Here is a 115343-nt window from a genome sequence, read left to right on the forward strand (position 1 = left end):
CCTCCCAGTACCGTCTGGTGATGGACGGCGAGGCAACCGAGGCCAGCCGCCAGAACGGGGATGCGTGTTTCCGCTACTTCAGCGACAAGGTCGCAGCCTGTCACGCAGCAGGGGTACCGGTGGAGAGCACCACCGAAACCGCCAGACTGCTCTGCGCCGGCGTGCACGGCGCGGTCTGCCTCCTGATCCATCAGGAACGTGACGTCTGGCCCCCGGACACCGCTCACTATGTCACCCGGGCGGCGGCCGCAGCCGTACAAGGCGCCCTTCTCACCGCATCCGACGGGTCTCTCCCTCCATGGCCTCCGTGATGCGGTCAGGTTGAACCGGCTTCGACGACGCGTTGGAGCATGTCCTTGCAGATGCGTGCAGTCACGCACCCGGTCAGTAGGGCTTCGCCAGCCGAGGGAAGAGCGTCAGGGCGGTGTTCCTCTGCATGGCGTGCTGCTGCTCACACGTGAGCGTCCGGTCGCCCTTCAGGGCTTCCGCGAGCCCCTGGACCACCCAGTCCGGTGTGTACGGGTAGTCACTGCCGTACAGAAGGTGGTCTGCGTCGGTCAGCGTCAGAAGAGTGGGCAGCAACCGGGGCAGGGGAAAACCGGCCAGGTCGTAGTAAAGCCGCCGCAAGGCTCCCAGCACATCCGCCGGCGGGTCGTTGAGGGCGAGCGAGAAGGCGGAGAGGCGGTCGGCGAGCGCGGCCAGCGCGCCTCCCGCGTGCGGGACGATGAAGCGGACGGCCGGATACCTGTCGAGGCTGCCGTTGAGGATCAGATTGGTGACCGCGCGTGTGGTCTCGAAGGGGAACTCCAGCATCGGCCGCGGCAGGTTCAGGCTGGTTGCTTCCCAGTGCTGCGGGGAGACGGGGTGGAGCAGGACGACAGCGGCCCGCCGGTTCAGTTCGGCCATCAGCGGCTCGAAGCAGGGGTTGCCGAGGTAGTGGCCGCCGTAGTGCGTCTGGAGCATGACGCCGTCGACGCCCAGGACGTCGTAGGCGTACTCCAGTTCTGCCAGGGCACCGTGCAGGTCGGGAAGCGGGAGGGAGGCGAGGATCCCGAAACGGTGCGGGTGGGCACGCACGATGTCCGCGCCCTCCTCGTTGACCGCGCGTGCCATGGCGCGGGCGGCACGGTCGTCACCGAAGTGGATGCCCGGCGAGGACACGGACAGTACGGCGGCTGTGACCCCGGTGCCATCCATGAGGTCCAGGGCGGCCGCAGGAGTCCATTCGGGAATCCCCGGCATGCCGTCCGGCGTGCTGTGTCCGGCCGCTTCAAGAGCGGACCGCAGAGGGCGGGTGAGGAAGTGCGCATGGACGTCGACGGCGTCCGCCAACGGCGTCCCGCGGTCCGGGCTCACCTCGCCTTCCGATCCGTCGAAGGAGCCACGAGCCCGGCGGTGTCGCGGCGAGTGGCGCCTAGTGCGACGAAGAAGTCGATCAGGCTGGGGTCGTCAACGGCCGCCCCGTCCACGACCTGAGTCGCCGCGGCTCCTTGCAGAATGCGTTTGACGGGAACCTCCAGCTTCTTGCCGGTGCGGGTGTGCGGAATGCCCGGCACCGAGAAGATCTCGTCGGGAACATGGCGGGGCGAGACACCGGTCCGGATGGCGTTGTCGATCTTCTCTCGCAATGCTTCGTCCAGTTCGGTGTCCGACGCCAGCACCACGAACAGCGGCATCCAGTAACCGCCTTCTGGTTCTTCGGCGCCGATGACGAGGGCTTCGATGACCTCGGGCAGGCGTTCCACCACGTCGTGGATGTCGGAACTGCCCAGGCGCACACCATGGCGGTTCAGGGTGGAGTCGGATCGACCGTGCACGATCACCGATCCATGGGACGTCAGGGTGATCCAGTCGCCGTGTCGCCAGACGCCGGGATAGGTGGAGAAGTACGCCTCCCGGTAGCGGCTGCCGTCGGGGTCGTTCCAGAAGTACAACGGCATCGACGGCATGGGCAGGGTGACGACGAGCTCGCCGACCTCGTCGACGACCGGAAGGCCTTGGGCGTCGTAGGCGGCCAGGGCCACCCCGAGTGCCGGAGCCGACAGTTCACCGGCCCAGACGGGAGTGGTCGGCGCACTGCCGGCGAAGCCCGAGACAACGTCGGTACCGCCGGAGATGGAGGCCAACTGGACCTCGGAACCCACGTGATCGCGGACCCACGAGTAACTGGAGGCCGGCAGGGTGGAGCCGGTGCAGCCGATGGCGCGGATAGCCGACAGGTCGTGCACGGACGGATCGATGCCGAACTTCGCCATGGCCCGCAGGTACTGGGGGCTGGTGCCGAAGACGGTGACGCGGTGCTCGGCGGCGAGTCGCCACAGCAGGTCGGGATTCGACAGGGGTGCCGGGCTGCCGTCATAGGTGCAGGTGGTGGCGCCGGTCAGCAACGTGGAGGCGACCATGTTCCACATCATCCAGTGCGTGGTCGTATACCAGAGCAGGCGATCGCCAGGGCCGAGGTCGGAGTGCAGCCCGAGGGTCTTGAGATGTTCGAGGAGGACGCCGCCGTGGCCGTGCACGATGCCTTTGGGCAGGCCGGTGGTACCGGAGGAGAACACAACCCAGAGCGGGTGGTCGAACGGCACCGGTACGCAGGTCAGTCGTTCGGTGCGGCCGGCCGCGTCCTCCCACGGGACGGTGAGGCCGGGGAGGACCTCCGCTCTGGGCGGGAGCCCGACGTGATCGACCGTCAGCACGGCCTTCAGGGTGGGCAATGACGAGGCAAGGTCCGCCGTGGCACCGCGGCGGTCATGGACAGTGCCGTTGAAGCGGTATCCGTCGGCAGCGATCAGAACGGCCGGCTCCAGTTGGGCGAAGCGGTCGGCCGCTGCCTTGGGCGCGTAGTCCTGGCCGCACACCGACCAGACGGCGCCCAGGGCGGCGACCGCGAGGAAGGAGACGATGGCGTGCGGGGTGTTCGGCAGGTAGCCCACGACCCGGTCCCCCGGCTCGACGCCCAGGTCGCGGAGGGTGGCGGCGACGGAGGCGACCTGAGCCTGCACCAGTGCGCCTGACATCTCGTAGCCGACACCCGCCTCGTCGAGGGCGATGATGGCCGGCTCGTCGGTGCGCAGATGACGCAGGGCGTGGTGTGTGTAGTTGAGGAAGGCGCCCGGGAACCATCTGGCCCCGGGCATCGCTGCGTGGTCCAGCACCTGCTCGTAAGGGGCGTCCGACTCGACCGCGAAGTACTCCCATACGGCTTCCCAGAAGCCCTCGATGTCCGTCACGGACCACTGGTGCAACGCGGCGTAGTCCGACACATCGGCACCGTGGCGGTGAGCTGTCCGGCGCGCGAAGTCCGCGATACGACTCCGGGCGGCGGCGTCCGCGTCCGGGGTCCAGAAGGGACGTGGCTGCTGGTCGGTCATAGGGCGAGGCTCCTTGTCGCTGAGGTGGGGTGCAATCGGTCGTTGTCGGCGGTGCGCCGACCCGAGCGCAGCAGAGGCGCCCACTCTGCGGCGTTCGTGAAGCCGCCGCGGCCCGTGGGGACGGTGTCCATCACCACACGGTCGGGGCGCAGCAGCACGGCGTCGGCGCGGCCCCTCCGCAACCAGGCGGCGATGGTCCCCTCGTCCTGGAGACGATCGGTGCGCAGGACCCGGGCGCCAAGGGCTTCGGCAAGCGCGGCGGCCGACGGCGCGAGCGGTGTGTGACTCAGCACGGCGAAGGAGTCACCGAGCACCACGTCCAAGGGGGCACGGCGGCCATCTACGGTCACTTCGGGCTGAGGACAGTAGGTGCCCCCCAACCTGCTTCTGCTGATCAGCGGTCCGGGACGCAGCGCAGGACTGAGGTCGCGTTCGGCACGGCCGGTCAGGCCCGGAACGCGGCACAAGGCGGCCACCGCCGAACGGCGCAGCGCCGCGGCTCGGTCCTGGCCGCCCGTCATGGCCCATCCCGTCACCACCGCGAGGCGGATCAAGTGCCGTGCGTGGCTCTTGCGTTCGCTCTCATAGGTGTCCAGGATCCGTTCGTCGGCGCCTTCGTGCAGCACCCGGGCGAGCTTCCAGGTGAGGTTGCGGGCGTCGCGCATGCCCGCACACAGCCCTTGGCCGATGAACGGCGGCGTCAGGTGGGCGGCGTCGCCGAGCAGGAAGACACGGCCCTTGCGCCAGCGATCGGCCAAGCGGGCTCGGAATGTGTACTGCGCCGTGCGGATGACGTCGAAGTCGTCTGCGGGAGAGGTCCTCAGCCACGGTGCGACGAGGCGCCGGATGTTCGCCTCGTCCAGTTCCTCGCCGTCGTGTGCCCGGAACTCCCAGCGATAGCGGTTCTCCCCGACGCGCATGAACGTGGCGGGTTGGTGCGGGTCACAGACCTGGTCGACGCCCTCCCAGCAGGCGACGGTGGCCGTGGTACGGACGTCGATGACGTGCCAGCGTTCCTCGAAGCGCAGGTCTTCCCACGTGGCGCCGATCGCCTCTCGGGCCAGGCTGCCCGCGCCGTCGCAGCCGAGGACGGTGTCGGCCCACAACTCCTCCGGCGGACCGTCACCACGGCGGAAGGTGACGCGGACCGGGCCGTCGCCGGCATCCGGGTGGACCGCCGTCACCTCCACCCCCGTGCGCAGCTCGATCAGTTCGCGTCCCGGGGTGCGGGTGAGCGCGTTGCGCAGCACTTCCTCCAGCTCCGGCTGGTTGAACATGCTGGTCTGCGGGAACCCGTGGTGACCATGCGCTGAGCGGGGGAACTCGGCGAATACGCGGTGCCGGGCGTCGAGCAGGCGCAGCCCCCTCGCCGGCCGGGCGATCGAGGCGAACTCCTCGTACACGCCCACGGCCTGCAGGATGCGGCACACCTCGTCGTCGGCGGCCACGGCGCGCGGCAACGGGTAGATGCCGGGGTGCCGCTCCAGGAGGAGGCTGCGCACTCCCTGCCGGGCGAGCAGGAGGGCGGCGGTCACACCCACAGGTCCGGCTCCGATGATCAGAACAGGCACGTGCGTCTTCGACGGAGCCGAGCGCTGCTGTCCTCGGTGTGTCACAGTCATGTGCAGCCTGCCTCACTGTGTCGCATCGGCGACGGGATTGTGCTGTTCGCCCAGGTCGATGCGGCCGTCCGGGGTGGCGATGGTGGCGCTGACCAGGTCACCCGCACTCAAGTAGCGAGGGTTGCGCCCCTGGCTCCTGAAGAACGTCTTCCACTTCAAGCCGGGAGGCAGCAGCGCCCCGAACTTCTCCACCGGCCTGGGCGGGGCCTTCAGCGCCGTACCGCCCGGTGTTCCCGTCAGGAGCAGGTCACCGGGGTCGAGGGTCTGGAAGCGGGCCAGCAGTGTGAGTGCCTGAGCGGGGCGGACGATCATGTCGGCGAGGGTGCGGTCCTGCCGGAGTTCCTGGTTCACCGAGAGCTGGAGACGGAGGTTGAGAAGGTGCGCGAAATCGTCCCGGTCGAGCAGGGCCAGGAAGGGGCCGGTCGGCGCGAAGCCCAGGTAGGACTTGCTCTCGTAGAACTGTGTCTTGGTGAGCTGCACGTCGCGGGCGCTGACGTCGTTGGTGATGACGAGGCCCGCGATGTAGTCCGGCAGGTCCTGTTCCTCGACCGTGGTGCCCAGCGGGAGGCGCGCGCCCATCACCAGGCCGAGTTCGATCTCGTAGTCGAGCAGCCGCACATGAGCCGGGCGCACGATGGGGTCCGTGGGTCCGCTGAGGGAGCCGGACGCCTTCCGGAAGAAGGTGGGCGGGATCTCGCCGGTGAAACCCGAGTCCCGGGCGTGGCTGCGGTAGTTGACCATTTGCGCCACGACCCGGCATGGGGCGGTGACCGGGCTGAGCGCGGTCAGCTCGGTGACGGGCGTGCCTGGTTCGGTGGAGGCGGCGGCTGCCTGGACCGAGGTCCGGTCGGCGAGCAGCTCGGCGGTAGTGGCGGCCTTGGTTTCGATCCGGACGGCTCGCGGACCGCGTACGGTCCACCAGCCGTCGGACGTACGCAAGATGTTGGTGCTCATATGCTCATCGCTTTCACCAAGCCCAGCAGTCGGGCGGGGTCGAGTTCGTTCTCGCTGCGGACAGCGGCGAGGATTTCCCGCAGCTTCCTGGGCGAAGGGTTGATGCCGAGGAAGTCCCGGGTCACAGGCGGCCCCCACTGGGCGAGACCGCTGGCCGACATGGGGGCCCAGCCCGGCTCGACGTCGCACGAGAACAGGTCACCATCGGCGAAGTGCTCCAGCATGAGACGGTCGGGGTCGCGCCAGTAGTCGAAGAGCTGGCTGCCCTGGACGTGGCGGCCGATGCCCCAACTGCGTTGGTAGCCGCGCTCCGCCAGGTATTCACCGCCCACCGCGATCGCGTCGAGGTCGGTGACCTGATAGGCGGAGTGCACGTACCCGGTTCCCGGACCGAGGTGCATGGCCAGGGTGTGGTGGTCGGCCGGCATGCTGCCTCGGTCGCAGCGGATGAACGCCATGGTCGGGCCCCTCTGGCGTTGCCCGTCCAGGAAGAGGAAGTCCGAGACGATCATCCCCAGGGTGTCGAGGTACCAGTCCAGCGAGCGGGCGAACACAGGTGTCTCCAGCACCACGTGTCCGAGCCTCTGAATGCGCGCGGGTTCGCGCGGCGGTCGCTGAGCGGCGTTCCTACGAGGGTTGTCCGAGCCGGTGTTCAGCGTGAGCGGGCGCTGTCCGGGCAGGGCGGGCAAGGGGTCGGCGCAGTCGACCACGCGTACCGGGAACCCGGACGGGTCGAGGAGACTGACTGCTCGGCAGGTACCTGGCATGTCCGTACGGCGCACACTCGTGCCGGTGACTCGGGCCAGCCGCTCAAGATCGGCACTTTCGGCGGCTCGGAAGGCCGGGCCGATGAAGCGGGACGCCCGGCCCCTTCGTATCACCATGCAGGGAGCGCCGGTGAACGTGCCGCGTAGCCACAGCGCGTCCTTGGTGCGTTGTGCGACACCGAAGCCGAAGTCCCGGGCGAACACCTCCGCCCGGTCGAGGTCGGGCTTCTCGAACTCGAGCCAGGCGAGGTCCGCCACCTTGATCACGGGGTTACCGGACCGGCCAGGGTGCTCGCCGCGCAGTGCACCTTGCTCGCTGTGTAGGCCCTGATGGGCCGTTCTCAGATCTGTCCCCGGCATTGCGGCACTCAGGGGTGCGGACATGGCGCCCTCCCTCCAGACAGGCATTACTGATGAAATCATCAGCTACGACTCTACAGCTTCAGCGATCGATGCATCTAGATTGATGAAACAATCAATTTTGTTTCGAGGATCACCATGATTGGTAGGCTCATCGCATGTCGAGCACTGTCCCCGCCCCGCCCGTCGGCCGCCGCGAGCGACGGCGAGCTGCCACACGGCAGGCCCTCGTGCACGCCGCCCGGGAGATCCTGGCCGAGACGGGCGACACCGCCGTGAGCATCCAGGTCATCGCGGACCGGGCGGATGTCGGCTTCGGCTCGTTCTACAACCACTTCACCTCCAAGGCGGAGTTGTTCGACGCAGCCGTCGAGAACGCCCTGGAGGAGTTCGGGCAGGCGTTTGATGAGCATCTGCGCGGATTGGAAGATCCGGCGGAGCTGGTCGCGGCCGGCTTCCGGCTCAGCGCACGCATGGCCGATTCCCATCCCGACCTCATGCAGGTCATGCGCCGTCGCGGCCTGGGGCACCTGCACTCGGAAGTAGGACTGGCCCCTCGCGCCACGAGGGACGTACAGCGCGGTATCGCTTCGGGCCGCTTCGCACCCGTGGATCCGGTGGTCGCGGTGTCAGCTCTGGGCGGCACCCTGTTGGCACTGGTGGAGCTGCGCTTCGCACGTCCCGACCTGGACGGGGACGCCGCCGCAGCCGAACTGGCCGCCATGGCCCTGCGGATGCTGGGCCTGTCGCCGGACGACGCCGAGGAGGTCGCGCGGCGTCCGCTGCCCAGGATTGCCTGAAGGCCGCTGTCGCGACGCCACATACGACCTTGCACGGCCGGTCCCCAGTGGACAGCCCGGCGTATGCGTCGACGGCGGGCAGAGCGCCGCTCCCTATGACGGGTACGGCAGCAATGTGGCGTTGATCCTCTCCCAGGCCGCCTTCAGGTCGGCCAGCAGCGCGGGTTCCTGCGCCGCCTTGTCAGCGCACTCACTGGGATCGGCCTCCAGGTCGAAGAGGGCATCCCTGCCATTGTTCGGGGGGATCTTCGCGGTGGTGGCACGGTGGTACTTCCACTTGCCGCGGCGCAGCGCTCGTTCGCGTCTGTTGCGCCAGAACAGATCACGTTGCGGAGCAGTCTGTCCCCGCAGCAGGTAACCCGCCAGACTCACCCCGTCGAGCGGGGTGTCAGGTGCGGGGCGCGCACCTGCTACCTCGAGCATCGTCGCCGTCCAGTCCGGGGTGAACACGGGCACGCGGCTGACCTGACCGCCGTGCACACGGGCCGGCCAGCGAAGGATGTTCGGCACCCGGATGCCGCCTTCCTGGAGCGTCTCCTTCACGCCCGCGAAGGGCCAACTGTAGGAGAAGCGCTCGCCTCCGTTGTCACTGGAGAAGACGACGATCGTGTCGCCTGCCTGGCCGGAGCGGTCCAGGGCGTGCAGCACCTGGCCGACGGCTCTGTCCATGCCCTCGACCATCTTCCGGTAGGTGTCCAGGGAGCCGCCGTCGAGGTGAGCCAGCGCCAGCTTTGCCTTCTCAGGGGGAAGCACGCGTACGAGGCCCTCCAGACGGGCCGCCTCGTCGGTGTCTCCCTCTGCGATGAACGGCCAGTGCGCCGCCGTGAAGTTGAGGTTGAGCAGCCAGGGCCTGCGATGTCCGCGCGTGATGAAGTCACTCGCCCGCTCGGCCAGGACATTGGTGTAGTAGCGCAGGTCCCTGACGGAGGTCTCGCCCTCGTAGAGGTCGTAGGCCCCGCTCGTGTTCAGCTTGGAGTAGTACTCCAAGGCGCCTCCGAAGTTCCCGAAGAACTCGTCCCAGCCGGACTTGGTGGGCGCGTAGTCCGGCAGAGCACCGCAGTGCCACTTACCGATCATGGCCGTGCTGTAGCCGGCACCGCGCAGCAGCGACGCGAGGGTCGGCTGCGTGGGCTCCAGGCCTACTTGGTCGCCGTCCTGGATGGGCTCTTCAAGCCCTGCAGCGATGCGGCCCGGGTAACGACCGGTGTACAGAGTCAGGCGGGTCGGCGAGCACTCAGACGAGCCTGAATACGCATCCGTGAAGCGCACTCCCCGCGCCGCGAGACGGTCCAGGTTCGGAGTACGGATGTGTCGCGCGCCGTAGCACGACAGGTCTGCGTATCCCAGATCGTCCGCCAGGATGAACAGGATGTTCGGCCGCTTCGAGGTCCGGCCCGGGGCGGCTTCGAAGGGGCGTTCTTCGACTCCCGCAGCCGACGAGGCAGCTTGCGCCTGCGCCGGCAGCCCCATGGTGGCGGCGGTCGCGGCCGCCGCACCGGCCCCCACGACTCCACCGAAACCCCGGCGGGTGACGGTCTTTCTGACAGGTGCCATGTTCACTCCTTCTGACAGGGACTCAGGTCGCCCCATGCGGGTCGACGCCGTCCGGTGCGACCACGGGGAAGCGATCCGCACGGCGGCACGGGTGACGTCTCGCTTCCGACTCACGCCGGAGGCCGCCGCGAGCGGTGGGCACGTGCGCGGATGCCCGGCAAGAAGCAGGGAGCGACCCCCGGGGCAACACCTGCCTGCGCTCTGCCGTTGAGACCGGCTCTCACTGATTGACGAAATACTCTTAGATGATGAAGTCATCAGTCAAGGCGTAGAGCTGGCTCATTTCCGCGCCGCTACGGATCAGCGGCGCGGGGCGGCACGCCCGACCCGGCCAACAGGGCGGCGTCCCGGTCGGGTCCCGTCGGTCACCCGTTCCGGGTCCGCGATCGACGTACGGTCGGTGCAGAACAGCACGTCGGACGCGGTCAGTCCGAACGGGGCGTAGTACCGGCCGTGGCGTGCTCCTCGGCGAGTCGAACGTCGCCACGGCCGTCGGCGCGGGAAACGACCCAGGCGCGGGTCGGGAAGGTGGTGCCCGAGACACTGTCCTTCCGGCCGATCAACAGCCGTATGAGCCATCGCGACGGCAGGCTGATCCCGCCAGACGTTCACAGTCCCCCCGGGCTGAAATGATCTCCGCCGCGTTCGAGGAGCGACCGCTGAAGCGCCGTCCACACAGGTGCGTGGCCCTAACCAGGATTGCGGTCAGGCAAGATCCGAGCCGTCGACAGGACAGAGCTACCGCGCCGGTGCGATGCGGGTCAGGCGGTCCACGGCAGCGTGATCAGACCTGAAACGACGGCTCCGGCGATGCCGTTGGACCAGGCTCAGGCGCCGGTCGAGTTGCCCAGCGTGGCAGTTCGCGACCACGGGTACGGTCGCCCCCGAGAGCGTCAGTCTGCTTTCCGGGCCGGACAGGGCTGATGCCAGCGACCGCCGTTTGTCCGGACCGGGCTCGCCGAAGCCAGATCGCCGCGCTCGGCCTGCCTCGCGTCCCGCGATCCCACCACCAACTTCCCGTCACATGACAGCCGTTGTCCTGGTTGGACATCTCGTGTTCCACTAATCTCCGTCCACCACAGCGATCACCCGCTCACGGGCGGGCCAGCATCCACGGGGGAGATGCGTGTATGAGGACCTGGGATTCGAGAAACTCCTCGACGCGGACGGTTTCTTCGCCCGTCTCTTAGGACGGTCGCCGTCGGGTGCCGACCGCAAGTTGTTGTACGGCCCCGACCTGCCCGTGGTGCTGCTCACCGGTGGCCCGGGGATGGGCAAGGGGCGGCTGCTGAGGGCGGTGCACGACCGTTTCGCCCGGCACGTGCCGGTGATCCGTCTGGACTGCGCCTCACCTGTCTACGCGGACCGGGCCGGCCCGGAACCGGGTGCCCGCTCGGCGGCGACCGAGGCCCTGGTCGAGGCCGCTCTGCTGCTGCACACCTGGCGGGGCACGGGCGGCGCGTTCACCTTCCCACGGTTCTTCGCGGGCCTGGCGGTGATCGCGACCGGCGTCGCGGGTGGCACCGGCGAGGCGATCAGGACAGAGGTCGAGCGGTACGAGGAACTGATCCGGCAGCCGCGCCTACGTGGTCTGGGGACGCGCGACTTCTGGCGCGGCACGCTCCTCGGGGCCGTACGGAAAATGCTGGAGGTCCTGGCCGGGCAGACGCTCGGCCCGTACGGGGCCGCCGCGCTCACCGCGCTGCTCGACGCGCTCTTCGAGGGCGTGACGCCCCGGGCCGAGGAGGAGCTGACCCGGATCTACGGTGAGTATCCCGGCGCAGCCGGCCAGCCCAAGCACGGACTGCGCAGGCTCGCCGAGGACTTCAAGGCCGGGCGTGAGCGCCGGGAGGACCGCGAGCGGCGCGAGGACGCGGAGCGCTTCCTGTTCCGGGCACTGCGCGAGGACCTGGAGGCGGCGTACGGCGGGCTGGGTGGCTGGCTGGGCCGGGTCGGTCGGCCGGGACTGCTTCTGGACCACGCCGACGAACCGCTGGGCGAACGGCTGCTGCGGGCCGTTCTCACCGACCGACGGGCGGGGCAGCGCGACCGCGTGGTGATCGTGGGTACGGCACGCCGGGCGGACGGCGGCGACTTCCTGCACGGAGGTCTGCCACCACGAGAGATGGCGGCTTTCCGGCCAGCCGACGGGGTGCCGGCCACCTGGTCCCGCCGCAGGGACCCGGAAGGGGACCTGGGCCCGTTGTCCGCGGGCGTGCTCGTGCTGCGGATGCCGTTCCTCTCCGGTGACCAGCTCCGCAAGGCGACCGAGCGCATACAGTTGGGCGCGGAGCGGGAGGGCGGTACGCATCGCCGCCGTATCACCGCCGCCGTGGCCCAGTTGAGCGGCGGACGGCCGCACACGGTGATCCGGCTGGCCACCGCTGCCGCCGACCACCGGATGGAGACGGACGCCAACGACCGGGCCATCCTGGACGCGAAGCTGCACCACCCGGACGGCGCCCCCGAGCGGCCGGTGACGGACGTACTCCTTCAGGAGCTGATCCTCGACCAGCTACCGGTGCGGCTCCTGGGCGAACATCATGACCACTGGCTCGATCTCCTCACGCATCTGTCGGTGGCGCACGACCTGGAGTGCGCAGACGTCCTGCTGCGCCGTCACCAGGCGCGCCGTGTGCTGCGTCTGACGGCCCATGAGGTGGCGCGGTTGCTCAACGACACCGGGTGGCCCCAGTGCGAGCGGCACTTCATCGGGGACTTCGGCCTGCGCCAGTTGCTGGTGCACCGGCTCTACGGGCTGGAGCACGACGGCGGTGCCTGGTACGCCGACCACCATCTGCTGCGCGACCACTACGCTGTGAGTGAGCCGGGCGGCAGCGCGTTCCGCTCCGTGACAACCCACCGGATGAACCACCACCTCGTCTCCGGCGGTGTCGACGACGTGGTCCGCCATCTCACCACCGCCCTCCCCGGCCGCCCTCATCAGTGGTGTGAGGAACTGCTGGAGATCGCCCAAGCGCCCTATCCGGGCGGAGCGGACGAGCGCCGCAAGCGCGCCCAGGGCGAGGTACCGATCGACGGACCGCCGCTGCGCCGCACCGTCGATCAACTCCTGCATGCCGTATGGCTGTGCGAGGAGCGCACCAGGCCGACCGGGGGCGAAATGGCCAACACACTGGAGCAGTTGCTGCGGCAACTGTCGACCATGGACTTCGACGGCGCCGGCGAACTCGGTCCGACAGCCACCGCGTGGAGCCGACTGGCGGCGAACGAACAGCCGTTGCTCCGCTGCGACTGCACCGATCAGCTCGGCCGAAGGAGGTAACGGGGATGCCCGGCTGGATACCCAGGTGGAACAGACTGCCCAGGTGGGGCAAGATCCTCTACGCGGTGGCGGGCGTGGCAGTGCTCGTGGCCGCCGGCGTCTACGGCGTCCCCGCCCTCCACAAGCCGGACACCTGCCACGACGGCATCGAGAAGATCGACGGCGAGTGCATCGGCGTCGACGGCGCGGGCTACGAGTTCGGCACACCGGAGATCAGCGCCGTGGCCAAGGCCATCTCGGTGGAGAACAAAAGGATCGCGAACCAGCCCCACGTCACCGTGGCGATGATGCTGCCCCTCCAGTCGGACACGGCGGCGCTGCGGCGGCAGATGCGCAGCGACCTCCAAGGCGCGTACCTGGGACAGCGGCAGGCCAACTCGGGCGAGGGCCAAGTGCCCAAGATCCGCCTGGTGTTGGCCAACCCGGGGCTGAACTACGGCCATCAGGACGACGTCGTGAGCACACTGCTCGACATGGCTGATTCCGACAAGGACAAGCTGCGGGCCGTCACCGGCTTCAACCTCACCCTCGACGCCACCGAGGAGGCCGTGGAACGTCTGACGTCGAACGGCGTCCCGGTGCTCGCCTCCCGGATCAGCGGAGACGGGATCGCGAACGTCGACGGGCAGAAGCAACGTTTCCCCGGCCTGGCCCGGATCATCCCCACCAACGGCAACGCGGCACAGGCCCTCGCCAACTTCAACGGCGAGCGGGGCAAGAGGAACGCCAGGACGGTGCTGGTCCACGACACCCGCCCGGACGCCTACGACGAGTCGCTGGCGAACGCGTTCCGGGGGATCAAGGAGACGGGTCCGGCCGGTCCCGCCGATATGCCCTACGAGTCCCCGGGGATCAGCGAGGCGGGATCGACCGGCAGCCAGTTCGAGCAGATCGCCAACAACATCTGCGGCTCCGCGGCCGACACCGTGTACTTCGCGGGGCGTACGCTGCACCTGCGGATCTTCGCGCTCACCCTCGCCAAACAGACCTGTGCGGACCGGCACTTCACCCTGGTCAGCGGCTCCGACGCCGCCTCGCTGCGGCAGGCCATGTCCGAGAAGGACTGGGCGCAACTGCGCGGCGAGAACGGCGGGGGCAAGGTGACCGTGCAGTACGCCGCCCCCGCGCACCCGGCCGCCTGGGACGCCGAACTGGCCGCCTGGCGCAAGCGGTGGAAGGCGACCCACCACCGCGAACCCACCGCGAACGAACTCCCCCAGTACCTCACGGAGCCCAAGACGGCCCTGAACGCCCTCAACGACCTGATCAGAAGCACGAGATCGGCGGGCACGGACCTCGGCTCCACTCCGGACCTGGAGGACTCCCGCACCATGCTCGTCTACGACGGCCTCGTCACCATCGGCACGGCCCTGCACGAGGTACAGGGCAACGACGCCGAACAGGCGCCGAGCCTCGCGGACGTCCGCCAGGAGTGGTCCAAACTCCAGTCGGTCCACCGGGTGAGGGGTACGAGTGGCCTGATCTGCCTGACCAGCGGCGGCAATCCGTACGACAAGCCGGTCGCGGTGGTCGAACTCAACCCCGGCCAGGGCGTGCGCGGAACCCTGAAGTTCGTCGGCCTGGGCTGGCCCACCGGCAAGGAACAGCCGAAGAACTGCGTGATCCCAAGCGGCACTTCCTGAGACGACCGACGCCTCGCTCAGCACGCGCCGACCGATCTGTCCCGGGTCAGCCGTTCAGGATGCCGCCGACCGTGGTGACGGGGGCCGTGTCCTCGGCCCGCGGAACCGTCACGCGGACCGGCGCACCGATGTCCGACAAGGCCATGGTCAGAGTCACCTGCACACCGGACAGGTTGACGCTCATGCGCGTCTGCACCAGGCGCCCGCGGTCGTCGACCCATGCGTCCGCGAAGACCGGGAGGTCGCCGCCCAGGGCGTCACGGGCTTGGTCCGTCTTCGCGCGAACGTCCGGGCTCATACGCAGAGTTACAGTCCGGTGGTCGAGGACGCCGCGGTAGCGCACCGAACGCACCCCCTGAACCGTCTCCTCCCCCTGCCGGGAGATCTCGCGCATTGCCGCGATCTGTTGGAGGACGTGCTCGGGATCGTTGAGCGGGGCCCGCAGCAGATAGTGAGCCTGTGCCTTGTCCCGGGGGATCACCCCCCAGCCGTCCTCGCCGAGTCCCTCGACGCCGCTGATGTATATCTTGCCGTCCGCGAAGACCTGGTCGCTGTGGTCGATGGCGCCGCCGGGCAGGTCGACCGCGAGGTGGCCCCTGTCCGCGGCGAAGTCGAAGCCGCCGGTGACGGTGAGGCCGTACACCTGGCCCGCACCCTCCAACTCGATCTCCTGCCGAACCCCGGCACTGTCCTCGCGCAGAGCCGCGACGGCCGCTCGCACGGTGGAGCGAGCGCCGGACGCCGATGTGGAAGACGGTGACGCGGCCGCGGCCTCGTCACCGCTTCCGGCGTCGGCCGTGGAACAGCCGGCGCACAGCAGCGCGGCGGCAACGGTCAGCACGAGAGGACGGCGCATGGGATTCTCCGAAGTTCTGGGGCGAGAACTCGGCCTATTCCGTTACGCCTCGCGCGGCGATCTTACGAAAATTCGCACAGCGGTGCGAACTCAATCGGGCTGAGGCGTGCACGCTCCACGGGCAGAATGGCGAGGCACTACGGCTCGTGGAGGCGAGACAGCTCATGCCAGCCCGGGGGGCGGCTCAGGGGCATCCTGTGCGGCGCAGGCATGCAGGGCCAGGGTCGGCACCATGACGTGGCATCGCGGTGGCCCACCTCCGATCGACGCCCGTGCAGGAGCACGGGCCGACGGTGTCTGCCGGCGGAGAGGGAGCCCGTCCGCGGTTCGTGCCCGGTGAGCGCTACCTGTACAGGGCGACAGCGCCTCCCCAGAGGGCGCCCGGGTTCAGGCGGTCGGGGAACCGTTCCAGCATGGCATTGAAGAAGTCGAGCGGTTCCTCGTGCCGGGCGAGGAGTTCGTCGACGGCGTCGAGGTAGCGCCGGGTCTCGGCGATGGCGCGGTCGGCGTCGTCGTCGAGATCCTTGTTCTTGTGGCCGGTCACGATCCGGCGCGGTCGCAGGTCCTCGACGACGGTGATGGCCTTGCGCCAGGCGTCGCGGCCGCCGTTCGCGGACTCGGCGAGGTACTGGTGCACACCGTTGTAGACGACGTCGCCGGCCACGACCAGTTCGAGGTCGGGGACGTACAGGACACTGGTCTCGTCCGTGTCGCTGTGGCCGACCTCCACGATGCGCAGCTCGTGCCCCTCCAGGGTGAACCGGTTTCCGGGCACGGTGACGGCCGTGACCGGGCTGTCCGGGATCTGTCCGGGGAAGAGCGCGTCCCAGAACTGCGGGCGGATGGAGACGTTGCGCCGCATCTCCGCGATGGTGCCCTCGGAGGCGACGACCTGGGCGCCGAAGCGTTCCGCCAGGACGCCGGCGGTGAACCAGTGGTCACCGTGTCCATGGGTCGCGAAGATGTGGGTCAGGTTCTTTCCGGTGGCTTCGACCCAGTCGCCCACCTCGAGCGCCTGGGCGGAGGTCAGCGGCGGGTCGACCAGGACGGCGTCCCGTTCGCCGTGGATGAGAGTGACGGAGAGGGGCGAGAACATTCGCCGGTCCCCGTTGGGAACCAGATCCGTGACGTTCTGCGGGATCGGCTCTGCGACGAAGACGTCATAGGTGAGGGGATTACTGGTGGGCATGGTGCGTTCCTAACTGACAAGGTCGATACCGCTGGCGTCGTCGGACGACCGATCGGCAGCGGCGAGGGCGGCGTAGTAAGCCGGGCCCCGGATGATCGAAACAGCGTCCTGGTCGACGAACTCGCCGTCCGCGTCCCGGAATTCGAGATGCACCGGGCGTTCGTCGTCAGCCGTGTAGAGGATTCCCTGCCCCGTCTCTTGGGGGAGGTGTCGGTCCCCCCATGCGCTGAGGGCAGCCAGAATCGGCAGCACATCGCGGCCGGCCTGCGTGAGGGCGTACGCCTCGCGGCTGCGCTCCCCTTCTTCCTGGTACGTCACGCGCTCCATGAGCCCGGCGCACACGAGGTCGTTCAGCCGCTGGCCCAGGGTCGCGTTGGGGATGCCGATGCGCTGGAACTCGGCGAAACGGGTGCGGCCGAGGAAAGCCTCGCGGAGCAGCAGAAGGTTCCACTTCTGACCCAGCACGGTGAGGGTTCGGGCGATCGAACAGTGCCGGTTCGCCGCCAGTGACATCGCTTCCATGACACCCAGCGTAACCCGGACTCTGAAAAATGAAGCCAGATGCTGGCAATAATTTTTGAATCCAGATGCGAAGGGTTCGAGAGCGCGGGGCAGCAAGATCAGTGAGGCGCTGCTCCCACGGAGCGGCAAGCCTGGCGGCGATCAGCATGACTCCTGCGCCAGCGGAGCAGGGTGATCACTAGGGTTGCGCAATCGAGGTTGAATGGCCTGTTCGGAGGGGTGTACGTGGAGGATCCGCAGGTCACCTTCCGCATGGAACAGGGTGCAACCGGGTTCTACGACTGGAGCGAGCCGCCCCTGCCGAGTACTGATCCCAAGATGTGCCGCACCGTCTGGTACGCCGCGGCGCGGGCTGCGAGCGGGCGGGTCGTGGACTTCACGGAGCAGGTGTACCCGCAGAGCTTCCACAGCGCCACGATCAGTGATCGGGACGGCACGCGCGTCGCACTCTTCCACGCTCACCACCCCCTGATCGCCTTCGTCGAGGACCGGCGCTCCTGGTACACCGACGAGTTCCAGGAACCTCCCACTTGGGCCACCGTCCTTGCCGACGCCGGTTTTGTCGTCCTGAGCGCAGCACAGCTCGTGTCGCCACTCACGGTGTCGGACACCTCTGCCCTGTCTGCTGCGGAGTGGCATCAGATCAAGTGCTGGCGGCCGGAGACGCTTGGCGCAACGCTCTTCAACTCATGGGACTGAACGCCCCCCCGAGGCCCTTGTCGCCGGGGTGCGCAGGCGAATTGACGTACCCCACCGCGTTCCGTCACCTCGGGGGCTGACACTGCGGCCCTTCCGGCCGGATCGGACACGAGGACGGGACGGGTCGACGTAGACGGCAGCCTTGACCGGCAGTCCCGCAGGCACCGCGGGTGGTCTTCGGAGACGGACCGGCCAACTTCCAGCGCCAACTGGATTCTGACGGGAAATCACCATGGCAGGTACATGACGGAAGGGGATCGCAGGGCATACCATCGCAACGCCCCGGAGGGGCGGTCGACGGTGCGTCCGGCCCCCACCGGACAACCCGTACCGCTCCTTCGCGTACCCGGCCCCGCCGGGGCCGGATTCCCCCCACGGAAGAAGGAGCAGCAATGCCCCTCGGCACTTGGCTCAAGGCAGGCACTTCCGCCACGGCGCTCGTCCTCGCCATGGCAGGCGCCGCGACTGCCGCCCCCGCGGATGCATCGTCCGCCGCACAGGCGGCAGCCGTGACCCTTCGCTACGACGACAGCCGCGCCGCAGGCTGGGAGACCGCGATCGCGGCCGGAGTCGCCTCGTGGAACGCGAACGTGAGCAACGTCCATCTGGTGGAGGCGGCGCCGGGCAGCGCGGCCGAGATCGTGATCGTCGCCACCACGGGCTGGCCACAGGCCACCCTCGGGCCCGTTCGTCCGGGCCGTCAGGTACGCGTCGAGCTCGGCAGCCAGGCCGTGGACCAGGGGTACAACAAGACCCGTATCGCCGCTCACGAGCTCGGGCACAGCCTCGGACTGCCGGACACCAAGCCCGGCCCCTGCTCCCAACTGATGTCGGGATCCAGCGCCGGCACCGCCTGCACCAACGCCACACCGAACGCCACCGAGCGCTCCCGCGTACAGTCCGCTTACGCAAGCGCGGTCGCCGCGCTCGCACCCACGGACGGCCGGATGCTCGTCGACGCACCCTGACCACACGGCCATTGCGGGTCGGTGTGTCCTGGGGATCTCGTCGAGGTCCCCAGGACGGGGTGAGCAGCCGGTGAGCGGTGGCGGTTCTGATGGAAGTGGGCCCCGCTCCCCTGCCTCGCGGATCAAGAGTTAGGGTGGTCACGACGTAAATCCGCATGGGGAGTTACCAAGCACGGAGACCTCCGGGGGCGGCGGTCCGCTGATAGGGGTGGCGGGGGCAGCGGCCATGTGTTCCTGGACGGGCCGCCCGCGTAATGGGCGCGAGTCAATTGACCACGACGGAGGCCAGTCGTGGGTCCTGCGCCAACCACTGGATCAGATGGTCATGGACAGCCGATGCGACAAACTCACGCACCACGGCGTTGCCCAACGTACCGCGTGTGGCGCCTTCGAACTCGGGGCGATCGAGTTTCACCGAGACGACTGCGGTCAGGCCGTCGCAGAACCGATCAGGACCTGCGCCGGCCCCCGTCGTCAGCGGTTGCCCCTCTCGCAAGAAGGTGTTGACCGCCGCCGCCACCCCCTCTCGAAAGCCCAGCATGTGCGATCCATAAGGGGTGGGCAGGCTGTTCGCGAAACCCCGGATGCCGCCCGCGCCCGTAGGGCTCCACTTCAGGGCGACCTCGACAGACCCTGCGATCCGGGAATCCTCACACTCGAAGCCGAAAATGCCCGTTCCGTCGGATGCCCCGGTCTGCGCCACCATAAAGGTGACAAGGTCTTTGGCCCCTTCCGAGAAGAGAAACCGTTGTGATCGCGGAGCGTTCGGAGTGCGTTGGTCGGTCAGTGAGATGTCCAGTCCGCGATTCAGGAAGGCCAGCATTCTGAATCGCTCCGACAGCGCCTCGAACGAGCACTCCACCGTTTCGAAGATGCCTGGGTCGGGTCGGAACGTGATGGCGGTTCCGGTCTCCTCGGTGGAGCCCTCGGACGACGGCGGGCCAACCGGGACACCGCGGTCGTAACGCTGTACCCATCGCACTCCTTCGCGCCGCACCTCTCCCGTCAAACAGCTCGACAAGGCGTTGGCGACGAAGGGCCCCATACCGAAGAGGCCGACGTTCACTAATCGGCGGCCGCCACCTCGCAGGCCGGCGTGCATCCCAGTCAGCAGCTCTTCGAGACATGGGGCACCGACATGTCCCGCAGTCGCGACGGGAATCCCCGGCCCATCGATGGCAACTCGTACGAAGCCGTCGACTTCCAATACGACGTCGACGTGATCGGCGCGGCCGCCGAGGACCTCGTTCACCGCCCAGTCAGAGACCTCGAACACCTGTTGATGCAACCCACGCTGACCGGTCGAGCCCACGTACATTCCTGGGCGCTTACGGATGCTCTCTGCCCCCTCCAACACCTCAATGTCAGCAGCCGTGTACGGGTTCGCGTCGTCCCTCATGAGGTACCCCTCCCATGGGTGCACATCTGAACCCCCAGCCTAGGCGGATGGAAGGAAAACGCCAGGTCAGACCCCATATTCCGAAGGCGTACCTCTGCACGTGACGGCCCGCCAGAAGGCGCACGGCGCAGGGTTTACGAACGGCACTCGGAGGACGTCTGCGGCCCGTGTAGACGCGTAACTGGGCCCTTTACCGCCAGACTTGAGGCTTCCGATTCCCACACTTCCCTCCGGCAGCGCTGCGCCCAACCCTCGGGCGTGCTCGATAGTCCAACAATGTCGGCGAGTTGCTGGGGGTTCCGAAGTTCTTGTGGGCGATGCGGTGCTATCTCGCCTGCTGTAACAGCCAATGTCACAGCGGGCGGCAGTCGTGACCCTTGTCTGCGCGGGGCCTTCCGGGCCAGCGGCATCACGGCCCTGGATGCGACCCGATCGGCGGCAGTCCCTGGACGTCCCACCCATGCGCGCCTCATATCCACCAGCCGACGGCCAGACGCGGCAAAACCAGAATGTGCACGGGCCCCCTGAACCACTGAGCTGGTCTGGAGTACCTCGATATGGTCAGGTCACCGCCGATCCGCTCCAGCAGGTACAGCCCCACGCCGCGTGGCAGGCAGCGCCCTTGCCCCACCGCACTATCACCCTCTCCCACTGCACTCATAAGCCACCGCCACACCCGGCAGGCGTATTGTCCTTTTATGGGTGATCTGCGGGGAGACTGGCGCGGTACTGGGCTGTCGGGGCCAGCACCGCACGGGCGCCGTGGCTGTCAGCCGGCGCACCGGCAGGCCACGTGGCGCACCGGGCGCCAGTCGCAAGTGGCTCGGCTTCAGCGCACCGAAGCGGCCCCGACCGACACGGTTCCCCTTCCGCACGTGATGAGCCTCCCCCAGCGCCCAAGCGAGCCCCCCTTGCCGAGGTCCCCTGCGCGACGACACCGCCCCACGGCAGCCCGTATCCCTGGACTGGCCCAGGAGCTGATCCGGGCCGCTCTGATCGCGCACCGGTGGGCCCAGGCATGCTGGGGCGAGGTCAGTACGGGGCTCGGCATCAGCGCTGCGGCGGCACGCGCCCGAGGGGGCGACCGCTGCGCGGGGCAGTCCGGCCGGAGCGGGCGGTAGGGCATGCAGGCCCCCTCCGCCTCCAGCAGTGGGGACGGTTCCGGCATGCCGTTGCCGGATGCGGTGCTCGCCGACGTGATGCGGGACACCGGCGCCTCGATGGGGATGCTCTACCTGCTGCCGCCGACCGAGCGTGTCCTGCGGCTCGCTCTGGTGGGAGGGGTCTCCGGGCAGATCGCCGCCCCGTGGGCTCGTATTCCGCTGGAGGCCGCCATGCCCGTGGCGGACGCCGTACGGGAGCGGCGCCCGCTCCTGTTGGGCAGCCAGGAGGACATCGCCCGCCACTACCCGCGTGTCGGCCTCGTCCTTCCTTACGACTTCAAACTCGCCACCGCCCCGATCATCAGTGACGGCACCGTGTGGGGCGGCATCGTGCTGCTGTGGCCCATCTGGCACCCGTCCGATCTCAGCACGTCCGACCAGGAGACGCTCACAGCCTGCTGTCGCCGTGCCGCAGCGATGCTGCACCAGGCCGCCTACAGCGGCCGGCCGTTGCAAGCACCGGACGAGCCGCGGCTGCTCCCGGCTCCGCACCACCAGGAGACCGATCCCGTGCAGGGCGCCGCAGCCCTGGCGTTCACCGCCCGCCTGCCCGTGGGCTGCTGCGCCCTGGACCTGGAGGGCCGGCTCACCTTCATCAACTCCGCCGGCGCCGACCTGGTCGGTGCCCCGCTTGGGTCCCTGCTGGGCCACCGGCCCTGGGAGGTGCTCCCCTGGCTGCGCGATCCGATGTTCGAAGACCGCTACCGGGCGGCGGTGGTCAGCCGTCAGCCCACCTCCTTCACCGCCCGACGCCCGCCTGACACCCGGCTGCTCTTCCAGCTCTACCCGGACAACAGCGGCATCAGCGTCCACATCACCCCTGCCGACACGGTTCAGGCCGACATCGCACCCCACCTGCCACAGACGGCCGAGCCCATCGGCGCCACGGCGCTGTACCACCTCACCCACCTGGCCACCGCCCTCGCCGAGGCCGCCAGCGTGCACGACGTGGTCGAGTTGGCCGCCGACCAGATCGTGCCCGCCTTCGGCCCGAAAGCCCTCGCGCTGCTCACCGTCGACGGAGGACGCCTCTGCGTCACCGGATACCGCAGCTACAGCGCCGAGCTGATGGCCCGCTTCGACGCCGCCCCCATGACCTCCGACACCCCCGCCGTACGCGCCATCAGCACCGGAAGGGCCGCCTTCTTTCCCACCTTCGCCGACCTCAAGAAGGCCTATCCACCAGCGGTGCACCAGGACGGGATGGCCTCTTGGGCGTTCCTCCCCCTGATCGTCTCCGGCCGCCCCGTCGGCTCCCTCGTCCTCGCCTACGACCTGCCCCGCATCTTCCCGCCCACCGAGCGAGCCCTGCTCACCTCACTGGCCGGACTCATCGCCCAGGCCCTCGACCGGGCCCGCCTCTACGACGCCAAGCACGCCCTCGCCCACAGCCTGCAGACCGGGCTGCTGCCCCGCACCCTGGCGCACGTCCCCGGCCTGGAAACGGCCGCACGCTACCGGCCCGCCGGCCACGGCATCGACATCGGCGGCGACTTCTACGACCTCGTCCCCGGCCCGAACGGCACCGCCGTCGTGGCCATCGGCGACGTCCAGGGGCACGACACCAGCGCCGCCGCCCTCATGGGTCAGGTCCGCACCGCCGTACGCGCCCACGCCACCGCCGGCTCCTCACCGGGCGACGTACTCGCCCGCACCAACCGCCTGCTGACCGACCTCGACACCGGGCTGTTCGCCAGTTGCCTCATCGCCCACCTCGACCTGCCGCATCGCCGCGCACACCTGGCCACCGCCGGCCATCCCCCGGCCCTACTGCGTCACCCCGACGGCCACACCGACACCCTGCACCTGTCCCCCGGACTCCTGCTCGGCATCGACCCCGACACCGACTACCCCACCACCGACATCACGCTCTCCCCCGGTGCCGTCCTCGCCCTCTACACCGACGGACTCGTCGAGGCCCCCGGCATTGACATCGACGACGCCACCACCGCGCTCGCCCACCGCCTGAGCACCACACAGCCGCAGAACCTGGAAATGCTGGCCGACGCCCTCCTCGACCACGCCGAACGATCCGCCCCCCGCAACGACGACATCGCGCTGCTCCTCGTCCGTCCGCAGGGGTGATCTCGGCCCGCCGGGCATCACATGGGTGCGCAGCCACTACATCGACGGGACCGGCAAGACCGGCCAGACAGCGGCCACCTGCCGTGAAACAGCCCGCAAACGCGCGCAGCCGTGACCGGATTCCCACGGAATTCCCGGTCAGGGCCACAGCCGTACTTGTGGGAGTGAAGGGCGGTCGCCTACGCGGCGAAAGGCTCTGCGGGGCTTCAGCCGAACGATCGTCCCCGCAGGCAATAGGTGAGGCCCGGGGACACTGTCCCCTTCACTCCCACGCCTCCCACAACCAGCCCACCCCGTCAGGCATTCCCCACCGCCGGGACCGGCCGTCTCCGCGAAACCAGTGGAAGAACGGGCGCAACGGACCGTGCCCGAGCCGGGTCGGCAAAGCCCTGGTGCTGGGAGAATACGAAGGCGCGACCGCCGCCCCTTGGGCAGCGATGGACGACGGCCGCCGGGCACGAGCGCTCGCGTGCTGCCGGCCAGAGCCCGCACCGCAGCCGCCTCGCCGCCCATGCGCCGTCTGCTGACTGCGGGAGCGCCAGCAGACGGCCATTTCTCGCATGAGACGGGAGATCCAGCACATCGCCCAGCGGCCCAGAATCCAGAGCCCGGGCCGGGACCGCCTTGTCAGACGCTCTGCACGACGACGCCGAGGCCTTCCAGTGCAGCGATCTCGGCGGCGGGCGCAGTGATGTCCGTGATGAGGGTGTGCACAAGGGTGCAGGGTCCGACGTAGGCGTACGCAGTGTGGCCGAACTTGCTGCCGTCGGCCGCGACGATCACGCGGCGAGCCGAGGCGATGGCCGCCTTCTTCACCGCGGCGTCGTCGAGGTCGTAGGCGGTCAGACCGTCGGCTGCTTCCAGCCCGCAGCAGCCGATGACGGCGGTGTCGAAGCGCAGCGCTGCCAGGGAGGCGAGGGTGAGGGGCCCGGTGAGGGCTCCTTCCGCGGCGCGAGGCCGGCCGCCGGGCACCATCAGCGTGGCCGGGCCCGGTGTCTCGCCGAGCAGGTGGATGGCCTGCAAGGACAGGGGCATCACGGTGACCGGCCGCTCGCGCAGGAGGCGGGCGACCTCCAGGCACGTGGTGCCGCTGTCCAGCAGGACGCTCTCTCCGTCGGCGATGAGCCCGGAGATCGCGGCCGCGATGCGGAGCTTGGCGTCGACCGCCTCATGGGCGCGCAGCGCGAAGGGAGGTTCCTCGCCCCTGAGGAGCAGTGTGCGGGCCCCGCCGCGGACGCGCTCGAGCACGCCCTGCGCGGCCAGGATGTCGAGGTCGCGGCGGATCGTCATCTCCGAGGCCCCCGTCAGCAACGCGAGCTCCTGGACCGTGGCGCCACCGGAGTCCCTGACGGTCTTCGTGATCAGCCCGTGCCGGTCTGCGTTGCTCATGTCGCGATTGAACACCATCAGTCAATGAACAAACAAGTTGTTCGTTTGAGGCACTTTCGAACATGACGACTGTTCGTTACGGTGGGCGGCATGGAACGTTCGCTTCGAGCCGCACGCGTGGCCACCTACGTCTACTTCGTCCTGTGCGGCACCCTCATGGGCGCGTGGGTGGTGCACATCCCCGCCATCGAGGAGCGCGTGGACATCAGCCACGCGACGCTGGGCGGCCTGCTGGTCATCCTGGGCGTGGGCGCCTTCACCGGGATGCAGGTCGCCGGGCGGTTGACCGACCGGCCCGGGGTGCGCGTCGTGGTGCCCGTCAGCGGGGTGCTGTGCGGCGCGGCCCTGGCCCTGCCCGGACTCGCCCACGACCCATGGACCCTGGCAGGCGCCCTGCTCGTCTTCGGCTTCTGCAACGGCTGCCTGGACGTGAGCATGAACGTCCACGCCGTCCACGTGGAGGAGGCGTACGGCCGCCCCGTCATGTCGGGCTTCCACGCGACGTTCTCCGTCGGCGGCGTCCTCGCCGCGCTCGTCGGAGCCGGTGCCGCGAGCGCCGGCCTGAATCCGGCCGCCGGCCTCGCCGTTACGGGGGCCGTGGGCGTCGCGATCGCCCTGGCGTCGGCACGTGCCCTGCTGCCGACCGCCCCCACGTCAGCCCCCACCAGCTCGGCGGAACAGGCACAGGAGGAGCCCGAGGCATCATCGGATGCCAAGCGTCACGGCGCTGCCGGGCGCGTCTGGCTCATCGCGGTCCTCGCGCTGATGGTCATGCTCTGTGAGGGCGCCGCCAACGACTGGAGCGCCCTGCACCTCAAGGACGTCCTCGGCGCGTCCGCCAGCACGGCCGCGTTCGCCTACGGCACCTTCGCCGCGGCCATGACCGTCGGCCGACTGCTCGCCGACCGCCTCGCCGCCCGGTTCGGATCCATGGCGATCCTGCGCTACGGCGCGGCCCTGGCTGGCGTCGGCATCACCCTGGTGGCACTCGGCCCGTGGCTGTGGGCGGCGTTCGCCGGCTGGGCCCTGTTCGGCCTGGGCCTGTCCGGCTGTGTCCCACAGCTTTTCAGCGCGGCCGGGCGCATCGACCCCGCGGCCGCCGGCGTCAACGTCTCCCGCGTCGCCGGGCTCGGCTACGTCGGGATGCTCGCCGGCCCTGCCGTCATCGGCTGGTTGACCCACCTCGTCGCCCTCAACCACGCCTTCGTCCTGCTGACCCTGCTGTGTGTCACCACCGCTGTCGCCGGCGGGATCCTGCGCACCGGATCGGACAGCACCCGAGAGAGCGAACTGGTGCCGGTGCCCACTGATCACTGACCGCTTGTGCGGCACGGTCCCTGACAACCGTGCCGCACAAGCTTCCATCCGGGATGCCCAAGTCCCGCATTCCCTGTCCGCGGCCGTGCCGGTGTCGTAGCGACGCCTGCCACGGCGCCGGCGTAATCAGCGTCGTTCCTGCCCCCTCGGGGCCACGCCCATCTCATCGCCAAAATTCGCTCGCCCCCACCGGCACTGACCCGAACGCCCCCAACCCGAAGGGAACGCACCCCCATGCCCACCGACCGCCGCCGCATCGTGCTCTTCGACCTCTTCGGCGTCATAGCCCGCCACCAACACCCGGGCGCCCTGGAGAAGATGGCCGCCCGCTGCCACACCTCCGCCGACGCCTTCACCACCGCCTACTGGACCCATCGCCCGCCCTACGACGCCGGCCGGCACACCGCGTCCGCGTACTGGACCGATGTCCTGCACGCGCTGAACCGCCCCGCCGACGCCGAGACCATCGAAGAGCTACGGCTCACCGACATCGAGAGCTGGTCCCGCGTCGACGACCGCATGGTCACCTACGTACGGGACCTGCGGGAGCGGGCCCGGGTCGCCCTGCTGTCCAACATCCCCGCGGACCACGCGGACGCCTTCCTCGCCGCCCAGCCCTGGCTGCACGACCTCGACCTCCTCGCCCTCTCCGCACGGATCGGTGCCGCCAAGCCCGACCCGGCCGCCTTCCGGTACTGCGTCGTCGCTCTGCGGGCCGCACCCGCCGACTTCCTCTTCGTCGACGACCGCGACGAGAACGTCCGCGCGGCCCAGGCGGTCGGCATGGACGGACACGTCTTCCGGAACCAGGACGACCTCGCAGATGCCATCGACACCCGGTTGCCGTCGCGTTGAGGGCCTGCACCGAGCGAAGGTCGAGCACCACGCTGAACTCCACGCTGCCGCACAGCACGCTCGAACAACGAACTCGCCCCTCGCGTCAGACAGAAGGCAGATGGCAGATGGCAGATGGCATCACGACCCGTCAGGTGCACTCACCTTGGCGGGTTCCTCGGACGCCTGATGATCCGGACCCTCGGTCGGCGCCGCCGCACGCAACGCCGCTTCGACCCTGCGGTTACTGGTCATGGAGGCAGTGACGGCGGTCATCGTCAGGAGGAGGACAGCGGCAGCGTAGAGCGGGGTACGGATGTCGTAGGTGGTGGCCAGCCAGCCGCCGAGGAAGGCTCCAATGGGGGCGGCGCACATGGCCAACATGCGGGAGGTGGAGGCCACGCGGCCCATGAGGTGGGCCGGGACGATCGCCTGCCGGAGAGAGGGCGCGAGAACCATCGTGGCGCCCATGCCGGCCCCGCAGACAGCGAGCGCCAACCCCGCCACGTAAGGGTTCGGGGCAGCGGCCAGGCCCAGCATGGCAAGTCCTTCGACCGCTGCGGTGCAGGTCAGCGCGGTGCCGGTGCCGAGTCGCCGGCCGAGGTAGGAGGCGATGCCCGCACCGAGCAGGCCACCGGTGGCCTCCGCTGTGAGGAGCAGGCCGAAGCCGTAGGTGTCGATGCCGAGGCGGTCGTGCGCGAAGAGGGCGAGGACGGTCTCCACGGCGAGGAAGGCGACGTTCCCGACCGCCGGGCGAAGCGCGAGCCCGAGCAGCACGCGGTCCCGGAAGACGTACGACGCACCGGCCCGCGCCTGCCGGAGCAGTGACTCGCGGATCTGCGGCGCGGGCCGGGCCACGGCGGGAAGTGATCGTACGAGCAGCGCGGACACCATGAACGACACCGCGTCGGCGAGCAGCGGAACCGCTCGCCCGAGCGCGAGCAGCGCACTGCCCGCAGGTGGTCCCGCGAAGCCGGACATGGCGGTCTGGGCTCCCCGCAAACGGGAGTTGGCCCGCTCCAGGAGTGCGGGGTCACGGCCGAGCAGGTCCGGCAGATAGGCCGTGGCGGCCGTGTCGAAGAAGAGTCCGCCGAGGCCGAGCAGGAAGGCGACGGCCGCGAGCAGTGGAATGCTCAGCACGTCGAGCGCGGCCGCTGCCGCCGGTATCGCGAGCAGCGCCGCACGCGCCGCGTCCATGCCCCACATCGTGCGCCGCCGGTCCCAGCGGTCCACCAGCGCGCCGCCGAGCACCCCGAAGAGCAGCCATGGCAGTGTCCCGGCGGCCGTGACGACGGCGAGCGCCATCGGATCCCGCGTCAACGTCAGCGCGAGCAGCGGCAGTGCCGCATGTGACACTCCGTCACCTAGCGAGGACACCGTCTGCGCTGTCCACAACCGGCCGAACCCGGTCGGCAACCTCCCTGTTTCCGCGGTCACTTGGCCCCCTCGTCGGTCTGTCGGCGCGGTGCCGGGTGGAAGAGCGCGAAGACGAGTGACGCGTCCGGCAAAGACGGGTCGGACAGCTCCCGGTACTCGTCCGCCAGGGCCTCCAGCCGCGCCCCCAACTGTGCGAACTGCTCCTCGGTGAGCCGCAGATGCGCCATCCGCACGTGCCGCTCCCCGTCCGCCCGCGACGCCTCCAGGTCCGCCACCGCGTGCCGCATCAGCACGTCCGGGCCGCCCTCGCCGGGGTCCGGCAGTTCGATCGACCGTGCGGCCATCGCGTAGTACCGCTCGGTGACCCCCCGCACTTTCCGTGTCCGCACCACCTTCACCAGGCCGGCCCGTTCCAGCAGCCGCACGTGATAGCTGGAGCTCCCCTTCGCGAGACCCACCCGCTCGGCGATCTGCGTGATCGTCGCCGGCTCGAAGCGGAGCACGGCCATGATCCGGTGACGCGTGAGGTTGGAAACGGCGCGGAGCTGCTCGTCCGTCGTGACGTGAAACGTCTCGGGAAGGTCGTCGGTAGGCATGCGAGCAATGGTCAACGACTCTTGACCATTGCGCAAGGGGATATGCCGCACGGACTTCCGCCATCCGCCGCCCCGTGCGGCACACGCCCGGACGAACCGGATCCCGGCCTCGCTCCCGATTCGTGTCCCACTGAGTCACATGTCTCAGTGGGACTCATGTCCCACTGGGACATCAAGGAGTAGGCTGGACATCATGAAGGCAACGGAACCGGCCTCCCCCGCCCAGGACCGACGCAGGCGCAAGGCCCAGCAGACCCGTGGCGCGCTGGCCGCAGCCGCGATGGAGCTGATCCTGGAGCACGGGTTGGCGGACACCACCGTCGAGGCGATAGCAGAGCGGGCCGACGTGACCCGCCGTACCTTCAGCCGGCACTTCTCCGGCAAGGAGGACGCCGCCCTGGACTTCGTCCGCGGGGACGGCGATCGCATCAACGCGCTGCTGCGCGCCCGGCCGGCGACGGAGCCACCCCTCCTCGCCTACCGGCGGGCGGTGCGCGCCTGGCTCGGCGACCAGGAGAACCCGGCTCACCATCTGCGCCCGCGGATGCGCCGGCTGCTGACCCTGGTGGACACCGAACCCGCCCTGTTCGCCGCCTACGAACGCATCCGGGTCGACGCCCAGGAGGAGTCCATCCGCATCATCGCCGAACGCCTCGGCACGGACGACGTGCGGGACATCCGCCCGGCCGTCGTCGTGGACGCCGCCGCCGGTGTCCTCACCGCCGCACTGCGCATCTGGGCGCGTGGCGCGGAGGCACACGACTCGGGAGCCGCAGACCTGGCCGCCCTGGTGGAGCGGGCCTACGACGCCCTGATCACGGAGGCCGCCACCGCGGTCGCCGAACCATCTTCCGAAGAGTGAGAACAGCACCATGAGCACCACCGACAGCAGTGAATTCGCGGGCCGTACCGCCCTGGTCACCGGCGCCGCCTCCGGTATCGGCCTGGCCACCGCCCGGCTCCTGGGCGCCGGCGGCGCGAACGTCGTCATCGCCGACTACAACGTCGAGGGCGCCGAACAGGCCGCCGACGCCCTCAGGGCCGAAGGCATCAAGGCCGCGGCCGTGCAGCTCGACGTGACCGACGCCGCCTCCGTGGCCGCGGCCGTCACCTTCGCCGTGGACACCTTCGGCGCCCTCCACCTCGCCGTGAACAACGCCGGCATCGGCGGCCCCAGCGCCCCCACCGGCGAGTACGACCTCGACGCCTACAACCGGGTCATCCGCACCAACCTGGACGGGGTCTTCCACTCCCTGCGCCATGAGCTGCCCGCCATCGAGGCGGCCGGCCAGGGCGGCGCCATCGTCAACGTCGCCTCCATCCTCGGCTCGGTCGGCTTCGCCGGTTCCGTCGCCTACGTCGCCGCCAAGCACGGCGTGGTCGGCATGACCAAGACCGCCGCCGCCGAGTACGCGGCGAAGAACATCCGCATCAACGCGGTCGGGCCCGGCTTCATCGAGACCCCACTCCTCCAGGGCATGGACAAGCAGGCCTACGACGGTCTGGTCGGCCTGCACCCGATCGCCCGCCTCGGCCGCCCCGAGGAGGTCGCGGAGCTGATCGTCTTCCTGCTCTCCGAGCGCGCCTCGTTCATCGCCGGCAGCTACCACCTGGTCGACGGCGCCTACACCGCCCTCTGAGCCGCAGCCGAGCCGCGCGGAAAGGAATTCACATCATGAAGGCACTGCAGTACCGCACGATCGGCGCCGCCCCCGAAGTGGTCACGGTCCCCGATCCCGAGCCCGGTCCCGGCCAGGTCCTGCTGAAGGTCACCGCCGCCGGTGTCTGCCACTCCGACATCGCGGTGATGAGCTGGCCCGCCGAGAACTTCCCCTACGAGCTTCCCCTCACCCTCGGCCACGAGGGCGTCGGCACCGTCGCCGCCCTCGGCGCGGGTGTGAGCGGGCTCCGTGTAGGCGACTCGGTCGCGGTGTACGGCCCCTGGGGCTGCGGCACCTGCGCCAAGTGCGCGGAGGGCAAGGAGAACTACTGCCTGCGCGCGGACGCTCTCGGCATCCGACCGCCGGGCCTTGGCTCACCGGGTGCCATCGCCGAGTACCTGCTGGTCGACGACCCGCGGCACCTCGTACCGCTGGACGGACTGGACCCGGTCGCCGCGGTTCCGCTGACCGACGCGGGCCTGACTCCGTACCACGCGATCAAGCGGTCGCTGCCGAAGCTGGTCCCCGGTTCGACGGCCGTGGTCATCGGCACCGGTGGGCTGGGGCACGTCGCCATCCAGTTGCTGCGCGCGCTCACGCCGGCCCGGGTGATCGCCCTCGACGTCAGTGAGGACAAGCTGCGCCTGGCGAAGGACGTCGGCGCCCATGAAGCGGTGCTCTCCGACGCCGCCGCGGCGGCCGCCGTACGCACCCTGACCGGGGGCATGGGCGCGGAAGCCGTCCTCGACTTCGTGGGGGTCGAACCCACCGTGCGGACCGCGGCGGCCGTGGCCGCGGTGGAGGCCGACGTCACGATCGTCGGCATCGGCGGCGCCAGCCTGCCGGTGGGCTTCGGCACCCTGCCCTTCGAGGTGTCCGTCACCGCGCCCTACTGGGGCAGCCGCGGCGAGTTGATCGAGGTGCTGGGCCTGGCCCGCTCGGGCGCGGTCTCGGTGCACACCGAGACGTACTCGCTGGACGAGGCTCCCCTCGCCTACGAGCGCCTGCACGCCGGACAGATCAAGGGCAGGGCCGTCATCCTGCCCAACGGCTGAGCCATGCAGAAGCGGCCCCCTGCACACACGCGTGCAGGGGGCCGGCTCGTCGGGGCCGGGTTCCGTCAGCCGACCACGCGCACGCCGAACTGGAACGAACCGATCGTGCTCATCGACTCGTAGCGGACGTAGGCGCCCGGGTAAGGCGCGTGCAGCACCTGGCCGTTGCCCGCGTAGATCCCGACGTGCTCGGTGTTGTTGAAGAAGACGAGGTCGCCGGGCTTGAGCGCGCTCATGCCGACATGGGCTCCGTCGTTGACCTGGGTGTAGGTGACCCGGGATATCTTCACCCCCGCCTGCGCGTACGCCCACTGCGTGAGGCCGGAGCAGTCATAGGAGTTGGGGCCCGTCCCGCCGCGGGCGTACGGCTTGCCCACCTGCGTGGCGGCCGCATTCAGGGCTGAGGCACCGAACGGGGAGGCGGCCACCTCGCTGCCGAGGTCGACGCGGCTCGCGGAGGACCGGCTGGCGCGCTGCTCGTCGTCGGCGATCTCCTGACGCTCCGCGGCCGTCAGGGAGTTCAGGAGCGCCTGCGCCTTCCTGAGCTTGGTCTGGATCTCCTTCTTCTTCTCACCGAGCGTGGTGCGGGCCACCGCGAGGTTCTTGAGCTTCTCCGAGGCCTCCGCGCGTTCCTGCGCCAGCTCCCTCTGCTTCGCCTGCACCTTCTTGAGCGCCTCCACCTGCTGCGCGGACAGCGCCTCGAGTGTGGACGCCTTGTCGAGGTAGTCGTCCGGGTCGGCGGAGAGGAAGAGCTGGAGCGAGGGGTCGATGCCGCCCGAACGGTACTGCTCGCTGGCCATCGAACCGAGCTTCGCACGCAGTTCGTTGAGCTCGCCCTGCTCGCGGGCGACCTTGTCCTGGAGCCGGCTGATCTCCTTCTCCAGCTTGTCCTGCTTCTCCTGCGCCTCGTCGTACTGGTTGGTGGCGCGCTCGGTCTCCTCGTACAGCTTGTCGACCTTCTCCTTGACCTCGGCCTTGGTGGCCTTGGGGGCCGCGTTGGCGGACTGGGAGGCCAGGGCCACGGCAGCGGCGGCCGTCGCGGTCAGTACGGTCACGCGGGCTCGGCCGGGCTGTTTCGGTCGACGGTGGGACGCCACGAAGACGAACTCCTTCTTCCTCCAACCACCCACACGAAGCACGGTGGACGGCGCCCCGCCGCCGTCGCTCGCCTCATGCGAGCGACCTTCCGAACGAGGGGTCCACGCCACCCTAGTGATCTTCCCGTGACCAAATCAAAGACAGTTGTGCACAACTCCCGTCACGTTCCCCATCGTTCACGTACAAAGCGATCACAGCCCACGAAAAGGCTACTCACCGTAGCCGCCGCGGTACCCGACATGGGCCTCCCGCGCGTCCGGCCTTCGGTGGCGGAGTGCATCCGAACAGGGAGTCCACACAGAACACCCAAGAGAGCACAAAAGCGGTAAACGGATCCTGGACGCTCGCAACCGAGGAGGCCGGACCATGACTCACCCTCTCGTCCCGCCGAACGAGACCCCCGCTGTCGAGGGGTCGACCGCCGAAGCGCATCAGGAACGGGCGGACGGCGGCATCTGGGAGCACCCCGGGATCTGGCTCGGACTGATCCTGTTCGGATGCCTTCTCATCGCCGCGTTCTTCGTGGGCCGCATCGCGGGTCTGTGACACCAGATCCGTGCGACGGGGTCGGCGGCCGACGTTCTACGGTCGTGCGGCCGGGGTGCGTTGAGCTCGCGCGCCGGTCGGCACTCCCGGCATGGAGCCGCGCCGTACCGGCCGCGCAGCGGACCGCAAGAGGCACCTCGTCTTGAGCGGCACGTTCATCGTCTACAAGGGTCAACGGTCGTGCCGCCCGGGACACGCACGCGACCGCGTCACGCACCCGTACGTCCCCGGCGACAGCGCGCCGACGCCGAAGCGACCTGTGCGTGCCGACCCTCACCCCCCGCTGCTCTCCCGCACCACGATCCGATGGCCCACGACCTCGTCCCGGTAGGGGGCGGTCGAGTCCGGGTCGTCCACGCGCTCCAGCAGCCGGGTGACCGCCACGCGGGCGATCTCCCGTTTGTCGGGCGAGACGGTGCTCAGGCTGGGGACGCTGAACCGGGAGGCCTGGATGTCGTCGAAACCGACCACGTCGAGGTCACCGGGAACCCGCACACCGGCTTCGTGCAGGGCGCGCAGGGCGCCGAGTGCCAGATTGTCGTTCAGGCACAGCAGCGCGTCCGGAGGGGACACGCCCCGTGCCAGGCGGGCGGCCGCCTCGGCGCCGTCGTGCCAGTGGTAGGCGCCCACCGGCACCACCAGGTCGGCGTCGAAGGGAAGGCCCGCCGCGGTCAGGGCCTCACGGTAGCCGTCGGTGCGCAGCCGGTCGGTGCCCTGTCTGCCGCGCAGGGTGCCGCCGATCACCGCGATGCGCCGGCGCCCCCGGGACAGCAGGTGTTCGGTGGCCTCGCGCGCGGCCCGTACGTTGTCGATGCCGACGTGGTCGGTGTGTCCTTCGGCGGCGTGCTCGCCGAGCAGCACCAGGGGCAGCCGGCGGTCGCGGGTGGCCAGGTCGCGGGGCAGCAGGGACAGCGGGCTGAGGATCACCCCGTCGCAGAACTGGGTGTCGAAGCCGTGCAGCGCGGCCAGTTCGCGCTCGCGCTCTCCGCCGGTGTGGTCGATCAGCACGGTCCGGCCCTGGCGTCCGGCCACCTCCATGACGTGCCGGGCCAGTTCGGAGAAGTACGCGACGTCGAGTTCGGGCACGGCGAGGGTGATCATGCCGGTGCGGCCCTGACGCAACTGTCGGCCGGCGATGTTCACGCGGTAGCCCAGGGCGTCGATCGCCTCCTGGACGACGGTGCGGGTCCGTTCCGAGACGTGTTCGTAGTTGTTGATCACGTTGGAGACGGTTTTGGGTGAGACGCCGGCGTACTCCGCCACGTCCTTGATCCTCGGTCTGGCCGCCACGCTGACCTTCCTTCCGAACTCCGGCGATCATACCGATCACAGAGAGCCCTTTCCGGCCACCCGGTCCCACAGCAGAATCTGCGCCCGAGGTATTTACATCGATGTAATCGGCATGGTGCCATGTGCCCGCACGCTTCCGCACCTGGCGTGCAACGCACCGACCTGCAATCTCGCTTCGAGGAGCACCATGCCCGACCCGTACCTCCCGGACGAGCCACCCCGCCCCGAGTACCCCAGGCCCCAGTTCGTCCGGGACGCCTGGCTGAATCTCAACGGCGAGTGGCAGTTCGAGATCGACCGGTCCGACACCGGTCTGGAACGCGGCCTCACCGACCGCGACCTGGCCGACCGCATCCTCGTCCCGTTCTGCCCGGAGTCGGAGCTGTCCGGCGTCGGCGAGACGGACTTCCTGGAGGCGGTCTGGTACCGGCGTACCGTGACCGTGCCCGCCGAGTGGACCGACAGCCGCGTGCTGCTGCACTTCGGCGCGGTCGACCACGACACCACCGTGTGGGCCAACGGGCAGGAGGTCGCCCGGCACCGCGGAGGCTTCACCCCGTTCACCGCCGACCTCGGCGAGGTGGTCGCGGCCGGCGAGGAACTCACCGTCGTCGTACGCGCCCGGGACAGCCGCCACACCGTGCAGGCCCGCGGCAAGCAGGCGACCTGGTACGCCAACACGCACTGCCACTACACCCGGACCACCGGCATCTGGCAGACCGTGTGGCTGGAGCCGGTCCCCCGCGCCGTAGCGCTGCGACGCCCCCGCATCACCCCCGAGCTGGCCACCGGCTCCTTCCTGGTCGAGCTGCCGCTGTCCGCGAACCTCGCCGGTCACCGTGTGCGTGCGACGCTGAGCGACGCCGACGGCACCGTCGTCACCGCCGAGGGACGCGCCGATCTCGACCTGTGCCCCCGGCTGACGCTCGCCGTCCCCGAGGAGCGGCGGCGCACCTGGTCACCGGATGACCCCCATCTGTACGACCTGGTCCTGGAAGTGCTCGGCCCGGACGGGTCGGTGGTCGACAGCGTCCGCTCCTACGCGGGGCTGCGTTCGGTGTCCGTGCGTGGCAAGGAGCTGCTGCTCAACGGCGAGCGGGTCTTCCAGCGGCTGGTGCTGGACCAGGGCTACTACCCCGACGGCCTGATGACCGCGCCGAGCGACGCCGCGCTGCTGCGGGACATCGAGCTGGGGATGGCGGCCGGGTTCAACGGGGCAAGGCTGCACCAGAAGGTCTTCGAGGAGCGCTTCCTGTACCACGCCGACCGGCTCGGCTACCTGGTGTGGGGCGAGTTCGGGGACTGGGGCTGCGAGGTCGGCGTACGCGACGACAACCAGCGGCCCGACGCCTCGTTCGTCACGCAGTGGCTGGAGGCGCTGGAGCGGGACCACTCGCACCCCTCGATCGTCGGCTGGTGCCCGCTGAACGAGACGTACCAGAACCTGCACGACCGCATCACCGTGCTGGACGACGTCACCCGCGGCATGTTCCTCGCCACCAAGCAGGCCGACCCCACCCGTCCGGTCATCGACGCCTCCGGCTACGCGCACCGGGTGCCGGAGACGGACGTCTACGACTCGCACTGTTACGAGCAGGACCCGGCCGCCTTCGCCAAGATCATGGACGGTCTCGCCGAGGACCGGCCGTACGTCAACACCGGTCCCGAGGGCCGCACTTGGTCCGTGCCCTATCGCGGACAGCCGTACTTCTGCAGCGAGTTCGGCGGGATCTGGTGGGACCCGGAAGCCGCCGCCGCGGCCGGAGACGACGCGGCGAGCTCCTGGGGGTACGGCGAACGGCCGCGCACCGAGGAGGAGTTCGTGGAGCGCTTCCACGGCCTGACCGGCGTGCTGCTCGACGATCCCGCCATGTTCGGCTACTGCTACACGCAGCTCACCGACGTCTTCCAGGAACGCAACGGCGTCTACCGCTTCGACCGCTCGCACAAGGCGGACACGGCACGGCTGCGCGCGGCCCAACTGCGCCCGGCGGCCTACGAGTCCACGCCGTAGCCTCCGGTGCACCGCTGTCCACACAGGGACGTACCCGACCCTGTCTGAGATTTACATCGATGTAAGAACCTGTGGTGGGTGACGGCGCCGGGCGATCCACGATCCCCGCGCCGCCGCCCACCGGGAAGGAACTCCATGACCGGCACACCCGCCCAGGTCGGTCGCCACGGGCCGACCCGACGCCGTGTCCTGACCACGGCACTCGCCGCCGGCGCGGCGGCCCTCGGCACCGGAGCGCTCACCGGCTGCGGCTCGGCCCTGGCCGCCGACGACGGCTCCACCGTCCGGATGTGGGACCTGTTCAGCGGCGCCGACGGCGGCCTGCTCAACGACATGGTCGCCAAGGCCCGGCCCGACATGCCCGGCACCCACGTCGAACGCACCGTCCTGGAGTGGGGCACGCCCTACTACACCAAGCTCGCCATGGCCTCCGCCGGCGGCCGGGGACCCGACGTCGCCGTCTCCCACATGTCCCGTCTCGCCGGGTACGCGCCCACCGGACTCCTCGACGCGTGGGACCTGGACGTCCTGGCGGAGTACGGCATCGCCCGGGACGACTTCGCCGACGCCGTCTGGTCCCGCACCCAGTTCGACGGCAAGACCTACGCCATCCCCCTGGACACCCACCCCTTCATCGTCTTCTACCACCCCGGACCGGCGAAGAAGGCCGGCCTCCTCACCGCCGACGGCACCCTCGACACGGACGCCTTCTCCTCTCCCGAGAAGTTCCTCGCCGCGGGCAAGGAGCTCGCCAAGGCCTCCGGCAAGCAGGGCATCGCGTTCGGCTACGTCACCGACACCGCCCAGTGCTGGCGGCTCTTCTACGGCCTCTACCACCAGACCGCCGGCCGGTTCGAGCTGCCCGAGGGCGGCCCGGCCGAGGTGGACGTCGACCGCATGGCCGAGGTCATCTCCTTCATGGCCAGGATCGTCGACGGCACCGTCAACCCCCGCAGCCTCGACTACGCCGCCGCCATCGCCTCCTTCGTCAACAACCAGACGGCGATGATCCTCTCCGGCGAATGGGAACTGGGCACCTTCCGCACGACCGACAAGAACATCGGCGCGGCCCCCTTCCCCACCGTGTTCGGCACCCCGGCCGTCTACGCCGACTCGCACTCCTTCGTCCTGCCCCACCGCGACCACCCCGACGAGGAGCACCGGCGCCGCACCCACCGCGCGGTGGCCGCCCTGCTCAAGGCCGGACAGATCTGGGCCACCGCTGGCCACATCCCCGCCTACACACCGGTCACCGAGACCGCCGAGTACGCCGCGCTCACCCCGCAGTCCGACTACGCCCAGGCCGCGGACCACGTCGTCCTCGACCCGGCGGCATGGTTCGCCGGAGCGGGCTCCGACTTCCAGAACGCGATGTCCCAGGTCCTCCAGCAGGCCCTCCTCGGCGATATGAGCCCGGACCGCGCGGCACGCGCCATGGTCCGCCGCCTCAACACCTTCCTCTCCAAGCCCAGCCCGGCCTGATCCGGCCCGAACCATCCGCGCAGGAGGCACAACGATGTCCTCTCCCCTCGCCCCGTCCCGCACCGGGACGCCCCCGGCGCGCCGGATCCTCTCCCCCGGCCTGCTCTTCGCCCTGCCCTTCCTCGTGCTCTTCGCGCTCTTCATGGTCTGGCCCCTGGTCCAGGGACTGTGGATGAGCCTCACCGACACCTCGCTGTCGGCCCACACACCGAGCTTCATCGGCCTCGACAACTTCTCCGAGGCGCTCCAGGACGCCGAGATGTGGCGGGCCCTCGGCCACACCGTGTGGTTCACCGTCCTGTCGACCGTCCCGCTCGTCGTCGTCGCCCTCGGCATGGCCCTCCTGGTCCACACCGGGCTGCCCGGCCAGTGGGTGTGGCGCCTGGCGTTCTTCGCGCCCTACCTGCTGCCCGTCGGGGTGGTCACGCTGGTGTGGGCCTGGCTCTTCCAGGGCGACCTCGGCCTGTACAACCAGCTCCTCAACGCGGTCGGTCTCGACTCCGTGGCCTGGCTGAGCGACAAGTCGGTCGCGATGTGGGCGATCGTGCTCACCACCCTGTGGTGGACCGCCGGCTTCAACTTCCTGCTCTACCTCGCGGCCCTGCAGTCCGTGCCCGACCACCTCTACGAGGCGGCCGCCCTGGACGGCGCGGGAGCCTGGCGGCGCCTGTTCTCCATCACGCTGCCGCAGCTCAGCCGGATCACCGTCGTCGTCACCGTGCTGCAGGTCCTCGCCTCGCTGAAGGTCTTCGACCAGATCTACCTGCTCACCAAGGGCGGCCCGGACAACTCCACCCGCCCGGTCATCGAGTACATGTACGACGTCGGCTTCACCGGCTACCGGCTCGGCTACGCCTCGGCGATCAGCTACGTCTTCTTCGCCCTCGTCATCCTCGCCTCCGCGGCCCAGTACGCCGCCCTCCGCCGCCGGGAGAAGTGACATGACCTCCACCACCGAGCTGCCCGCCCGCAGCCCCAAGGCCGCACCCCGCTCACCGGTCATCCGCGAGGTGGCCGCCCGCAGACACCGCGCCGAGGCCCGCCGCACCCACCTCTCCCTCGGCGACAGCCGCACCGCCCGCGCCCTCACCTTCGCGGTGCTCACCCTGCTGGCCCTGCTGTGGCTGCTGCCGGCCGGCTGGGGACTGCTGACCGCCTTCAAGTCGGAGCAGGACGCGAGCGATCCCGTCCACTGGCTGTGGCCGCGGCACGGCTTCACCTTCGACGGGTTCCGCAGCGTGTGGGAGCGCGGCGACCTGCCCCTGTGGATGTTCAACAGCTTCCTGATCGCGACCGTCGTCACGGTGGTCACGGTGGCCGTGTCGGCGATGGCCGGTTACGCCTTCTCCCGCACCCGGTTCGCCGGCCGCAAGGCCCTGTTCACCCTCACCGTGGCGGCCGTCCTGGTGCCGCCGCAGATGCTGATCGTGCCGTGGTTCCAGCAGATGCTCACCCTGAACCTGGTCGACACCTACGCGGCGGTGATCCTGCCGCAGACCGTCGCGCCGGTGATGGTGTTCATCCTCAAGCGCCATTTCGACTCCCTGCCACGGGAGTTGGAGGAGGCTGCGCGCATCGACGGCGCCGGGCACATCCGCATCTTCTGGTCCGTGCTGCTGCCGCTGTCCCGCCCGATGCTGTCGGCCGTCGCGATCTTCGTGTTCATCGGGGCCTGGAACAACTTCCTGTGGCCCTTCGTCTCCACCTCGGACCCCGATCTGATGACCCTGCCCGTGGGCATCACGTCGGTCAAGGACGCCTACGGTGTCCAGTACGCCCAGTCGATGGCGTCGGCCGTGCTGGCCGCGCTGCCCCTGGTGGTCGTCTTCCTGTTCTTCCAGCGGCACATCGTCAAGTCCGTCGCCACGACCGGACTCGGCGGCCAGTGAGACCGCCCGTCGGCTGAAAGGCACCCACCACTCAGGCACCACCCCACCCCACGGAGTCGCCCATGAGTACATCCCCCCGCACGGCCCGCACCGCGACACTGCTCGCCCTCCTGCTGACCGTGATGTTCTCCCTGGTCTCCACTCCCCCGTCGGCCGCGACGCCCCAGGCCGCGGCCGCCACCAGCAGCACGTTCCGCAATCCGCTCAACACCGGGCCCGACCCGTACCTGACGTACTTCAACGGCTCGTACTACATGACCACCACCCAGGGCGGCAGCATCCGCATGTGGCGCTCGCCGTCCCTGGCCACCCTGCTGGCCTCGGACCCCGTCACCGTCTGGACCGACACGGACAACTCCCGCAACAAGAACATCTGGGCCGCGGAGTTCTACCGCTTCGGCAACCGCTGGTACCTCTACTACACGGCCGACGACGGCGTGGACGACCACCACCGCGTCTACGTCCTCGAGTCCGACGCCGACTCCCCCACCGGCCCCTACCACTTCAAGTCGGCGCTGGTCCCGCCCAACCACACCGACGACTTCGCGATCGACCCCAGCGTCTTCACCCACAACGGCAAGCTGTACCTGGCCTACAGCGGCATCAACGCCTACCAGCACAACGGCCTCAACATCGCGCCGCTGTCGAACCCCTACACCGTCTCCGGCAACGCGGTCGCCATCAACGCCGCCGGCGGTTGCGCGGAGGTGCGAGAGGGACCGGAGTTCCTCAACCGCAACGGCCGTACCTGGATGACCTATTCGGCCTGCGACACCGGCAAGCCCGACTACCAACTGTGGATGCTCTCCCTCGCCGACGGCGCCGACCCGCTGGTGGCCGCCAACTGGCAGCAGCGCACCGGCGCGGTGTTCGCCCGCAACGACGCGGTCGGCGTGTACGGCCCCGGCCACCACGCCTTCTTCAAGTCCCCCGACGGCACCCAGGACTGGATGGTCTACCACGCCAAGACGACCTCGCAGTACACCTACACCGACCGCACCAGCCGTGCCCAGCAGATCAGTTGGAACGCCGACGGCAGCCCGAACCTCGGTACCCCGCTCGCCATGGGCGCCACCCAGAACCTGCCCTCCGGTGACCCCGGCTCGGGCAACCACTGGATCAACGACGACGGCCGTTCCAGCGGCGACGCCACCCTCGCCTACACCGGCGCGTGGAACTCCGGCACCGGCTGCGCCACGCAGTGCTTCTGGGGCGACGACCACTGGAGCGACCAGGCCGGCAACACCGCGACCTTCACCTTCACGGGCACCCGGATCGCGCTGCTGTCGGTGCGCGACACCGGCAATGGGATCGCCGCGATCAGCGTCGACGGCGGCGCGGAGACCCGCGTCGACTTCTACGGCGCGATCCGCACCGGGGAGACCGTCCAGTACGCCAGCCCGAAGCTGGCCCCCGGCCGGCACACCCTGCGGGTCCGGGTGACCGGCGAACACAACACCCAGTCCACGGCGTCCTTCGTGAGCGTGGACCGGGCCGAGGTGTACACCGGCTGACGGTCGCGCAAGGCGGCGGTCGCTCCTCTGCAGGGCGTTACTGGAGTGACCGCCGCATCACCGATGCCCGTCACGTTCCACGGCGGCTCGGAAGCACTTGGTCGAGTTGGCTGCGGGAGGTGATGCCCAGCTTGGTGAAGACCTTGCTCAGGTGGTACTGCACGGTGCGGGCGCTGATGAACAAGCGGGTACCGATCTCAGGGTTGGACAGTCCGTCCCGTGCCATGTGTGCGATCTGCGCTTCCTGCGCGGTCAGTTGGGCATGCCGGGCAGGTGCGGTACGTCTTTGGACGGTGCCACCGGAGGCTCGGAGTTCGCGACCGCTCCGCCCGGCGAACCCTGCCAGGCCCATGGCGTCGAGCAGGGCATGAGCCGTGCGCAGGTGTTCTCGGGCGTCGGCGCGGCGCCGTTCGCGGCGCAGCCACTCTCCGTAGAGCAGGTGCGAACGTGCGAGGTCCGCCCGAAAGCTGGTCTTGCCGAAGTGGGTGATCGCCTCCCGGTAGAGAAGATCGGCTGTGCTTCCTTCCTCCAGCAGGGCGTTGGCGCGTGCCTGCGTGCCCAGAGCCCAGTCGGTACCGCTGGCCGTGGCCATGACGGCCAGTGGGTGGAAGGCCTCTGCCGCGAGTTCCGGCTCGCCGCACCGGGTGGCAGCCTCGACGACCTCCGGCAGCACCCAGCACAGTGAGACGACCTCCGTGCCCTGGGCGACTGCGTGGTGACCTGCGGCCAGTGCCTGGTCGTACCGGCCGAGCCCGTTGTTGAGCACACTCGCGGCCCAGTCGGCGAAGATGACGCCGATGCCCTCTCCGCGCCGGGTGGCGTCGTCGAGTGTGGCCTGGATCAGTTGGACCGCTCGGGCCTCGTCGCCGCGGTATGCGGCGAGGCCCATGGCCGCGTAGGGCGCCAGGCCACTGCCTGTCGCCTCCTTCACTGCCTCCAGCTCGTGAGTCATCGCGTCCGTGGCGGTGAGATCGCCGGTGAACAACAGCAGCGCGGCACGTGCTGTCAGAGCGAGGGGAAGCTCGCTCAGCGCGCCGATCTCGCGTGCCAGGCGCAGATAGCGGGCGGAGAGTCGCTCCCACTGCTGATCGTCCCAGGTTCTTATGGCTGTGATGTTTGCCAGCCACATCCACCGCAGTTGCTCATCGACGGCCATGGCCGTGCCGAAGGTGCTGAGAGCCTGACGCAGGAGGGGCATCCCGGATGAATAGCCGTGATGGAGACTGGCCGCTGTGCCGTCGAGGAGGAGGTCGGGGGCACGTGGGGCGTGGCTGGGCGGCGGTGCGGTGCCGGCGGCTCTGGCCACCTCAGCGGCGTCGCTGCCGGGATGGGCCAGGTGGCCGGCGAAGATCGCGGCAGAGAGAGCGTCCAGGTAGGTGGCCCGGGACAGATCCGGGTCCACGGAAGCGAGCTGACCGGCCGCAGTGAGCAACAGTGCGGGGGCCTGGCCACCGCGGGCCGTGATGAAGTCGATCTGGGCTCGCAGCATGTCGACCGTGGCTTGCTGCAGGTCGTCGAGCGACTCGGCGTCAGCCATGGCCAACAGGTCGCGTGTCGCCTCCAGTTCGCCTGCTTGGATCGCGATCCGTGCGGCGGTCAGGGCTCGTGCGGCGCGGTGCTCCGGGTCGAGGGTGAGGGCCGCCGCCCTGTGGAGGAAGGCGGCAGCGGCGGCCAGGCCGCCGCGTGTCCGGGCCCGCTCGGCTGACGCCTCCAGATCCGCGGCGATGTCCTCGTCCGGGCCTGCCGTCGCCTGCGCCCGATGCCACGCGCGCCGGTCGGGATCGAGCTGCGGGTTGGTGGCGACTGCCAGGGCCTGGTGAATCCGGCGCCTGCGCCGGGCGGAGGCTGACTTGTAGGCCGCCGAGCGGGCCAGTGGGTGGCGAAACTGCACCCGGGTGTCGAGGCGCGCGAGGCCGTCGGCGACTTCCGGGACTGCGGCGGTGGAGGGATCGATGCCGAGGCGTGCTGCGGCTCGCCATACGAGTGCCGGATCGCCGGAGGGGTCGGCAGCGGCGACCTGAAGCAACATCCGGACTGGTTCCGGGAGGGCGGTGATGCGCCGCGAGAAGTGTTCCTCGATGCTTCCCATGCGCGGGGCGGCATCCGGAAGCCCGAATCCTCCGGCCAGTTCTGCCGCTGTCCATGCCTGCGGCAGCTCCAGCAGAGCCAGCGGGTTGCCGTGGGCCTCCAGGATGATCCGGTCCCGTACCTGTGTGTCGATCGGCCCGCTCCATACGGTGTCGAGCAGGGTGCGGGCGTCCTGGTCGGGCAGTCCCTTGACCGCCAGCTTCGGCAGTCCGGCCAGGTCGTCGGTACGGCGGGTGGCGAGGATCAAGCCGATCGATTCATTGCCGAGTCGACGAGCGACGAAGGCGAGGATCTGAGCCGAGGCCTGATCGAGCCACTGCTGGTCGTCGATCAGACACACCAGGGGCCGTTGCTCGGCCATGTCGGAAAGCAGTGCGAGCGTGGCCAAGCCGACCATGAAGCGGTCGGGTGCGGGACCCTCGCCCACACCGAACGTTGTCCGCAGCGCCGCACGCTGCGGAGCGGGCAGGTGCTCCAGCCGTTCGAGCATGGGCACACAGAGCTGGTGGAGCCCGGCGAAGGCGAGTTCCATCTCCGACTGGATCCCGGCCGCCCGTACGACGCGGCAGCCGTCCGCGCGGGTTGCCAGGTATTCGAGCAGAGCTGTTTTCCCGACGCCCGCCTCGCCGTGGAGGACGAGGGAGCGGCTCTCACCGGCACGCACGGCCTTGATCAACCGCTCGAGCACGTCGCGCTCGGCGTGGCGTCCGGTCAGCTCCACCGCGCGCCTCCACTTGCGCAGTTCAGCGTGCTTCCAGACACCAGCACACCACCTCCGCGGGTCGAACACCAGCCATCGTTGCCGGCCAGTGGCGGATGCGGGCGCCCGTGCGACAGGCGGACCGTACGAGGACACGCCCTGAACGCGTCCGACCGTCGGCCGCGCGACGCCCCAACCATCCCAGTCTCACGCACCACGCGGCCTGCAGTGGATCAAGCTGCCACTCAGGCCTGAGCGGAGAGGACCATGCCCACCCTTCACCACCGCTACGCAACGGTCCACGGCCAACGACTCTTCTACCGGGAAGCCGGCCCGGCCGACGCACCGACTGTGGTGCTGCTGCACGGCTTCCCCACCAGCTCCTTCATGTTCCGGGACCTGATTCCCCTGCTGGCCGACCGCTATCACGTGATCGCACCCGACCATCTGGGCTTCGGTCTGTCGGACGCGCCCTCGGTGGAGGAGTTCGACTACACCTTCGACGCGCTGTCGGACCTGACGGCGGAGCTTCTGACGGGCCTCGGGGTCAGCCGCTTCGCGATGTACGTCCAGGACTACGGGGCGCCGGTGGGGTGGCGTCTGGCGCTGGCTGATCCGACAGCGGTGACGGCGATCATCAGCCAGAACGGCAATGCCTACGAAGTCGGCTTCGTGGAGGAGTTCTGGAAGCCGGTGCGAGCGTACTGGGCGGAGCGGAGTGCCGAGACGGAAGCGGCTCTGCGCCAGGCACTGACGCTGGAGGTCACCCGGTGGCAGTACCTCAACGGAGCTCCCGAGGAGAGCCTGGTCAGCCCGGACACCTGGCACCACGACTTCGCTCTCCTGTCCAGGCCCGGGAACGACCTGGTACAGCTCCGGCTCTTCGCTGACTACGCGAACAATCTGCCGCTGTACCCGAAGCTGCACTCCTACCTGCGCGAGAGCCAGGTGCCGGTCCTGGCCGTGTGGGGCCGCAACGACGAGATCTTCGGCCCTGCGGGCGCCCTCGCATTCGCCGAGGATTCGCCCGGCGCTGAGATCTGTCTGCTCAACGGAGGTCACTTCCTCCTCGAGAGCCACCTGGACGCTACCGCCGGCATCATCCGTCAGTTCCTCGGGAGAGTGCTGACGTGACCGGCTGCCGGTCACAGCGGCAGTCGTCCTGGGTCTTCGGACGTGAGGGGGCGATGGCCCGTGTCGTGACGGTCGCCCGTCGTGCCGTGGAAGCCGGCGTCGTGGCTGCCGAGCGGGACCGTCACGATGACGATCATGCTCCTCGCTGCCTCGACCTGCGGCTTCGCACGTCCACGGCGGGGCAGCCTCGCACCCGACCGGACGGCGTCCTGTCCACCCACAGATCCGAGAGGAACCGGACCATGGGCCTTTCCTGGCAGCAAGGACCACTCGCCACCGGAGCAGTCGGCCGATTCCTGGTGCCCGGCCCGCTGCCCGACCGCATGCTGTTCGCCGAGCCACTGCGGCGGCGTATGCGGGTCAGATTCGCGGACACGTGGATCACCGACACGGAGGACGTCGTGCTCCTGCACGAGCCCGGCCGCTACCCCGTGGCCTACTTCCCACTGGCTGACGTCACCGGGGGCGTCCTGGAGGAGACCGCGCACACGACCCAGCATCGTGACCTTGGCCGGACCTCGTGGTACACCGTCCGGGCCGGGGACCACAGCAGACAGCGCGCAGCCTGGCAGCACAGCGATCTTCCCGATCACGCGCAGGACCTGAAAGGGCGGGTGGCCTTCGCGTGGCGGGCGATGGACGCCTTCTACGAGGAGGACGAACGAATCGTCGGGCACGCGGCGGACGCCTACCACCGCATCGACATCCGCCGGACCAGCCGACACCTGATCGTCCGCGGCGCCGACCGCGTCATCGCCGACAGTGTCCGGCCTCTGGTGCTGTACGAGTCCGGCTTCGCCCCTCGCTGGTACGTCCCCCGGGAAGACGTGGACGAGTCCGCTCTGCGCCCCGTCGACGGGCAGACCTTCTGCCCGTACAAGGGCCTGGCCAGCTACTACGACGTCGACGGCGCACGGCGCGCGGCCTGGTCGTACGAGAACGCCTGGTCCGAAGTACGGCGTGTCTCCGGGATGCTGTCGTTCGAACCCGACGAGATCGAGGTGCGGCTCGATGGCGTTCGGCAGAGGCTGGAGGCCGGTCAGAACGTCGTGTCGCACGGCGTCGACCGGAACCTTGACCTCGACGAAGCGATCTCTGAAGGGCAGGCCTGACCAGGAAGGTCCGTGGCGGGCCACCGTGGAGAGGATGAGCCGATGCCTTCCTTGCTGTCGGTGAATGTCGGCATGCCGAAGAACGTGAGGTGGAAGGACCGGACCGTCTGGACCGGCGTGTGGAAGTACCCGGTGGCGGGCCCGGTGATGGCCCGGCGGCTCGGTCTCGAAGGCGACGGCCAAGGGGACACCGCGGGCCATGGCGGTGAGCAGCGGGCCGTGCTGGTCTACCAGATCGAGTCGTACCGGTACTGGCAACAGCACTTCGGCCGCACCGACTTCTCCTACGGCCAGTTCGGGGAGAACCTCACGGTCGACGGCTTGGCCGACGACGAGGTGTGCATCGGGGACCGCTATCGCCTGGGCGAGGCCGAGTTCGAGGTGACCCAACCGCGGGTCACGTGTTACCGGGTGGGCATGCGGCTGGGCGAACCCGAGCTGCCCGCTCTCTTGGTCAGCCATCACCGCCCCGGCTTCTACATGCGTGTGATCCGCGAGGGACACATCCAGGCGGGAGACAAGGTCATCCGGACCCGGACCGGACCAGGAAGCCTGAGCGTGGCGGACACCGACGCGCTGCTCTACCTCCCCGGCCGCACACCCGCGAAGCTGCGGCTCGCCCTGGACATCCCGGCCCTGAGCCCCGGCTGGCAGGGCTCCTTCCGTGACCTTCTCCAGAGTGCGAAGCAGCCCGGCCCTGCTCCCGTCCCCGCGGAACCGAAGTTCGCCTGGGAAGGGTTCCGCTCGCTGCGCGTGGCCCAAGTGGTTCCGGAAAGTTCCTCCGTGTCCTCCCTCTACCTGGAAGCCGCTGACGGTTCCCCGCTGCCCTGGGCCCGCGCGGGCCAGTACCTCACCCTGCGCCTCCCGGGAGCCGGAGACCCAGCCCCGATCCGCACCTACTCACTGTCCTCAGCCCCGGGCGACGAGCGCTACCGGATCAGCGTCAAGCGCGAACCGCACGGTGCCGTCAGCGGGTACCTGACCACCAGGCTCGGGCCCGGCACGGTCCTCGATGCCGCGGCCCCGCGGGGGGAGTTCGTCCTCCACGAGGGGGAAGGCCCGGTTCTCCTCGTCTCCGCCGGGATCGGACTGACTCCCGTCCTGGGGATGCTCCACGAACTCGCCGCCTCCCACAGCAGCCGGGAGGTGTGGTGGATCCATGGCGCGCGCAACGCGAAGGAGCACCCGCTGGCCGCCGAGGCGCACACCCTGCTCGCATCGCTCACGCAGTCCCATGAGCAGGTGTTCTACAGTGCCGCCGACCCGGCGGAATGCCGCCGCCATCACGCCAAGCCCGGGCGCCTGACCAAGGACAGGCTGATGACACTGGGCATACCCTCGGATGCCACGGCATACGTGTGCGGGCCGACGCCCTTCATGACCGACATCGTGAACGCACTCACCGTCATGGGCCTCGACCCGGCCGCCGTGCACACCGAGGTCTTCGGTGCCCTGCCCTCCATCAATCCCGGAATCACGGAGCAGGCAGCCGTGCCGCCTCACCAACCGGCGGGACCGCCCGGAGCCGGGCCACTGGTCACCTTTGTCCGCAGCGGCATCTCCACGCCGTTCCCCGACAGCGCGGGCAGTCTGCTGGAACTCGCGGAGGCATGCGCCGTACCCACCCGCTGGAGCTGCCGCACCGGGGTGTGCCACACCTGCGCCACCCCCGTCCTGCTCGGCGAAGTCACCTACGAACCGACGCCACTTGAGGCTCCCGCCAACGGGCAGGCACTGATCTGCTGCACCCGACCCGCCACCGACATCGTCCTCGACATGTGAACAAGCCGCCCCCATGACCGCGAGCATCGATCCGGCAGGTGCCTGATGGACTACAACCTCGAAGTCGTCACTCTCCCGGTTCACGACGTGGACCATTCGCTCGCCTTCTACACAGAGAAGGCCGGCTTCAACCTGGACGTCGACTATCAACCCAACGACGCCTTCCGGGTGGTCCAACTGACGCCGCCCGGGTCGGCTTGCTCGGTCCAGATCGGCCTCGACCTCACTGACGCACCAGCCGGGACAGCCCGTGCCCTCTGCCTCGCCGTCACCGACCTCCGGGCAGCCCACCTGCAACTCACCGAACGCGGCCTACAGGTCAGCGACATCCGGCACAAGAGGTCCGTCGCGGACTGGCAGGGGGACTGGGAACCCGGGCTCGATCCTGAGCACCGGGACTACGCCAGCGTCGCCGACTTCACCGACCCGGACGGCAACACATGGATCCTCCAGGAAATCGGCCACCAGCAGGCGAGCACTGCACCAGGCTACGAATGACTAGGAATCCAGGCAGCCATGACGAAGGCCAGTGACACACCGAAGGAAGCGGAAGGCGAGGCGACCTCGTTCGGCGTCGTACGCGACACCGGTCGCCTGGTCATGTTCAGCGACGGCATCATTGCCATCGCCATCACTCTTCTGGTGCTGGAGATCCCCCCGCCCCACGACACACGTCACCTCTGGCACAGCCTGGCGGAGTTGTGGCCGTCGTACTTCGCCTACGTCCTCACCTTCCTGCTGATCGGACAGGTGTGGGCCAACCACCACATCATGTTCGACCACGTGCGCAGTGCCGACCGCGTGGTGCTCTTCCTGAACACGCTGCTCCTGATGGACGTCGCCTTTCTGCCGTTCTCCGCTTCCGTACTGGCCGAGGCGTTCCGAGACGGACACGGTCAACGCGCCGCCGTGGTCCTGCACGGCACCGCCTTCGGGATCCTGGCAGTGCTCTTCAACCTCATCTGGGGATACGTGCGTCGCGGCCGCCGGCTGCTCACACCTGTCATCGACGCGGCCGGCGTGGCCGCCATCACCCGGCGCTTCCGCCTCGCCGTGATCTGGCTCGCCGCGGGAACCGTACTGGGCGCCGTCCTCCCCGTGCTCGGAGTGGCGGTGATCGCAGCCTTCATCGCCTTCTACTGGCTGCCCATCACGGGCGAGACCGCCGTCCGAGGGGGATCGCAGCGATAACCCGGCCGGCCCGGCCCGGTCAGGTCACCGGCCCCGCGATACGCGGCTCCGGGTCGTACGCGGACTGTTCTGTGAGGTCGTGCAGGCGGGTGGCGGCGGTGAGCATGTCCTGGTGGGTGGTGTACAGGGCGTTGACGCCGAAGCGGAGCAGGTCGGGGGCGCGCATGTCCGCGATGATTCCGTGGTTCGCGAGGGCGGCGGTGAGGCCGCGGGCGTGGGTGTGGCGGAGGGTGATCTGGCTGCCGCGACGGGCGGGGTCGGCCGGGGTGACGGGGGTGAAGCCCAGGGGAGTGAGCAGTTGCTCCACGCAGTGGAGGAAGAAGCCGGTCAGGGACAGGCTCTTGGTGCGGACCTGGACCAGGTCGACACCGTCGAAGGCGGTGAGAGCCGCTTCGAGGGCGAGGAGGGACAGGATCGGCGGGGTGCCGATGCGGGCGCGGGCGATGCCGGGGGCTGGCGTGTACTCGCGGGCGAGAGCGAACGGGTCGGCGTGGCCCGTCCAGCCCGGCAACGGGGTTTCCAGCGTGGTGTGGTGGCGTCGGGCGACGTAGAGGAAGGCGGGGGCGCCGGGTCCGCCGGAGAGGAACTTGTAGCCGCAGCCGACCGCCAGGTCCACGCCCAGGCCGTCGACGTCCAGGGGTAGTGCACCGGCGGCGTGGCACAGATCCCACAGCGCGAGGGCGCCCGCGTCGTGGGCGGCTCGGGTCAGCGCCCGCATGTCGTACAGCTCGCCGGTGCGGTAGTCGACGGGTGAGTAGCTGACGACTGCGACCCGCCTGCCCTCGGCCGCGAGGAAGTGCGGAAGGTCCGCCGGGGGTACGTGCCGCACCTCCAGGTCGCGGCGGCGGGCGACCGCGTCGGCGAGGTAGCGGTCGGTCGGGAAGTGCCCGGGGTCGGTGACCAGCAGCGGCCGGTCCGGGCGGAGTGCGGCGGCCGCGTCGAGTGCCGTGAAGAGCTGCACGCTGGTGGAGTCGCCGGCGACCGTCTGTCTCGGCGCCGCCCCGATGAGCGCGCCGACGGCGTCGCCGACGCGCAGCGGCGCCTCCCACCAACCGGCCTCGTTCCAGGAGCCGATGAGCCCGGTACCCCACTGCCGTCGTACGACGTCGTCCAGGGCCGCCGGCACGGCGGCGGGCAGCGGGCCCAGGGAGTTGCCGTCGAGATACACGACGTCCGGCGGGAGCAGGAAGCGGGTCCGGAGGTCGGACAGGGTGTCGGCGGCGTCGAGCTGTGCGGCCTGCTCGTGCAGGGTGGCGGTTGCGGAGAGTGCGGTGGTCATCGGTGTGCGGCCTCCTCGTGCGTGCGGCCGGCGTCCGCCGGGGGGAAGGCGGCCGCCATGTCCCGGAGGGTGTCGGCGACCGCCCGGGCGCCGGGTGCCCCGGGTTCGATCAGGGTGTAGTGGCCGGTGCCGGGCAGGACGACCGTCCTGAGGTCCTGGTGCACGGCCGCGTAGTCGCTGAACTGCGTGAGGGGGACCTCCTCGTCCGCGGCACCGTGCAGGAGCACGGTGGGCACGCCCGTGGTCCCCGCGTCGCGCAGCAGGCTGAGGGGGTCGACTTCGGGCAGGCGGGCGGTGAAGTGCTCCTCGCCGCCGAGGAGTTGCAGGGCGGCGTCGTTGCTGAGGCGGTCGCGGCGGGTGGCGGTGAGGTCGGTGATCGGGGCGAGGGCGAGCACGCTCGTCGGCAGGTTGCGGGTGTGCCAGCGGGAGTCGGGCGGCAGCAGGCCCCGGGCGGCGCACCACAGGGCCAGGTGCCCGCCGGAGCAGTGGCCTGCCAGGACGTAGGGGCGCCCGTCGGGCAACGTGTCCACGATGCGGGCGATGTCGTCGAAGGTCTCGGGATAGCCGCCCGCGCCTCCGGAACGTCTGAAGCCCGGGAGCAGGACGTCGAACCCCTGCGTGGACAGCCAGGCCGCGAACGGGGTCAGGTGCATCCGGTCGTAGCGCCAGTAGCCGCCGTGCAGGAGGATCACCAGCGGGGCGTTGGGGTCCTCGGACGGCCAGGCGTCGTAGGACTGGTGGGGGTGGTCGCCGTAGCGGCCGTGCACCGGTGCCAGGACCGGCTTCAGGCTCAGGACGCGCTGTTCCTCCTCGGCCGCGAAGGCGGAGATCGTCCTAGACGTCACCGCGCACCTCCCACAGTTCGGGGAAGACCGGCCGGGCCGCTCGCTGTTCGAGCCAGGCGAGTCCCGCGGATCCGGCGCTGCCGGGTTTGGCTCCCATGGCGCGGCGGACCACCAGGACGTGGTCGAACCGCCAGCGCGTGACGAGTTCGGCGATGTCGGTGAGCAGTTCGCCCAGCGCGAGGTGGGGGTGGTGCTGCGGTCCGGCGTAGACGTGCCTCCATGCCTCCACCACGCCGGGGTCGCTGTCGTAGGGGCGGGTCACGTCGCGTTCACGGACGTGCGCCGGGACCGGCAGGCCCTGGCGGTGGAGGTAGGCCAGCACATCGTCGTACAGGGACGGTTCGCGGTAGGTCTCGGCCAGCGCCTCGTGGACGGCCGGGTCGCCGCGGTGGGCGCGCAGCAGCCCGGCGGACTTGTCGCCGAGGAGGAACTCCATGTGCCGGTACATCGCCGACTGGAAGCCCGAGGCCCGGCCGAACGCGGCCCTGAAGCCGTTGAACTGGGCAGGAGTCAGGGCGGCGATGGGCGCCCAGGCGCCGTTCAGAGCGGTCAGTGCGCGGCGGCTGCGCACCAGCGCGTCCATGGCGGCGGGCAGGTCGTCCTTGGCGAAGGCGACCTTGGCGGTGCGCCACTCGTGCACGATCAGCGTGAACCACAGCTCCATCACCTGGGTGGTGACGAGGAAGCCCATCTCGTCCGGGGCCTCGGTGAGCGGCTGCTGCAGCGTGTTGAGGACGGAGGCGTGCACATACGTGTCGTAGGGGCTGGCGCCGTCGAAGGGGCAGGTCAGGGCGTCTTCGGTCGCCGGTGCGTCGAGGGTGGTCGTGCGGACGTTCATCACATCTCCTAGGGGTGCGGAGGGGTCACACACCGAGGTGGGCGCCGCCGGAGGCGTCGATCCACTGACCGGTCATCCAGCGGGCGTCGTCGCTCGCGACGAAGGAGACGACGTCCGCGATGTCCACCGGGTCGCCGAGCCGGCCGAACGTGGAGGCCTCGGAGTAGCGGCGGCGGATCTCCGGGACGGCGAGCGTGGGGTTGATCTCCGTCTCGGTGTAGCCGGGTGCGACGGCGTTGACGGTGATGCCGCGGGGGCCGAGTTCCTGGGCCAGGGAGAGGGTGAGGTAGTCGAGGGCGGCCTTGGTCATGGTGTAGGAGACGATCGCCGGGAAGGCGACGCGGGTCGCGACGGAGGAGATGTTGACGATCCTGCCGCCGTCCCGCAGGCGGTCCAGTCCGCGCTGGATGATGAAGAACGGCGCCTTGGTGTTGATGGCGAAGACGCGGTCGTAGTCGGCCTCGGTCACCTGGGCGAGCGGGCGGGGGACGGTGATGCCCGCGTTGTTGACGAGGATGTCCAGGCCCGCCGGGGCGTCCTGCTCCGCCAGGGCGTCGTCGAAGGCGGACCACAGGGTGTCGGCGTCGCCGGGGACGCCGAGTTCGGCGTGGACCGGGAAGGCGCGGCCGCCCTCGGCCTGGATCTCCTTGACGGTCCGCTCGGCCGCCGTCAGGTCGTGGCCGTAGTGGACCGCGACGAGGGCGCCCTCACGGGCCAAACGGTGACTGATGGCTCTGCCGATGCCCCGGCTGCCTCCGGTGACCAGGGCGGTCTTCCCCGTGTGGCGGGCGGTGGCGGTCATCGTGGGTCTCCTTCGTTGCAGAGTGACGTGGCGGTGGCGGCTGCGGTGGGCGATCGACGTCGAACGGGATCTCGGGTGCGCTTCGCGCGTCGACATTGAGGGCGATCGCCGGATGGGGTCTCGGGTGTACCTAGGGCGTCGAGGGCGACTGTCGAACGGGGTCTCGAAAGCGCGTCAGGCGTCGAAGTCGAGGGCGATCTCGGAGGTGCGGGGTCGGGCGCGGCAGACGAGGGTGTAGCCGGCGGCGCGGTCGCGTTCGTCCAGGGCGTGCTGGCCGTCCGCCGTCACCTGTCCGTAGACGACCTTCGCGCGGCAACTCCCGCACACGCCCTCACGGCAGGCGTAGGGCACGTCGGGGTGGCTGCGCAGCAGTGCGTCGAGCAGGACAGGGTCCTCCGGCAGGACGGTGGCGGCGCGGCGACGCCCGTCGAGCAGGGCGGTGACCCGGTACTCGCCCGCCCTCGGTGACTGCGTGACCGGCTCCGGTTCCGGTGGCCGCGTGCCGTCGGCGGTGAACAACTCCCAGCGGACGAGCGAGGGTTCTGCCCCCAGTTCGGCCAGCACGTGCCGTGCGGTGGCGACGAGGCCGGGCGGTCCGCACAGGGCGAACGTGGTGTCCGGTCCCGGGCGGGCGTCCACGGCCGCCAGCAGCCGACGCACCCCGGACGCGTCCAGCCGCCGGGCGAGCGGACCGTTCCCGCTCCCCCGGTCCTCCCGCGTCAGCACGTACAGGACGGTGAGACGGTCGACGAACTCGTCCTTGAGCTCCGCCAGTTCATCGGCGAGTACGGCGTCGGCGGAGGTGCGGACCGAGTGGACGAGGCTGACCCGGCAGGCCGGGTCACTGCGCAGGGCGTGGGCGGCCATCGGGGCCATCGGGGTGATGCCGGTGCCGCCCGCGAGGAGGACGTGGTGGGCACCCGGCAACCGAGGCAGGGCGAAGCTGCCGGTGGGCGCGGACAGTTCCAGGCGCGCGCCCGGTACGAGCCGGGTGGTGGCGTGCTCGCCGAAGCCGCCGGGGCCGGAGCGCTTGATCACCAGGCGGAGTGCGGTCGGAGTGTACGGCGGCGGACAGATCGAGTAGCTGCGGCGCAGTTCGGCGCCGGCCTGTCGGTGCCGGACGACGACGTGCTGGCCGGGGTGGTGGGCGAAGACGTCGCGCAGGCCGCTGGGCACGTGCAGGGTGACGGCGACCGTGTCGGTGCTCAGGTGAAGGACCTCGGTGACGTCCAGCGGGTGCCAGCCGGAGCGGCGGGGCGGAGCGCCGGCCGGTGCCTCGTCGAGCAGGGCGGGTGGGGCGGTGTTCACGGTGTGCCTCACAGCGCGGTCAGGTGGGGGAAGGGCTCGCGGCACGCCGTGCACCACAGCACCGACTGGCAGCGGGCCGGTCCGAAGGTGCTGTGCAGCCGGGTGGCCCGTGAGCCGCAGTGCGGGCAGGGCACGGCACCCAGCGCGACGGGTACGGGGCTTGCGGGCGCCGGGGTCACGGGTGGGGCGATGCCGTGCGCGGCAAGGGCGCGGCGCCCCTCGGGGGTGATGCGGTCTGTCGTCCAGGGGGGTGTCAGGACGTGCCGGACGCGGCCGTCGGGGTGGCCGCACGCGGTCAGCACCTCCCGCACGGCGGCGGTGATCTCGGGCAGCGCGGGGCACCCCAGGTAGGTGGGCGTGATCTCCACCTCCAGTTCGCCGTCGGCGCCGGGGGCGACGCGGCCCACCACGCCGAGGTCGCCGAGGCCGATCACGGGCAGTTCCGGGTCCGGGAGCGCGGCGACCCGCTCACGCACTTCCGCGGCGGAGAGGGGGGCCGCGGCCGACGCGGAAGCGGATGCGGGCGCGGGCGAAGATGCGGGCGCGGAAGCGGATGTGGGCGCGCTCACCAAGTACCTCCGGGGAACTGCCGCCGCACTGACTGCAGTTCGGCGATCAGGGGACCGAACTCCTCGGTGTGCAGGCCCGCGCGGCCGCCGGTGGCCGACCAAGTGGGAGTGGGCACGGTGAGTCCCGCCTCGGTGACGACGTCGTTGACTCGCGCGAGCCATGTGTCGCGCAGGGGTGCCGGGGAGGGGACGGCGCCGGACGCGGCCAGGCGGCGCAGGACGTCGTCCTCCTCGAAGAGTTCGCCGGTGTAGGGCCACACCCTCTCCAGGGCGTGGCGCATGCGGCGCGCGCTCTCGGCGGTGCCGCGTCCCAGCGTCACCGTCCAGCGGTCGGCGTGCAGCCGGTGGAAGGCGACCTCCTTGGCGGCCCGGGTCCCGAACGCGGCGAGTTCTGCGTCGGCGCAGTGCGCGAGGCTCTCGTAGTAGAGGACGGCGTAGTGGGTGTAGGCGAGCTGCCGGGCCACGGTCACGGCGAAGTCGCCGTTGGGCAGCTCGGCCAGCAGGGCGTTGGTGAACTCGCGTTCCGAGCGCGCGTACGCGAGGTCGTCCTCGGTGCGGCCGGTTCCGTCGAGGCGGCCGGCGCGGGTGAACAGCGCGCGGGCGTGGCCGATCAGGTCGAGGGCGATGTTGGACAGGGCCAGGTCCTCGTCGATGGTCGGCGCGCGGGTGATCCACTGGCACAGCCGCTGCCCGAGGACGAGGGCGTCGTCGCCCAGTCGCGTCAGGTGCCGGGCCAGGTCGGGACCCGCGGCGTACGGCGATCCGCTCGGCAGGGTGCCGGGACGCACCGCCGCGACCTCACTCGTGGTGCTCACCTTCGGGGCCTTTCTCGGTCAGCGGCGCGTAGTGCTCGGGGTAGCGGTACGGCTTGTGGTGGGCGCCCGCGAAGTACGGGTCGCGTTCGTCCGGGGAGGCGGTGTGCACGGCGTCGGAACGGACCACCCACAGCGACAGGGGTTCGCCCCGGCGCGTGTACAGGTCGCGGGCGGCGGCCAGTGCCGCGTCCGGGCCGGCGGCGCGCACCGAACCGACGTGCTGGTGCGCCAGGCCCCTGCGGGCGCGCAGGAACACCTCCCAGGAGGCCAGCGCGCCCTCCCGTGCCGCGCTCACGCGGCGGCTCCCCGCGGCTCGTCCGTCCTCTCGGCGTACGCCACGGCGGCCTCCCTGACCCAGGCACCGTCCTCGTGCGCGGCCAGACGGTTCGCGATGCGCTGGCGCGCCCAGTGCGTGTCGTCGCCCAGTGCCTTGCGGTAGGTGTCCCAGTCGACGGGCGTGAAGTCGTAGTGGCCGCGCTCCTCGTTCCAGCGGATCGCCGGGTCGGGCAGCGTCAGGCCGAGCCGCTCGGCCTGCGGGACACAGGTGTCGACGAAACGCTGGCGCAGCTCGTCGTTGGTGTGGCGCTTGATGCCCCAGGCCATCGCTCGGCGGGAGACCGCGGCCCCCAGTGCGGCGGTCCGCGCGTCGGCGCCGCCCGCCTCGGTGTCGGGCGGCCCGAACATCAGCGCCACCGCCGGCAGCCACCAGCGGTTCACCGCGTCCTGCGCCATCTCCTTCTGTTCCGGCGTCCCCTCGCACAGGGCGCGCATCAGGTCGTAGCCCTGGCGCACGTGGAAGGCCTCCTCCTGGCAGACGCGGCGCATCGCCCGGGCGTAGGGCCCGTAGGACGTACGGCACAGGGGTGCCTGGTTGATGACGGCGGCGCCGTCCGTCAGCCAGGCGATGGCCCCGGTGTCCGCCCAGGTCAGCGCGGGATGGTTGAAGGTGGCCGAGGCGCGTTGGCGGCCGTGGTGCAGGGCGTCCAGCAGATCGGCGCGGTCCACGCCGAGCGTTTCGGCGGCGGAGTACAGGTACAGGCCGTGCCCGGCCTCGTCCTGGACCTTGGCGAGCAGGACCGACTTGCGGTGCAGGGACGGGGCTCGGGTCAGCCAGGCACCCTCCGGCTGCATGCCGATGATCTCGGAGTGGGCGTGCTGGGCGATCTGACGGACCAGCATGCGACGGTAGCCGTCGGGCATCCAGTCACGCGGTTCGATCGTCTCACCGTCGGCAATGAGCGCGTCGAAGTGGGCGAGCGGGTCGTCCTCGTCCGGGGTGGTGGGGGTGCTGGGGGTGCTGGTCGAGGCGGTCATCGGGCACCGCCGGGGCGTGCGGCGACCGAAGTTGGGGTCTCGTGCTTCCGCACACCGCCCGGGCATTCGGCGAGCCGCGTGAGGGCCTCGCACTCCCGGACACCGCCCGGCCGTCCGGCAACCCGCGTAACGGCGTCACGCTCCCGGACACCGCCCGGCCATCCCGCGACCCACATGAACGCGTCGCGCTCCCAGACGCCGCCCGGCCATCCGGCGCCCCGCCTAACGGTCTCGCGCTCCTGCACACCACCTGGGCGTCCCACGACTCGCGTGGCGGTGCCGTGCCCCCGCACAGCGCCCGGCCGTCCCGCGACCCGCGTGGCGGCCTCGCACTCCCGCACACCACCTGGGCGTCCGGCAACCCTCGTAACGGCGTCACGCCCCCGGATACCGCCCGGCCGTCCCGCGACCCGCATGACGCCGTCGCGCTCCCAGACATTGCCCAGGTGCCCGACGACCCGCGTGGCGGCGTCACGCTCACGGACACCGCCCGAGCATGCGGCGACCGTCTCAACGCTGCCGTGCTGCGGGTACCGTCCCGGGGCCCGGACCCGTACCGGCTGCCTGGGCACGCTCATCACTCCTTCGGTTCGGCATCCGCCCGCGCGGGGCGCCGGGCGGAGGGGGTGGCTTCGTTGCGGTAAGAGGCCGGGCGGGCGGCCCGGCTATCCCCGCCGGGTGAGGTTCGGGCGCGTGACAAAGCTCACGGGGCGGCCCGGGGAGTGAGGACGGGCGCGGCCGCCTCTTGAGGGGGTGACAGTCGTAGACCGCGGCGGCCGGCACGCCGAGGCGAAAGGGGAAACCATGAGCACCATCAGGGAGTTGCTGGTCGAACTCACCGGCACCGTCGAGTACGCCGACCGGATCGGCGACGACGCCGACCTGGCCGCCAGCGGCATCGACTCCGGGGACCTGGTGCGCCTGGTCCTGCTGGTCGAGCAGCGACTCGGGGTCGAGATCACGGCCGAGGACATGGAGGAGCTGCGCACGATCGGCGACTACGAGCGTTTCGTGGCCGAGCGCGCGGGCGCCGGCGCGAGCGGCGGTGCGTGATGTGGCTGACGCAGTTGCTGGAGCGCAACCGCCAGTGTCGGCCCGGCCGGGTCGCGCTGGTGGACGACGAGCGCAGCGTCACCTGGGCCGAGTTGCACGACCGCACGCTGCAACTGGCGTACGGCCTTGCGGAGTTGGGCATCGAGCGAGGTGATCGGGTGGCCGTGCTCTCCAAGGACCGGATCGAGGTCCTGGAGAGCTACTTCGCGCTGGCCCGGCTCGGCGCCCTGTTCGTGCCGCTGAACCACAGCCTCGCCGAGCCCGAGGTCGCCGGGATCGTCGAGCGGGTCGGCGCGGTGGCCGTCCTCGGCGAGTCCGAACTGCTGGACCGCCACGCCGGTCTGCCCGACTCGGTCCGGATCCGGGTGGCCTTCGACAAGCCCGCCTTCGCGACGCTGGGCGCCCTGGCCGCCGAGCGGGACCTGCCGGACGTCGCCGACACGGACCCGATCGCCGTACTGCACACCTCGGCGACCACCGGCCAGGCCAAGGGAGTGACGGTCGACAACGCGTCGTTCCGCGCGATCGCCCTCGGCTGGCTGGTGATGGCCCGCCCCACCGACGACATCGTCATGGTCAACTGCTGCCCGCTCTACCACGGCAGCATGGTCGTGTCCCTCACCTACCTGGCGGCCGGCGCGACGGTCGTGCTGATGCCCGGGTTCACCCCGCAGCGGGCGCTGTCGGCGGTGGAGCGGCACCGCGCCACACACATGTGGCTGGTGCCGCAGATGCTGCGCTTCATGCTCCAGGCGAAGGCGTCCGCGCACACCGACCTGTCCTCCCTGCGGGAGGTGCTGTACGGGGCCGCCCCCATGCCGCTCGACGTCTACGCGGACGCGGTCGAGCGGCTCGGGTGCGGCTTCCGGCAGGTGTACGGCATGACGGAGGTGGGCGGCCCGTTCGTCACACTGGGTCCCGACGAGCACCCCGCGCCGGGGGACGTCACCGCCCGCATCCCGTGCGGACGGGTCGTGCCGGGCATGTCCGCCCGTGCCGTCGACGAGGCCGGCCGGGAACTGCCGCCCGGCGAGATCGGCGAGATCGTGGTGCGCGGTCCTGGCGTCATGCAGGGCTACTGGAACGACCCCGAGGCCACGAACGAGATCACCCGCGACGGCTGGATCAGGACGGGTGACCTCGGCTTCATGGACGACGAGGGTCGTATCAGCCTGGTGGACCGCACCAAGGACGTGATCATCCGGGCGGGGCAGAACGTCTACCCCTCGGAGATCGAGCGCGCCCTCATGACCCACCCGGCGGTCCGGGACGCGGCGGTCGTCGGCATGCCCGACGAGGACTACGGCGAGGTGCCGCTGGCCTACGTCGCCCTGGACGCCGGCGCGGAGGCGGGCACCGTGGAGTTGCTCGCACACGTCGCGGGGCTGCTCGCGCCGTACAAGCGGCCGCGCCGGGTGGAGTTCATCGAGCAGGTGCCGCGCAATCCCGCCGGAAAGATCATCAAGAAGCTGCTGCGGGTATGAGCGCGAGCGAGGGCGGACGGCGATGACCGAGCGCCCGACACACTCCGGGCCGGCCACATTGCGAACGCGCTGGCCGGCCCGAGCCGGTGCGGACCTCGCGGCGGCGGCGTAGAAGGGCGGGACAACTATGAGGGCGGGCCGGGACCTCGTATCGGCAGCTCAAGGCAACGGGAGACGTACGGGTTCGCCCCAGGACGGTGAAGAGCCCGCCGGGCGGGCACAGACCGTCGTAGCGCCCGTTCGAACCTCCCCGTCCGAGCACCGGTCCCCCAAGTCAGCCTGCCACCACGGCCAACCGCTGCCGAAGGTGATCACTGAGCTGGCCGCGCTGCGCAACAGCCTTCTCGCCGCCGGGCTGGGCCTCGGCGTCGCGGCCGTGTCCGAACCGGACGCGGAACCCGCCGGGCCGGCCGAGGCGGCTGCCGCGGCGGCGATGCCGGCGCGACGGCGACTGGAGTTCCTGGCCGGTCGGCGGGCCGCCCGCAGGGCCCTTCGCGCAGTGGGGCTCGACTGCGGTGAGATCCCTCGCTCGGGGCGCCTGCCGGTGTTCCCGCCGGGCCGGGCCGCGTCGATCACGCACAGTGCGGGGATCGCCGTTGCCGTGGCATGCGGTCCCGGCCGCACGCTGCCCCTCGGCTGTGACCTGGAGCTACGGCCACTCCCCCGCGCGGCGGCCCGTCTGGTGCTGCGCACGGACGAAGAGCCGCTCCTCGCGTCCTGGCCGGTGACCGCCTTGTTCTCCGCCAAGGAGGCAGCCTGGAAAGCCCTGGCGGTGGCGGAGGGGGGCCTGCGGGATCTACGGCTTTCTCCCCGCGGGGACGAACTGCGTGTCTGCCTTCGCTCCGAGCCCGCGCGCGCCGTACGGGTGCGGGTCGCGCCCGTGGGAGCGGGAGTCTTCAGCCACGTGGCCGGCCCGGACGCCACCCGAAGCTGACCGGAAACCGCCCGCCCCCGGTACGCCGGGGACGGGCGGGGCGACGGGTCAGCGCTCCGGCGTCGTGCCGCCGTCCTGGTAGGACCGCCGCACCGCGTCGGCCGCCTTGTCGGTCTGGCCGTCGTACTTGTTGCCCGTGCGCTCGTCGACCATGCGCTCGGCGCCCGAGACGCCCTTGTCCGCCTGGTCGGGGTGGCCCTTGGCCATCTCCTTGGCCTTGTTCATCATGTCGCCCAGCTTGCCCATGGGGGGTACCTCCGGGAGTGCGGGTACGTCGTACCCCGCCGCAGGTACCCCTCCCACGGAGTGCGAATCACCCCATGTCGCCCACACGAGCCGCCATGTTCCCCGCGGGGTGCCGGTTGTCGTGGATGAGCTGGTGAGCGAGGCCGATCTCGTCGAAGTCGAAGGTCCTGGACAAGCAGGGATCGATGATTCCCTGGTCGATCAGCCGGGTGACCTCACGTGCTTCCCGTGCCGTGGCGACGTGCGAGCCCTGCAGCCGCTTCTGCCGCATCCACAGGAAACGCAGGTCGACGTCACCGTTGTAGCCGGTGGTGCCGCCGCACAGCACGACCATGCCGCCGTTGTCGCACAGGTACAGGGACGTGGGGACGGTGTCGGCACCTGAGTGTTCCAGCACGATGCGCGGGCTGCGGCGCTCCCCCAGCACGTCCCAGAAGGCCCGTCCGAAGGCCCGGGCCCCCGACAGCCAGCGTGCCATGGCCGCTTCGTCGGAGGTGTCCGGCAGCCGCCCCCAGTGGTCGAACCTCCTGCGGTCGATGAAGCCCTCGGCGCCCAGCTTGAGGCAGAACTCGCCGCGTTCCTCGCTGGAGACGACGGCGACGGGGATGCCGCCGACGTGCCGGACGAGCTGGATGGCGATGCAGCCCAGTCCGCCGGCGCCACCCCAGATCAGCACCGGGTCGCCGGGGCGGACCGTGTGCGGCGGCCAGCCGAAGAGCTGGCGGTAGGCGGTGGCGGCGGTCGCCATGTAGCAGGCGGCCTCCGTCCAGGACAGCCGGGCGGGCTTGGGGTGGCACATGTAGTCGTCGACGACGGCGAACTGGGCGAAGGAGCCGTAGTTCTCCTCGTAGCCCCACACCCGCTGGCTTGCGGACCAGGTGGGGTCGCCGCCGAGGCGGATGTCCTCGGCCTTCTCGTCCCAGCGGTTGGCGAGGACGACGACCTCGTCGCCGAGCTTCACCCCGCGTACGTCCTCGCCGACCGCCCACACGATGCCGGACAGGTCGGAGCCGCCGATGTGGAAGTCCTCGGTGGCGCCCGCCTTCTGCCGGGCGGCGATCACGTCGAGCGGCGAACCGAGCGCCGCCCAGACGTTGTTGTAGTTGATGCCGGCCGCCATCACCTTCACCAGGACCTGGCCGCGCCGCACGGGCGGGACGTCGACCACCTCGGTGCGGAAGGCGTCGACGGGCTGTCCGTAGCGCTCACGGCGGATGAGCGAGGCGTACATCTTCTTCGGGGCGGTGCCGATCTCGGGCGCGTCACCGAGTTCGTAGAGGTCCTGGGTCGCTTGCACGCTGGTTCTCCTCGACGCGGGTTCACGGGGAAGGGGGTGTGCAGGCGCGGTCGTCGAGGCCGCGCAGTGCCTTCGCGACCGCTTCGCCGATGCGGGCGATGGGTTCGGGTTCGGTCATCTCGTAGTGGCCGCAGGGCACGCGGTGGTCGTGGAGGGTTCCGTCGACGTGGGGCCGCCAGCTATCGGCCTTGCCGGGCAGCACCGCCAGGTCGGCCGGGTGTTCGGTGTGCCGTTCCTCGGCTGCGCTGAAGAACAGCACGTCTCCGCGGTAGGTGCCGGGCGCGAACTCGGGCGCGATGCGCAGGTTGTTGCGCATGACGGCGGCGATGGCCGCAGCCTCGGCCCGGGTGACGGGGACGCTCGCGGGATCGGCCGCGACGCGGGCGTCGATCCGGTCCAGGACCGTTTCCACGGGGGCCTGTACGTCGACAGGGAGGCCGGCCACCCGGGACAGCAGGGCCCCGACCTGGCGTTCCACGGCGTCGGCGTCGTGCGCGGTGCCGTGCGGCTGGGGTGCGTCGAGCATGGCGAGCAGTTCCACCCGTTCACCGTCGCGTTGCAGGGCGCAGGCCATGGCGTGGGCGACGAATCCGCCGTACGACCAGCCCAACAGCCGGTACGGGCCGCGGGGTTGCACCTCGCGCACCAGGTCGAGGTAGTGGGCGACCATGGCGGCGGCGTCCGGTGCGGGCGGCCGGGTGCCGTCGAGGCCCGCGGCCTGGATGCCGTACACGGGCTGGTCGCCGCCGAGGTGGGGCAGCAGGCCGGTGTAACGCCAGGCGACCCCGGCGCCGGGGTGGACGCAGAACAGGGGTGTGGCGCTGCCCTCGGCGCGCAGCGGCAGCAGCGGGCCGAGCGCGGAGGAGGTGCCCTGCGGTGTCCTGTCGTCCGGCTGGTCGGCCGCGGCGAGGACTCCGGCCACGGTGGGCGCGGCCAGCAGGGTCGCCGCGGGGACGTCGAGGACACCGGCCTGGCGCATCCGGCCGGCCAGCAGCACGGCGCGCATCGAGTCGCCGCCGAGGTCGAAGAAGTTGTCGTGCACGCCGATGCCGCCGATGCCGAGGGTTTCCTCCCAGAGCTGGGCGACCTCCCGTTCGCGGTCGTCGCGGGGCGGTACGTGCTCGGTCGTCAGCCGGGGCCGGGGGGCGAGGCCGGAGCCGCCCGCTGTCGTGGTGTCGTCGGAGGCGGCGGGCTCGGTCCGGGCGCCGGGCGCGTCGATCCAGTGGCGGTGGCGCTCGAAGGCGTACGGGGGCAGCGGCACCCGCCGGGGTGTGCCCGGCACCGGGGGCAGGGCGCTGTCCACACCCGCGCTCCACAGCCGTCCCAGCGCCTCGGCGAGGACGAACCCGTCGGACGCCTCGGCCTTGGCATGACGCATGGTCGTCACCGTCACCGGTGTGTGGTCGGTGAGGCGGCCGGTGGCGAGCTTGGTCAGCGTGTCGCCCGGTCCGATCTCCACCAGGACGGGGTGCAGCCGGTCCCACAGGGCGGTGATGCCGTCGGCGAACCGCACGGTGTCGCGGGTGTGGGCGAGCCAGTGCTTGACGGAGGTGGCCTGGGCGTCCGTGACCCAGGTGCCGGTGACGTTGGTGACGTACGGGATGCGCGGGGGGCGCAGGGTGACCTGGCGCAGATGGCTCTCGTAGGCCGGCAGGACCGGGTCGAGGACGTGGGAGTGGACCGCGACGGGGATGCGCAGCCGGCGGAACGGGACGCCGCGGCGGGTGAGTTCGGTCTCGAAGCGGGTGACGGCGTCGAGGTGCCCGGCGACCGTGCAGGCGCTGGGGCCGTTGACGGCGGCCAGGGACAGGTCTGCGTCGAGCAGCGGTCGGATGTCCTCGGCCGGGGCGGCCACGCCGACAGTGGCTCCGCCGGCGGAGCTGATGAGCCGGATGCGTTCGGTGACCAGGGGCAGCATGTCGGCGAGGTCGATGACGCCGGCCAGGCAGGCGGCCGTGTACTCGCCGAGCGAGTGCCCGATCAGCGCGTCGGGGCGCACGCCCGACTCCATGAGCGTGCGGGCCAGGGCGTACTCGGTGACGACGAGCCCGAGGAACGCGGTGAGGTCGTCGGGTCGTCGCTCCTCGAACAGGGCGGTGCGCAGTTCGGTGCCGAGGACGGGCCGCAGGATGCGGGCGCACTCGTCGACGGTGTCGCGGTAGACGGCCTGGTCGCGGTACAGCTCCTTGCCCATGCCCGGGTACTGGGTGCCGCCGCCGGGCAGCAGGAACGCCACCCGGGCAGGGTCGTCGGTGAGCGGCGGGGTGGCCGGGGCCGCGGAGCGCAGCGCGTCCAGGGCCTCTTCGCGGGTGGCCGCCGTGACGGTGAACCGGTGGCGCTGTGCGGGTCGGTCGGTGCGCAGGGAGTGGGCCACGTCGTCCAGACGCAGCTCGGGCCGGCGTTCGAGGTGCCGGGCGAGTGCGGCGGCCTGGCCGTGCAGGGCGCCGGCGGTGCGTGCGGACAGGGGCAGCACCAGGCGGCGGCCGTCGTGGGGCGGACGCGGCGGGGCAGGAGGGGTGCGGGGGGCTTCCTCCAGGACGACGTGCGCGTTGGTGCCGCCGATGCCGAAGGCGCTGACGGCCGCCCGGCGGGGGTGGTCGCCCTCGGGCCAGTCCTCCAGGGCGGTGGGCACGCGGAAGGGGCTCGTATCGAAGTCGATGAGCGGGTTGGGACGCTCGAAGTGCAGGCTCGGCGGGATCTGCCGGTGTTCCAGGGCCAGGACGGCCTTGATGAGTCCGGCGATGCCGGCGGCGGCTCCGAGGTGGCCGATGTTGGTCTTGACCGAGCCGAGGGCGCAGAACCCGGTGCGGTCCGTGCTGTGCCGGAAGGCCTCCGTCAGGGCGGACACCTCGATCGGGTCGCCGAGCTTGGTGGCGGTGCCGTGCGCCTCGATCAGGCCGATGGTGGCGGCGTCGACCTCGGCCTGGGCCTGCGCGGCGAGGATGACCTCGGTCTGTCCGGCGGCGCTGGGCGCGCTGAAGCCGACCTTGCGCCGGCCGTCGTTGTTGACGGCGCTGCCCCGGATGACGGCCCGGATGCGGTCGCCGTCTACGAGGGCGTCCTCGAGGCGTTTGAGCACGACGGCTCCCACGCCGTCGCCGGAGGAGGTGCCGGCGGCATCGGCGGCGAAGGCGCGGCAGTGCCCGTCGGGCGAGAACGGCCCGTCGGGTACGTGGCGGTAGCCCAGTACGGCGGAGGGGTTGAGGGAGACGGCGGCGGCGAGCGCGGTGTCGCAGCGGTGGTCCAGCAGGTCCTGGCAGGCGGTGTGCACGGCGACCAGCGCGGTGGAGCAGGCGGTCTGGAGCGACACGCTGGGTCCGGTGAGGCCCAGTTCGTAGGAGACGCGGGTGGCGAGGGTGCCCAGCGAGTTGGCGGTGGCGGCGTGGACGAGCGCCACCGAGCCGGGCTGTCCGGCGTAGCGGGGGTGGACGTGGGCCGGGTAGTAGCGGCTGTCGCCGGCCCCGGCGTACACGCCGAACGCCTCCCCCGAGCGGTCGCCGCCGAGGCAGCCGGCGTCCTCCAGGGCGTGGTAGGCCGTCTCCAGCAGCAGCCGCTGCTGCGGGTCGACCACGGCGGCCTCGGCGGGGCTGTAGCCGAAGAACCCGGAGTCGAAGCGGTCGATGCCGTCGACGACGGACGCCATGCGGACCAGTGCCGGGTCGTCGAGGTCGCGCGGGTCGCCGCCGGCGGCGAGGAACTCCTCGTCGCTGACGGGCCGTACGGACTCCCGGCCGGCCGCGAGGTTGTCCCAGAAGGCGTCGAGGTCGTCGGCGCCGGGGAAGCGGCCCGCCATGCCGATGACGGCGACGGCGGGCAGGTCGTCGTCGTGGGGTGCGGTGGTCTCGTGCACGGGCTGTGCCTCGTCCTCTCCCGGTTCGGTGGTGTACGGGGTGCTGTCGGTCCGCTCAGGCATGGCCGCGGTCCTTGCCCTGGCGGGCGGAGCGGCGGGCGCGGGCCGCGCGTTGACGGCGGGCCTGTTCCCGGGCGCGGTCCAGGCCGTCGCCGGTCTCCGGCCGGGCGGTCCCCTCGGCGTCGGCCTCGGGGCCCGTACCGGTGGCCGACAGGTGGCGGGCCAGGTCCCGGACGGTGGGGTGCGCGAACAGGTCGACGACCGACAGCTCGCTGCCGAAGACGCGGTTGACGGCGCTCTGGGCGGTCACCAGGAGCAGGGAGTTGCCGCCCAGGTCGAAGAAGTTGTCGTCCAGACCCACCTGGTCGCGGTCGAGGACCTCGCGCCACACCTGGGCCAGCCGGCCCTCCAGGCGCCGCAGGTCCTCTTCCGCCGCCGGCCCGTCGGAACCGGCGCTCGTGCCCGCCGAGCGCAGCGTCCACGCGTCCTCGGAGAGGCCGGTCGCCTGGGCGCTGCCTGCCGCGGCCCGGTACAGGGCGCCCAGGTCGGTGCCGTCCTCCAGGCCGACGCGGGCGGCCAGGCGCCGGGTCTGGCGCGCGGGTGCCACCACGTGGCTGCACACCCAGGGGGCGGTGCGGTCGGCGCCGATCAGCAGGTGCGGCTCGTCCAGGGTGCGGGCGTAGTCGAACGAGCGCAGCGCGGCGGGCGGGTCGAGCAACCGGTAGCCCCGGGCCTCGGTGAGGGCGGTGAGACCGTAGCCGCGGCTCATGCCACGCTCGCGCCACATGCTCCAGGCCAGCGACTGCGCGGGCAGGCCCAGGCTGCGGCGGTACCCGGCGAGGGCGTCGAGGCAGGCGTTGGCGGCGGCGTAGGCGGCGTTCATGGCACCGCCGAAGAAGCCGTTCACCGAGGAGAAGGTGACGAAGGAGACGTGCGGTTGGCCGGCGGTGAGCCGGTGCAGCGTCCACGCTCCGTGCACCTTCGCCGCCAGCGCCCGGCGCCAGGTGGTGGTGTCCAGTTCGCGCACGGGGCGTTCGACGAGCGTGCCGGCCAGGTGCAGCACCGACGTCAGGGGTACGCCCCAGGCTGCGGCGGCGGCCTCGACGGCGGCCCGCACCTGGTTCTCGTCGGTGACGTCGGCGCGGGTGTAGCGGACCTCTCCGCGTTCGCGCAGCCCCGGCAGCGCGTCGGCCTCGTCCTCGGGGGTGCGGCCCAGGATCAGCAGCCGGGTGCCGGGGGTGCGCAGCAGGTGGGCGGCGAGCTCGGTGCCCACGCCTCCGAGGCCGCCGGTGAGCAGGGTGAAACCGTCGCGCGCGGGCGGTTCCGCGCGGGAGGGGGTCTCGGGCAGGGGGGCGAGGCGGCGTACGTAGCGGTGTCCGGCGCGGTAGGCGACGTCCGCGCCGTCCTCGGTGTGCGCCGCCTCGGCCGTCAGAACGGCCGACGGGTCCGTGGCGTCGTCGGCGGGCAGGTCGAGGTGCCTGACCCGCAGCGCACCGGACTCCTCGGCCAGCGACTTCAGGAGGGCTACGGCCATGGCGTGCGCCGGTGCGGGCCGGTCGCCGGGGTGCACGGCCTGGGCACCCGCCGACACGTACACCAGGTCCACGGGGCGCTGCGGGCCGGGCCGCTCGGCGAGGGCCCGGGCGAACACCAGCAGCCGCTCCACGCCCGCCGTGTCGTCGGGCGCCACCGGGGACTCTTCCGTGCCGCGGAGCCCGTCGAGGTACAGGACGGCGTCGACGGGCCGCTCGTCGTCCGCCAACCGGTCCAGCATCGCGGCGTGGTCGGAGCTCTCCTCGGGTCGCAGCCGGTAGTGCGCGGCGTCCACCCGGGCGTACGCGGTCGCGTCCTCGGCCACCGTGCACAGGCCGCCCTCCCGGCGCAGCGCGTCGGCGAGCCGTTGCGCGAGCGCGCCGACCTGCGGGTCGCCGCCCGCCAGGACGAGGGTGTGCCGGCCCGGTGCCGTGGCGGGGGCGTCGGGGCGTTCCGCCCGCTGCCACACCGGGCGCAGGAACCAGTCGGGGACGGTGGCCGCCGTGCCCAGCAGCACCTGGGTGCGGCGTACCTCCTCGTCGAAGTCGCCCGCTTCGAAGCTCTTGCGCAGCTTGGTGCGCTGGATCTTGCCGATCTCCGTCTTGGGCACGGCGTCCCGCGGCACCGGGATGAGGAACGCCGGGCTGACACCGATCTCCCGGGTGACCTTCCCGGCGATCTCGCGCAGGGCGCGGGCCGGGTCCGCGTCGGCCTCGGGGGTGAGGTGCAGGAACAGGGCGAGTTCGTCGGTGGGCGAGGCGGGGTCGGTGCGCACCGCTACCGCGGCGGTGAAACTCCGCTCCGCGTAAGGGAGTTCCTCGACGCAGGCTTCGATCTCGTGGCTGTAGTGGTTGACGCCGTTGACGATGATGACGTCCTTGGCGCGACCGGTGATGTAGAGCTCGCCGTCGCGCAGGAACGCCAGGTCGCCGGTGTCGAACCAGCCGTCTTCGGTGAACGCCTCGGCGTTGGCGGCCGGGTTGTCGTGGTAGCCGCCGGTCACCGAGGTGCCGCGGACCTGGAAGCGGCCCGCCTCGCCCTCGGTGAGGACGGTGCCCTGTTCGTCGACGATCCGCATGGCGAAGCCCGGGTAGGGGCGGCCGCAGCTCACGAACACGCCCTCGCCGGGGACCGGTTGGGCGGGCAGGACGGCGTCGGTGACCACGGAGCAGGTCTCGGACATGCCCCAGCCGGGGTGCATGACGTCCTGCGGCAGGCCGAACGGCTTCAGCGTGTGCAGGAAGGAGCGGGCCGCCGAGGCGACGACGACCTCGCCGGCGTTCATCACCAGCCGCATCGGCGAGAGGTCCCAGTTCCGGCCGGTGAAGCGGTGGGACTGTTCGGCCAGGAGCCCGAAGGCGAAGTTGGGCGCCCAGATGACGGTGACCCGGTGCCGGTCGGCGAGGTCCATCCAGCGCAGCGGGTCCTGAAGGATCCAGGAGGTGGGGGCGTGGATCTGGCGGCAGCCCAGATACACGTCGCGCAGGTGGAACATGACCACACCGGTGACGTGGTCGAGCGGGATCCAGTTCAGGGAGACGTCGTCGGCGCCGAGGCCGTTGAGCTGCTCGGTGGCGGCCGAGCGGGTCAGCACGTTGCGGTGGGTGAGCCGTACCGCCTTGGGCAGGCCGGTGCTGCCGGACGTCATCAGCATCAGCATCAGGTCGTCGGGCCGGGCGGGGTGCCAGTCGTGGTCCTCGGGCGCGTCGCGCAGCGCGTCGGCCGTGGTGATGCGCGGCCCGGGCCAGTCCTGCCGGGCGGCGACCGCGCGCAGCCCGGCCTCGCGGCCGGCGGAGCTGACGATCCAGGGCCGGCCGAGCATCCGCCAGATGCCCTCCAGCTTGGTCAGTGCCGCGGAGGGGGTGTCGTAGGAGGCGGGGACGGTCAGGGGGACGGCGACGAAGCCGCCGAGGACGCAGCCCCACAGCACGGCGAGGAAGTCCTCGGTGACATCGCACTGGAGGATGACCTGGTCGCCCGGGCGCAGGCCGGCCCGGCGCAGCCCTGCCAGGACGCGGGACGCTTCGGGGATCAGGGAGGCGTAGGTGCGCCGGTGCTCGCTGCCGTCGGCGTGGACGTGGACGATGTCGCCCTTGTCCCGTGCGGCGGCGCGGCGCAGGGCTTCGGCCCAGCTCGGCACGGACGGTTCGGTGAGGGCGGGGCCCTCGCTGACGGCCGGGACGGCGCTGTCCGTGTCGGGGCGGGTGGTGGGGGCGGTTGCGGCGGGGCGGTCGGGCAGGCCGGTGTGGCGGCGGTCGAGTTCCCCGGGGGCGTTCTCCACCGTCACGTCGACGCTGGTGACGCCGGGAAGGTCGGCCAGCCGCTCCCGCCATGTGCCGGCCGCGGTCGCGTCGACGGCGGGCAGGGCACCCAGCGCCGTGCTGTCGATGCCGCCGTCCTCGGTGCGGGGCAGGGCGTTGACCGCCGTGACGCGGACGGAGCCATGGCCCGCGCGCTCCAGGAACTCCTCGACGCGTTCGGCGGCGTCGGACCGCCCGGGCACCACGAACAGGCGGGTCGGGGCGTCGCCGCGGCCGGGCAGCACATAGGCGTCACGAATGCCGGGCACGGACCGGGCGGCGTCCGCCGGGCCGGCTGTGTCGGTCGCGGCCGGGGCGGGGGTGCGCTCGCCGAGCGCGGGCAACTGCCCAAGGCGGACGGCGGGTTCGGCGCTCACCGTGCGCAGGACGTCGTGCAGGGCGTGGGCGAACGCCTCGGCGGTCCGGGCGTCGTAGAGGTCGGTGGCGTACTCGACGTGCAGCGTCAGCCCGTCGGGGGCGCCCGTGGCGTCGTGGCGCTGCAGGACGTCGACGAACAGGTCGAACTTGGCGGTGCCGGTGGCGGTGGGCCGCAACCGGGTGCGGGTGCCGTCGAGTTCGAGGACCGCGGGCGCGTTGTTCTGCAGGGCCAGCATCACCTGGAACAGGGGGTGACGGCCGGGCGTGCGGGGCGGGTTGAGGTCCTCCACCAGCCGGTCGAAGGGCAGGTCCTGGTGGTCCAGAGCGGCCAGGTCGGCGGTGCGCAGCCGCGCGAGGAGGTCCAGGAAGGCGGGGTCGCCGGAGGTGTCGGCGCGCAGCACCAGGGTGTTGGTGATCAGGCCGATCAGCGGGTCGAGACCAGGTTCGGTGCGACCGGCGACGGGGGTGCCCAGGACGATGTCCTCGCCGGCGCCGCAGCGGGTGAGCAAGGCGCTGACGGCGGCGTGCAGCACCATGAACAGGCTGGCGCCCTCGCGGTCGGCCAGGCGCAGCAGCGCGCGGTGCAGATCGGTGTCGACGGCGACCTCGACGTGCGCGCCCCTGCCGCGCGGTGCGGTGGGCCGGGGCCGGTCGCCGGGCAGGGTGCACTCCTCGGGCACGCCGTCCAGCGCGGTGCGCCAGTGGGCGGTGAGCCGCTCCAGGCGGCCCGGGCCGTCGGGCCCCGGAGCGAGCAGGGCGCGCTGCCACAGCGCGTAGTCGGCGTACTGCACCGTCAGCGGGGCCCACTCGGGTGCCCGGCCCGCCCGGCGGGCCGCGTAGGCGGCGGACAGGTCGGCGGCGAAGGGGGCGAGCGACCAGCCGTCGGCGGCGCTGTGGTGCAGCACGAACAGCAGGACCTGGTCGCTGCCGGTGCCCAACAGCCAAGCCGTCAGGGAGCTTTCGGCGGTCAGGTCGAAGCGGCGGAGCGAGGCGGCCCGGGCGTGGGCGCCGATCTCCGCGGCGGGGCAGTCGACGCGCCGCAGCACCGGGCGCAGCTCTCCGGGCGCCAGGATGCGCTGGAAGGCCACCCCGTCGTGCTCGGCGATCACCGTGCGCAGGATCTCGTGCCGGTCGGCCAGGTCCCCGAGGGCGGCCTGGAGCGCTTCCGTGTCCAGGTCGGCCCCTACCGGGACGACGAGCGGGATGTGGTAGGTGGCGGCGCCCTCGTCGAGCCGGTTGAGGAACCACATGCGTTCCTGGGCGAAGGACAGCGGCAGCCGCTGGGGGCGTGCGGCGGCACCGAGGACAGGCCGGGGCGGAGAGCCTTGGGTGCCTGCGGCGAGGCGTTCGGCCAGCGCGGCCGGGGTCGGTGTCTCGAACAGGGCGGTGATGGGGATCTCCGCGCCGGTCCGCTGCCTCAGTCGGGCCAACAGCCGGGTGGCGAGCAGGGAGTCGCCGCCCAGGTCGAAGAACCCGGCGTCGATGCCCACGGACTCGTGCGGCAGGTTCAGTACGTCCTCGAACAGGGCGCACACGAGGCTCTGTTGCGGTGTCGTCGGGCGGGCGCCGGACGCCGCGGCGGTGAAGTCGGGGTCGGGCAGGGCCTGCACGTCGAGTTTGCCGTTCGCGGTCAGCGGCAGGGAGTCCACGAGGACGCAGGCGGCCGGGACCATGTGCTCGGGCAGGTGCGCGGCCGCGTGGGTGCGCAGGCCGGCGGGGTCCGCGGGGGCGTCGCCGGAGGGGACGGTGTAGGCGACGAGGTGCAGGGCGCCGTTGCCTGCGCGGCGGGGTACGACGGCGGCTCGGGCGACGCCCGGGTGGGCGGTGAGGACGGCCTCGATCTCGCCGGGCTCGACGCGGAAGCCGCGCAACTGTATCTGGGCGTCGGCGCGGCCGAGGTAGTCGAGGGTGCCGTCGGGGCGGCGCCGGGCCAGGTCGCCCGAGCGGTACATGCGGGTGCCGGGCGGGCCGTAGGGGTCGTCGAGGAAGCGTTCCGCGGTCTGCTCGGGGCGGTTCAGGTAACCGGGGGCGACGCCGGCGCCGGAGACGTACATCTCCCCCGTCGCGCCGGGCGGCACCGGGCGCCCCTCCGCGTCCAGCAGATGCACCCGCAGGTCGGCGAGCGGTCGCCCGATGACGCTGATCCGGCGCGGGTCGTCCAGGTCGGCCTCGGTGAGGCGGTGGTGGGTGACGTGCACGGTGGTCTCGGTGATGCCGTACATGTTCACCAATGCCGGCCGGTCGAGGCCGTGCCGTTCGGCCCAGGGGCGCAGCCGCGCCGGGCGCAGGGCCTCCCCGCCGAAGACGATGTAGCGCAACGCCCCGCTGCCGCGGCCGTGTTCGAGGTCGGCGTCGACGAGCTGCTCGAAGGCGGACGGTGTCTGGTTGAGGACGGTCACGCCCTCGCGGTGCAGCAGGTCGAGGAAGTCGCGCGGCGAGCGGCTGACGGCATAGGGCACGACGACGAGACGGCCGCCGTGCAGCAGGGCGCCCCAGATCTCCCAGACGGAGAAGTCGAAGGCGTAGGAGTGGAACAGCGTCCACACGTCGTCGGCCCGGAAGTCGAACTGTTCGGCCGCGGCGGCGAAGAGGCGTGCGACGTTGGCGTGCGGCACGGGTACGCCCTTGGGGCGGCCGGTGGAGCCGGAGGTGTGGATGATGTACGCGGTGTCGGACGGGCTGAGCGGGCCGCGGCGTTCGGCGTCGGTCAGGTCGGTGCCGGAGCGGCGGGCGAGGTCCGCGGCCACTTGGGGGTCGTCCAGCAGCACGGTGGGGACGGCGTCCTGGGCGAGGTGGGCGTGGGCGTGCTCGGTGACGAGGACGACAGGGGCCGCGTCCTCGACGACCAGCCGCAGCCGCCCGGTCGGCTGACTGGGGTCCAGCGGCAGGTAGGCGGCGCCGGTCTTGAGGACGGCCAGCAGGGCAGGCAGCAGCCGGATGCCGCGTTCCAGGGCGAGCGCCACGACCCGGCCGGGTCCGGCGCCGTGCTCGGTCAGCAGCCGGGCGATCCGGTTGGCCTCGGCGTTGAGTTCCGCGTAGGTGAGCCGTTCCTCCCCGTGGCTGACGGCCGTGCGCTGCGGCCCGGCTGCCACCCGCTCCTCGAACAGCTCCGTGAGCGTCCGCTCCACCGGATACGTGTGCACGGGTGTGCCGTGGGGGTGTTCGCCCGGCAGCAGGAGGTCCAGGTCACCGAGCGCCGCGGCCGGTTCGGCTTCGGCCAGTTGGCGCAGCAGGGTGAGGAACCGGTCGCGGTGCAGCGCGAGTTCGTCTTCGTCGTACAGGGCGGGATTGGCGTCGAAGGCCAACCACAGTCCGCCGCCCCGGGGGCCGGGGCGGACCGAGATCTGGAGGTCGTCGACGGCTCCGCCGGACAGGTGGTGCCAGGTGGTGGGGTGCCCGCCGAAGAGCGGGGACTCGTCGAAGGGGACGATGTTCAGCACCGGCCCGTACAGCCGGCGTCCGGTGCCCAGCAGGCCCAGGTCGCGCCGGAGGAACTCGCCGCGGTAGCGCTGGTGGCGGCGCAGGGCCCGCAGTTCGTCGGCGACGGCCCGGGCCAGCTCCCCGACGCTCATGGCGGGGGCGGCGGCCACGCGCAGCGGCAGAACGTCCGAGGCGGTGCCGGGGGTGCGCAGGGCGGCGCTGCCCAGACGGCTCATCGTAGCCATGCCCAGCACCAGGTCGCGGGCGCCGGTCATCCGGTGCAGATAGGCGGCGGTCGCCGCGGTCAGCAGGTCGGTGCGCTGAACCCCGAGGCGGGCAGCTCCGGCGTCCAGGGCGGCGGTCTCGGCGGGCGTCAACTCGGCGGTGCGACGCAGGAAGGGCGCGACGGGCGGCGCCGTGCGGGAGGTGAGCCGGGCGGGCTCGGGCAGGTCGGCCAGGCGCCGCGCCCAGTGGTCACGGTCGCGGGCGAAACGGTCGGAGGCGAGGTAGGCCGCCTCCTCCTCCTGGAGCCGACGCACCGGAGCGAAGGCACAGGGCTCCGGTTGCCGGTCCTCGGCGAGCGCGTTGTACGTCTCGGCCAGGCGGCGCCCGAGGAGCTTGTAGCTGTAGCCGTCCAGGAGCAGGTGATGGGCCCTCAGCAGCCAGAGGTGACGGTCGGCGGCGAGAGTCAGCAGCGTGTGCGCGAACAGGGGGCCCTTCTCCGGGTCCGCCGGGGTCGCGAGGTCGGCGCGGACGTGCTCCCACGCGGCGGCCTCCGGATCGGCGGCGCCGCTGACGTCGGCCCGGTGCAGACTCCAGTCGTCCGCGTCCGGCGACGGGTGGCAGCGGGGGCCGTCGTCGGTGTCGGTGAACCGCAGGGCGAAGGTGTCGGCCTCGGCGACGACGCGCCGCAGCGCGGTCTCGAACAGGGCGGTGTCGAGCGGCCCGTGGATCTCCACGGCCTCCGCGGTGTTGTACGCGGCGCTGTCCGGTGCGAGCCGTCCGGCGTACCAGAGGCCCTCCTGGGCTCCGGACAGCGGTCGACGTGCGTCCTCCTGGAGTGACATAGCGCAACCCTCACGTGGCAAGCCGAAGATGTCCCGGACGGCGAAGGCCCGGCCGGATCGGACGGGTGCGGCCACCCCCGTGCCGTCCCCGCGCGGCGGGCGGCCGCACGTCAGGCACGGCACACAGGGGGAGAAGGGGCCGCACACCGGGGACAGGGCGGTCACGCCGACTGCCCCGGTTCACGGCACAGCACGTTGCTGCACCCGCACCGGCCGGGTCAAGGCGAACCGGCCCGCCGGCCACCGATTCAGGGATTTCCCTGAAATCCACGGTGCCGGGGAGTGCGTGCCGCTGCTCAACTTCTAGGGAAATCACGCGACTTCCCCGCTCACCGGCCTCTGGGCTGGATTCGGCCGCGGTCCGCCGTGCACCCTCGAAAGGCCCCCGACCTCCCCGCGGACCACCGCGGCGGCAGACCCGTCCCGGGGCCGTGGACTTCCGGAACGAACGACGGAAAGAAGGCTGACGGCATGCACCGTGCGCTGTGTCCGGTCGAGACGCTCTACGTGGGCCAGAGAAGCAGGGCGGTGCTGTCCTGCACCCTGCGCGGGCCGGTGGACGTCGCGGCGCTGTCGGCCGCGTTCGACGCCACGACCGAGGCGAACCCGCCACTGCGCTCCCGCATCGAACAGGACGGCTCCGGCCACGTGTTGCGCGTCCTCGACGCCGACGAGCGGCCCCGGCTGATCACCCGGACCGGCGACGAGGACGAGGCCTACGCGACGGAGCTGAACACGCCACTGCCGCTGGGAGGCCCCCTCAGCCGCGCCGTCCTGGTCAGCGCGCCGGACGGGAACAGCCACCTGTTCGTGCTGGTGATCGACCACACCATCACCGACGGCCACAGCAGCATCGCGCTGCACAACGCCCTGTGGGACCGCTACCGGCAGTCGGTCGAGGGGAGCACCGGCGAGAGCCCCGATCCGCAGGACCCCCGCTGGCCGGAGCCGGTGAGCCGGCTGCTGCCCGCCGCCGACGACGCCGACACGGCGAAGTACCTGGACGGCCGCCTCGCGGACGTACGACGCCACCCGGTCGAACTGGTCCCCTACGACGCCGTCCCCGGCGAAGGGGCCGACGCGGGCGGGCACATCGAGGTCCGCAGGCTGACCCTGGACGCGGACCTCACCTCACGGCTGCGCCGGACCGCGCGCGCCGCGGGCGTCTCCGTGCACGCCCTGATCTCCGCGACCCTCCTGATGACGGCGCGACGACGGCTGCCGGGTGACGGAGGAGAACGTACGCTCGGCTGCCTCTCCCCCGTCGACCTGCGCTCGCGGCTGTCCCCGCCGCTGCCCGCCACCGCACTCGTTCCCGCGGTCACCACCCACCTGCAGACCCTTCAGGTGTCCGCGGCCTCCCAGCCGCTGGAGGTCGCCCGCACCGTGCACGCCCGCCTCGGCGACTTCCTCTCCCGCGGCGACCACGTGCACGAAATGCGCATCACGCCGGAGATCCCCCGTAACCCCGCCCTGCAACTGGCCACGGTGATCGCCACCAACATGGGTGTGGTCCCGGGCCCCCGACTGCCCGACGGGCTGCGGGCCGTCGACGTACGGCTGGTCCCGGGCCGCGAGCACTACTTCCCGCAGGCGGGCCGCAGCCCGATCATGGCCTGCGTCGTCTCCTTCGAGGGCCGGCTCAGCATCGAGTTCCCGCACTCGACCGCCTGCTACAGCCCGGACTTCATGGGGGCGTTCCGCGACGACGTGCGCGCCGGACTCCTGGCCTTCACGGAGACCACCGAGCCCGGGCACGCCCTGGCCGCCACCGGCTGAGCACGACCGCCCGTCCGCCCTTTCCGACCCCCGCCCCCGGCCGTGTAAGGAACCTCTGTCCGTCATGACGACCGTCAGCGAACTCCCCTCCCCCCTCACGCTGCTCCCCCGAGCCCAGTCGGGCGACGAACACGCGATGAACCGCCTGCTGACCGCCATCACGCCCTACGTCGCGCGCATCTGCCGGTCCATCACCCACGACGACGGCGCCGACGCCACCCAGGAGGCCCTGCTCGCCGTCTACCGCGGCCTGGGATCCCTGCGCGAACCAGCGGCGTTCTACGGCTGGGTGCGCTCCGTGACGGTCCGGGAAGCCGTCCGCACCGCCAGGCGATACGGCGCGGAGAGCTGCTGCTCCGAGGTGGAGGCGCAGCAGGAGACCAACCCCATGGACGCGGTGTACATCAGCGACGTGCTGGAGCGCCTGTCCCAGGCGCACCGGCAGATCCTCACCCTGCGGGCCTACGGACTCAACGAGGAGGAGATGGCCGAAGTGCTCGCCCTGCCCGTGGGCACCGTCCGTTCCCGTCTCTTCCGTGCCCGGCGCCGGTTCCAGGAAGCCTGGCAGCCCTCGGCGGCGTGAGGCCGGCCCGGCCCCGCGGGGCCGGGCCGATACGTCGGCGGCCGTGGCGGTGTTTCCGCCACGGCCGCCGTGCGGGGCCATGCCGTACGGGGATACGCCGCACGGGGATACGCCGTACGGGGCCGACAAGCCCCGTTCCGCACTACCGCACGCGTTCCGGAAGGACACGCGGGGGCCACTGCCCCGCGGCGAACATCCCGAGGGCGTGCGCCCGCGCCACGAGAGCGGGCCGGTTGGGCGCGTCGAAACGCCGCAGCATCTGCCCGACGCGGTACTCGATGCCCTGGCGGCTCAGATACAGACGGGAGGCCAACTGCACTGTGGACTCGCCACTCGCCACGCCCTCCAGAACCTGCGCGTCGAGAGCGCTGAGCACGGGCCCGCCGGTGACCGCTTCCGCCGACCGGCGCAGGAGGACGACGACACCGACCATCTCACCCGAGGGCTGTCTCACGGCTATGGCGGTGATATCGGCGTGGAAATTCCGGCCGTCGCCGTCCCGGCCCGTCACCTTCTCCTTGAATCTCCGTCCACGCCCCGAGGAAAGCGCGGTGAATTGTTTCCGCAAGTGGCCCGGGACCGGGGAACTGAGCAGTTCGAGCAGTCCGCGTCCGCAGATGTCGTCGGCACTCAGGCCGAATTGGCGGGCGAATTCGGGCTCCGCGGCGGTGACCGTGAGGTCCCGCGGGGAAAGGTGGGCCGTACAGGTGGCCGCCGGGCCGGCGTGGTCCGGAGCGGCGATCACGTCACGGCGGGCCGCGACAGCGGTGGCTGCGGTCTTCTTCTTGCTGGGCGAGGCGTCGGGGAAACTCGTGGTCGCCACGGACGTACCGTCCTTCTTCCTGCGCGTGGGGGGCTGCGAAGGGTGGAGCGGGCGCGGAGCGGACCGATGCGCTGTGCCTGGGTGTCGACGAGCGCCCGGTGTCGGCACGCGCCACCTCGTCGGTGGCCGCGGCCGGGGTTCCGCGCCATTCGGGGCCGGCGGCAAGCACCGGAACCGGACAGGTCAGGTATGCGGAGGGAACGGTGCCGAGGCGACCGTCATCCGGGTCTGCTGGGCAACGTTGTCATGACGGTTCGATCCCGAGGTGCGGCCCCGTGGGCGGGCGGCCTGAGGTCCGGGCGGGCGAGCCGTAAGCCCTGCCGTGACGCGAAGCCCGTGCGGGCAGTGGGGAGCACCAAACCTCCACGAGACGAAGAGGGGATCGTTTGAGGGGGCCGCCTTCGAGATTAAAGGGAGACAACCCTTGAGACAAGAGTTTGTCAGGTGACCTGGGCAACTCGCCAACTCTTGTGCGAACGGGCCGAATTCGGGCTCCGAGAACCCCCGTCCCCAACAATCCCGGCCGCACGGGAAAGGGTCCCGGGAATGCGCGGCCGGCCGCGATGAACGGCTTGTCGTCCCTTGCCGCGCTCCCTACAGTGCTGCCAACTCACGTGCCCGATCGGGCAAGCGGAACCACGGATACCGTGCCGACCGGGCCACCGAACCCGAGGAGGGAGATGCTCGACCAGCCGCAGTTCGGTCAGCCGCGATCCGATCAGCCGCAGTTCGGCCAAACGCAGTTCGCTCAGCCGCAGTTCGGCCGTCGGTTGAAACGACTCCGGACCGCACGCGGCCTGAGTCAGGCCGACGTGGTCGGAGACGACATGTCGACGGGACACCTGTCACGTCTGGAGTCCGGCGACCGGCGAACCCAGCGAGCGCACCGCGGCCTACCTCGCCCAACGACTCGGCGTCGACGTCTCGGCTCTGACCGGCCCGCCGGACGGCAGATGCCTGACCGGAGCGCTGGCCGCCGCAGCCTCGGCGGCGCCCGGGACGGACAGCACCGCAGCCCTCAGCCGGGCGGTCGAGGAGGACCCCGGCGCGGATCCCGCCGCCCGCTGGCAGGCCCTGTGGCTGCTCAGCCACGCCGCCCACCGAGACGGCGACTACGAACGCGAGCGCACACATCTGCTCCAACTCCTGGAGCTTAGCCGCTCGTTGGACGCCCCCCACCTCCACACCCGCTCGCTCGTCCGCTACGCAGGCTGCACCCGTGCCCTCGGCGACATGCGTACAGCGGAGTCGGCGGCGACGGAGGCGCTCTCCGTCGCCCGCACCGCGCACCTGTCCGCGCCCGACACGCTGGCCGCCCTGGTGGAGCTGATCAGCATCGAGACGGAACTCGGCCGGTGGGAGGCGGCCTCGCAGTACGTCGACGAACTGGACCGCGATCTTCTGCCCCACGTCTCCGCCGTTCAGGCCGCCGAGGCCCTGTGGACCGCCGCCGTGGTCAGCAGCCGCAAGGGCGACGACGCGGGCGCCCTCGCCCGACTGAACAAAGCGATGGGCCTGCTCAGGGGCGGGCCGGTGGACCTGATCGTGTGGGCCCGGCTGCGGACCGCCGCCACCGCCGCGGCTCTTCAGATGTCTCCGCCCGGGGTGCCCGACGCAGAGTCGTGGCTGACAGAGGCCGCCACCGTCCTCGCTCTGATCGGCACGCCCGCGCAGCTCCAGGAACTGCACGCCCTCGAGGCCCATCTCGCCTACGCACAGGGCAAGTTCGAGGACGCGGCCCGGCTGACTCGGGCCGTGCTTTCCGAGGAAATCCTGCGCCTCTCCTACCGAGACCGGATAGGACTGTCCGCCCTGGACGGCCGGCTGGCGATCCACGCGGGCCGGGTCGAGGAAGGCGTCGCCGCACTCCAACAGCTCGCACGACAGGCCACGGAGTCGAGGAACGTCGACCTCGCGGCCCACGTCTGGCAAGCGCTGGCCACCACCCTGGCGGCCGCAGTCCACCCCTCAGGGGCGGCCCCCTGCCCGACGCGGGCAGGCCGAGGGGAAGGGCAGCGGGCCGTGAGTCGGCGGACCATGCACACCGGCGGGGCGGATGTCCTTTCCGAGACGCGAGGGAAGGTGTGAAGACGAGGCGAGGGATCACGTCATCGGTGCGAAGGGCTTGGGCGTCGCCCCGCTCCAGCGATCGCCTGGCGGCGGACGGAGGTGACGTGACTGGCACCTCCAGGAGGCCCGGGTGCACTGGAGTCCTCTCGGTCAGCCACGGCGGGGGCGCCTCCTCGGCCTGCCGTTGCACGGACTCTCCGGCACACTGGATCGTATGGACGAAACGGACCGGCAGCTCGGTCGACGGCTGGAGAAGGCCATCATGAGCCTGCTGGATCGCCGCGCCGACACCGCGTCGATCTGCCCGTCCGACGCGGCCCGCGAGGTCTACGAAGGTGACGACGACGGCTGGCGGGCCCTGATGGAACCGGCCCGCCAAGCGGCATGGCGCCTGGCGAACAACGGCGAGGTCGAGGTGACCCAGGGCGGCCGGCCGGTCACGGAGACGGAGACGCGCGGTCCGGTGCGGATTCGGCGGGCTCGTCGGTAGGGGCGGGGGCGCCTGGCCGGACCCCCTCCCCCACCCGAGCCGGGGGACCCGGCCCTCTGAAGCCGCGTCACGTCACCCGGGCGCCGCCCAGGGGGGCCGCTAGGGGGTGAAGACCTCGTCGAGGCGGTCGATGGCGCCGCCGGCACCCAGGTGGTAGGTGAAGACGAGCCCCGAGTTCGGGTGCGCCTCCACCCAGTCGAGGAACTCCTGCACCCCGATGTGCTGGTTCTCGGTGCTCTCCACGATGGGAGTGGTCACGGTGACGTACGCGGCCTGGTCCATCGGGATGAACGTCTCCTTGCCGACCGTCTCGAACGGCGCGCCGTCGGAGTCGGGGGATCCGCAGCCCCAGTTGCCGTGCTTGACGATCAGGCTGAGGAATCCGCCCTCGGGGGTATAGCGGTAGACCGCGACCTCGTCGGGAGAGATCGGCATCTTGTGGTCGCAGCCATCGTCGTCGACGCCACCCGCACTGGGCACGGCGGTAACGGGAGCCTTGGACGCGGCCGGAATTACTTCGGGGGACTTGGCGGCGCTGCTCGATCCTGAAGACGCCGTGCCACCAGGCGTTTCGCTGGCCGCGCTGGTGCCAGTCCCCTTGCCGCCGGCACCCGGCGCCGCCTTCGTCGGGCTCGTGCCGGCGCCTGAACTCGTCGTGTCACCCTTGCCGTTGCACCCGGTGAGGACCAGGGCCCCGGCCACGCAGGCTCCCAGTACGGCGGCCCCGACCACGCTCGGTCTGCGTCGGCTCTTCTTCGACGTCACGTTCATACCGCGTCCCCCCTGTTGTCCCAGTTCTCGGTGTGCCTCGACGGCTCGTCGCAGAGGACGACTTTCGGCCGCAGTCAGTTGCACGTCCGCGTGAGTTCTTCACGCATCACCGCTCGTGCAACGGACATCGGAGCAACCCGCATGTCGTCCTGGCGCCTGACCTTGGCCTGATTTCGACTGCTGACCTTAGCGTGACGAGGGGCACGCGTGGCTCACCCATAGGTCCGATTACTGAGCGGGGACCAGTTCTGGCAGCGTGGGCTCTCATGAGGCGTGCGACGATCGTGCGGTGGAGAGCCCTGATACGTCGTTCCGTCGGCGCCTGTTGCTGGAGGCTCTGACCGTATTGGCCGCTGACGCCCAGATCCAAGTTTCCTGGCTGACCAGGCATGCGGTGCTGACGGACGAGATCGCCCTGGACTTTGAACACGCCTGCCGCATCGCCGAGACGTTGGTGGCCGAGGGACAACTTGCCCCCGAAAGCATGGCCGACCTGCGGGAGATCGATGTGACCCTCGGTGAGATGAGCGGTGGCGAGAACGCTGATCGCTGGACAAGAGACGCGTTGTTCACCGATCAGGGATGGGCCCTGGCCCGGCAACTCGCCCGCCGCGTTCTTGTCGCGGAGGTGGGTGAGTGGCAGCAGCCTCTTCCGGAGGTCTCCGTCATCCGGTGAACATCAACGGCAGCAAGCCGGTTCTTCAGACGCTAGCTGCAACCTGGCGGCCCCCTTCACTGATCACGCCGGACTCGAACACCGGCCACGGCCGCCGCCACCGGAGCCATCCCGCTCCCGAGGCCGCCCGCCGCCAAGATCAACCCTGCGCGCGAGCCCGAGGAGAAGCAGCGGCTTCCGCCGCCTCCTGGAATTCGACGATGGCCCCGCCGTAGTCCCTCGCCCAGTTAGTCAGGACCTCGATGGGCTCGACGAGGGTGCGGCCGAGGTCGGTGAGGCTGTACTCGACCCGCCTCGGCGCCTCGGCATGGCGTTCGACCAGACCGTACTGCTGGAGCCGGCGCAGCGTCTGGGTGAGGACCTTGCGCGAGATGCCGCCGATGAGGTCGACGAGCTCACCGTGCCTGCGGGGCTGATGGCTGAGCCCGAAGAGTACGAGCACGGCCCACTTGTCGGAGATGATCTCGACCGCCAGGCGCGTGGGGCAGTCGGCGAGGAAGGCTGCTCCAGCCACGTTCTGCATGGGAATCGAAGGTACCAGGAGGTAACCCACAGCTCCGTAACGTCTTCCGCGAGCAACGCAACAGCACCGGAAGCGAAGGAGCCACCATGCCACGAGTCGTCGTGTTCGACGAGTTCGGCGGGCCGGATGTCATGCACGTCGTCGAGGAGCCGATCACCCAACCCGCGGATGGCGAGGTGCGGGTCCGGATCGAGGCATTCGCCGTCAATCCCCTCGACCAGATGATGCGTTCCGGAACTTCGCCCGCGACCGTCCCCTTGCCTCACGCGCGCCTCGGTGTCGAAGGAACCGGTCTCGTCGACGCGCTGGGCCCAGAGGTCACCGGGCTGAAGGTCGGCGATCCGGTCATCCTCGCGGCCATTCCGGACACGAGCACCAGGGGCAGCTACGCCGAGTGCACCACGGTCCCCGCGAACCAGGTCGTCTCCCGGCCCGCCGGGCTCGGAGTCGTGGAAGCGGCAGCGATCTGGGTGGCGTACTCCACCGCCTACGGCGCACTCGTCGAGAAAGCGAGGATGCAGCCCGGTGACCACGTCCTGATCACTGCCGCGTCCGGCGGTGTCGGCCGGGCTGCGATGCAGATAGCCAACCAGATCGGTGCCGTGCCCATCGCCGTCACCCGGCACGCCGCGAGGAAGGACGAGCTGATCGCCGCCGGAGCCGCTGCGGTCATCGCCACCGACCATGAGGACGTCGTCGAGGCCGTTCGCCACCACACTGGCGGAATCGGCGCGGACATCGTCCTCGACGTAGTCATGGGTCCCGGCCAGCAGGATCTCCTGAAAGCGGCGCGCCCCGGCGCAACACTGGTCGGTGCGGGCTTCCTTGATCCGCGGCCCACACCGTTCCCGAGCAGCGCGCCACTCACGGTGGTCAACTACGCAAGCTTCGAGCACACCCTCGACCCCGTCGCGGTGAAGCGCATGGCGGCGTTCCTGAACGCGGGGGTGCGTCTCGGCGCACTGCGGCCCGCCATCGACAAGGTCTTCACCCTTGAGGACGTCGTCGAGGCACATCGACATCTCGAGAACGGATTTCACGGCGGGAGGAAGATCGTCGTGACGGTCTGAGAGCGGACCTGTGTCGTCTCTCGGGTGCCGGCTGCCGTAGGCCTTGAGCCGCCACCTGCACCGCCGACAGCCTTGTGCGCCACGGGCGTTGTCAGTGGCCGAGGGCACACTGCCTGCATGAGCGCCTCTTCGTCTGTCGCAGCCGATACCTCCCAAGCCGCCTCTGTCTGGGTGGAGTCGATGGGCGGCCCGTTGATCGCCATCCCCGTCTCTGCCCTGGCCGCATGGCGCGGCTGTACCGAGAGTGGGGTCATGGTGGGTGACGCCACCGCTCCGGACGACTACGACCGGGCCTGTGCGGTGGACGATCTGGCCGGTGCAATCACCGTCGGCGAGCTCGGTGCCCAGGCACTGGTGCTGGCGGACGAGCCGGCCACCAGCACCTACCTGCCCGAGCACCGAGCGTTCCTGCGGTGGCTTGCCGCTGACTCCGAGGCCGGGCTGAGGGCTGCGGCAGACGCTGTTCTTGCCGACCTGGCCACGGAGTGGGAGCAGTGCGGCACCTGGGTGTCGGACGGTCCCGCGGTACTCATGGACTCCGCCGAGGCGGGCTCCGAACTGGGCATTGAGTATCCCGGCGGTGGAATGCCCGCGCAGGCCTCGATCCCGTTGCCCGCCGGCAGTTGGAGAGTACGCGCCATCCATACCAAGGTGGACGGGGAGAACTGGGTCGGCCTGGTCCAACTCCTGCCCACCGCAGCCTGAACAGTCGACTGCGGTCAGGCCCGCCCGCGTCGCCGCGTGACGCTGCACAGACCGGCGATGCCGGGCATCTCGCGGTGGAAGCCGTCACCCCCCTGGAGGCGGCAGGCGAGAGGGGTCAGGTCTTGCGGTCCGGTAGCGGCACCGAGCCGCCAAGCTCTGCCGCTGCCGCTGCCTCTGCGGCTGCCTCTGCCTCCCAACTCGCCTGCGGTTGCGCAAGATTGCCTCGCCGGGGCAGCGGGACGGAGCCCCTGACGGGGTCGCGTTTCTCCAGCCACCTCTGGAGCGTGGCCGCACTGGTCGGCGAAGGCGCCCGTTGGAACGAACCCCCGTAGGCCGCAGTGCAGACCGGCACCACGGCCTACGGCGGAGGGCGGGGTCAGCCTTGGCCACCGGCCCGCATGCTCGGCGCGCGGTCGAAGACGCTGATGGCTCGGGTGATCCGCCCGTCCTCGACGGTCAGGTACTCGGCACCGTGGAAGTTCTTGGCGAACGGCACGTCGACTGCGTACACGATCGCCGCGTTGTTGTCGTCGCCGAAGACGCCGAGCAGTTCACCGCTGCTGACCATGCCGGCGAACGGCGCCAGGAACCGGCGGTATGCGTCGGCGCCTTGCACGGGGCCGGACGGGGCTTGGCACACGATGTCGTCGGCGATGAGGTCCATGGCCTCGTCTACATTGCCGCCGAGCCAGGCGCGTACGTACGTTTCGGCGACCTCGACGGCGGATCCGGTGATGGTCATGGCAGGTGGTTCCCTTCCTCGTCACACCGCCCCCGCGGTCCTGCCGGGCACCGGGTTGCCGGTGCGGCCGACAGACCGCCCGAGGGAGCGGCACGGCCGCGTCGGATCGCGGCCTGGTGAGACGGATCCTCTCCGGCATATATGACACCCTCTGTCATATAGGTGAGGGAGATTCCGAGCATGAGGTCCGAACGTCTGCTCTCCATCCTGCTGCTCCTGCAGTCACACGGGCAGCTACCGTCGTCCGAGCTGGCGGAACGGCTGGAGGTCTCGGTCCGCACGATCATGCGGGACGTCGAGGCGCTGTCGGCCTCCGGCGTGCCGGTCTACACCGTGCGCGGTCCGCAGGGCGGCATCGCGCTGCTGCCCGGGTTCCGCACCGACGTCACCGGACTGACCGCCGACGAGTCCCGCGCGCTGTTCGTCCTGCTGTCCGGCTCAGCCCACGCCGATCTCGGTCTAGGCACGGCCCTCGGCTCCGCGCTGCGCAAGGTCATGGCCGCGCTGCCCGCGCCCCACCGCCCCGACGCAGACCTCACCAGCCGCCGCGTCTTCATCGACCCGGTCCGCTGGCGCGGAGCCCCCGGACCGGACCACACGGCGCCCGACCTCACCGCGTTCCAGGAGGCCGTTTTCACGGACCGCCGCCTGCGCCTGCGGTACCGCCACGGCCGCGACAACCGGGTGCACACCTACACACTCGACCCGTACGGCCTGGTCAACAAGGCCGGCGTCTGGTACCTCGTCGCCGACCGCGACGGGGAGCCCCGGCTGTTCCGCGCCGACCGGGCCGAATCCGCCGCCGTCCTCGACGAACCGGTGCGCCGCCGCCCCAACACCCAACTCACGGACGTCTGGGACCTGCTGCGCCGCGGCATCGACGAACTGCCCGCCCCGCTCGCCGTGACCGTACGGGTCCGCGACGACATCCTGGCGATGTTCCTGCGTGTCCACGCCGCGGACCTCGCAGCTCCCGGGGTCGCGGCAGAGGCCGTTCCACCGGACCGGGTGGACGACCCCGGCTGGACGCACGTCGAATTGCGGTTCCGGTCCGTGCCGGCCGCCCAAACCCTGCTCGCCTTCGGCGCCGACGCCGAGGTTCTCACCCCCGACGAACTCCGCCGCCACCTGGCCCGTACGTCCGCCGCGACCGCCGCCCTCTACGACCCTGGCCGGGACGACTGACGCACCGGCCCCCGCGCAACCGCACCCGCACCCGCACCCGCACCCGCACCCGCAGGACCAAGTCCCCGTCGGCTGGCGCCTCACCTCCGCTCATGACCGACCCACCCCCGTCGTCCCCTCCACGACCACGTCCGAGCAGCCCTCGGTGGCTACGAGATCGGTCTCAGCCGGAGCTACTGCGACGGCGCCCACGCCAGTACCCGTCACGTGGTTGCCGGTGACCGTCAGTCCGCCGACCGAGCGGGCGCGGATCACCGGGGCGTGGGCGTCCTCGAAGACGTTGCCGGTGATGGTCACGTTGCGGTGCACGGGGTGGGCGGGGTCGAGGACCGTGTTGGTCGGTGCGATGAGGATCGCGGGGGTGGACGGGCGCAGGAAGGTGTTGTCGCGGATGGTGAGGTCGGCGACCGGCCCTGACTCGTACCACTCCTCGGCGTCGGCGGAGACGTAGACGCCGGCCATGGTCACGCCGTCGAAGAGGTTGTTCTCGATGAGGACCGGCTGCCGGGTGGTCACCAGGACGCCGCGGGTGGGCACGTTGACGAAGTGGTTGCCGACGATGTGGACCGAGGCCGTGGCGTTGACGTTCTCGGCGACCCAGTGCTCCGGGGTGACGGTCGGGGGCAACGGGCGGTCCAGGGTCACGGTCGTCAGGCGCCGGTCGTCCTCGTCGTCCCGGTCGTGCGGTCCGTCGACGGCCGTGAGGCGTGCGGTGAAGCCGGTTGCGGTGTCCAGGGTTGCCCGAGCGGTGAACTCGATCGTGTCACCGGGCCGGAACGCGGCGAAACCTGCCGTCTCCGGGTGCCGGAAGGCCAGCGTCACCCTGTCGTCGGCCACACGTTCGGCCACCACGAGATACGTGCCGTGCACGTTGATCGGGTCGTCGTGCGGCCCGTCGAAGACACAGTCCGCGATCCGTACCTGCCCGGCCATCGACGACAGGTTGATGAAGTCGGCGAACCCGGCCGACGTACGACCGGTGGCCGGGTCGGCACGGAAACGGACGTCGCGTACGGTCAAGTCCCGGCTCATCTGCCCGACGAGGCCGAAGCCGTGGAGGTAGTGCGCCGAGACGTCGCGAATCTCCACGCGTTCGCTGCCGCCCACGAACGCGCCCGGATGATCACGCACCGTCGTGCGCATCTGGTAGACGATCCCGATGTCGTCGGGGGCGTCGGCGAAGCGGTAGGACAGGCGCAGCCGGTTGCCGGGGAGTCGGTGGACGGCGGTCACGTCGTCGAACAAGGGGTTGCGGTCCCGCCAGGTGCGCCGGGCCACCGGGTCGTGGAGTTGGGTGTACTCCATCGCGTTCGTACCGGTCCAGTACGGCTCTCCGTCGGCGGGACTGGGCTCGCCGAGCCAGATGACGGTGGTGCCGTCGATCCGGAAGCGGGTGTCCGCGGGCAGGGCCAACTCCCGCCAGGCCCCGCCGCCGTCCGCGCCCGTACTCGTACCCGGCCCAGTACCCGTGTCGCCGTCCGTGTCGCCGTCCGTGCCGACGCCCGCGCCCGTCCCAGCACCAGCGTCCACCACCGTGACGTCGACGACGCGGGGCGAGACGTAGTCGAAGGAGAACCCCTCGAAGCGCACGTCGGACGAGTCGATCGCCGCGAACGCGGTCTGCGCGCCGTGCAGCACCAGGGCGGCGCCCGTGCCGTCGATCACGATGTCGTGAGCGTTCTCCACGAGGAGCGCGATCGTCTTGGTCAGGTGACGCCGGTCGGCGCCCACGGTGTTGGAGACGTACAGATCGCGGCGCTCGGCCCGCTCCGGATACAACTGGTAGCGACCGGGCGGGAAGCGCACGGTCACCGGGGCCCGTACCGCGCATGCCGCACGCAGGGCCGCGGTGACCGCCTCGGCGCTGTCCCGGGTACCGGTGGGGTCCGCGCCGAACGCGGTGACGTCGATCATGGTGCGAGGTGCCACGCACACTCCTTGGCTGCTGGTTCGGCGTTCGGATCAGGCCGCCGTCGCGGGCCCCGCCGTATGCGCCGGAGCGAGGACTCGAAGAGGTGTCGACGGCCCCCAACGGACCTCGGGGCGCCGGGCACACGTCGGCCCCGCAAGGACGACGGAGTTGACGATGGCCTAATGTCCGGTCAAAGTCTTGGCGCGTCAGTGTAGCCAGTCTGCATCCACCCAGGAGGCATCGTGCCGGACCACTCCCCCGGCCCCGCGCAGAGCCCGCACCGGCTCTCCTTCGACCGGCCGGCCGGTCACTGGCTGGAAAGGCTGCCGCTCGGCAACGGGCGGATCGGCGCGATGCCGGACGGCGGTGTGGAGCGGGAGCGGGTGCTGCTCAACGACGGTACGGCGTGGTCCGGTTCGCCCTCCAGCGAGTTCCAGGACGGCCGGGTCGGAGCCGGGACGGCGCGCGAGGCCGTCGCCGAGGCCCGCAGGGCGCTCGCGGAGGGCGACCACGCCCGCGCCGACGCGGCGGTCCGGCGCCTCCAGGAACGCTGGTCCCAGGCATACCTGCCGTTCGCCGAACTGACGGTGGAGGTCACCAACCCGCCGGGGCGGATCACCGGGTACTCCCGCCATCTCGACCTGCGCACGGCCGAGCACGTCGTGGAGTACGAGGCGGGAGGCGTGAGCGTGGTCAGGCGCACGGTGGTCTCGCATCCCGACCGGGCACTGCTGATGACCATCGACGTGGCCTCGGGCCCCGGCATCGACCTCGCGGTCGGCCTCGACTCCCCGCTGCGCGTGCTGGGCCGCGGCAGCGACAATCGGCTGGCCTGGCTCACCACCCGGATGCCGTCCGACGTCGCGCCGCCGCACGAACCCGACGCGCCCTCACCGGTGTACGACGACCGGGTCAGCCTGCGGGGAGCGGTGGCGCTCCGCTGGTCCCACGACGGCGAGGAAGTCCTCGCGCCCGACTCGCACGGCGGTCCCATGCTCGCCGCGCGCGGCGTCCGGCACGTCGAGATCGTGGTGACCACGGGCACCACCTTTACCGCGATCGGCGCTGAACCGCGTGGTGACGAGCACGACGCCCTCGCAGCAGCACGCCGGGACCTCGACTCGGCCGTACAGTGGGGCGCTGCCACACTGCGCGAACGGCAGCGCGCGGATCACGCGGATCTGTACCGGCGGGTGGAACTGGGCTGGGACGCCCCCGTGGACGAACGGCTGCGGCAGCTCGCGTTCCTGTTCCACTACGGCCGGTACCTGCTGATCAGCTCCTCACGGGCCGGTGGGCCGCCGGCCACGCTCCAAGGGCTCTGGAACGACTCGATGCGCCCGCCGTGGAGTTCGAACTACACCGTCAACATCAACACCCAGATGAACTACTGGCCCGCGGACGTCACCAACCTCGCCGAATGCCTGCCCCCGCTGTTCGACCTGGTCGAGGCCGTGAGCATGCGGGGCGCCGAGACCGCGCGGCGGCTGTACGGGGCGGACGGCTGGTGCGCGCACCACAACACCGACGTATGGGCCTACACCTCCCCCGTCGGCCAGGGGCGGGCCGACCCCGCCTGGGCGTTCTGGCCGCTGGCAGGGGGCTGGTTGTCCCGGCATTTCACCGACCATGTGGCCTTCGGCGCCGGGCTGCCGTTCGCAAGGGAACGCGCCTGGCCGATCGTCCGGGGCGCCGCGCGGTTCCTCCTGGACTGGCTGGTCGAGATGCCGGACGGCACCCTCGGCTTCTCCCCCTCCTCGTCGCCCGAGAACAGGTTCCTCACCCCGGCGGGCCCGCTCGCCGTCGACGTCAGTTCCACCGTCGACATCGGCATCGCCCGCGAGGTGTTCACCTCGGTCGTGACCCTGGCACGGCTCGCCGGGCAGCCCGACGACCGCGTCGCCGAGGCGGCACGGGCCGTGCTGGGCCGGCTGCCGAAGCCGCAGACCGACGAGGACGGGACGATACGGGAGTGGCACGGCCCGCATGCCATGGCCGAGCCGACTCACCGGCACCTGTCATCGCTGTACGAGGCGTTTCCCGGCACCGGCATGCTTCCGGAACACGCGACCGCGGTGGCCCGGACACTCGACGTACGCGGTGATGACTCCACGGGCTGGTCGCTCGCCTGGAAGCTGGCACTGCGCGCCCGGCTGCGCCACGCTCAACGGTTGCCCGCCCTGATCGATCTGGCGTTGCGCGAGGTGGATCCGGCGGCGACGGGTGAGCACGGCGGCCTCTACCCCAACCGGCTGTCGGCCCATCCGCCGTTCCAGATCGACGGCAACTTCGGGTTCACGGCGGCGATCGCGGAATGCGTGCTGCAGAGCCACGCCGGTGCGGTGGAGCTGTTGCCCGCCCTGCCCTCCGACTGGCCCGCCGGACGGATGCGGGGGCTGGTGGCACGGCCCGGAGTCGTGGTGGACCTGGCCTGGGACGGCGAACGGCGGCTGATCGAGGCACGGTTGCGCCGACGCTCCGAGCAGGTGGGTGTCGTACGGGTGTTGCTGGGCGAGGCGTCGGTGCGGGTGGACCTGTCCCAGGGGCCGTGGACCGTGCGTCCCGGTACCGACGGGTGGTTGGTCGCCGAGGCGGGTTGAGCACAGCGTCGCACCTGGCGGCACCGCCCAGACGCGCTACGCCCGACAGCCCTAGATCCAGCGGCTTTCCGCCGGGCGCTCTCCGCCCGGCGGCCCCATTCTCACGGCACTCCACCTGGCAACTCTCCGGCCGGCGGCCTTCCGGCCGGCGGTTGTCTGGTCGGCGGTTGTCTGGTCGGCAGCTCTCCAGCCAGCGGCTCTTCGGCCGGCGGCTGTCCGGTCGGCAGCACTCCGCCCAGACCCTCTACGCCCGTCATCCCTCCACCTGGCAGCTCTCCGGCCGACAGCACTCCACCCGGCGGCTCTCCGCCCCGACCCTCTACGCCCGGCAGCCCTCCACCTGCGGCACACCACTTCGCCCCGCGGCCCGGCAGCGCTCAGCCCGGCAGCACTGCACCCGGCGGCCCTCCGCCCCGCCACCCCTCCACCTGGCGGTACCCCCCCTGCCCCCTCGGCCCCGCAGCACTCCACCCGGCAGCCTCTCCGCCCGGCGGCACACCACCCGCCCCCTCCGCCCGACAGCGCTCCGTCCAGCCCTCCACCTGGCGGCACGCCACCCGGCCCCTCCCCCCGCCCCACCCCCGGTACACTCGCACCACGCCAGGCGGCGCCGTTCACCGCAGAGGGAGTCATGGCCAAGGTCGGGATCAACGACGTCGCGGCGCGAGCCGGCGTCAGCGAGGCCACAGTCAGTCGTGTCATCAACCGGCGCGGAGTCGTCGCGATGGCCACGCGGCGCCAGGTGGAGGAAGCGATCCGCGAGCTGGGCTACGACCGCGGCGCCCAGAACCAACTGGTCGTGGTCCTCACCCCCGGCCTGGCCCAGCCGTTCTTCGGCCACCTGTGCGAGCTGATCGAGTCGGCGCTCGCGTCGCAGGGTTTCCGGGCCATCGTGGCCTCCACCACCGTGGGCGGGCTCCAGGAGATCGACTTCGTCTCGTCGACGATGGACCTGGGCATCGCCGGTGCGGTCTTCGCGTCCGCCAGCAACACCCTGATCGGGGCCGACCCGACGGTCTACCAGTTGCTCGCGGAGCGAAAGATCCCCTTCGTGCTGGTGAACGGCGCGATCGACGGTCACCCCGCACCCAGCTTCTCGACCAACGACACGGTCGCGGCGGAGCTGGCGGTCGACCACCTGTGGGGACTCGGTCACCGGGACATCGGCCTGATCGTCGGTCCGGTGGGGAACCGGCCCAGCGAGCGCCGGCTGGCCGGGTTCGTCCAGTCGATGACCGCGCGCGGCGCCGCCGATCCGCAGCGGCGGGTCGTCCGGCAGGTCTACAGCGTCGAGGGCGGTATGTCCGCCGCGGAGACCCTGCTCGACCTCGGGGTGACCGGGATCGTCGCGGCCAGCGACTACATGGCGCTCGGCGCGATCCGGGCGGCCCGGCGCCGGGGGATCTCGATCCCGGAGGGCCTGTCGGTGGTCGGCTACGACGACTCGCAGGTCATGGACTTCGTAGATCCGCCGCTGACCACGGTGCGCCAACCCGTCGAGCGGCTCGCGCAGTCGGTGTCCACGGCCATGGTGCAGTTGGTGAACCGCAAACTGGTCCCCTCGGGTGAGCTGCTCTTCGACCCGCAGCTCATCGTGCGCGGCTCCACCGCCCCGCCGCGTTCCTGAGAGCAGTTACCGAACCCGACGCCATCTCGCCAGGCCCCGCTCTCCGCGGCACCGGCGCCATTGGCGTGCTGCCTCCTGCGCTGCGCGAAGTCAACGACCCACTGCCCTCGATTGACCTCTGAATGACGTCCAATTGACGCCATGCGTCATGAGACGTCAACAGAGCATCGGCACACTTTCGGCACACATACGTCCCATCGACGGCACGCGCCGGGCGACACCACCACATGCCCTCAACAGCACCGTTTCGGACACACATCGGATGCTCAGGGCGCTTCACACCCGCATCCTGCCTGGACAGATAGGCAAACATACGTCGCCGAACAGGTTTGCAACAACGATGCATTGACGCCAAGTTGACGTGCGTGCAACACTCCCTGACATGGCGCAGGGACCACCATTTCCGCAGCCCTCCACATGTCTCAGCGGCCCTGAGCCGCACAACATGTTCCTCCAAGTTCGATCCAGCTTGACGGATCTTGTCGACTCTTTCATCTGGGCGTCACAGCGAGCCCGGGAGTGGGTACAGACCGGGCGGCGTGCGGACTTCCTGCCGAGCTACTGGGCGGGACTCACCGACCGGCCGATGTTCTACTCCCGGGATCTGGCCCACCAGATGCTCGGCGGCCACCTGCTCGGCCTCGACACCGAGAACCTGGCGATGCTCCGGCACTTCGCTGGTTCCGCCACCGAGCGGCGCGGCTGGTACCCGCTGTGGGCGTTCCTCTTCGACGGCACACCCGCGGCCATCGACTACCACCACGACGACGACTTCGTCCGCGAGATACCTGCACCGTTCGAGCTGGTGGAGAAGGCGGTCGAGCAGTACCGCTGGACCCGCGACGAGCGATTCCTGCGGACACCGGAGATCGCCGCGTTCATCCGCACCACGCTGACCTCGTTCGCGCAGGCCCACGACCCCCTCGGCACCGGAGTCGCCGGTGAGCGCGGCAGCGGCGAGATCTTCCAGGGCACAGCCACGTACAACGAGGTGGAGCATCCCCCGCACCTGCTGGTCGCGGGCGACGGCATCGCCAGCCAGTGGGCGGCCCACCGCGCGCTGGCGGACGTAGCGGCCGACGCGGCACTGGACCCGGATTTCACCCGCTGGAACACCGCGCGGGCGGCCGCTCTGGAGACCGAGTTCGCCGAGGGCTGGTGGCTGGCGGAGCACGCGCACTACACGGCGGGCTTCACCGAGGAAGGGCCGGTCAGCGGGTTCGGGCTGGAGAGCACCTGGTTCCCGGCGGTCAAGGGCATCATGCGCCCGGACGAACGGGCCACCGCCCACCTGGACTTCCTCGGTGCGTGCCTGGAGAAGAGCCCGCCGCACAACATCGAGGCCTTCACCTACCTGCCCGAGGCATACCTCCGGTACGGACGCGACGAGGAAGCCCTGCGCTGGATCAGGTTCCTGGCGGACTCCCGCGCGGACTACCCGGAGGTGCCGTTCACCCATGTCGCCCACATCGCGACCGGCCTGACCGGCCTGAGCGTGGGCCCGCGCGACGGCGAGGTGCGCACCCGCTCGCACCTCCCCGCCGACGCCTGGCTGGAGGTCGACCGGATCCCCGCCGGCACCTCGACCATCGGTGTCCGCCACGAGGGACACGAGGCCAGCGAACTGTGGGTGAGCGACGGCAGCGCCGTCACCTGGACCAGCACCTGGCAGGACGGCCGCACCACACGGGTGGACGTCCCCGTCGGCGGACGCGTGCGCGTCACCGTCGACCACGACATCACCGCTACTCCCCCGCAGAGCTGAACCGCCCCACCTCCCCAACGGCAACAAACCGCAACGACAAGGAACTTCCGTGTTGAGAACCGCAGTGACAGCCGCCGTAGTCGTCGGCTGCATGGCCTCCCTCGCCGCGTGCAGCAACGAGAGCGGGGCCACCCCCGGAGACAGCGGCGGCGACGCCGCCTCCATCTCGTTCGCCTACTGGGGCAGCAACGAGGAGAACGCGACCCTCAAGAGCATGGTCGCCGCCTTCGAGAAGGCCCACCCCGACATCCGCGTCGAGGCCAACTGGATCCAGAGCGACTACGAGCAGAAGCTCCAGACGTCGATCGCCGGCGGGGACGCCCCCACGGTGGCCGCGATCTCCAACACCTCACTGCCGAGCTTCTTCACCGCCTTCAAACCGGTCGCCGTCGACACGGGCGCGTACTACTCCCCGGCCGTCGCCAAGGCGGGCACCGTCGACGGCACCGACTACGCCGTGCCGTTCGTGGCCAAGAGCAAAGTCATGGCCATCGACAAGACCAGCTTCACCAAGGCCGGCCTCCCGGTGCCGTCCGGCACGACACCGCTCAGCACCGCGGACTTCGTCGCCGCCGCGAAGAAGATGACCAGCGGCTCCGGCTCGTCCAAGGTCTACGGCTCCGCACCCCTGTGGTACGACGGATGGCTGCTGGCCGACGGGGGCTCCTACTACAACGCCGACGGCACGAAGTGCACGATGGGCGACGCGGCGGGCGTCCGGGCCGCGCGGACCGTCGTCGACTCGGTGAAGCCCGACGGTTTCGCGCCCGACGCGATCGCCACGCAGGGCCAGGACATGCTCCAGTGGCTTTCCCAGGGCAAGGTCGCGGCGCTGCCCGACTTCGGCCCCTGGAACATCGCGAAGTTCGCCGCGCTGGACACCTCCCGCTTCGCGCTCGTCCCCATGTCGGGCCGTGGTGAGCCCATGGAGGTCGACGGCCTCGGCATCGCCAAGAGCGCGAGCGCCGCGCAGGCCAAGTCCGCCGAGATCTTCACGAAGTTCATGAGCACCGACCCGGCCGCCCAGAACCTGCTGGCGTCCAAGAAGTCCGCGCTGGGTGTTCCCGTGGTCAAGGACTCGCTGACCGCCTTCAAGTCCGCCGCGCCCGAGGTCAACCTCCAGTCCTTCGTCGACGCCGTCGAGCACGCGGTGACCACGCCGTACGTGAAGGACAAGGTGCGCATCGAGAGCACCTTCTCGACCGCCCTGAACTCCCGCACCGCGATCGGGACCGGCCACGAGAACCCGGCGACCGTGCTGCCGCAGCTTCAGGAGAAGTGTCAGCAGATGCTCGACGCGACCAAGTAACCCCTAGGCGGACGGCCGTGAACGGCACCGAGAAGGACCGATCCTCGACATGTCAGAGATAGTCAAGGGCCTGGAGGGCCTCCTCGCCCGGTTCCACCTCGATGTGGGACTCCAGCCCATCGTCGCCTTCGTCATCATGACGGCCGTCGTCTTCGGGCTTCTCGGCGCCGCGTTGTGGCTCGCGGTGAGACGGGGGTGGATCGGCCGCACGACCGCGGCGTTCTGGCTCTTCGCCTCCCCCTGGATCGTCGGCTTCCTGCTGTTCACGGGCGGCCCGATGGTCTACTCCCTGGTCCTGTCGTTCACCCACTGGGATCTGCTGAGCCCGGCACGGTTCGCCGGGCTCGACAACTACCGGCAGGCGTTTCACGATCCGGACGTCGGACAGGCCATCAAGGTCACCCTGCTGTACGCGGTGCTCAGCGTCCCGGCGCAGACGGTGCTGTCGCTCGCGGTGGCGCTGCTGATGAACGTGAAGGTCAGCGGCATCCATGTGTTCCGCACCATCTGGTACCTGCCCTCGCTCGTGAGCGGGGTCGCGCAGACCGTGCTGTTCATCTGGGTGTTCAACCCCGACCACGGCCTGATCAACGGAGTGTTGGGGTGGCTGGGCGTCGACGGCCCGAAGTGGCTGTTCGACCCGGACTGGGCCCTCCCCGCGGTCGTCATCATGAGCCTGTGGACCGTCGGCGGCAACATGATCATTTACCTGGCGGGCCTTCAGGACATTCCCACCGAGCTCTACGAGGCGGCGGCCCTCGACGGCGCCGGCCGGCTGCACGTCCTGTGGAACATCACCGTTCCGCAGATCAGCCCGGTCATCTTCTTCAACGTGGTGACAGGACTCATCTACGCGTTGCAGACCTTCACCCAGGGGTACGTCATCACCCAGAACGGCGGCGGCCCCTCCAACTCCCTGCTGTTCTACGTCGTTTACCTGTACCAGAACGCCTTCAAGTTCTTCCAGATGGGCTACGCGTCGGCGCTCGCCTGGATCCTCTTCCTGATGATCATGGTGCTCACGGCGATCGTCTTCCGGGGCAGCAGCTTCTGGGTCTACTACGAATCCCAGCGTCCCCAGGAAGGGAGGCGGCGTGTCCGCGCCAAGTAGAACGGTGTCTCACGAACGGACCGGACCAGCCGCACAGGCCCGGCGATCGCGGAACGACGGGACGCGGGCCGCGCGCTACACCGCGCTCGCCATCCTCGTCGTGGGTTCGGTCGTGTTCGTCTACCCCTTCCTCTGGATGATCGCCACGGCGCTGCGCACACCGGAAGGTGTCGCCGGCGGGGGCATCTCCCTGTGGCCCGTGCAGTGGCAGTGGTCCAACTTCTCCAGCGGCCTCGGCTCGTTCCCGTTCTGGCGGTACTTCCGCAACTCGGTGCTCAGCACCCTGGTGCCGGTGGTCGCGATCGTCTACTCGTCGTCGCTGGTGGGTTTCGCGTTCGCGCGCATCCGGGCCCGCGGCTCGAACCTGCTGTTCGGGGTCGTGCTGGCGACCCTGCTGCTGCCGCAGGAGGTGACGATCGTCCCCCAGTTCATCCTGTTCAAGAACCTCGACATGATGAACACGCTGTGGCCGATCATCCTGCCCACCTTCTTCGGCTCGCCCTTCTTCATCTTCCTGTTCCGCCAGTTCTACCTCCGCCTCCCGGAGTCACTGACGGACGCCGCCATCCTCGACGGCGCCGGATGGTTCCGCATCTGGTGGTCGGTCTACCTCCCGCTGTCCCGCCCGGTGCTGATCGCGACCGCGGTCCTTCAGTTCATGTCGTACTGGAACAACTTCCTCCAGGCCGCGATCTACCTCACCGACGACAAGTGGAAGACGCTGCCGCTGGCACTCGCCGGATTCCAGTCGGTGAACGGCACCAACACGCCCCTGCTCATGGCCACGACCCTCGTCGTGACCCTGCCCTGCGTCCTGATCTTCTTCCTCGCCCAACGCCACATCATCGGCGGCATCTCCTTCTCTGGGAACAAATGACTGACACTCGATCCCCGGCCCCGGCGTCCTTCTGGGTGCCCGGCCGGGACGACGCCGCCCCGCAGCACCCCGTCCACCTGGGCGCGACCGCGGCGGCGCGCGGGCTTCGGCTCCAGACGACCGACACCGCCCAGGCGACCGAGAGGTTCGACGGGGGGTGGGAGGTCTCGTTCCGCGCCACTGGTGCCGCGCTGGAGCTGACTGTCCTGATCCCGGCGGCGGACGCGGTCACCTGGTGGCGGCCGGGCAGCACCGAGCCGCACGCCACCATCCCGCCCTCCTGGAGCGACCCGGCCGACACCACCGCGCTCGCCGGCCTCCCCGTCGGGGCCCTGCTCGTACGCCACGACCTGACCGCCCTGGTCTACGCGCTCGACGCGGGCAGCCACCGCACCTCCGTACGGGCCGGACTCGTCGAGGAGAGCGCGGAGTTCGCGGTCATGGTGACCGTCGAGGACGCGCCGCCGGGCGAGGAGATCCGGCTGCTGCTCGACGTCTCCGGCCGCCCCTTCGCGGAGGCCGTGCCGGACACCGGACGCTGGCTGCAACGGGAGGGCGGCCGGGCGGTGGCACCCGGCGCGGAGGACGCGGTGCTGTGCACCTGGTACTTCGCCCACCAGGACGTCACGGCTGCGGCAGTGCTGGCCCAGGCCGACCGGGCCGCCGCGCTCGGCTTCGGCGTGGTCATCGTGGACGACGGCTGGCAGACCATGTCCCAGGCCCGCGGCTACGGCTCGTGCGGCGACTGGGAGCCGGCCGCGGAGAAGTTCCCCGACCCGGCCGGCATGGTCGCCGAACCGCGCGCCCGGGGCCTGCGCACCATGTGGTGGGTGGGCACCCCCTTCCTGGGCCACGGCGCACAGGCCCGAGCGGCCCGACTCGTCACGCGCTACGAGGAGTTGGCCCTCGACGCCGCGGTCCTCGACCCGCGGGACGACACCACCCGGCGCCACCTCGTGGAGCGCGTCCGCGATCTCGTGCTGAGGACGGGCGCCGACGGCGTCAAGCTCGACTTCCTCGAACGGTTCGGCACACCGGTGCCCGACGATCCGTCACCTCACTCCCCCGTGGCGGCGACCGTGCGACTGCTGGAGGAGATCACGGACACCCTCGGGGAGGCGGGGGCCCGGCCGCTGATCGAGTTCCGGGAGCCGTACGTCCACCCCGCCGTGGGCCGGTTCGCCACCATGCTGCGGGTCGGCGACTGCCCGCTGAGCGCGACGCAGAACCGGGTCGGCATCATCGATCTGCGTCTGGCGCGGCCCGGCACACCCATCCACAGCGACCCCGTCATGTGGGCCGCGGACGACACCGCCGAGCGCGTCGCACACCATCTGATCAACACGCTGTTCGGGGTCCCGCAGGTCTCCGTGGACCTCCTGCGGCTCGGTGACGCGGCGTCGGACGCGCTGGAGTTCTGGATGCGCGTCTGGCGGGTGCACCGGCAGACGCTGCTCCACGGCGAACTGCTCCCCGAGCGGCCCGATTTGCTCTACCCGCTGGTCGCCGCCCACGACGGCGACCGTCATGTCGTCGCCCGCTACGCGCCGCACGCGGTGACCCTGCCGAAGGGACCGTGGCGTGAGGTCCTGATCGCCAACGCGGACGACAGTGCGCCGCTGCTGGTCAACGACTCGCTCCCGATGAGCGTCCGGCTGGAGATCTGGGACGCGCGGGGCCGCTGTACCCACCGCTCGCTCGCGGAGGTGGCGTCCGGGCCGTCGGTCCTCCCGGTGCCCTCCGGCGGTCTGGCCCGTCTCAGCCACCCGGACCACGGTCCCGGCCCGGAACTCTGACCCAGCGGGCCTCCTGCCGTCAGCGGGCGGTGAGTTGTGCCGAACCGCTCGCCCACACGTCCCAGGGCCACCCGCTGAGCCACCGACATCCACCAGAAGAAGGCGACCCGGCCACGCACCCGTGGCGCACGGCGTCGCCCGCACCCACCTGCCCTCATGTCCGCCTCGTTCCTCACAAGGGAGACTCGTAGATGAGTTCACGCCCAACAAAAAGCGGCCGCAGACGCCGGGGCGCGGTGACCGTCGGCCTGACCGTCCTCGGCCTGCTCGCCCCGACGACAACGGCCCACGCCACCGGCCCGGACTCCCCGACACCGTCAACCGGCGTCTCCCCGACCGAGACAGCGCGCAAGACCGCAGACAGCCCTCTCGCTCGCGCCGTCGCAGCGGCCGGCGGCTCCCTCCCCATCAAACTGGTGACGGGTGACACGCTGACGGTCAGCGTCGACGCCGCGGGCAAGCCGGTGGTCCGCCAGACCGACAGCGCGCCGCGGGCCGACGGCCTGCCGGCCGTGCTGCACATACTCACCCGCCAGGGCACGACATACGCCATACCTGACGACGCCTTCGCCCTGGTCAGCCAGGGACTGCTCGACTGGTCGCTCTTCGACGTCAGCGAGTTGGTGACGCTCGCCGCGGCGGGCCGCAACGACACGGTCCCGGTCCTCGTGAGCTACACCGACTCGGCCTCCGCGTCCGCCCACAGGACGCGGAAGGTCCCCGGGGCCTCCGGCGGCCGGGCCCTGCCCAGCATCAACGGACGCTCACTGAAGATCGACGAGCACGGACAGTGGTGGCGGGAGGTACGGGGCAAGAGGGCTTCCTCCCCGGCCGCCGCCCGGTCCGCCGGTTCCCTCGCCGGGGTCAGGAAGGTCTGGCTCAACGGCCTGTCCCACATCGACCTCGACAAGTCGGTGTCGCAGATCGACGCACCCATCGCCTGGTCGCGCGGCTACGACGGCACCGGCGTGAAGGTGGCGGTGCTGGACACCGGCATCGACGCCACCCACCCGGACGTGGCCGGAAGCATCGCCGAGGCGGTCGACTTCACCGGCAGCCCCACGGGTCCCAAGGACGGGCACGGGCACGGCACTCACGTGGCCTCCACGGTCCTGGGCAGCGGCGCCGCGTCGAAGGGGCTGCACAAGGGCGTCGCACCCGGCGCGAAACTGCTCGTGGGCAAGGTCTGCGACAACAAGGGGCAGTGTCCTGAGGACGCGATCCTCGCCGCCATGGACTGGGCGGCGCACTCGGGCGCCAAGGTCGTCAACATGAGCCTGGGCGGCGAGCCCACGGACGGCACCGACCCGCAGAGCCAGGCGCTCAACGCACTCAGCCGCGAAACGGGAACCCTGTTCGTGGTCGCCGCCGGCAACCACTCGCTGAGCGACCCCCACGTGCTCGCCCCCGGCTCCGCCGACGAGGCCCTGACCGTGGCGGCCGTCGACGCGAACGACGAGGTGGCCGTCTTCTCCAACACCGGGCCCCGGATCGGGGACGGCGCCGCCAAGCCCGACATCTCCGGACCCGGTGTCGGCATCGTCGCCGCCCGCGCCGCGGGCACGTCCATGGGCGAGCCCGTTGACCAGTACTACACCGCGTCCGACGGCACCTCGATGGCCACGCCCCATGTGGCCGGCGCCGCGGCCATCGTCGCCCAGCAGCACCCGGAGCTGACCGGGCAGCAGATCAAGGCGCTGCTGATGAGCACCGCAACCGACCTGGGACAGAACATCTACGCCCAGGGAACCGGTCTGGTGGACCTCTCGACCGCGACCAATCCGGACGTGGTCACGAAGGGCACGCTGAACTTCGGCCGGCTGGCGTTCCCGCAGTCGGCGGTGACGAAGAACGTCACTTACACCAACCACACCGACAAAGCGATCACGCTGCACCTGTCGCTGTCCAGCTCCTTCGCCGACGGCAAAGCGGCCAAGACCGGGCTGTTCACGCTGGGGGCCGACTCGGTGGTCGTGCCCGCGGGCGGCTCCGCCGACGTGCCGGTCACCCTCGACGGCGGGGTCCTGAACGCCGATGATCCGCACGGGTCGTACAACGGGCTGCTCCATGCCCGGGGCGACTCCGGCGCGATCGAGCTCAACGGACGGATCCACACCTTCCTGGAGGCCCAGAAGTTCCCTGTCACCCTCAAGGTCGTCTTTCCGGCCGGCGCCACCGACGTCCAGTACGGCGTGGCCACCTTCACCCCGGTCGACAACCAGGTCTACCTCCACCCGGGCCCGGTCGGCTGGGTCCCCAAGGGCGACCTGACCGAGGACTTCTTCCGCGGCACCTTCACGGTGGATGTGCCGGTGACCTGGCGGAACGCGGCCGGTGACCTCCAGCAGGCCGCGCCGATGGCGCCGGAGGTGAAGGTCACCGGGCCGACGACGGTCACGCTGGACCTGCGCAAGGCCAAGCCTCTGACGATCACGTACCCGGAGGCCACCCAGACGTACGACAGCACTGACGTCGTCACCCGGGTCTCGGAGACGGGAGCATGGGAAACGGGCACCTCCATGGCCTTCTCCTATCGGGCCACCGAACCGAACTGGTGGATTCTGCCCACCGGCAAAGTGAGCAAGGGGACCCTCACCCACGAGATCTACCAATCGGCGACCACCCCCGTCGTCACCCTCCGCGCAACCGGCGGCGGCGCCGATTCCAATCTTCCCGCCCGATATGTGGTCCCCGATGCGGCACTGCCCCAGACGCAGGCGTGGCTCGGTGACGACGGTGAGCCGAGCACCCGGCAGGCCTCGATCAAGATTCCCCGCCTCCCGTTCAAGGACAACCTGCCGGTGGTGTACGCCGGTTCCGGGTCGGCCGCCGAACTCGCGGACGTCGACGTGCGGGGCAAGCTCGTACTGATCACGCCCACCGATGTCTGCCAGAACACGTGTGACTACACAGAGCTCCAGGGCAAGCGGGTGGCCTCCGCCGCCTCCGCCGGCGCGGTCGGTGTACTGGTCGCGGCACCGGGACTCGCCTCGCTCGGCGTCTCCTCGGCCGGCGACCTGTGCCCGGCCGGGCCGCAGAGTTGCCCGGTGGTCCAGCCGTACGCCGCGGTGCCCGTGGTGAGCGTCCCGTACGCCGACGCCCAGGCCCTCATCGGGCGGATCAGGGCCCACGGGACGAAGACCCGGATCAAACTGGCCGGCACCGACGCGCCGAGGACGTACGCCGCCACGTTCCGGGAGTCGGGGGCGGTCGAGAAGACCAGCTACCGGCTCGGCAGGAACGACCTCGACCGCGTCGACCTCGCCTACCACTCCGACCGGCCCGCCGACGTGTACAAGCTGATCTGGAACCGGATGACGCAGGGCATGGCCGGCAACTCCACCGTGCCGTTGCCGCAGCAGGTCACCCAGCAGATCAGCACCGTCTTCCTCCAGCGGCAGAAGGACTCCGTCAGCCAGTTCATGACAGCCTGGGCCGAGGCCGGTGCGGACCTCTTCATCAAGCACAACCGCCTGGAGACCAGGGAACTGGTTCCCACCGGCAGGGACACGATCCACTGGAACGCCGGACCTGCCGTGCCGGGGGCCGCATCCGCGACGCGGACCGCTTCCGGTCTGGGCTTCGAGACCGGACCCTGCGCGGGCTGCCGGCAGGGCGACACCTTCTACCCCACGCTCTATCTGACGAGCGCGGGCGGCGGACGCCAGGCCCTGATCGGCATCGTCGGCGACGGGACGGTCTCGCACGAGTTCACCGCTCCCGCCTCGTGCGGCACCTCTCCGTCCCCGACCATCCCGAGCCTCGACTACATCTGCGACTTCGCGCTCAAGGACGCGTCGGGCAGCGAGCTCGAGCGGCACACCACGCCCCTGCCGGACCAGGACGTGCCCTTCTGATGGCACTCGACACCGCACAGGAGACCGACACGATGAACACCCGCGTGCCCACGACGCGGCGCCGCAGAGGTGCCCTGACGATCCTCGCGGCCGCGGCGCTGCTCGCCCTCACCGGCTGCAAGGGGGGTGACCTCGTCTCGTACGACCTGCCGGCGCGGTCGGCCCGGTACACGTTCCAGACGGAGACCGAGGGCGTCAAAACGGTGTGGCAGTACAACTCGGCCACGGCGACCAAGGACGACACCTCCACGCTGAGCCCCTGCATAGGCAAGCTGGTCGGCAGCAACGAGGCCGCCTGCCGCCCCGAGCCGCTGATCTTCCTGCGCTACGACTTCGGCCTGGCCCTGGACAACACCGTCAAGGCCGGTCAGGCCCACGAGGTCACCGTCGTCGGCTACTACCAGGAACGCCTCTCGGACACACCCAAGGTGACCTCACTGAAGGCGGAGACCACCTTCGACGGGGGCGCCACCTGGCACCCCGCGACCACCAAGGCGGCCGGAAAGAACACCTTCACCACGGTGATCAGGAGCCCGGGACGGGACCGGACGGGCAAGGGAGTCGGCCTGCGGATCAGCGCGACCGACAGCCAGGGCAACACCGTTCGGCAGACCATCCCCACGGCGTACACCCTGCGCTGACGACACCGTGACTCCAAACCGGCGGAGTGGTGCGGGACTTGTTCCCGCACCACTCCGCCGGTCACGTCGGCGTCCACTCCGTGAACCCGGGACGGCGCCGGTGCCGTTTCAGTGACGGGAGCGTTCGCGTTCCCCTCTCCGTCCCCTTCGACTCAGACAGGTCGCCCACCCAGTGCCACTGGACTCCGTTGTTGCCAAGACCGTCGATGCCTACCGCACCTGCGAGTTCGCCACCCTCGCCCGGGACGGCACACCGATCGTCTGGCCGACGGCCACACTTCGCCGTGACGACGACACGTTCCTCGTCACCACATGTCTCGCCTTCGCCCAGAAGGCCCTCAATGTCCGTCGCGACAGCAGGGTCGCCCTGCTGTTCTCCGACCCCACCGGCAGCGGACTGGACGGCGCCGAGCAGGTGTTCGTCTCCGGTACGGCGGTGTGCCCCGAGGAGATCGTCACCTCGCCGTCCGGCGACGAGGCGTACTGGTCCATGCTCTTCGACCGCCAGCCCGACAGCCGTCGTTACGTGGATCCGCCCGCCCGTTGGCTCATGGACTGGTACTACCTGCGGCTGCTGATCACCGTCACACCCACGGACGTGACCACACGCCCGCCCCTGTCCGGGCAGCCCGACGACCGGCGCCTCGCCGCGGACACGGGGCTCTCCCTGCCCGGCGCCGACATCCTCGCGCGCCTCCCGACCGCCGTGCTGGGGGCCAGGGACGCTTCCGGTGCTCCCTTGCTCATGCGGACGCCGGTCCGGGCGACACCCGACGGGTATCGGGTGGAACCCACCCCGGACTGCGAAGTGGTGGCCGGGCCCGCCTCGTTGCTGGTGCACCGCCACGACGACCGCCTCGCCGATCTGTACAACGCCATGGTGCGGGGCGAGTTGCGGCGGTCCGGCGACGGCGGCTGGCTGCTGGTGCCGCACCGGGTCGTCGAGCCGTCGGGGGACGGCGGCCTCCGCACCCTGCGTACCGCCCGCCGCGCGACGAACCACTACCTCCGCAAGCACGACCTGGACCGTCCGCGGGTGGACTGGCCCGCGCTGAAGACTCTCGCCGCGGCCGCCGCGTCCCGAGCCGGCGCGTCCTGATCACGGGCCGGCACCCGTGACGTGGGCGCGGGTCGTCAGGCATCCCGCCTGGCGGCCCGTCTGCCCCTGTTCGCCGGGGTCCTGTCGCACCACGTCTGCCAAGGTGTGATGCCGATCACCCAAGGTTTTTCTCCCCGGCAGGTAAGAAGCGGGCCGCTGCCGACATTTCCAGGTATGAAAGCCGAGATGAGGGGGTGCTCGTGACACCTGCCGAGCGCTTCCACCATGTCTACGACGAGTGCCACCCGCGTGTCCTCGCCTATGCCACCAGCCTGGTGGGACGCGAGGTGGGTGAGGACATCACCAGCGAGACGTTCACCATCGCCTGGCGACGGATCCACGACGACGTCCCCCACCCGACCCTGCCGTGGCTCCTGGGCGTGGCCCGCAACCTGGTACGGGAGATGCGCCGCCGTGACGCCCTGCGGTACCTCCTTGCCGCGGAGGAGGCTCAGCGCCTGGCCGGCGGCGCCCACGACCAGTCCGGTGACGTGGCGGCGATGGTCACCGACCGGCACATCGCACTGCAGGCCCTCGCGAGTCTGCCGGAGAGCGACCGGGAGTTGCTGACCCTGATCGCCTGGCACGGCCTGAGCGCGAAGGAAGCCTCGACCGTCCTGAACTGCACGAGCGCAACGCTGGCCGTTCGTCTCTACCGTGCGCGCCGCCGCCTGGAGAAGGCACTGGACGCGGCACAGGAGCCCGATCCGTCCGAGGCGGCGCCGGCCCGCGCCGCAGACACCACCCGACCGCACTGCGAAGGAGCACCCGCGTGAAAAACTCCCAGGATCGATCCAAGCGACCTGACGTCATGCGGGTGCTCGCCGACGCGCGGCCCGATGAGCTGGACCCGGCCCGGTTGACCGACCCCGCGCGGCAACGACAGGACCTGGCGCGCATCGTCGCCCAGCCCCTGGACGGCCGTGCGGCACGCCGGTCCCTGCGTCTCCGTCCAGCGGGGGCGGTCGCGCTCGCGGCGGTGGCGGCGTCCGTGGTGGTGTCCGTGAACTCGTTCGACGGACAGGCGCCGGCCGAAGGGGCCACGGCGCAGCCGCGGGCCTCCGTCGGCACCCGGTCGCCGGGCGCGGCCCCGGGCCTGCGGGTCGACGGCCGTATAGAACTGCTCAGCGCGGCCAGGAAGGCGGAGGCCTCGCCCGCGCAGGGGACGTACTGGCAGACCACCACGCTGGCGCAGTACGTGGATGTCGCCGAGGTGAACGGGCGGCTCTTCGCCGTGCGCAGCTCGTCGACCGAGAACTGGTCGGTGGGTGTGCGGCCCGGGACGAAGAGTCTGATGGTCACCGGCCTGGACTCCCGGACCGAGCCCCGGACCGCGGCGGACAAGTCGACCTGGCAGGCCGTCGGTTCGCCCCGCACGGTGCAGCTCCAGGTCGGCCAGTCGACCGGGACGCACTCCCTCGCCCTCACGATGGGGGCCGGTCGGCCCACGGTCATGCGGACGGACCAGGGCGGCAAGATCTACGCCGTCGGACCGGACAACGTCTCCTACAAGGACCTCCGGGCGCTGCCCGCCACCAGCGAAGGACTGCGCCGCCACCTGGAGGAGCTCTACGCCCGGGGCAACGGCACCGAGGGAGCCGGGTCCGACCGCAGTGCCTGGATCCTGCGGCAGGCGGGCAACCTCGTCACGATGCCGGTCAAGCCGGCTGTCCGCGCGGCGGCGTACCGGCTGATGGCGGACCTGCCCGGTGTCCGGGTCGTCGGCAATGTCACCGACCCGCTGGGGCGCGAGGGTGTGGGAGTCGAGTTCCCCGACACCTACCGGACGCCGCTCGGGACCACGAAGCAGCGGCTCGTCATCGACGCCTCCACCGGTGACATGCTCAGCGACGAACTCCTGCTCGTCGAGCCCTCGGCCAGGGCCCGGGAGGCCGGCCTCAAGGCGGGCACCGTGGTGAACTACCAGGCGACCAGCCGTATGAGCTGGGGCGAGCACCAGATCACCGTGCCGAAGAACGCCCGCGACTGAGCCGGGCACACCCCCACTCGCGCAGATGCGCGCAGTCATCGCCGGGCCGCGGCCGCCTTCGAGGCCGCGGCTCCGGTGGTGTGGCCGGAGCCTCTCCCCGCCGTGCACCTCACTGCACCACCCGGCCTACCAGCCCACCGCGGGCTCCTCGAACCTCCCGAGAAAGCCGATACCCGCCCATGCGCCTGCACAGGCCCTGTCTCTCAGCTACCGCGGCACTCGTCGTCTCCGCGCTGGGAGTCACTACGTACCACCACCTGGCCGAGCGTGACACCCACGCGGCCCACACCCGGGCCGCGGACACCGAGCAGCCCGCCGCAACGGCGACCGGGGAACCGGTGCCCGCCTCCGCCGCCCCATCGGTGACGGTCCAGTCACGGCCTCAACTCCCCACCCAGTTGCCGGGACTTGGCCCGAAGACCCTGGCACGCATCCCGGCCGATGCCCATCAGGTGCTGATCGTCACGGGAGCCGCGAAGGACTCGACGTCCTCAAAAGCCGTGCTCTGGCAACGCGTCGACGGAGGCTGGCGACAGGGGGCGGTGTGGGCCGCCCACAACGGCTACAAGGGCTGGACCGACGAGCACTACGCGGGTGATCTGCACAGCCCCATAGGGGTGTTCGGTCTCACCGACGCCGGCGGACGACTGGCCGACCCCGGCACCAGACTGCCCTACCACCGGTCCGGTGCCTTCTCGGTCAGTGGCACCGGCTTCGAAGGGGAGCCACTGGCCGGAGCCTTCGACTATGTCGTCGCCCTCAACTACAACCGCCAGCCCGGCACATCACCCATGGACGGCACCAAGCCACTGGGCGAGAGCCGCGGCGGCGGCATCTGGATCCACGTGGACCACGGCGGCCCCACCCATGCCTGCATCAGCCTCTCCAAGGCCCACATGAAGCAGTTGCTGCGCGCGCTCGACCCCGCGGACCATCCCGTCGCCGTCCTGGGCGACGCGGCGTCACTCGCCCGCTGACGCCTGGCGGTTGGGCGGCGGAGAGGTCCCAGGTGCGGCCGACCACGGCAGTGAAGTCGATCGGCTCGCGCGCCGACGTGATGCGGCGCACCCCGGCGGCCACATCTCCGTGGCCGTCGGGGTGCGCACGATTCGTCAGGAGCGGGTCCAGCGTTGGTTGGTGCCGTTCGAGCAGGAGTAGAGCTGGATCAGGGTGCCGTTGGCGGTACCGGCCGAGACGGCGTCGAGGCAGAGACCGGACTGGGTGCCGACGATGGTGCCGTCGGAGTTGAGGCGCCACTTCTGGTTGTCGCCGCCCCAGCAGCTATAGATCTGGACCTTGGTGCCGTTGCCGGTGCCGGCTGCGTCCAGGCACTTGTTGCCGTAGACCCTGAGCTCGCCGGCGGTGGTGTAGGTCCACTGCTGGTTGGTGGCGGTGTGGCAGTCCCACAGTTGGAGCTGGGTGCCGTCGGTGGTGCTGGCGTTGGGGACGTCAAGGCAGCGGCCCGAACCGACACCCTTGATCAGCCCGGAATCAGCGGGAGGCGTGGTGGTACCGCCGTTGAGCGCGTTGAGGACGGCCGTGTAGGCAGCCTTCTTGCTGCCGTCGCCGTTGAAGAGCAGCGGCGTCTGCTCCGATCGCCAGGAGTCGCTGTCGCGCACACCCCACACGGTGATGCCGAGGCAGCGCGAGACGGCCAGGCAGTCGTTGGTCACGTTGGCGTAGGTCGTGGAGGGGGCGCCCTGGATGTCGAGTTCGGTGATGGCCACGTCGACGCCGAGGGCGGCGAAGTTCTGCAGGGTGGTGCGGAAGTTGCTGTTGTAGGGGCTGCCGCTGTTGAAGTGCGACTGGAAGCCGACGCAGTCGATCGGCACACCGCGCTGCTTGAAGTCCCGGACCATGGAGTACATGGCCTGGGTCTTGGCCCAGGTCCAGTCCTCGACGTTGTAGTCGTTGTAGCAGAGCTTGGCGGCGGGGTCCGCGGCGCGCGCGGTGCGGAAGGCGACCTCGATCCAGTCGTTGCCGGTGCGCTGCAGGTTGGAGTCGCGGCGGGCTCCCGAACTGCCGTCGGCGAAGGCCTCGTTCACGACGTCCCACTGGGCGATCTTGCCCTTGTAGTGGCTCATCACGCCGTTGATGTGGTCGATCATCGCCTGGCGCAGGGTGCTGCCGCTGAGGCTCTGCATCCAGCCGGGCTGCTGCGAGTGCCAGGCCAGGGTGTGTCCGCGGACCTTCTTGCCGTTCTGCACGGCCCAGTTGTAGACGCGGTCACCGGCGGTGAAGCTGAACTGGCCCCGCTGCGGTTCGGTGGCGTCGATCTTCATCTCGTTCTCGGCCGTCACCATGTTGAACTCACGACTGGCGATCGTCGTGTAGGCCGAGTCGCCCAGCTTGCCCGAGGCGATGGCGGTGCCGAAATAGCGGCCGCTCTGCGCTGCCGCGGCACCGAGCGTGCTCTCGGCGGCGTGTGCGGTCGGCTGCGTGGCCACTGCGGCAACCGTGCTGAGGATGCCGGTCAGCAGCACCATCAGCACACTGCGGATCTTCTGGCGGACGGATCTGGGAAGGGCAGTCATGCCCATTGCGGTGCCTCCAAGTTAGACAACACGGAATGACTGGAGCGCAAACGTCGAAGGGGGTGGCGCACTGCACGGCGTTCCTCACGGCCGATGCGATCCGAAATATCGAACAATTGCCGACCCTCTGGAGGATGATTGAGGGTTGACGGTGGATCGTCAATAGATGGAGCCAGGAAAGTTTCCATCAATCCTTCGAAACATTCGTAAAGCCATCAGGCTTACGCAGGGACCCTCTGGAGCCATCGCTCTCCGTGCGGGGGCCGTCGAAGGCTCGGCCTGCTGCGGCTTGACCTGGGGCCTTTCGGACAAGAGCGGCTCACCACGCGCCAGGAGCGAGCGATCGATTGCAGCCAGAGCAGTGACAGACCTTGACCAAGAGGCTGTTGATTTCTAGCTTGTGCCGTCGAAGGTTCCAGGAACCGCTCGAATGTTTCGGGCGGTTCACCTGCCCCGCGCGGCGGCTCCGCGGTTCGACGGCGCCACCTCGCTCCGCTCCCAGGAGGCCCCTCACATGTGGTTACGCCACCCCTCCACGGTCCCGCTCAGACGCGTGCTCGCCGTCCTCGCGCCGCTGCTGCTGGTGGCCACCTTCCTCGGCGCTCAACCCGCCAGCGCGGCGAGCGTCGACCCGAACGCCTCGTACGTGCTGGTCAACCGCAACAGCGGCAAAGCCCTGGACGTCTACAACCTGGCGACCAGCGACGGCGCCCGGATCACCCAGTGGGCCAGAAACGACCAGAGTCAGCAGCAGTGGCAGTTCGTCGATTCCGGGGGTGGCTACTACCGCATCAAGTCCCGCCTCTCGGGCAAGGTGCTGGACGTGTACAACCGGTCCACGGCGAACGGCGGTTCCGTCGTCCAGTGGGCGGACTCGAACGGCACCAACCAGCAGTGGCGGCTGGCCGACAGCTCGGACGGCTATGTGCGGCTCATCGCGCGCCACAGCAACAAGGCCCTTGAAGTACAGGGCGCCTCCACCGCCGACAACGCGAACATCGTCCAGTACGACGACTGGGGCGGCACCAACCAGCAGTGGCAGCTCGTGAAGGTCGGCGCCGACACCCCCGGCGCGTGCGACCTTCCGTCGACGTACCGCTGGTCGTCGACGGGCGCGCTGGCGCAGCCCAGGTCCGGGTGGGTCTCCCTCAAGGACTTCACCGTCGTCCCCTACAACGGCAAGCAGCTCGTGTACGCGACGACCCATGACACGGGTACGAGTTGGGGTTCGATGAACTTCAGCCCGTTCACCAACTGGTCGGAGATGGCCTCGGCCGGCCAGAACGCGATGTCCTCGTCCACCGTCGCGCCGACGCTCTTCTACTTCGCCCCGAAGAACATCTGGGTTCTCGCCTACCAGTGGGGCGGGACCGCCTTCTCCTACCGGACGTCGAGCGACCCCACCAACCCCAACGGCTGGTCGTCCCCACAGGTGCTGTTCTCCGGGAGCATCTCCGGCTCGGGAACAGGCCCCATCGATCAGACGCTCATCGGTGACGGGACGAACATGTACCTGTTCTTCGCCGGTGACAACGGCAAGATCTACCGGGCCGGCATGCCGATCGGTAACTTCCCGGGCAGCTTCGGCGCGAGCTCGACCGTGGTCATGAGCGACACGACGAACAACCTGTTCGAGGCACCGCAGGTCTACAAGCTGCAGGGCCAGAACCGCTATCTGATGATCGTGGAGGCGATCGGCTCGCAGGGCCGGTACTTCCGCTCGTTCACGGCCACCAGCCTGAACGGTTCGTGGACCCCACAGGCCGCGACCGAGAGCAATCCCTTCGCCGGCAAGGCCAACAGCGGCGCCACCTGGACCAACGACATCAGCCACGGCGAACTGATCCGCACCAGCCCTGACCAGACCATGACCGTCGACCCCTGCAATCTGCAGTTGCTCTACCAGGGGCGCAGCCCCAGCTCGGGCGGCGACTACGGTCTCCTGCCCTACCGTCCGGGTCTGCTGACACTCCAGCGGTGACAGCCCGGGACAGGTGCAACGCTCACTAGGAACCGGGGCGGGCTCGACGAGAACCGAGCCCGCCCCGGCCGGGAAGAACGCTCAACTGCTCCGAAGACCGACCGCCAGCGTCAGTTCAAGGACCCGGTCCGGCAACGCGAGATCCGGGAACAGCTCCCGCACCTGCGCCATCCGGTACCGGACGGTCTGGGGATGGACGAACAGTGCCGCCGCCACCTCGTCGCGCCTGCCCTGGTGCAACAGCCAGGCCCGCAAGGTCTCCTCCAGCCGCCGCGCGGTCGCGGCGGGCAAGGACCGCAACGGCGCCAGCACTCGGGCGCGCAGGTCCGCGAACGCGTCCATGTCGGCGCTGAGCACCAGCTCGGGCAGGTGGTCCTCGGTGTCGCGGATGTCGGAGGAGAGGGAGCGCGCGCGTACGGCTCGCGCGTACGAGGCGGAGACACGGGTCCAGGGCCGGGCCGGGCCGACCACGGCGGTGCGGTCGGTCAACTGCCGCAGGAGATGCGATCGGTCGGCATCGGGAACGAGCAGCACCCCGAAGGCGTCCGGCAGATCGTCGAGGACGAGGGTGCTCGCATCGAGCAGGCGGTAGGCGGGCCGTGCCTGGGCGGCGGGCAGCAGGACCGCGGTCAGCGTGACCGGAGGCTGCCACCCGGCCCGCTGAGCGGAGACGAGCAGGACGTCCGGGCTCGCGCCAGCGAGCAGGTCGCGGGCGAGCTGTTCCAGATGGCGCTCCTGGGCCCGGCCCTGGGCGGCCAGCTCGTCGGCGTGGCCCGCGGCGCTCGCGGCCGAGAGCTCGTCGATGTAGGCGAAGGTCAGCTCGGCGAACTTGGCGACCTCGGCGGCGGGCAGACCCGCGGGTACGGCACCCGCCGCCAGGCATCGCCAGGCCACGCGGGCGCCGACACGATAGGCGCTGAGCAGGGCGTCCATGGACCGGCCGTCACGGACCTCGCCGCGGCCCAGCTCGTAGGCCGCGTCCCCGGCGTCACCGCCGGTGGCCTTGCCGCTCGCGAGGTCCAGGTAGTGCCCGAGGGCAGTGCGGACGGCTCGCCGGATGGTGCCGCCCATGCTTCCCGAAAGGGCGTTGGCGTAGGGAGGGACCTCGTCGATGATCGCCTGGACGACCTCGTCGGCGGTGGTTCTCAGCGCGGCCCGCAGTGCGGTGACGGTCCTCTCGTCCAGGGCCAATTCGCTGGCCCTCTGGATTGCATGGCTCATATCTGTTCCCTGCGAACAATTCGGTTGACCAGATTCACATCCTGCGGTCAGGACTTTACGCGCAGGGCGCAGCAAGCTGGAGTCATGACGAGTACAGCCCTCCGCAGCAGGGCGTGGAAACTGCTCGAGATGGTCACGACGCCGCTGCTGCCGTCGGACTACCTCGACCTGGTCAGCCCGCTGCGCGCGGGCGCTGACCTGCGTGGTCGCATCGAGGCCGTGCACCCCGAGACGGGCGACGCCGCGACCATCGTGATCAGACCGGGGCGGGGCTGGCGCGGCCACACGGCAGGTCAGTACGTACGGATCGGGATCGACGTGGACGGGGTGCGCCTGTGGCGTGCCTACTCCCTCACCTCGCCGACCAACCGCCAGGACGGCCGCGTCACGATCACCGTGAAGGCGATCCCGGACGGCAAGGTCAGCACCCACCTGGTCCGCAGGGCGCGACCGGGCACGCTGATCCAGCTCGACCAGGCGACCGGTGACTTCGTTCTACCGCACGCCAAGCCCGCCAAGGTCCTCTACCTCACGGCCGGCAGCGGCATCACACCCGTGATGGGCATGCTGCGCGACACCGAGTTCGACGACGTCGTCATGGTCCACTGCGCGCCACGGCCGCAGGACGTGATCTTCCGCGACGAACTGCACGACCTGGTCGCGGACAAGAAGCTGCGGCTCACCGAGGTGCACACCGACACGGACGGCACGCTCGACATCACCCGCCTCGACGAACTCGTGCCCGACTGGGCCGAGCGCGAGACCTGGGCCTGCGGGCCCACGGGCCTGCTCGACGCCGCCGAGAAACACTGGAGCGACCACGGCGTCCCGGAGCGTCTGCACATCGAGCGCTTCCGCCCCAGCATCGTCGTCGCCGGTGACGGCGGCGAGGTCACGTTCAGCACCACCGGCAGGACGGTCGACGCGGACGGCGCCACGCCGTTGCTGGACGTCGGCGAGGAGGCCGGTGTGCTCATGCCCTCCGGGTGCCGCATGGGCATCTGCTTCGGCTGTGTCTCGCCGCTCAAGGCGGGCGCCGTCCGTGACCTGCGCACCGGCGAGATCACCGAGGCCGAGCCGGGCGTCCTCATCCAGACCTGCGTGTCCGCCGCGGCGGGCCCCTGCGACATCGAACGGTAGGAACAGTTTGACCGCCATCGACCCCACCGCCCATCTGACCGCAGAGCAGATCGAGGAGCTCGGCCGCGAGCTGGACGCGATCCGTGACGAGGTGATCGCCAGCCGTGGCGAGAAGGACGCCGCCTACATCCGCAAGGTCATCGCCGCGCAGCGCAAGCTTGAGCTGGTCAGCAGGGGCGTTCTGTTGTTCTCGATGTTCCCGCCGGCCTGGGTGATCGGCACCGCCGGTCTGTCCGTGGCGAAGATCATGGACAACATGGAGATCGGCCACAACATCCTGCACGGGCAGTGGGACTGGATGCGGGACCCGAAGATCCACTCCACCACCTGGGAGTGGGACCACGTCTCGCCGGCCGACCAGTGGAAGCACTCGCACAACGAGCTGCACCACACGTACACCAACGTGATCGGCAAGGACAACGACCTCGGTTACGGCATCATGCGCGTCGACGAGGACCAGAAGTGGCACCCCCTCCACCTCGGCCAGCCGCTGTGGAACTTCCTCAACGCCTGCTTCTTCGAGTACGGCATCGCCGCCTACGACCTCGAACTCGGCCGGAATCTGAACAAGCGCCGACGCAAGAACCCGGAGTTCCGCGCGCAGGCCAGGGCCGTGGGCCGCAAGATCCGCAAGCAGGTACTCAAGGACTACGTGGTCCACCCGCTGCTGTCGGGCCCGTCGTTCCTCCCCACCCTCGCCGCCACCTTCACCGCGAACCTGGTCCGCAACCTCTGGTCCCACTCGGTGATCATGTGCGGGCACTTCCCCGAGGGCGTGCAGGTCTTCGAGCGCCGGTCGATCAAGGGCGAGACGCGCGGCCAGTGGTACCTGCGCCAGATGATGGGTTCGGCGAACATCAGCGGCAGCAAGGCCATGCACTTCATGACCGGCAATCTCTCGCACCAGATCGAGCACCACCTGTTCCCGGACCTGCCGAGCAACCGGTACGCCGAGGTCGCGGTGAAGGTGCGCGCACTGTTCGAGAAGTACGAGCTGGAGTACGTCACCGGGCCGCTGCCCAAGCAGGTGTTCTCGGCTTGGCGCAAGGTCTTCCGGCTCTCGCTGCCGAACAAGAGGAAGAAGCCCGAGGTTCTGACGCCGGCACGCGAGCAGGAACTCGTCGCGGCCTGATCACCAGGACACACACGCTGAGGCGCGCACATGTGGCCCTGACCGGGTTTCCGGTCAGGGCCACATGTGCGCTCAGTCCCGGCAGGCCGGGGCCGGCGGTCAGGAGGTGTGCGGGCAGTTGCCTCGGGACTCGGCGATCGTGAGGCTGACGGCCGGGATCGGGCAGAGGAACTGCTCATAGCGGGTGTCGTTGTCGATGAACCGCTTCAGCCAGGAAATGCTGTACTTCGCGATCGTCGTGTTGGACGAGTTCGGCGTGAAGTGGGTCGCCCCCCGCAGTTCGATGTAGGCGCGGTCGGTCGAGGACGGCAGACTCGAGTAGAACGGCTGGGAGTGCGTGGCCACCGGAGCGATGGTGTCGCCGTCAGCGCCGACGACCAGGGTGGGAGTCCTGACCTCCGGCCAGGTCTTGTCCAGGTTCCAGCCGGTCAGCGGGATGGCGGCCTGAAGCGAGGGACGGGACTTGGCCGCTTCGAGGGTGCCGCCGCCGCCCATGGAGTGGCCCATCACTCCGAGGCGGCTGGCGTCGATGCGGCCGCGGACCGTGCTGCGCTGCGTGAGGTAGTCCAGTGCGGCCAGCAACTGCGTCCCGCGGCTGTCCGGTTGGTCGGAGGTGGTCAGCGTGTCGATCGTGAAGACGACGAAGCCCTGGGAGGCGAGCCGCGGACCGAGCCAGGCGATCGAGGACTGGTAGG

At 70.6% G+C, this 115343-nt stretch carries 89 protein-coding genes (2 of these 89 running past the window's edge); 51 read left to right on the top strand and 38 right to left on the bottom strand.

What is annotated here, in order from left to right; all coding sequences use genetic code 11:
* On the top strand, positions 1–311 hold the 3' portion of the coding sequence (locus ACZ66S_RS32590; RefSeq protein ID WP_469905155.1) for a TetR-like C-terminal domain-containing protein. 55 nt of this gene lie to the left of the window's left edge; the window shows 311 of its 366 coding nt (coding positions 56–366); its start codon lies beyond the left edge, outside the window; its stop codon occupies positions 309–311.
* 73 nt (positions 312–384) lie between these two features.
* Here ACZ66S_RS32590 and ACZ66S_RS32595 read toward each other — a convergent pair whose 3' ends face one another.
* The 5 genes from ACZ66S_RS32595 to ACZ66S_RS32615 are packed head-to-tail and all read right to left on the bottom strand — an operon-like array spanning position 385 to position 7074.
* A complete protein-coding gene (locus ACZ66S_RS32595; RefSeq protein ID WP_469905156.1) occupies positions 385–1356 on the bottom strand; it encodes an amidohydrolase family protein in 972 nt (323 codons plus the stop codon).
* Positions 1353–3371, bottom strand: coding sequence for an acetoacetate--CoA ligase (locus tag ACZ66S_RS32600; protein ID WP_469905157.1), 2019 nt, complete (start codon positions 3369–3371; stop codon positions 1353–1355). The genes ACZ66S_RS32595 and ACZ66S_RS32600 overlap by 4 nt, the downstream gene beginning before the upstream one ends.
* Positions 3368–4993 (bottom strand): bifunctional 3-(3-hydroxy-phenyl)propionate/3-hydroxycinnamic acid hydroxylase MhpA, encoded by a 1626-nt coding sequence (mhpA, locus tag ACZ66S_RS32605; RefSeq protein WP_469905158.1) that lies wholly within the window; start codon positions 4991–4993, stop codon positions 3368–3370. The genes ACZ66S_RS32600 and mhpA overlap by 4 nt, the downstream gene beginning before the upstream one ends.
* A 12-nt stretch (positions 4994–5005) precedes the next feature.
* Positions 5006–5947 carry a fumarylacetoacetate hydrolase family protein gene (locus tag ACZ66S_RS32610; RefSeq protein ID WP_469905159.1) on the bottom strand — a complete coding sequence of 314 codons (942 nt, stop codon included), beginning with the start codon at positions 5945–5947 and terminating at the stop codon, positions 5006–5008.
* Complete coding sequence (locus ACZ66S_RS32615; RefSeq protein ID WP_469905257.1) at positions 5944–7074, bottom strand: VOC family protein; 1131 nt, start codon at positions 7072–7074, stop codon at positions 5944–5946. The genes ACZ66S_RS32610 and ACZ66S_RS32615 overlap by 4 nt, the downstream gene beginning before the upstream one ends.
* A 158-nt stretch (positions 7075–7232) precedes the next feature.
* On the opposite strand from ACZ66S_RS32615, the gene ACZ66S_RS32620 reads away from it, so the two are divergent.
* Positions 7233–7874: a TetR/AcrR family transcriptional regulator gene (locus ACZ66S_RS32620; RefSeq protein WP_469905160.1), complete on the top strand. Its 642-nt coding sequence runs from the start codon at positions 7233–7235 to the stop codon at positions 7872–7874.
* 93 nt (positions 7875–7967) lie between these two features.
* On the opposite strand, the gene ACZ66S_RS32625 is transcribed toward ACZ66S_RS32620, so the two are convergent.
* Positions 7968–9464 carry a sulfatase family protein gene (locus ACZ66S_RS32625; protein WP_469905161.1) on the bottom strand — a complete coding sequence of 499 codons (1497 nt, stop codon included), beginning with the start codon at positions 9462–9464 and terminating at the stop codon, positions 7968–7970.
* 1090 nt (positions 9465–10554) lie between these two features.
* Here ACZ66S_RS32625 and ACZ66S_RS32630 point away from each other — a divergent pair.
* Complete coding sequence (locus tag ACZ66S_RS32630) at positions 10555–12714, top strand: hypothetical protein (protein WP_469905162.1); 2160 nt, start codon at positions 10555–10557, stop codon at positions 12712–12714.
* Between the two features lie 5 nt (positions 12715–12719).
* Positions 12720–14357, top strand: coding sequence for a type 1 periplasmic-binding domain-containing protein (locus ACZ66S_RS32635; protein WP_469905163.1), 1638 nt, complete (start codon positions 12720–12722; stop codon positions 14355–14357).
* Between the two features lie 46 nt (positions 14358–14403).
* On the opposite strand, the gene ACZ66S_RS32640 is transcribed toward ACZ66S_RS32635, so the two are convergent.
* From ACZ66S_RS32640 to ACZ66S_RS32650, 3 genes are all read right to left on the bottom strand, one after another.
* Entirely contained in the window at positions 14404–15213 is an 810-nt protein-coding gene (locus tag ACZ66S_RS32640; protein WP_469905164.1) for an SCO4651 family lipoprotein, read from the bottom strand.
* A gap of 343 nt (positions 15214–15556) precedes the next feature.
* Positions 15557–16402 carry an MBL fold metallo-hydrolase gene (locus ACZ66S_RS32645; RefSeq protein ID WP_469905165.1) on the bottom strand — a complete coding sequence of 282 codons (846 nt, stop codon included), beginning with the start codon at positions 16400–16402 and terminating at the stop codon, positions 15557–15559.
* A gap of 9 nt (positions 16403–16411) precedes the next feature.
* Positions 16412–16924, bottom strand: coding sequence for a winged helix-turn-helix transcriptional regulator (locus tag ACZ66S_RS32650; protein ID WP_469905166.1), 513 nt, complete (start codon positions 16922–16924; stop codon positions 16412–16414).
* A 225-nt stretch (positions 16925–17149) separates the two neighbouring features.
* Here ACZ66S_RS32650 and ACZ66S_RS32655 point away from each other — a divergent pair, with 225 nt between their 5' ends.
* Both ACZ66S_RS32655 and ACZ66S_RS32660 read left to right on the top strand, forming a co-directional pair.
* A complete protein-coding gene (locus ACZ66S_RS32655; protein WP_469905167.1) occupies positions 17150–17623 on the top strand; it encodes a hypothetical protein in 474 nt (157 codons plus the stop codon).
* A gap of 392 nt (positions 17624–18015) precedes the next feature.
* Entirely contained in the window at positions 18016–18591 is a 576-nt protein-coding gene (locus tag ACZ66S_RS32660; protein WP_469905168.1) for a snapalysin family zinc-dependent metalloprotease, read from the top strand.
* Positions 18592–18856: 265 nt separating this feature from the next.
* Here the strand turns inward: ACZ66S_RS32660 and ACZ66S_RS32665 are convergent, their stop codons facing one another.
* A complete protein-coding gene (locus ACZ66S_RS32665) occupies positions 18857–19990 on the bottom strand; it encodes a DNA topoisomerase subunit B (RefSeq protein ID WP_469905169.1) in 1134 nt (377 codons plus the stop codon).
* A 1124-nt stretch (positions 19991–21114) separates the two neighbouring features.
* Here ACZ66S_RS32665 and ACZ66S_RS32670 point away from each other — a divergent pair.
* Entirely contained in the window at positions 21115–23238 is a 2124-nt protein-coding gene (locus ACZ66S_RS32670) for a SpoIIE family protein phosphatase (protein ID WP_469905170.1), read from the top strand.
* A gap of 627 nt (positions 23239–23865) precedes the next feature.
* Here ACZ66S_RS32670 and ACZ66S_RS32675 read toward each other — a convergent pair.
* Positions 23866–24627, bottom strand: coding sequence for a DeoR/GlpR family DNA-binding transcription regulator (locus tag ACZ66S_RS32675; protein WP_469905171.1), 762 nt, complete (start codon positions 24625–24627; stop codon positions 23866–23868).
* A gap of 90 nt (positions 24628–24717) precedes the next feature.
* On the opposite strand from ACZ66S_RS32675, the gene ACZ66S_RS32680 reads away from it, so the two are divergent.
* Both ACZ66S_RS32680 and ACZ66S_RS32685 read left to right on the top strand, forming a co-directional pair.
* Positions 24718–25944 carry an MFS transporter gene (locus tag ACZ66S_RS32680; protein WP_469905172.1) on the top strand — a complete coding sequence of 409 codons (1227 nt, stop codon included), beginning with the start codon at positions 24718–24720 and terminating at the stop codon, positions 25942–25944.
* A gap of 234 nt (positions 25945–26178) precedes the next feature.
* Entirely contained in the window at positions 26179–26799 is a 621-nt protein-coding gene (locus tag ACZ66S_RS32685; protein ID WP_469905173.1) for an HAD family hydrolase, read from the top strand.
* Between the two features lie 120 nt (positions 26800–26919).
* On the opposite strand, the gene ACZ66S_RS32690 is transcribed toward ACZ66S_RS32685, so the two are convergent.
* Together ACZ66S_RS32690 and ACZ66S_RS32695 are read right to left on the bottom strand one after the other, a co-directional pair.
* Positions 26920–28194: an MFS transporter gene (locus ACZ66S_RS32690; protein WP_469905258.1), complete on the bottom strand. Its 1275-nt coding sequence runs from the start codon at positions 28192–28194 to the stop codon at positions 26920–26922.
* Between the two features lie 17 nt (positions 28195–28211).
* On the bottom strand, positions 28212–28751 hold the full coding sequence (locus ACZ66S_RS32695; RefSeq protein WP_469905174.1) for an ArsR/SmtB family transcription factor: 540 nt from the start codon (positions 28749–28751) through the stop codon (positions 28212–28214).
* 193 nt (positions 28752–28944) lie between these two features.
* Between ACZ66S_RS32695 and ACZ66S_RS32700 the strand changes: the two genes are divergently transcribed.
* Genes ACZ66S_RS32700 through ACZ66S_RS32710 form a run of 3 tightly spaced genes read left to right on the top strand, consistent with a single transcriptional unit; the run spans position 28945 to position 31467 of the window.
* A complete protein-coding gene (locus ACZ66S_RS32700; RefSeq protein WP_469905175.1) occupies positions 28945–29613 on the top strand; it encodes a TetR/AcrR family transcriptional regulator in 669 nt (222 codons plus the stop codon).
* A 10-nt stretch (positions 29614–29623) separates the two neighbouring features.
* The gene (locus tag ACZ66S_RS32705; protein WP_469905176.1) at positions 29624–30391 is read left to right on the top strand and encodes an SDR family NAD(P)-dependent oxidoreductase; all 768 of its coding nucleotides are present in this window, start codon (positions 29624–29626) and stop codon (positions 30389–30391) included.
* A 35-nt stretch (positions 30392–30426) separates the two neighbouring features.
* Positions 30427–31467, top strand: a complete 1041-nt coding sequence (locus ACZ66S_RS32710) for an NAD(P)-dependent alcohol dehydrogenase (RefSeq protein WP_469905177.1) — start codon at positions 30427–30429, stop codon at positions 31465–31467.
* A gap of 65 nt (positions 31468–31532) precedes the next feature.
* Here the strand turns inward: ACZ66S_RS32710 and ACZ66S_RS32715 are convergent, their stop codons facing one another.
* The gene (locus ACZ66S_RS32715) at positions 31533–32564 is read right to left on the bottom strand and encodes a C40 family peptidase (RefSeq protein ID WP_469905259.1); all 1032 of its coding nucleotides are present in this window, start codon (positions 32562–32564) and stop codon (positions 31533–31535) included.
* Between the two features lie 367 nt (positions 32565–32931).
* Between ACZ66S_RS32715 and ACZ66S_RS32720 the strand changes: the two genes are divergently transcribed.
* On the top strand, positions 32932–33111 hold the full coding sequence (locus ACZ66S_RS32720; protein ID WP_469905178.1) for a DUF6480 family protein: 180 nt from the start codon (positions 32932–32934) through the stop codon (positions 33109–33111).
* A gap of 273 nt (positions 33112–33384) precedes the next feature.
* Here the strand turns inward: ACZ66S_RS32720 and ACZ66S_RS32725 are convergent, their stop codons facing one another.
* A complete protein-coding gene (locus tag ACZ66S_RS32725; protein WP_469905179.1) occupies positions 33385–34401 on the bottom strand; it encodes a LacI family DNA-binding transcriptional regulator in 1017 nt (338 codons plus the stop codon).
* A 187-nt stretch (positions 34402–34588) separates the two neighbouring features.
* On the opposite strand from ACZ66S_RS32725, the gene ACZ66S_RS32730 reads away from it, so the two are divergent.
* The 5 genes from ACZ66S_RS32730 (at position 34589) to ACZ66S_RS32750 (ending at position 41300) form a co-directional block, all read left to right on the top strand.
* Positions 34589–36415 carry a glycoside hydrolase family 2 protein gene (locus ACZ66S_RS32730; RefSeq protein WP_469905180.1) on the top strand — a complete coding sequence of 609 codons (1827 nt, stop codon included), beginning with the start codon at positions 34589–34591 and terminating at the stop codon, positions 36413–36415.
* A gap of 135 nt (positions 36416–36550) precedes the next feature.
* On the top strand, positions 36551–37897 hold the full coding sequence (locus tag ACZ66S_RS32735) for an extracellular solute-binding protein (RefSeq protein ID WP_469905181.1): 1347 nt from the start codon (positions 36551–36553) through the stop codon (positions 37895–37897).
* Positions 37898–37931: 34 nt separating this feature from the next.
* Positions 37932–38837 carry a carbohydrate ABC transporter permease gene (locus ACZ66S_RS32740; protein WP_469905182.1) on the top strand — a complete coding sequence of 302 codons (906 nt, stop codon included), beginning with the start codon at positions 37932–37934 and terminating at the stop codon, positions 38835–38837.
* A 1-nt stretch (position 38838) separates the two neighbouring features.
* The gene (locus tag ACZ66S_RS32745) at positions 38839–39786 is read left to right on the top strand and encodes a carbohydrate ABC transporter permease (RefSeq protein ID WP_469905183.1); all 948 of its coding nucleotides are present in this window, start codon (positions 38839–38841) and stop codon (positions 39784–39786) included.
* A 122-nt stretch (positions 39787–39908) separates the two neighbouring features.
* Complete coding sequence (locus ACZ66S_RS32750) at positions 39909–41300, top strand: glycoside hydrolase family 43 protein (RefSeq protein WP_469905260.1); 1392 nt, start codon at positions 39909–39911, stop codon at positions 41298–41300.
* A gap of 70 nt (positions 41301–41370) precedes the next feature.
* Here ACZ66S_RS32750 and ACZ66S_RS32755 read toward each other — a convergent pair whose 3' ends face one another.
* Positions 41371–44109, bottom strand: a complete 2739-nt coding sequence (locus ACZ66S_RS32755) for a helix-turn-helix transcriptional regulator (RefSeq protein WP_469905184.1) — start codon at positions 44107–44109, stop codon at positions 41371–41373.
* A gap of 246 nt (positions 44110–44355) precedes the next feature.
* Here ACZ66S_RS32755 and ACZ66S_RS32760 point away from each other — a divergent pair, with 246 nt between their 5' ends.
* Positions 44356–45222 carry an alpha/beta fold hydrolase gene (locus ACZ66S_RS32760; protein WP_469905185.1) on the top strand — a complete coding sequence of 289 codons (867 nt, stop codon included), beginning with the start codon at positions 44356–44358 and terminating at the stop codon, positions 45220–45222.
* 11 nt (positions 45223–45233) lie between these two features.
* Here ACZ66S_RS32760 and ACZ66S_RS32765 read toward each other — a convergent pair whose 3' ends face one another.
* A complete protein-coding gene (locus tag ACZ66S_RS32765; RefSeq protein ID WP_469905186.1) occupies positions 45234–45359 on the bottom strand; it encodes a hypothetical protein in 126 nt (41 codons plus the stop codon).
* Between the two features lie 105 nt (positions 45360–45464).
* On the opposite strand from ACZ66S_RS32765, the gene ACZ66S_RS32770 reads away from it, so the two are divergent.
* The 4 genes from ACZ66S_RS32770 to ACZ66S_RS32785 are packed head-to-tail and all read left to right on the top strand — an operon-like array spanning position 45465 to position 49307.
* A complete protein-coding gene (locus tag ACZ66S_RS32770) occupies positions 45465–46334 on the top strand; it encodes a DUF427 domain-containing protein (RefSeq protein WP_469905187.1) in 870 nt (289 codons plus the stop codon).
* 42 nt (positions 46335–46376) lie between these two features.
* Positions 46377–48116, top strand: coding sequence for an MOSC domain-containing protein (locus ACZ66S_RS32775; protein ID WP_469905188.1), 1740 nt, complete (start codon positions 46377–46379; stop codon positions 48114–48116).
* A 45-nt stretch (positions 48117–48161) separates the two neighbouring features.
* On the top strand, positions 48162–48614 hold the full coding sequence (locus ACZ66S_RS32780; protein ID WP_469905189.1) for a VOC family protein: 453 nt from the start codon (positions 48162–48164) through the stop codon (positions 48612–48614).
* Between the two features lie 18 nt (positions 48615–48632).
* Entirely contained in the window at positions 48633–49307 is a 675-nt protein-coding gene (locus ACZ66S_RS32785; protein WP_469905190.1) for a TMEM175 family protein, read from the top strand.
* Positions 49308–49326: 19 nt separating this feature from the next.
* Here the strand turns inward: ACZ66S_RS32785 and ACZ66S_RS32790 are convergent, their stop codons facing one another.
* The 9 genes from ACZ66S_RS32790 to paaA all read right to left on the bottom strand — a co-directional run bounded on the left by ACZ66S_RS32790 (position 49327) and on the right by paaA (position 57077).
* The gene (locus tag ACZ66S_RS32790) at positions 49327–50586 is read right to left on the bottom strand and encodes a kynureninase (RefSeq protein ID WP_469905191.1); all 1260 of its coding nucleotides are present in this window, start codon (positions 50584–50586) and stop codon (positions 49327–49329) included.
* Positions 50583–51431, bottom strand: a complete 849-nt coding sequence (locus ACZ66S_RS32795; protein WP_469905192.1) for an alpha/beta hydrolase — start codon at positions 51429–51431, stop codon at positions 50583–50585. Before ACZ66S_RS32795 ends, ACZ66S_RS32790 begins: the two co-directional genes overlap by 4 nt.
* Positions 51421–52269, bottom strand: coding sequence for a tryptophan 2,3-dioxygenase (locus ACZ66S_RS32800; protein ID WP_469905193.1), 849 nt, complete (start codon positions 52267–52269; stop codon positions 51421–51423). Before ACZ66S_RS32800 ends, ACZ66S_RS32795 begins: the two co-directional genes overlap by 11 nt.
* 25 nt (positions 52270–52294) lie before the next feature.
* Positions 52295–53071: an SDR family oxidoreductase gene (locus tag ACZ66S_RS32805; RefSeq protein WP_469905194.1), complete on the bottom strand. Its 777-nt coding sequence runs from the start codon at positions 53069–53071 to the stop codon at positions 52295–52297.
* Positions 53072–53245: 174 nt separating this feature from the next.
* Positions 53246–54379, bottom strand: coding sequence for a 2Fe-2S iron-sulfur cluster-binding protein (locus ACZ66S_RS32810; protein ID WP_469905195.1), 1134 nt, complete (start codon positions 54377–54379; stop codon positions 53246–53248).
* 8 nt (positions 54380–54387) lie between these two features.
* Complete coding sequence (gene paaD, locus ACZ66S_RS32815) at positions 54388–54855, bottom strand: 1,2-phenylacetyl-CoA epoxidase subunit PaaD (protein ID WP_469905196.1); 468 nt, start codon at positions 54853–54855, stop codon at positions 54388–54390.
* Between the two features lie 89 nt (positions 54856–54944).
* Positions 54945–55736: a 1,2-phenylacetyl-CoA epoxidase subunit PaaC gene (gene paaC, locus ACZ66S_RS32820; RefSeq protein WP_469905261.1), complete on the bottom strand. Its 792-nt coding sequence runs from the start codon at positions 55734–55736 to the stop codon at positions 54945–54947.
* Positions 55737–55746: 10 nt separating this feature from the next.
* Complete coding sequence (gene paaB, locus ACZ66S_RS32825; protein ID WP_469905197.1) at positions 55747–56058, bottom strand: 1,2-phenylacetyl-CoA epoxidase subunit PaaB; 312 nt, start codon at positions 56056–56058, stop codon at positions 55747–55749.
* Positions 56055–57077: a 1,2-phenylacetyl-CoA epoxidase subunit PaaA gene (paaA, locus tag ACZ66S_RS32830; protein ID WP_469905198.1), complete on the bottom strand. Its 1023-nt coding sequence runs from the start codon at positions 57075–57077 to the stop codon at positions 56055–56057. The genes paaB and paaA overlap by 4 nt, the downstream gene beginning before the upstream one ends.
* Positions 57078–57881: 804 nt before the next feature.
* Here paaA and ACZ66S_RS32835 point away from each other — a divergent pair.
* The 3 genes from ACZ66S_RS32835 to ACZ66S_RS32845 all read left to right on the top strand — a co-directional run bounded on the left by ACZ66S_RS32835 (position 57882) and on the right by ACZ66S_RS32845 (position 60548).
* The gene (locus ACZ66S_RS32835) at positions 57882–58130 is read left to right on the top strand and encodes an acyl carrier protein (RefSeq protein WP_077799511.1); all 249 of its coding nucleotides are present in this window, start codon (positions 57882–57884) and stop codon (positions 58128–58130) included.
* On the top strand, positions 58130–59614 hold the full coding sequence (locus ACZ66S_RS32840) for a class I adenylate-forming enzyme family protein (protein ID WP_469905262.1): 1485 nt from the start codon (positions 58130–58132) through the stop codon (positions 59612–59614). Before ACZ66S_RS32835 ends, ACZ66S_RS32840 begins: the two co-directional genes overlap by 1 nt.
* Positions 59615–59921: 307 nt before the next feature.
* Positions 59922–60548 carry a 4'-phosphopantetheinyl transferase gene (locus tag ACZ66S_RS32845; protein WP_469905199.1) on the top strand — a complete coding sequence of 209 codons (627 nt, stop codon included), beginning with the start codon at positions 59922–59924 and terminating at the stop codon, positions 60546–60548.
* A gap of 48 nt (positions 60549–60596) precedes the next feature.
* On the opposite strand, the gene ACZ66S_RS32850 is transcribed toward ACZ66S_RS32845, so the two are convergent.
* The 4 genes from ACZ66S_RS32850 to ACZ66S_RS32865 all read right to left on the bottom strand — a co-directional run bounded on the left by ACZ66S_RS32850 (position 60597) and on the right by ACZ66S_RS32865 (position 74639).
* Entirely contained in the window at positions 60597–60794 is a 198-nt protein-coding gene (locus ACZ66S_RS32850; RefSeq protein ID WP_469905200.1) for an antitoxin, read from the bottom strand.
* A 67-nt stretch (positions 60795–60861) separates the two neighbouring features.
* Entirely contained in the window at positions 60862–62091 is a 1230-nt protein-coding gene (gene ccrA / locus ACZ66S_RS32855) for a crotonyl-CoA carboxylase/reductase (RefSeq protein ID WP_469905201.1), read from the bottom strand.
* Positions 62092–62113: 22 nt separating this feature from the next.
* Positions 62114–66004: a type I polyketide synthase gene (locus ACZ66S_RS32860; RefSeq protein ID WP_469905202.1), complete on the bottom strand. Its 3891-nt coding sequence runs from the start codon at positions 66002–66004 to the stop codon at positions 62114–62116.
* The gene (locus ACZ66S_RS32865; protein ID WP_469905203.1) at positions 65997–74639 is read right to left on the bottom strand and encodes an amino acid adenylation domain-containing protein; all 8643 of its coding nucleotides are present in this window, start codon (positions 74637–74639) and stop codon (positions 65997–65999) included. The genes ACZ66S_RS32860 and ACZ66S_RS32865 overlap by 8 nt, the downstream gene beginning before the upstream one ends.
* Positions 74640–75110: 471 nt before the next feature.
* Between ACZ66S_RS32865 and ACZ66S_RS32870 the strand changes: the two genes are divergently transcribed.
* Positions 75111–76418: a phthiocerol/phthiodiolone dimycocerosyl transferase family protein gene (locus ACZ66S_RS32870; protein WP_469905204.1), complete on the top strand. Its 1308-nt coding sequence runs from the start codon at positions 75111–75113 to the stop codon at positions 76416–76418.
* Positions 76419–76482: 64 nt separating this feature from the next.
* Complete coding sequence (locus ACZ66S_RS32875) at positions 76483–77001, top strand: RNA polymerase sigma factor (RefSeq protein WP_469905205.1); 519 nt, start codon at positions 76483–76485, stop codon at positions 76999–77001.
* A gap of 142 nt (positions 77002–77143) precedes the next feature.
* Here the strand turns inward: ACZ66S_RS32875 and ACZ66S_RS32880 are convergent, their stop codons facing one another.
* Positions 77144–77824 carry a PAS domain-containing protein gene (locus ACZ66S_RS32880; protein WP_469905206.1) on the bottom strand — a complete coding sequence of 227 codons (681 nt, stop codon included), beginning with the start codon at positions 77822–77824 and terminating at the stop codon, positions 77144–77146.
* Positions 77825–78504: 680 nt separating this feature from the next.
* Here ACZ66S_RS32880 and ACZ66S_RS32885 point away from each other — a divergent pair.
* The 3 genes from ACZ66S_RS32885 (at position 78505) to ACZ66S_RS32895 (ending at position 80384) form a co-directional block, all read left to right on the top strand.
* Complete coding sequence (locus tag ACZ66S_RS32885; protein WP_469905207.1) at positions 78505–78981, top strand: helix-turn-helix domain-containing protein; 477 nt, start codon at positions 78505–78507, stop codon at positions 78979–78981.
* A 76-nt stretch (positions 78982–79057) separates the two neighbouring features.
* Positions 79058–79912, top strand: coding sequence for a hypothetical protein (locus ACZ66S_RS32890; protein ID WP_469905208.1), 855 nt, complete (start codon positions 79058–79060; stop codon positions 79910–79912).
* A gap of 196 nt (positions 79913–80108) precedes the next feature.
* The gene (locus ACZ66S_RS32895) at positions 80109–80384 is read left to right on the top strand and encodes a DUF3253 domain-containing protein (RefSeq protein ID WP_469905209.1); all 276 of its coding nucleotides are present in this window, start codon (positions 80109–80111) and stop codon (positions 80382–80384) included.
* Between the two features lie 99 nt (positions 80385–80483).
* On the opposite strand, the gene ACZ66S_RS32900 is transcribed toward ACZ66S_RS32895, so the two are convergent.
* The gene (locus ACZ66S_RS32900) at positions 80484–81155 is read right to left on the bottom strand and encodes a hypothetical protein (RefSeq protein ID WP_469905210.1); all 672 of its coding nucleotides are present in this window, start codon (positions 81153–81155) and stop codon (positions 80484–80486) included.
* A 289-nt stretch (positions 81156–81444) separates the two neighbouring features.
* Here ACZ66S_RS32900 and ACZ66S_RS32905 point away from each other — a divergent pair, with 289 nt between their 5' ends.
* Positions 81445–81831, top strand: a complete 387-nt coding sequence (locus ACZ66S_RS32905) for a hypothetical protein (protein ID WP_469905211.1) — start codon at positions 81445–81447, stop codon at positions 81829–81831.
* A gap of 139 nt (positions 81832–81970) precedes the next feature.
* On the opposite strand, the gene ACZ66S_RS32910 is transcribed toward ACZ66S_RS32905, so the two are convergent.
* Positions 81971–82354 (bottom strand): winged helix-turn-helix transcriptional regulator, encoded by a 384-nt coding sequence (locus ACZ66S_RS32910; protein WP_469905212.1) that lies wholly within the window; start codon positions 82352–82354, stop codon positions 81971–81973.
* A gap of 86 nt (positions 82355–82440) precedes the next feature.
* On the opposite strand from ACZ66S_RS32910, the gene ACZ66S_RS32915 reads away from it, so the two are divergent.
* Both ACZ66S_RS32915 and ACZ66S_RS32920 read left to right on the top strand, forming a co-directional pair.
* Complete coding sequence (locus ACZ66S_RS32915; RefSeq protein ID WP_469905213.1) at positions 82441–83424, top strand: zinc-dependent alcohol dehydrogenase family protein; 984 nt, start codon at positions 82441–82443, stop codon at positions 83422–83424.
* Between the two features lie 117 nt (positions 83425–83541).
* On the top strand, positions 83542–84129 hold the full coding sequence (locus ACZ66S_RS32920) for an Imm21 family immunity protein (protein WP_469905214.1): 588 nt from the start codon (positions 83542–83544) through the stop codon (positions 84127–84129).
* Positions 84130–84505: 376 nt separating this feature from the next.
* Here the strand turns inward: ACZ66S_RS32920 and ACZ66S_RS32925 are convergent, their stop codons facing one another.
* On the bottom strand, positions 84506–84871 hold the full coding sequence (locus ACZ66S_RS32925) for a nuclear transport factor 2 family protein (protein WP_469905215.1): 366 nt from the start codon (positions 84869–84871) through the stop codon (positions 84506–84508).
* A gap of 180 nt (positions 84872–85051) precedes the next feature.
* Here ACZ66S_RS32925 and ACZ66S_RS32930 point away from each other — a divergent pair, with 180 nt between their 5' ends.
* Positions 85052–86056 (top strand): helix-turn-helix transcriptional regulator, encoded by a 1005-nt coding sequence (locus ACZ66S_RS32930; protein ID WP_469905216.1) that lies wholly within the window; start codon positions 85052–85054, stop codon positions 86054–86056.
* Positions 86057–86146: 90 nt separating this feature from the next.
* On the opposite strand, the gene ACZ66S_RS32935 is transcribed toward ACZ66S_RS32930, so the two are convergent.
* Positions 86147–87985 (bottom strand): right-handed parallel beta-helix repeat-containing protein, encoded by a 1839-nt coding sequence (locus tag ACZ66S_RS32935; protein ID WP_469905217.1) that lies wholly within the window; start codon positions 87983–87985, stop codon positions 86147–86149.
* A 225-nt stretch (positions 87986–88210) separates the two neighbouring features.
* On the opposite strand from ACZ66S_RS32935, the gene ACZ66S_RS32940 reads away from it, so the two are divergent.
* The 13 genes from ACZ66S_RS32940 (at position 88211) to ACZ66S_RS33000 (ending at position 107617) form a co-directional block, all read left to right on the top strand.
* Entirely contained in the window at positions 88211–90568 is a 2358-nt protein-coding gene (locus ACZ66S_RS32940; protein ID WP_469905218.1) for a glycosyl hydrolase family 95 catalytic domain-containing protein, read from the top strand.
* 631 nt (positions 90569–91199) lie between these two features.
* The gene (locus tag ACZ66S_RS32945; RefSeq protein WP_469905219.1) at positions 91200–92195 is read left to right on the top strand and encodes a LacI family DNA-binding transcriptional regulator; all 996 of its coding nucleotides are present in this window, start codon (positions 91200–91202) and stop codon (positions 92193–92195) included.
* Between the two features lie 469 nt (positions 92196–92664).
* Complete coding sequence (locus ACZ66S_RS32950; RefSeq protein ID WP_469905220.1) at positions 92665–93960, top strand: hypothetical protein; 1296 nt, start codon at positions 92665–92667, stop codon at positions 93958–93960.
* A 49-nt stretch (positions 93961–94009) separates the two neighbouring features.
* Positions 94010–95269: an ABC transporter substrate-binding protein gene (locus ACZ66S_RS32955; protein ID WP_469905221.1), complete on the top strand. Its 1260-nt coding sequence runs from the start codon at positions 94010–94012 to the stop codon at positions 95267–95269.
* A 49-nt stretch (positions 95270–95318) separates the two neighbouring features.
* Complete coding sequence (locus ACZ66S_RS32960; RefSeq protein WP_469905222.1) at positions 95319–96380, top strand: carbohydrate ABC transporter permease; 1062 nt, start codon at positions 95319–95321, stop codon at positions 96378–96380.
* A gap of 4 nt (positions 96381–96384) precedes the next feature.
* On the top strand, positions 96385–97257 hold the full coding sequence (locus ACZ66S_RS32965; RefSeq protein ID WP_469905223.1) for a carbohydrate ABC transporter permease: 873 nt from the start codon (positions 96385–96387) through the stop codon (positions 97255–97257).
* Positions 97254–99053 (top strand): alpha-amylase family protein, encoded by a 1800-nt coding sequence (locus tag ACZ66S_RS32970; RefSeq protein WP_469905224.1) that lies wholly within the window; start codon positions 97254–97256, stop codon positions 99051–99053. The genes ACZ66S_RS32965 and ACZ66S_RS32970 overlap by 4 nt, the downstream gene beginning before the upstream one ends.
* A gap of 191 nt (positions 99054–99244) precedes the next feature.
* Complete coding sequence (locus ACZ66S_RS32975) at positions 99245–102910, top strand: S8 family peptidase (protein WP_469905225.1); 3666 nt, start codon at positions 99245–99247, stop codon at positions 102908–102910.
* Entirely contained in the window at positions 102910–103551 is a 642-nt protein-coding gene (locus tag ACZ66S_RS32980) for a hypothetical protein (protein WP_469905226.1), read from the top strand. Before ACZ66S_RS32975 ends, ACZ66S_RS32980 begins: the two co-directional genes overlap by 1 nt.
* 172 nt (positions 103552–103723) lie before the next feature.
* Positions 103724–104650, top strand: a complete 927-nt coding sequence (locus ACZ66S_RS32985; RefSeq protein ID WP_469905227.1) for a pyridoxamine 5'-phosphate oxidase family protein — start codon at positions 103724–103726, stop codon at positions 104648–104650.
* Between the two features lie 200 nt (positions 104651–104850).
* Positions 104851–105426: an RNA polymerase sigma factor gene (locus tag ACZ66S_RS32990; protein ID WP_469905228.1), complete on the top strand. Its 576-nt coding sequence runs from the start codon at positions 104851–104853 to the stop codon at positions 105424–105426.
* Complete coding sequence (locus ACZ66S_RS32995; protein WP_469905229.1) at positions 105423–106640, top strand: CU044_5270 family protein; 1218 nt, start codon at positions 105423–105425, stop codon at positions 106638–106640. The genes ACZ66S_RS32990 and ACZ66S_RS32995 overlap by 4 nt, the downstream gene beginning before the upstream one ends.
* A gap of 179 nt (positions 106641–106819) precedes the next feature.
* Positions 106820–107617: a L,D-transpeptidase family protein gene (locus ACZ66S_RS33000; RefSeq protein WP_469905230.1), complete on the top strand. Its 798-nt coding sequence runs from the start codon at positions 106820–106822 to the stop codon at positions 107615–107617.
* A gap of 135 nt (positions 107618–107752) precedes the next feature.
* Here the strand turns inward: ACZ66S_RS33000 and ACZ66S_RS33005 are convergent, their stop codons facing one another.
* On the bottom strand, positions 107753–109180 hold the full coding sequence (locus ACZ66S_RS33005) for an endo-1,4-beta-xylanase (protein ID WP_469905231.1): 1428 nt from the start codon (positions 109178–109180) through the stop codon (positions 107753–107755).
* Between the two features lie 508 nt (positions 109181–109688).
* Here ACZ66S_RS33005 and ACZ66S_RS33010 point away from each other — a divergent pair.
* On the top strand, positions 109689–111155 hold the full coding sequence (locus tag ACZ66S_RS33010) for a non-reducing end alpha-L-arabinofuranosidase family hydrolase (RefSeq protein WP_469905232.1): 1467 nt from the start codon (positions 109689–109691) through the stop codon (positions 111153–111155).
* An 81-nt stretch (positions 111156–111236) separates the two neighbouring features.
* Here ACZ66S_RS33010 and ACZ66S_RS33015 read toward each other — a convergent pair whose 3' ends face one another.
* Complete coding sequence (locus ACZ66S_RS33015) at positions 111237–112376, bottom strand: PucR family transcriptional regulator (protein ID WP_469905233.1); 1140 nt, start codon at positions 112374–112376, stop codon at positions 111237–111239.
* Positions 112377–112460: 84 nt separating this feature from the next.
* On the opposite strand from ACZ66S_RS33015, the gene ACZ66S_RS33020 reads away from it, so the two are divergent.
* Together ACZ66S_RS33020 and ACZ66S_RS33025 are read left to right on the top strand one after the other, a co-directional pair.
* A complete protein-coding gene (locus ACZ66S_RS33020; protein WP_469905234.1) occupies positions 112461–113516 on the top strand; it encodes a ferredoxin reductase in 1056 nt (351 codons plus the stop codon).
* 7 nt (positions 113517–113523) lie between these two features.
* Positions 113524–114648: a fatty acid desaturase family protein gene (locus ACZ66S_RS33025; protein ID WP_469905235.1), complete on the top strand. Its 1125-nt coding sequence runs from the start codon at positions 113524–113526 to the stop codon at positions 114646–114648.
* 99 nt (positions 114649–114747) lie between these two features.
* On the opposite strand, the gene bdeA is transcribed toward ACZ66S_RS33025, so the two are convergent.
* Positions 114748–115343: the 3' portion of a bis(hydroxyethyl) terephthalate hydrolase gene (gene bdeA / locus ACZ66S_RS33030; protein WP_469905236.1), read on the bottom strand. It continues 337 nt past the right edge of the window; 596 of the gene's 933 nt are visible here — the last part of the coding sequence; the start codon falls outside the window, past its right edge; its stop codon occupies positions 114748–114750.

The sequence above is a fragment of the Streptomyces sp. NPDC107471 genome (assembly GCF_055582845.1).

Bases quoted from the DNA above. Each gene is read 5' to 3' on its own strand.
- ACZ66S_RS32600 (WP_469905157.1), bottom strand. From the start codon at position 3,371: ATGACCGACCAGCAGCCACGTCCCTTCTGGACCCCGGACGCGGACGCC.
- mhpA (WP_469905158.1), bottom strand. From the start codon at position 4,993: ATGACTGTGACACACCGAGGACAGCAGCGCTCGGCTCCGTCGAAGACG.
- ACZ66S_RS32610 (WP_469905159.1), bottom strand. From the start codon at position 5,947: ATGAGCACCAACATCTTGCGTACGTCCGACGGCTGGTGGACCGTACGC.
- ACZ66S_RS32615 (WP_469905257.1), bottom strand. From the start codon at position 7,074: ATGCCGGGGACAGATCTGAGAACGGCCCATCAGGGCCTACACAGCGAG.
- ACZ66S_RS32620 (WP_469905160.1), top strand. From the start codon at position 7,233: ATGTCGAGCACTGTCCCCGCCCCGCCCGTCGGCCGCCGCGAGCGACGG.
- ACZ66S_RS32625 (WP_469905161.1), bottom strand. From the start codon at position 9,464: ATGGGGCGACCTGAGTCCCTGTCAGAAGGAGTGAACATGGCACCTGTC.
- ACZ66S_RS32635 (WP_469905163.1), top strand. From the start codon at position 12,720: ATGCCCGGCTGGATACCCAGGTGGAACAGACTGCCCAGGTGGGGCAAG.
- ACZ66S_RS32640 (WP_469905164.1), bottom strand. From the start codon at position 15,213: ATGCGCCGTCCTCTCGTGCTGACCGTTGCCGCCGCGCTGCTGTGCGCC.
- ACZ66S_RS32645 (WP_469905165.1), bottom strand. From the start codon at position 16,402: ATGCCCACCAGTAATCCCCTCACCTATGACGTCTTCGTCGCAGAGCCG.
- ACZ66S_RS32650 (WP_469905166.1), bottom strand. From the start codon at position 16,924: ATGGAAGCGATGTCACTGGCGGCGAACCGGCACTGTTCGATCGCCCGA.
- ACZ66S_RS32660 (WP_469905168.1), top strand. From the start codon at position 18,016: ATGCCCCTCGGCACTTGGCTCAAGGCAGGCACTTCCGCCACGGCGCTC.
- ACZ66S_RS32665 (WP_469905169.1), bottom strand. From the start codon at position 19,990: ATGAGGGACGACGCGAACCCGTACACGGCTGCTGACATTGAGGTGTTG.
- ACZ66S_RS32670 (WP_469905170.1), top strand. From the start codon at position 21,115: ATGCAGGCCCCCTCCGCCTCCAGCAGTGGGGACGGTTCCGGCATGCCG.
- ACZ66S_RS32675 (WP_469905171.1), bottom strand. From the start codon at position 24,627: ATGAGCAACGCAGACCGGCACGGGCTGATCACGAAGACCGTCAGGGAC.
- ACZ66S_RS32680 (WP_469905172.1), top strand. From the start codon at position 24,718: ATGGAACGTTCGCTTCGAGCCGCACGCGTGGCCACCTACGTCTACTTC.
- ACZ66S_RS32685 (WP_469905173.1), top strand. From the start codon at position 26,179: ATGCCCACCGACCGCCGCCGCATCGTGCTCTTCGACCTCTTCGGCGTC.
- ACZ66S_RS32695 (WP_469905174.1), bottom strand. From the start codon at position 28,751: ATGCCTACCGACGACCTTCCCGAGACGTTTCACGTCACGACGGACGAG.
- ACZ66S_RS32700 (WP_469905175.1), top strand. From the start codon at position 28,945: ATGAAGGCAACGGAACCGGCCTCCCCCGCCCAGGACCGACGCAGGCGC.
- ACZ66S_RS32705 (WP_469905176.1), top strand. From the start codon at position 29,624: ATGAGCACCACCGACAGCAGTGAATTCGCGGGCCGTACCGCCCTGGTC.
- ACZ66S_RS32710 (WP_469905177.1), top strand. From the start codon at position 30,427: ATGAAGGCACTGCAGTACCGCACGATCGGCGCCGCCCCCGAAGTGGTC.
- ACZ66S_RS32720 (WP_469905178.1), top strand. From the start codon at position 32,932: ATGACTCACCCTCTCGTCCCGCCGAACGAGACCCCCGCTGTCGAGGGG.
- ACZ66S_RS32730 (WP_469905180.1), top strand. From the start codon at position 34,589: ATGCCCGACCCGTACCTCCCGGACGAGCCACCCCGCCCCGAGTACCCC.
- ACZ66S_RS32735 (WP_469905181.1), top strand. From the start codon at position 36,551: ATGACCGGCACACCCGCCCAGGTCGGTCGCCACGGGCCGACCCGACGC.
- ACZ66S_RS32740 (WP_469905182.1), top strand. From the start codon at position 37,932: ATGTCCTCTCCCCTCGCCCCGTCCCGCACCGGGACGCCCCCGGCGCGC.
- ACZ66S_RS32745 (WP_469905183.1), top strand. From the start codon at position 38,839: ATGACCTCCACCACCGAGCTGCCCGCCCGCAGCCCCAAGGCCGCACCC.
- ACZ66S_RS32750 (WP_469905260.1), top strand. From the start codon at position 39,909: ATGTTCTCCCTGGTCTCCACTCCCCCGTCGGCCGCGACGCCCCAGGCC.
- ACZ66S_RS32760 (WP_469905185.1), top strand. From the start codon at position 44,356: ATGCCCACCCTTCACCACCGCTACGCAACGGTCCACGGCCAACGACTC.
- ACZ66S_RS32765 (WP_469905186.1), bottom strand. From the start codon at position 45,359: ATGATCGTCATCGTGACGGTCCCGCTCGGCAGCCACGACGCCGGCTTC.
- ACZ66S_RS32770 (WP_469905187.1), top strand. From the start codon at position 45,465: ATGGGCCTTTCCTGGCAGCAAGGACCACTCGCCACCGGAGCAGTCGGC.
- ACZ66S_RS32775 (WP_469905188.1), top strand. From the start codon at position 46,377: ATGCCTTCCTTGCTGTCGGTGAATGTCGGCATGCCGAAGAACGTGAGG.
- ACZ66S_RS32780 (WP_469905189.1), top strand. From the start codon at position 48,162: ATGGACTACAACCTCGAAGTCGTCACTCTCCCGGTTCACGACGTGGAC.
- ACZ66S_RS32785 (WP_469905190.1), top strand. From the start codon at position 48,633: ATGACGAAGGCCAGTGACACACCGAAGGAAGCGGAAGGCGAGGCGACC.
- ACZ66S_RS32790 (WP_469905191.1), bottom strand. From the start codon at position 50,586: ATGACCACCGCACTCTCCGCAACCGCCACCCTGCACGAGCAGGCCGCA.
- ACZ66S_RS32800 (WP_469905193.1), bottom strand. From the start codon at position 52,269: ATGAACGTCCGCACGACCACCCTCGACGCACCGGCGACCGAAGACGCC.
- ACZ66S_RS32805 (WP_469905194.1), bottom strand. From the start codon at position 53,071: ATGACCGCCACCGCCCGCCACACGGGGAAGACCGCCCTGGTCACCGGA.
- paaA (WP_469905198.1), bottom strand. From the start codon at position 57,077: ATGACCGCCTCGACCAGCACCCCCAGCACCCCCACCACCCCGGACGAG.
- ACZ66S_RS32835 (WP_077799511.1), top strand. From the start codon at position 57,882: ATGAGCACCATCAGGGAGTTGCTGGTCGAACTCACCGGCACCGTCGAG.
- ACZ66S_RS32840 (WP_469905262.1), top strand. From the start codon at position 58,130: ATGTGGCTGACGCAGTTGCTGGAGCGCAACCGCCAGTGTCGGCCCGGC.
- ACZ66S_RS32850 (WP_469905200.1), bottom strand. From the start codon at position 60,794: ATGGGCAAGCTGGGCGACATGATGAACAAGGCCAAGGAGATGGCCAAG.
- ACZ66S_RS32860 (WP_469905202.1), bottom strand. From the start codon at position 66,004: ATGCCTGAGCGGACCGACAGCACCCCGTACACCACCGAACCGGGAGAG.
- ACZ66S_RS32865 (WP_469905203.1), bottom strand. From the start codon at position 74,639: ATGTCACTCCAGGAGGACGCACGTCGACCGCTGTCCGGAGCCCAGGAG.
- ACZ66S_RS32870 (WP_469905204.1), top strand. From the start codon at position 75,111: ATGCACCGTGCGCTGTGTCCGGTCGAGACGCTCTACGTGGGCCAGAGA.
- ACZ66S_RS32875 (WP_469905205.1), top strand. From the start codon at position 76,483: ATGACGACCGTCAGCGAACTCCCCTCCCCCCTCACGCTGCTCCCCCGA.
- ACZ66S_RS32885 (WP_469905207.1), top strand. From the start codon at position 78,505: ATGCTCGACCAGCCGCAGTTCGGTCAGCCGCGATCCGATCAGCCGCAG.
- ACZ66S_RS32890 (WP_469905208.1), top strand. From the start codon at position 79,058: ATGCGTACAGCGGAGTCGGCGGCGACGGAGGCGCTCTCCGTCGCCCGC.
- ACZ66S_RS32895 (WP_469905209.1), top strand. From the start codon at position 80,109: ATGGACGAAACGGACCGGCAGCTCGGTCGACGGCTGGAGAAGGCCATC.
- ACZ66S_RS32900 (WP_469905210.1), bottom strand. From the start codon at position 81,155: ATGAACGTGACGTCGAAGAAGAGCCGACGCAGACCGAGCGTGGTCGGG.
- ACZ66S_RS32910 (WP_469905212.1), bottom strand. From the start codon at position 82,354: ATGCAGAACGTGGCTGGAGCAGCCTTCCTCGCCGACTGCCCCACGCGC.
- ACZ66S_RS32915 (WP_469905213.1), top strand. From the start codon at position 82,441: ATGCCACGAGTCGTCGTGTTCGACGAGTTCGGCGGGCCGGATGTCATG.
- ACZ66S_RS32920 (WP_469905214.1), top strand. From the start codon at position 83,542: ATGAGCGCCTCTTCGTCTGTCGCAGCCGATACCTCCCAAGCCGCCTCT.
- ACZ66S_RS32925 (WP_469905215.1), bottom strand. From the start codon at position 84,871: ATGACCATCACCGGATCCGCCGTCGAGGTCGCCGAAACGTACGTACGC.
- ACZ66S_RS32930 (WP_469905216.1), top strand. From the start codon at position 85,052: ATGAGGTCCGAACGTCTGCTCTCCATCCTGCTGCTCCTGCAGTCACAC.
- ACZ66S_RS32945 (WP_469905219.1), top strand. From the start codon at position 91,200: ATGGCCAAGGTCGGGATCAACGACGTCGCGGCGCGAGCCGGCGTCAGC.
- ACZ66S_RS32960 (WP_469905222.1), top strand. From the start codon at position 95,319: ATGTCAGAGATAGTCAAGGGCCTGGAGGGCCTCCTCGCCCGGTTCCAC.
- ACZ66S_RS32970 (WP_469905224.1), top strand. From the start codon at position 97,254: ATGACTGACACTCGATCCCCGGCCCCGGCGTCCTTCTGGGTGCCCGGC.
- ACZ66S_RS32975 (WP_469905225.1), top strand. From the start codon at position 99,245: ATGAGTTCACGCCCAACAAAAAGCGGCCGCAGACGCCGGGGCGCGGTG.
- ACZ66S_RS32980 (WP_469905226.1), top strand. From the start codon at position 102,910: ATGGCACTCGACACCGCACAGGAGACCGACACGATGAACACCCGCGTG.
- ACZ66S_RS33000 (WP_469905230.1), top strand. From the start codon at position 106,820: ATGCGCCTGCACAGGCCCTGTCTCTCAGCTACCGCGGCACTCGTCGTC.
- ACZ66S_RS33005 (WP_469905231.1), bottom strand. From the start codon at position 109,180: ATGGGCATGACTGCCCTTCCCAGATCCGTCCGCCAGAAGATCCGCAGT.
- ACZ66S_RS33010 (WP_469905232.1), top strand. From the start codon at position 109,689: ATGTGGTTACGCCACCCCTCCACGGTCCCGCTCAGACGCGTGCTCGCC.
- ACZ66S_RS33015 (WP_469905233.1), bottom strand. From the start codon at position 112,376: ATGAGCCATGCAATCCAGAGGGCCAGCGAATTGGCCCTGGACGAGAGG.
- ACZ66S_RS33020 (WP_469905234.1), top strand. From the start codon at position 112,461: ATGACGAGTACAGCCCTCCGCAGCAGGGCGTGGAAACTGCTCGAGATG.